This is a genomic window from Streptomyces malachitofuscus, from assembly GCF_055571035.1.
This window is the reverse complement of sequence record NZ_JBVIGA010000001.1, coordinates 115,344-227,518: the sequence shown is the minus strand read 5'-3', so window position 1 is coordinate 227,518 and position 112,175 is coordinate 115,344. Positions and strand designations below refer to the sequence as shown.

Annotated in this window: 102 protein-coding genes, 2 tRNA genes and 3 pseudogenes (1 of these 107 only partly in view); 41 read left to right on the top strand and 66 right to left on the bottom strand. The window is 72.0% G+C overall.

Features of this window, described 5'->3' with window-relative positions; all coding sequences use genetic code 11:
• Nucleotides 1–101: 101 nt before the first annotated feature.
• On the top strand, nt 102–2,546 hold the full coding sequence (locus tag ACZ44S_RS01010; RefSeq protein ID WP_466922878.1) for a molybdopterin oxidoreductase family protein: 2,445 nt from the start codon (nt 102–104) through the stop codon (nt 2,544–2,546).
• Here the strand turns inward: ACZ44S_RS01010 and ACZ44S_RS01005 are convergent.
• Nucleotides 2,480–4,126, bottom strand: coding sequence for a M4 family metallopeptidase (locus ACZ44S_RS01005; RefSeq protein WP_466922875.1), 1,647 nt, complete (start codon nt 4,124–4,126; stop codon nt 2,480–2,482). The two genes, ACZ44S_RS01010 and ACZ44S_RS01005, sit on opposite strands and share 67 nt — an antisense overlap.
• A 197-nt stretch (nt 4,127–4,323) precedes the next feature.
• On the opposite strand from ACZ44S_RS01005, the gene ACZ44S_RS01000 reads away from it, so the two are divergent.
• A complete protein-coding gene (locus tag ACZ44S_RS01000) occupies nt 4,324–4,743 on the top strand; it encodes a gamma-glutamylcyclotransferase family protein (protein ID WP_466922872.1) in 420 nt (139 codons plus the stop codon).
• A gap of 188 nt (nt 4,744–4,931) precedes the next feature.
• On the opposite strand, the gene ACZ44S_RS00995 is transcribed toward ACZ44S_RS01000, so the two are convergent.
• A complete protein-coding gene (locus ACZ44S_RS00995) occupies nt 4,932–5,228 on the bottom strand; it encodes a hypothetical protein (protein ID WP_466922869.1) in 297 nt (98 codons plus the stop codon).
• A gap of 309 nt (nt 5,229–5,537) precedes the next feature.
• On the opposite strand from ACZ44S_RS00995, the gene ACZ44S_RS00990 reads away from it, so the two are divergent.
• Nucleotides 5,538–6,101, top strand: a complete 564-nt coding sequence (locus ACZ44S_RS00990; protein ID WP_466922866.1) for a hypothetical protein — start codon at nt 5,538–5,540, stop codon at nt 6,099–6,101.
• Nucleotides 6,102–6,304: 203 nt separating this feature from the next.
• Nucleotides 6,305–6,871 (top strand): class F sortase, encoded by a 567-nt coding sequence (locus ACZ44S_RS00985; RefSeq protein WP_466923623.1) that lies wholly within the window; start codon nt 6,305–6,307, stop codon nt 6,869–6,871.
• Nucleotides 6,872–6,879: 8 nt separating this feature from the next.
• On the opposite strand, the gene ACZ44S_RS00980 is transcribed toward ACZ44S_RS00985, so the two are convergent.
• The gene (locus ACZ44S_RS00980) at nt 6,880–7,290 is read right to left on the bottom strand and encodes a hypothetical protein (protein WP_466922863.1); all 411 of its coding nucleotides are present in this window, start codon (nt 7,288–7,290) and stop codon (nt 6,880–6,882) included.
• Nucleotides 7,291–7,354: 64 nt separating this feature from the next.
• Nucleotides 7,355–8,137 (bottom strand): sulfite exporter TauE/SafE family protein, encoded by a 783-nt coding sequence (locus ACZ44S_RS00975; RefSeq protein WP_466922860.1) that lies wholly within the window; start codon nt 8,135–8,137, stop codon nt 7,355–7,357.
• Between the two features lie 202 nt (nt 8,138–8,339).
• Between ACZ44S_RS00975 and ACZ44S_RS00970 the strand changes: the two genes are divergently transcribed.
• From ACZ44S_RS00970 to ACZ44S_RS00955, 4 genes and pseudogenes are all read left to right on the top strand, one after another.
• Nucleotides 8,340–9,557 (top strand): NAD(P)/FAD-dependent oxidoreductase, encoded by a 1,218-nt coding sequence (locus tag ACZ44S_RS00970; RefSeq protein WP_466922857.1) that lies wholly within the window; start codon nt 8,340–8,342, stop codon nt 9,555–9,557.
• On the top strand, nt 9,557–12,154 hold the full coding sequence (gene nirB, locus ACZ44S_RS00965) for a nitrite reductase large subunit NirB (protein ID WP_466922854.1): 2,598 nt from the start codon (nt 9,557–9,559) through the stop codon (nt 12,152–12,154). Before ACZ44S_RS00970 ends, nirB begins: the two co-directional genes overlap by 1 nt.
• The gene (nirD, locus tag ACZ44S_RS00960) at nt 12,151–12,501 is read left to right on the top strand and encodes a nitrite reductase small subunit NirD (RefSeq protein WP_190166110.1); all 351 of its coding nucleotides are present in this window, start codon (nt 12,151–12,153) and stop codon (nt 12,499–12,501) included. The genes nirB and nirD overlap by 4 nt, the downstream gene beginning before the upstream one ends.
• 128 nt (nt 12,502–12,629) lie before the next feature.
• Nucleotides 12,630–13,575 (top strand): annotated as a pseudogene (locus tag ACZ44S_RS00955) (SMP-30/gluconolactonase/LRE family protein); the annotation flags it as partial.
• 17 nt (nt 13,576–13,592) lie between these two features.
• On the opposite strand, the gene ACZ44S_RS00950 reads toward ACZ44S_RS00955, so the two are convergent.
• Together ACZ44S_RS00950 and ACZ44S_RS00945 are read right to left on the bottom strand one after the other, a co-directional pair.
• Complete coding sequence (locus ACZ44S_RS00950) at nt 13,593–15,254, bottom strand: SulP family inorganic anion transporter (RefSeq protein WP_466922851.1); 1,662 nt, start codon at nt 15,252–15,254, stop codon at nt 13,593–13,595.
• Nucleotides 15,251–15,856 (bottom strand): carbonic anhydrase, encoded by a 606-nt coding sequence (locus ACZ44S_RS00945; protein ID WP_190166112.1) that lies wholly within the window; start codon nt 15,854–15,856, stop codon nt 15,251–15,253. The genes ACZ44S_RS00950 and ACZ44S_RS00945 overlap by 4 nt, the downstream gene beginning before the upstream one ends.
• Before the next feature lie 223 nt (nt 15,857–16,079).
• Here ACZ44S_RS00945 and ACZ44S_RS00940 point away from each other — a divergent pair, with 223 nt between their 5' ends.
• The 8 genes from ACZ44S_RS00940 to tgmC all read left to right on the top strand — a co-directional run bounded on the left by ACZ44S_RS00940 (nt 16,080) and on the right by tgmC (nt 23,481).
• Nucleotides 16,080–16,868 (top strand): response regulator transcription factor, encoded by a 789-nt coding sequence (locus ACZ44S_RS00940; RefSeq protein ID WP_466922847.1) that lies wholly within the window; start codon nt 16,080–16,082, stop codon nt 16,866–16,868.
• Complete coding sequence (locus tag ACZ44S_RS00935) at nt 16,865–18,346, top strand: sensor histidine kinase (protein WP_466922844.1); 1,482 nt, start codon at nt 16,865–16,867, stop codon at nt 18,344–18,346. The genes ACZ44S_RS00940 and ACZ44S_RS00935 overlap by 4 nt, the downstream gene beginning before the upstream one ends.
• A 135-nt stretch (nt 18,347–18,481) precedes the next feature.
• A complete protein-coding gene (locus ACZ44S_RS00930; RefSeq protein WP_466922841.1) occupies nt 18,482–18,904 on the top strand; it encodes an excalibur calcium-binding domain-containing protein in 423 nt (140 codons plus the stop codon).
• Between the two features lie 183 nt (nt 18,905–19,087).
• The gene (locus ACZ44S_RS00925) at nt 19,088–20,290 is read left to right on the top strand and encodes a helix-turn-helix domain-containing protein (RefSeq protein WP_466922838.1); all 1,203 of its coding nucleotides are present in this window, start codon (nt 19,088–19,090) and stop codon (nt 20,288–20,290) included.
• Nucleotides 20,291–20,384: 94 nt separating this feature from the next.
• Nucleotides 20,385–20,840, top strand: coding sequence for a recombinase family protein (locus ACZ44S_RS00920; RefSeq protein WP_466922835.1), 456 nt, complete (start codon nt 20,385–20,387; stop codon nt 20,838–20,840).
• Nucleotides 20,841–21,046: 206 nt separating this feature from the next.
• Nucleotides 21,047–21,394 carry a putative ATP-grasp-modified RiPP gene (gene tgmA / locus ACZ44S_RS00915; protein ID WP_466923620.1) on the top strand — a complete coding sequence of 116 codons (348 nt, stop codon included), beginning with the start codon at nt 21,047–21,049 and terminating at the stop codon, nt 21,392–21,394.
• Nucleotides 21,395–21,406: 12 nt separating this feature from the next.
• Nucleotides 21,407–22,363, top strand: a complete 957-nt coding sequence (tgmB, locus tag ACZ44S_RS00910) for an ATP-grasp ribosomal peptide maturase (RefSeq protein WP_466922832.1) — start codon at nt 21,407–21,409, stop codon at nt 22,361–22,363.
• The gene (gene tgmC, locus ACZ44S_RS00905; RefSeq protein ID WP_466922829.1) at nt 22,360–23,481 is read left to right on the top strand and encodes an ATP-grasp peptide maturase system methyltransferase; all 1,122 of its coding nucleotides are present in this window, start codon (nt 22,360–22,362) and stop codon (nt 23,479–23,481) included. Before tgmB ends, tgmC begins: the two co-directional genes overlap by 4 nt.
• Nucleotides 23,482–23,666: 185 nt before the next feature.
• Here tgmC and ppdK read toward each other — a convergent pair whose 3' ends face one another.
• Nucleotides 23,667–26,414: a pyruvate, phosphate dikinase gene (gene ppdK / locus ACZ44S_RS00900; RefSeq protein ID WP_466922826.1), complete on the bottom strand. Its 2,748-nt coding sequence runs from the start codon at nt 26,412–26,414 to the stop codon at nt 23,667–23,669.
• Between the two features lie 536 nt (nt 26,415–26,950).
• Between ppdK and ACZ44S_RS00895 the strand changes: the two genes are divergently transcribed.
• Nucleotides 26,951–28,651 (top strand): alkaline phosphatase family protein, encoded by a 1,701-nt coding sequence (locus tag ACZ44S_RS00895; protein WP_466922823.1) that lies wholly within the window; start codon nt 26,951–26,953, stop codon nt 28,649–28,651.
• Here ACZ44S_RS00895 and dusB read toward each other — a convergent pair whose 3' ends face one another.
• On the bottom strand, nt 28,652–29,818 hold the full coding sequence (gene dusB, locus ACZ44S_RS00890; RefSeq protein ID WP_466922820.1) for a tRNA dihydrouridine synthase DusB: 1,167 nt from the start codon (nt 29,816–29,818) through the stop codon (nt 28,652–28,654).
• Nucleotides 29,819–29,944: 126 nt separating this feature from the next.
• Here dusB and ACZ44S_RS00885 point away from each other — a divergent pair.
• The 3 genes and pseudogenes from ACZ44S_RS00885 to ACZ44S_RS00875 all read left to right on the top strand — a co-directional run.
• A pseudogene (locus ACZ44S_RS00885) lies at nt 29,945–30,451 on the top strand (MFS transporter); the annotation flags it as partial.
• Nucleotides 30,452–30,493: 42 nt separating this feature from the next.
• A complete protein-coding gene (locus ACZ44S_RS00880; protein WP_466922817.1) occupies nt 30,494–30,694 on the top strand; it encodes a hypothetical protein in 201 nt (66 codons plus the stop codon).
• A 114-nt stretch (nt 30,695–30,808) separates the two neighbouring features.
• Nucleotides 30,809–31,015 carry a hypothetical protein gene (locus tag ACZ44S_RS00875; RefSeq protein WP_125506608.1) on the top strand — a complete coding sequence of 69 codons (207 nt, stop codon included), beginning with the start codon at nt 30,809–30,811 and terminating at the stop codon, nt 31,013–31,015.
• Nucleotides 31,016–31,021: 6 nt separating this feature from the next.
• On the opposite strand, the gene ACZ44S_RS00870 is transcribed toward ACZ44S_RS00875, so the two are convergent.
• The 3 genes from ACZ44S_RS00870 to ACZ44S_RS00860 all read right to left on the bottom strand — a co-directional run bounded on the left by ACZ44S_RS00870 (nt 31,022) and on the right by ACZ44S_RS00860 (nt 34,170).
• On the bottom strand, nt 31,022–31,609 hold the full coding sequence (locus tag ACZ44S_RS00870) for a TetR/AcrR family transcriptional regulator (RefSeq protein WP_466922813.1): 588 nt from the start codon (nt 31,607–31,609) through the stop codon (nt 31,022–31,024).
• 25 nt (nt 31,610–31,634) lie between these two features.
• Entirely contained in the window at nt 31,635–32,645 is a 1,011-nt protein-coding gene (locus ACZ44S_RS00865; RefSeq protein WP_466922810.1) for an aldo/keto reductase, read from the bottom strand.
• 142 nt (nt 32,646–32,787) lie between these two features.
• On the bottom strand, nt 32,788–34,170 hold the full coding sequence (locus tag ACZ44S_RS00860; RefSeq protein WP_190166122.1) for a glycine--tRNA ligase: 1,383 nt from the start codon (nt 34,168–34,170) through the stop codon (nt 32,788–32,790).
• Nucleotides 34,171–34,331: 161 nt separating this feature from the next.
• On the opposite strand from ACZ44S_RS00860, the gene ACZ44S_RS00855 reads away from it, so the two are divergent.
• The 4 genes from ACZ44S_RS00855 to ACZ44S_RS00840 all read left to right on the top strand — a co-directional run bounded on the left by ACZ44S_RS00855 (nt 34,332) and on the right by ACZ44S_RS00840 (nt 37,469).
• On the top strand, nt 34,332–35,300 hold the full coding sequence (locus ACZ44S_RS00855) for a metal ABC transporter substrate-binding protein (RefSeq protein WP_466922807.1): 969 nt from the start codon (nt 34,332–34,334) through the stop codon (nt 35,298–35,300).
• A gap of 23 nt (nt 35,301–35,323) precedes the next feature.
• Nucleotides 35,324–36,094 carry a metal ABC transporter ATP-binding protein gene (locus ACZ44S_RS00850; protein WP_466922804.1) on the top strand — a complete coding sequence of 257 codons (771 nt, stop codon included), beginning with the start codon at nt 35,324–35,326 and terminating at the stop codon, nt 36,092–36,094.
• Nucleotides 36,094–36,996 (top strand): metal ABC transporter permease, encoded by a 903-nt coding sequence (locus ACZ44S_RS00845; protein WP_466922801.1) that lies wholly within the window; start codon nt 36,094–36,096, stop codon nt 36,994–36,996. Before ACZ44S_RS00850 ends, ACZ44S_RS00845 begins: the two co-directional genes overlap by 1 nt.
• A 62-nt stretch (nt 36,997–37,058) precedes the next feature.
• On the top strand, nt 37,059–37,469 hold the full coding sequence (locus ACZ44S_RS00840) for a Fur family transcriptional regulator (protein ID WP_466922798.1): 411 nt from the start codon (nt 37,059–37,061) through the stop codon (nt 37,467–37,469).
• Nucleotides 37,470–37,668: 199 nt separating this feature from the next.
• Here the strand turns inward: ACZ44S_RS00840 and ACZ44S_RS00835 are convergent, their stop codons facing one another.
• From ACZ44S_RS00835 to ACZ44S_RS00815, 5 genes are all read right to left on the bottom strand, one after another.
• Nucleotides 37,669–38,379, bottom strand: coding sequence for a YoaK family protein (locus ACZ44S_RS00835; protein ID WP_466922795.1), 711 nt, complete (start codon nt 38,377–38,379; stop codon nt 37,669–37,671).
• 71 nt (nt 38,380–38,450) lie between these two features.
• The gene (locus tag ACZ44S_RS00830) at nt 38,451–39,287 is read right to left on the bottom strand and encodes an isoprenyl transferase (protein ID WP_466922792.1); all 837 of its coding nucleotides are present in this window, start codon (nt 39,285–39,287) and stop codon (nt 38,451–38,453) included.
• Between the two features lie 36 nt (nt 39,288–39,323).
• Complete coding sequence (gene recO / locus ACZ44S_RS00825) at nt 39,324–40,070, bottom strand: DNA repair protein RecO (RefSeq protein WP_190166129.1); 747 nt, start codon at nt 40,068–40,070, stop codon at nt 39,324–39,326.
• A gap of 21 nt (nt 40,071–40,091) precedes the next feature.
• Complete coding sequence (locus tag ACZ44S_RS00820) at nt 40,092–40,307, bottom strand: hypothetical protein (RefSeq protein ID WP_125506597.1); 216 nt, start codon at nt 40,305–40,307, stop codon at nt 40,092–40,094.
• Nucleotides 40,304–40,510, bottom strand: a complete 207-nt coding sequence (locus tag ACZ44S_RS00815) for a hypothetical protein (RefSeq protein ID WP_466922787.1) — start codon at nt 40,508–40,510, stop codon at nt 40,304–40,306. Before ACZ44S_RS00815 ends, ACZ44S_RS00820 begins: the two co-directional genes overlap by 4 nt.
• Before the next feature lie 116 nt (nt 40,511–40,626).
• Between ACZ44S_RS00815 and ACZ44S_RS00810 the strand changes: the two genes are divergently transcribed.
• From ACZ44S_RS00810 to ACZ44S_RS00795, 4 genes are all read left to right on the top strand, one after another.
• Complete coding sequence (locus ACZ44S_RS00810; protein WP_466922784.1) at nt 40,627–41,460, top strand: helix-turn-helix domain-containing protein; 834 nt, start codon at nt 40,627–40,629, stop codon at nt 41,458–41,460.
• Nucleotides 41,442–41,726 (top strand): DUF397 domain-containing protein, encoded by a 285-nt coding sequence (locus tag ACZ44S_RS00805; protein WP_466922781.1) that lies wholly within the window; start codon nt 41,442–41,444, stop codon nt 41,724–41,726. The genes ACZ44S_RS00810 and ACZ44S_RS00805 overlap by 19 nt, the downstream gene beginning before the upstream one ends.
• A 128-nt stretch (nt 41,727–41,854) precedes the next feature.
• Nucleotides 41,855–42,331 carry a cupin domain-containing protein gene (locus ACZ44S_RS00800; RefSeq protein WP_466922778.1) on the top strand — a complete coding sequence of 159 codons (477 nt, stop codon included), beginning with the start codon at nt 41,855–41,857 and terminating at the stop codon, nt 42,329–42,331.
• Nucleotides 42,332–42,425: 94 nt separating this feature from the next.
• Nucleotides 42,426–43,919 (top strand): alpha/beta hydrolase, encoded by a 1,494-nt coding sequence (locus ACZ44S_RS00795; RefSeq protein ID WP_466922775.1) that lies wholly within the window; start codon nt 42,426–42,428, stop codon nt 43,917–43,919.
• A gap of 24 nt (nt 43,920–43,943) precedes the next feature.
• Here ACZ44S_RS00795 and ACZ44S_RS00790 read toward each other — a convergent pair whose 3' ends face one another.
• The 3 genes from ACZ44S_RS00790 to ACZ44S_RS00780 form a co-directional block, all read right to left on the bottom strand.
• Nucleotides 43,944–44,132 carry a hypothetical protein gene (locus ACZ44S_RS00790; protein ID WP_466922772.1) on the bottom strand — a complete coding sequence of 63 codons (189 nt, stop codon included), beginning with the start codon at nt 44,130–44,132 and terminating at the stop codon, nt 43,944–43,946.
• Nucleotides 44,133–44,143: 11 nt separating this feature from the next.
• Entirely contained in the window at nt 44,144–44,758 is a 615-nt protein-coding gene (locus ACZ44S_RS00785; protein WP_466922769.1) for an ArsR/SmtB family transcription factor, read from the bottom strand.
• Between the two features lie 74 nt (nt 44,759–44,832).
• The gene (locus ACZ44S_RS00780; protein ID WP_466922766.1) at nt 44,833–45,957 is read right to left on the bottom strand and encodes an abortive phage infection protein; all 1,125 of its coding nucleotides are present in this window, start codon (nt 45,955–45,957) and stop codon (nt 44,833–44,835) included.
• 228 nt (nt 45,958–46,185) lie between these two features.
• On the opposite strand from ACZ44S_RS00780, the gene ACZ44S_RS00775 reads away from it, so the two are divergent.
• The gene (locus ACZ44S_RS00775) at nt 46,186–46,521 is read left to right on the top strand and encodes a hypothetical protein (RefSeq protein WP_466922763.1); all 336 of its coding nucleotides are present in this window, start codon (nt 46,186–46,188) and stop codon (nt 46,519–46,521) included.
• A gap of 10 nt (nt 46,522–46,531) precedes the next feature.
• Here the strand turns inward: ACZ44S_RS00775 and ACZ44S_RS00770 are convergent, their stop codons facing one another.
• Genes ACZ44S_RS00770 through ACZ44S_RS00760 form a run of 3 tightly spaced genes read right to left on the bottom strand, consistent with a single transcriptional unit; the run spans nt 46,532 to nt 50,586 of the window.
• Entirely contained in the window at nt 46,532–47,194 is a 663-nt protein-coding gene (locus ACZ44S_RS00770) for a response regulator (protein WP_466922760.1), read from the bottom strand.
• The gene (locus ACZ44S_RS00765) at nt 47,191–48,444 is read right to left on the bottom strand and encodes a sensor histidine kinase (RefSeq protein ID WP_466922757.1); all 1,254 of its coding nucleotides are present in this window, start codon (nt 48,442–48,444) and stop codon (nt 47,191–47,193) included. The genes ACZ44S_RS00770 and ACZ44S_RS00765 overlap by 4 nt, the downstream gene beginning before the upstream one ends.
• Before the next feature lie 60 nt (nt 48,445–48,504).
• A complete protein-coding gene (locus ACZ44S_RS00760) occupies nt 48,505–50,586 on the bottom strand; it encodes an MMPL family transporter (protein WP_466922754.1) in 2,082 nt (693 codons plus the stop codon).
• Nucleotides 50,587–50,772: 186 nt separating this feature from the next.
• Here ACZ44S_RS00760 and ACZ44S_RS00755 point away from each other — a divergent pair, with 186 nt between their 5' ends.
• Nucleotides 50,773–51,999 carry a GNAT family N-acetyltransferase gene (locus tag ACZ44S_RS00755; RefSeq protein ID WP_466922751.1) on the top strand — a complete coding sequence of 409 codons (1,227 nt, stop codon included), beginning with the start codon at nt 50,773–50,775 and terminating at the stop codon, nt 51,997–51,999.
• On the opposite strand, the gene ACZ44S_RS00750 is transcribed toward ACZ44S_RS00755, so the two are convergent.
• The 3 genes from ACZ44S_RS00750 to leuA all read right to left on the bottom strand — a co-directional run bounded on the left by ACZ44S_RS00750 (nt 51,989) and on the right by leuA (nt 55,666).
• Nucleotides 51,989–52,957, bottom strand: a complete 969-nt coding sequence (locus tag ACZ44S_RS00750) for an FAD-dependent oxidoreductase (RefSeq protein ID WP_466922748.1) — start codon at nt 52,955–52,957, stop codon at nt 51,989–51,991. The two genes, ACZ44S_RS00755 and ACZ44S_RS00750, sit on opposite strands and share 11 nt — an antisense overlap.
• Nucleotides 52,958–53,053: 96 nt before the next feature.
• Nucleotides 53,054–53,758, bottom strand: a complete 705-nt coding sequence (locus ACZ44S_RS00745; protein WP_466922745.1) for a TerB family tellurite resistance protein — start codon at nt 53,756–53,758, stop codon at nt 53,054–53,056.
• Between the two features lie 186 nt (nt 53,759–53,944).
• Nucleotides 53,945–55,666, bottom strand: a complete 1,722-nt coding sequence (leuA, locus tag ACZ44S_RS00740) for a 2-isopropylmalate synthase (protein WP_466922742.1) — start codon at nt 55,664–55,666, stop codon at nt 53,945–53,947.
• A gap of 328 nt (nt 55,667–55,994) precedes the next feature.
• On the opposite strand from leuA, the gene ACZ44S_RS00735 reads away from it, so the two are divergent.
• Genes ACZ44S_RS00735 through ACZ44S_RS00725 form a run of 3 tightly spaced genes read left to right on the top strand, consistent with a single transcriptional unit; the run spans nt 55,995 to nt 58,720 of the window.
• Nucleotides 55,995–57,065: a M4 family metallopeptidase gene (locus ACZ44S_RS00735; protein ID WP_466922739.1), complete on the top strand. Its 1,071-nt coding sequence runs from the start codon at nt 55,995–55,997 to the stop codon at nt 57,063–57,065.
• Between the two features lie 21 nt (nt 57,066–57,086).
• Nucleotides 57,087–57,353 carry a protealysin inhibitor emfourin gene (locus ACZ44S_RS00730; protein ID WP_466922736.1) on the top strand — a complete coding sequence of 89 codons (267 nt, stop codon included), beginning with the start codon at nt 57,087–57,089 and terminating at the stop codon, nt 57,351–57,353.
• Between the two features lie 56 nt (nt 57,354–57,409).
• Nucleotides 57,410–58,720 carry a GH1 family beta-glucosidase gene (locus ACZ44S_RS00725; protein ID WP_466922733.1) on the top strand — a complete coding sequence of 437 codons (1,311 nt, stop codon included), beginning with the start codon at nt 57,410–57,412 and terminating at the stop codon, nt 58,718–58,720.
• A gap of 186 nt (nt 58,721–58,906) precedes the next feature.
• Here ACZ44S_RS00725 and era read toward each other — a convergent pair whose 3' ends face one another.
• The 9 genes from era to ACZ44S_RS00680 form a co-directional block, all read right to left on the bottom strand.
• A complete protein-coding gene (gene era / locus ACZ44S_RS00720; protein ID WP_190166148.1) occupies nt 58,907–59,860 on the bottom strand; it encodes a GTPase Era in 954 nt (317 codons plus the stop codon).
• Nucleotides 59,861–59,968: 108 nt separating this feature from the next.
• Complete coding sequence (locus tag ACZ44S_RS00715) at nt 59,969–60,448, bottom strand: hypothetical protein (protein WP_466922729.1); 480 nt, start codon at nt 60,446–60,448, stop codon at nt 59,969–59,971.
• Between the two features lie 152 nt (nt 60,449–60,600).
• Entirely contained in the window at nt 60,601–60,954 is a 354-nt protein-coding gene (locus tag ACZ44S_RS00710; RefSeq protein WP_466922726.1) for a cytidine deaminase, read from the bottom strand.
• A 42-nt stretch (nt 60,955–60,996) separates the two neighbouring features.
• Nucleotides 60,997–61,356 carry an MmcQ/YjbR family DNA-binding protein gene (locus ACZ44S_RS00705; protein ID WP_466922723.1) on the bottom strand — a complete coding sequence of 120 codons (360 nt, stop codon included), beginning with the start codon at nt 61,354–61,356 and terminating at the stop codon, nt 60,997–60,999.
• A complete protein-coding gene (locus tag ACZ44S_RS00700) occupies nt 61,353–62,663 on the bottom strand; it encodes a hemolysin family protein (RefSeq protein ID WP_466922720.1) in 1,311 nt (436 codons plus the stop codon). Before ACZ44S_RS00700 ends, ACZ44S_RS00705 begins: the two co-directional genes overlap by 4 nt.
• Entirely contained in the window at nt 62,660–63,157 is a 498-nt protein-coding gene (gene ybeY / locus ACZ44S_RS00695; RefSeq protein ID WP_466922717.1) for an rRNA maturation RNase YbeY, read from the bottom strand. The genes ACZ44S_RS00700 and ybeY overlap by 4 nt, the downstream gene beginning before the upstream one ends.
• Before the next feature lie 12 nt (nt 63,158–63,169).
• A complete protein-coding gene (locus ACZ44S_RS00690; RefSeq protein ID WP_466922714.1) occupies nt 63,170–64,240 on the bottom strand; it encodes a PhoH family protein in 1,071 nt (356 codons plus the stop codon).
• 499 nt (nt 64,241–64,739) lie between these two features.
• Nucleotides 64,740–66,068 carry an MFS transporter gene (locus ACZ44S_RS00685; protein WP_466922711.1) on the bottom strand — a complete coding sequence of 443 codons (1,329 nt, stop codon included), beginning with the start codon at nt 66,066–66,068 and terminating at the stop codon, nt 64,740–64,742.
• Between the two features lie 186 nt (nt 66,069–66,254).
• Nucleotides 66,255–67,049: an IclR family transcriptional regulator gene (locus tag ACZ44S_RS00680; protein ID WP_466922708.1), complete on the bottom strand. Its 795-nt coding sequence runs from the start codon at nt 67,047–67,049 to the stop codon at nt 66,255–66,257.
• Nucleotides 67,050–67,226: 177 nt separating this feature from the next.
• Here ACZ44S_RS00680 and ACZ44S_RS00675 point away from each other — a divergent pair, with 177 nt between their 5' ends.
• The 3 genes from ACZ44S_RS00675 (at nt 67,227) to ACZ44S_RS00665 (ending at nt 70,648) form a co-directional block, all read left to right on the top strand.
• Nucleotides 67,227–68,123 carry a 5-dehydro-4-deoxyglucarate dehydratase gene (locus ACZ44S_RS00675; protein WP_466923617.1) on the top strand — a complete coding sequence of 299 codons (897 nt, stop codon included), beginning with the start codon at nt 67,227–67,229 and terminating at the stop codon, nt 68,121–68,123.
• Nucleotides 68,120–69,433, top strand: a complete 1,314-nt coding sequence (locus ACZ44S_RS00670; RefSeq protein ID WP_466922705.1) for a glucarate dehydratase family protein — start codon at nt 68,120–68,122, stop codon at nt 69,431–69,433. The genes ACZ44S_RS00675 and ACZ44S_RS00670 overlap by 4 nt, the downstream gene beginning before the upstream one ends.
• A gap of 93 nt (nt 69,434–69,526) precedes the next feature.
• Nucleotides 69,527–70,648, top strand: a complete 1,122-nt coding sequence (locus ACZ44S_RS00665; RefSeq protein ID WP_466922702.1) for a carbohydrate kinase family protein — start codon at nt 69,527–69,529, stop codon at nt 70,646–70,648.
• 180 nt (nt 70,649–70,828) lie between these two features.
• On the opposite strand, the gene ACZ44S_RS00660 is transcribed toward ACZ44S_RS00665, so the two are convergent.
• The 9 genes from ACZ44S_RS00660 to hrcA form a co-directional block, all read right to left on the bottom strand.
• Nucleotides 70,829–71,821, bottom strand: a complete 993-nt coding sequence (locus tag ACZ44S_RS00660; RefSeq protein ID WP_466922699.1) for an adenosine deaminase — start codon at nt 71,819–71,821, stop codon at nt 70,829–70,831.
• A gap of 20 nt (nt 71,822–71,841) precedes the next feature.
• The gene (locus ACZ44S_RS00655) at nt 71,842–72,747 is read right to left on the bottom strand and encodes a ribonuclease Z (protein ID WP_466922696.1); all 906 of its coding nucleotides are present in this window, start codon (nt 72,745–72,747) and stop codon (nt 71,842–71,844) included.
• A gap of 6 nt (nt 72,748–72,753) precedes the next feature.
• Nucleotides 72,754–73,107 carry an HIT domain-containing protein gene (locus tag ACZ44S_RS00650; protein WP_466922693.1) on the bottom strand — a complete coding sequence of 118 codons (354 nt, stop codon included), beginning with the start codon at nt 73,105–73,107 and terminating at the stop codon, nt 72,754–72,756.
• Nucleotides 73,108–73,173: 66 nt separating this feature from the next.
• Nucleotides 73,174–76,383, bottom strand: a complete 3,210-nt coding sequence (locus ACZ44S_RS00645; protein ID WP_466922690.1) for a S41 family peptidase — start codon at nt 76,381–76,383, stop codon at nt 73,174–73,176.
• A gap of 46 nt (nt 76,384–76,429) precedes the next feature.
• Complete coding sequence (locus tag ACZ44S_RS00640; protein ID WP_466922687.1) at nt 76,430–76,960, bottom strand: hypothetical protein; 531 nt, start codon at nt 76,958–76,960, stop codon at nt 76,430–76,432.
• 207 nt (nt 76,961–77,167) lie between these two features.
• Complete coding sequence (locus ACZ44S_RS00635; RefSeq protein ID WP_466922684.1) at nt 77,168–77,908, bottom strand: 16S rRNA (uracil(1498)-N(3))-methyltransferase; 741 nt, start codon at nt 77,906–77,908, stop codon at nt 77,168–77,170.
• Nucleotides 77,905–78,978: a nitronate monooxygenase gene (locus ACZ44S_RS00630; RefSeq protein WP_466922681.1), complete on the bottom strand. Its 1,074-nt coding sequence runs from the start codon at nt 78,976–78,978 to the stop codon at nt 77,905–77,907. The genes ACZ44S_RS00635 and ACZ44S_RS00630 overlap by 4 nt, the downstream gene beginning before the upstream one ends.
• A 132-nt stretch (nt 78,979–79,110) precedes the next feature.
• Nucleotides 79,111–80,250: a molecular chaperone DnaJ gene (gene dnaJ, locus ACZ44S_RS00625; protein WP_466922678.1), complete on the bottom strand. Its 1,140-nt coding sequence runs from the start codon at nt 80,248–80,250 to the stop codon at nt 79,111–79,113.
• Nucleotides 80,250–81,266: a heat-inducible transcriptional repressor HrcA gene (gene hrcA, locus ACZ44S_RS00620; RefSeq protein WP_190166166.1), complete on the bottom strand. Its 1,017-nt coding sequence runs from the start codon at nt 81,264–81,266 to the stop codon at nt 80,250–80,252. Before hrcA ends, dnaJ begins: the two co-directional genes overlap by 1 nt.
• Before the next feature lie 161 nt (nt 81,267–81,427).
• On the opposite strand from hrcA, the gene ACZ44S_RS00615 reads away from it, so the two are divergent.
• Nucleotides 81,428–82,162 carry an MBL fold metallo-hydrolase gene (locus tag ACZ44S_RS00615; RefSeq protein WP_466922675.1) on the top strand — a complete coding sequence of 245 codons (735 nt, stop codon included), beginning with the start codon at nt 81,428–81,430 and terminating at the stop codon, nt 82,160–82,162.
• A 34-nt stretch (nt 82,163–82,196) separates the two neighbouring features.
• The gene (locus tag ACZ44S_RS00610) at nt 82,197–83,009 is read left to right on the top strand and encodes a DUF3097 domain-containing protein (RefSeq protein WP_466922672.1); all 813 of its coding nucleotides are present in this window, start codon (nt 82,197–82,199) and stop codon (nt 83,007–83,009) included.
• Here ACZ44S_RS00610 and ACZ44S_RS00605 read toward each other — a convergent pair.
• From ACZ44S_RS00605 to lepA, 6 genes and pseudogenes are all read right to left on the bottom strand, one after another.
• Nucleotides 82,987–83,583, bottom strand: a complete 597-nt coding sequence (locus tag ACZ44S_RS00605; RefSeq protein WP_466922669.1) for a Uma2 family endonuclease — start codon at nt 83,581–83,583, stop codon at nt 82,987–82,989. The two genes, ACZ44S_RS00610 and ACZ44S_RS00605, sit on opposite strands and share 23 nt — an antisense overlap.
• An 82-nt stretch (nt 83,584–83,665) precedes the next feature.
• Nucleotides 83,666–84,898, bottom strand: a complete 1,233-nt coding sequence (gene hemW / locus ACZ44S_RS00600; protein ID WP_466922666.1) for a radical SAM family heme chaperone HemW — start codon at nt 84,896–84,898, stop codon at nt 83,666–83,668.
• Nucleotides 84,899–84,925: 27 nt separating this feature from the next.
• Nucleotides 84,926–87,499: a SpoIIE family protein phosphatase gene (locus tag ACZ44S_RS00595; RefSeq protein WP_466922663.1), complete on the bottom strand. Its 2,574-nt coding sequence runs from the start codon at nt 87,497–87,499 to the stop codon at nt 84,926–84,928.
• A gap of 289 nt (nt 87,500–87,788) precedes the next feature.
• Nucleotides 87,789–88,154: pseudogene (locus ACZ44S_RS00590) on the bottom strand (PIN domain-containing protein); the annotation flags it as partial.
• Nucleotides 88,155–88,392: 238 nt separating this feature from the next.
• Nucleotides 88,393–90,267 (bottom strand): AMP-dependent synthetase/ligase, encoded by a 1,875-nt coding sequence (locus ACZ44S_RS00585; RefSeq protein WP_466922660.1) that lies wholly within the window; start codon nt 90,265–90,267, stop codon nt 88,393–88,395.
• Between the two features lie 246 nt (nt 90,268–90,513).
• Nucleotides 90,514–92,382 (bottom strand): translation elongation factor 4, encoded by a 1,869-nt coding sequence (lepA, locus tag ACZ44S_RS00580; protein WP_466922657.1) that lies wholly within the window; start codon nt 92,380–92,382, stop codon nt 90,514–90,516.
• A gap of 242 nt (nt 92,383–92,624) precedes the next feature.
• Between lepA and rpsT the strand changes: the two genes are divergently transcribed.
• Nucleotides 92,625–92,891, top strand: coding sequence for a 30S ribosomal protein S20 (rpsT, locus tag ACZ44S_RS00575; protein ID WP_073931938.1), 267 nt, complete (start codon nt 92,625–92,627; stop codon nt 92,889–92,891).
• Between the two features lie 215 nt (nt 92,892–93,106).
• Here rpsT and ACZ44S_RS00570 read toward each other — a convergent pair whose 3' ends face one another.
• The 9 genes from ACZ44S_RS00570 to leuS all read right to left on the bottom strand — a co-directional run bounded on the left by ACZ44S_RS00570 (nt 93,107) and on the right by leuS (nt 104,648).
• Nucleotides 93,107–93,502: a nuclear transport factor 2 family protein gene (locus ACZ44S_RS00570; protein WP_466922653.1), complete on the bottom strand. Its 396-nt coding sequence runs from the start codon at nt 93,500–93,502 to the stop codon at nt 93,107–93,109.
• Nucleotides 93,503–93,604: 102 nt separating this feature from the next.
• Nucleotides 93,605–94,594, bottom strand: a complete 990-nt coding sequence (holA, locus tag ACZ44S_RS00565) for a DNA polymerase III subunit delta (protein WP_466922649.1) — start codon at nt 94,592–94,594, stop codon at nt 93,605–93,607.
• A gap of 39 nt (nt 94,595–94,633) precedes the next feature.
• Complete coding sequence (locus ACZ44S_RS00560; protein WP_466922646.1) at nt 94,634–94,879, bottom strand: hypothetical protein; 246 nt, start codon at nt 94,877–94,879, stop codon at nt 94,634–94,636.
• Nucleotides 94,872–95,756 (bottom strand): arylamine N-acetyltransferase family protein, encoded by an 885-nt coding sequence (locus ACZ44S_RS00555; protein WP_466923614.1) that lies wholly within the window; start codon nt 95,754–95,756, stop codon nt 94,872–94,874. Before ACZ44S_RS00555 ends, ACZ44S_RS00560 begins: the two co-directional genes overlap by 8 nt.
• Before the next feature lie 190 nt (nt 95,757–95,946).
• On the bottom strand, nt 95,947–98,451 hold the full coding sequence (locus ACZ44S_RS00550) for a ComEC/Rec2 family competence protein (protein WP_466923611.1): 2,505 nt from the start codon (nt 98,449–98,451) through the stop codon (nt 95,947–95,949).
• Nucleotides 98,452–98,513: 62 nt separating this feature from the next.
• Nucleotides 98,514–99,149: a ComEA family DNA-binding protein gene (locus ACZ44S_RS00545; protein ID WP_466922643.1), complete on the bottom strand. Its 636-nt coding sequence runs from the start codon at nt 99,147–99,149 to the stop codon at nt 98,514–98,516.
• Nucleotides 99,150–99,882: 733 nt separating this feature from the next.
• Nucleotides 99,883–100,728 carry a DegV family protein gene (locus ACZ44S_RS00540; RefSeq protein ID WP_190166178.1) on the bottom strand — a complete coding sequence of 282 codons (846 nt, stop codon included), beginning with the start codon at nt 100,726–100,728 and terminating at the stop codon, nt 99,883–99,885.
• Nucleotides 100,729–100,820: 92 nt separating this feature from the next.
• Nucleotides 100,821–101,585 carry a hypothetical protein gene (locus tag ACZ44S_RS00535; protein ID WP_466922640.1) on the bottom strand — a complete coding sequence of 255 codons (765 nt, stop codon included), beginning with the start codon at nt 101,583–101,585 and terminating at the stop codon, nt 100,821–100,823.
• Nucleotides 101,586–101,771: 186 nt separating this feature from the next.
• A complete protein-coding gene (gene leuS, locus ACZ44S_RS00530) occupies nt 101,772–104,648 on the bottom strand; it encodes a leucine--tRNA ligase (protein ID WP_466922637.1) in 2,877 nt (958 codons plus the stop codon).
• Nucleotides 104,649–105,130: 482 nt separating this feature from the next.
• Here leuS and ACZ44S_RS00525 point away from each other — a divergent pair, with 482 nt between their 5' ends.
• On the top strand, nt 105,131–106,366 hold the full coding sequence (locus ACZ44S_RS00525) for a cytochrome b/b6 domain-containing protein (RefSeq protein WP_466922633.1): 1,236 nt from the start codon (nt 105,131–105,133) through the stop codon (nt 106,364–106,366).
• A complete protein-coding gene (locus ACZ44S_RS00520) occupies nt 106,363–107,973 on the top strand; it encodes an NADH-ubiquinone oxidoreductase-F iron-sulfur binding region domain-containing protein (RefSeq protein WP_466922630.1) in 1,611 nt (536 codons plus the stop codon). The genes ACZ44S_RS00525 and ACZ44S_RS00520 overlap by 4 nt, the downstream gene beginning before the upstream one ends.
• Nucleotides 107,974–108,088: 115 nt before the next feature.
• On the opposite strand, the gene ACZ44S_RS00515 is transcribed toward ACZ44S_RS00520, so the two are convergent.
• The 8 genes from ACZ44S_RS00515 to nadD form a co-directional block, all read right to left on the bottom strand.
• Nucleotides 108,089–108,161, bottom strand: a tRNA-Ala gene (locus ACZ44S_RS00515).
• Nucleotides 108,162–108,275: 114 nt separating this feature from the next.
• Nucleotides 108,276–108,509 carry a hypothetical protein gene (locus tag ACZ44S_RS00510; protein ID WP_006136074.1) on the bottom strand — a complete coding sequence of 78 codons (234 nt, stop codon included), beginning with the start codon at nt 108,507–108,509 and terminating at the stop codon, nt 108,276–108,278.
• A gap of 3 nt (nt 108,510–108,512) precedes the next feature.
• Nucleotides 108,513–108,686, bottom strand: a complete 174-nt coding sequence (locus tag ACZ44S_RS00505) for a hypothetical protein (RefSeq protein ID WP_006136075.1) — start codon at nt 108,684–108,686, stop codon at nt 108,513–108,515.
• 202 nt (nt 108,687–108,888) lie between these two features.
• Nucleotides 108,889–108,961: transfer RNA gene (locus ACZ44S_RS00500), tRNA-Ala, on the bottom strand.
• Nucleotides 108,962–109,179: 218 nt separating this feature from the next.
• A complete protein-coding gene (locus ACZ44S_RS00495; RefSeq protein WP_466923608.1) occupies nt 109,180–109,854 on the bottom strand; it encodes a histidine phosphatase family protein in 675 nt (224 codons plus the stop codon).
• The gene (rsfS, locus tag ACZ44S_RS00490) at nt 109,845–110,291 is read right to left on the bottom strand and encodes a ribosome silencing factor (protein WP_466922626.1); all 447 of its coding nucleotides are present in this window, start codon (nt 110,289–110,291) and stop codon (nt 109,845–109,847) included. Before rsfS ends, ACZ44S_RS00495 begins: the two co-directional genes overlap by 10 nt.
• A 92-nt stretch (nt 110,292–110,383) precedes the next feature.
• Nucleotides 110,384–112,096 carry a LytR C-terminal domain-containing protein gene (locus tag ACZ44S_RS00485; protein ID WP_466922623.1) on the bottom strand — a complete coding sequence of 571 codons (1,713 nt, stop codon included), beginning with the start codon at nt 112,094–112,096 and terminating at the stop codon, nt 110,384–110,386.
• Nucleotides 112,097–112,112: 16 nt separating this feature from the next.
• A protein-coding gene (gene nadD / locus ACZ44S_RS00480) for a nicotinate-nucleotide adenylyltransferase (RefSeq protein WP_466922620.1) crosses the window boundary here: on the bottom strand, nt 112,113–112,175 show its 3' portion. 576 nt of this gene lie beyond the right edge of the window; the window shows 63 of its 639 coding nt (coding positions 577–639); its start codon lies off the right edge, out of view — the gene reads right to left on this strand; it ends in the stop codon at nt 112,113–112,115.

Genomic DNA, 112,175 nt, shown 5'->3' with positions numbered 1-112,175 from the left:
GGGCGCCTCACCGCGGCCGGAGGCCGGCTGGGAGGTCGCCGTACCCGGGGCGTAACAGCGGCCGGCGCGGTGCGTAACACCCGGCGCGCAGGGTGAACCGTATGCAGAACACCGTGACGCCCACGCACTGCCCCTACTGCGCGCTGCAGTGCGGGATGAATCTGACGCCGGCCCCGGACGGGACGGGCGTCGAGGTGAGTGAGCGCGCGGACTTCCCGGTGAACCGGGGGGCGCTGTGCGGGAAGGGGCGTACCGCTCCGGCCCTGCTGTCGTCGGCCGTGCGGCTCACCTCGCCGTTGGTGCGCTCGGCGGGGGGTGAGCTGGTGCCGGCCTCCTGGGAGGAGGCGCTGGACCGGGTCGCCGAGGGGCTGGGGCGCACCCGCGCGGAGTACGGGGCGGACGCGGTCGGGGTGTTCGGCGGGGGCGGGCTGACCAACGAGAAGGCGTACAGCCTCGGGAAGTTCGCCCGGGTGGTGCTCGGCACCTCCCAGATCGACTACAACGGGCGGTTCTGCATGTCGTCGGCGGCGGCCGCCGGCGGCAAGGCGTTCGGACTGGACCGTGGGCTGCCGTTCCCGCTGGAGGACATCCCGAGGACGGGCTGCGTGATCCTCGTCGGGTCGAATCCTGCCGAGACCATGCCGCCGTCCCTGCGCTACTTCACCGAGCTGAGGGAGAACGGCGGCACGCTGATCGTCGTCGACCCGCGCCGGACGAAGACCGCCGAGCAGGCCGATCTGCATCTGGCGCCGCGTCCCGGCACGGACCTCGCGCTGGCGCTGGGTCTGCTGCACCTCGTCGTCGCCGAGGGGCACACCGACGAGGAGTACGTCCGGGAGCGCACCGTCGGCTGGGAGGAGACCCGGGCCTCCGCGATGGCGCACTGGCCGGAGTACGTGGAGCGGATCACCGGTGTGTCCGTGCCCCAGCTGCGGGAGGCCGTACGGTTGTTCTGCGAGCCCGAGTCCGCGATGGTGCTCACCGCGCGGGGGCCGGAGCAGCAGGCCAAGGGCACCGACACGGTGAGCGCGTGGATCAACCTGGCGCTGGCGACCGGGCGGCCCGGCAGCCCGCTGTCCGGGTACGGGTGCCTGACCGGGCAGGGCAACGGTCAGGGCGGGCGCGAGCACGGCCAGAAGGCCGACCAGTTGCCCGGCTACCGCAAGCTGACGGATCCGGCGGCGCGGGCGCACGTCGCCGAGGTGTGGGGGGTGGACCCCGACACGCTGCCCGGGCCGGGGCGCAGCGCGTACGAGCTGCTGGACGCGCTGGGCACGGACATCCGCTCGCTGCTGCTGATGGGATCCAACCCGGTGGTGTCGGCGCCGCGCGCCGCGCATGTCGAGGAGCGGATCCGCTCGCTGGACTTCCTGGCGGTGTGCGACGTGGTGCTGTCGGAGACGGCCGCGCTCGCCGACGTCGTGCTGCCGGTGACGCAGTGGGCGGAGGAGACGGGGACGACGACGAACCTGGAGGGGCGCGTGCTGCTGCGCCGCCGGGCGGTCACCCCGCCGGAGGGCGTCCGCAGCGACCTGGAGGTCATGCACGAACTCGCCGGGCGGCTGGGCGGGGACCGGAACCTGGAGAAGGGCTTCCCGACCGACGCCGAGGAGGTCTTCGCCGAACTGCGCCGGGCCAGCGCGGGCGGGCCCGCCGACTACTCCGGCATCACCTACCGGAGGCTGGCCGAGGAGAACGGCGTCTTCTGGCCCTGCCCTGCCCCGGCCGACGCACCGCCCTCGGCGCCCGGCAACGGCACCGCAACCGGCACGACGACCGGCGCCGTTGCCGAGGCCCGTACCGGGGCCGCGGACCACGCCGGCAACGGCACCGGCACCGGTGTCCGTGGCGACGCGGGGACCGGCACCGGGGCTGCGGCGACGACCGGGACCGGCGCCGAGGGCAAGGCCGGTACCGGCGCCGACCACGCCGACCACGCCGGGGAGGCCCAAGGCTCCAAAGACGCCGCGTCCGGTGACCTGCCCGGCGGCCCGGCCCCGGCCGGTGTGTCCGGCACCGGCGTCCACCCCGGTTCGCCCCGTCTCTTCCTGGACCGGTTCGCCACCGAGGACGGGCGGGCGCGGTTCGTGCCCGTGTCGTACCGGGCGATCGCCGAGGAGCCCGACGAGGACTACCCCGTGCTGCTGACCACCGGGCGGGTCGTCGCGCAGTACCAGTCCGGTGCGCAGACCAGGCGGGTCGACGAGCTGAACGCCGCCGCTCCCGGTCCGTTCGTGGAGCTGCACCCGCGGCTCGCGGAGCGGCTCGGCGCGGCCGAGGGCGACCCGGTGGCCGTGGTGTCCCGGCGGGGGCGGGCGGTGGCGCCGGCGCGGATCACCACCGCGATCCGCCCCGACACGGTCTTCATGCCGTTCCACTGGGCCGGTGAGGGCCGGGCGAACACCCTCACCAACCCGGCCCTCGACCCGACCTCCCGGATGCCGGAGTTCAAGGCGTGCGCGGTGCGGCTGGAGGCCGTTCAGCCCACGCCCACCGCGCTCCACGCCGCCGCGACCGCCGCGTACTCGGTGCCGCCCTCGCCGTAGAGGTCCGCGGCCGCCTTCAGGGTCGCCGTGCGGGCGCCCGCGTAGTCGGTCGAGGACGTCATGTGCACCGTCAGGGCGCGGTACCAGATGCTGCCCAGCTTGGCGCGGCCGATACCGGTGACCGTGGAGCCGTCGCAGGTGGGCGAGGAGTGCGCGACGCCGCCCAGGGCCTTGGCGCCGCTGCCCTCGGCGAGCAGGTAGGCGAAGTGGTTGGCGACGCCGGAGGAGTAGTGGACGTCGAGGTCCTTGACCGAGGCGTCCCAGCAGTCCGCCGACTTGCCGTCCTTGGAGGGCTCGTCCATGTGACGCAGGGCGTCCCGCCCGAAGCCGTCCCGGACGATCTCCTCGCCGATCAGCCAGTCACCGGGGTCCTCGGCGTTCGCCGCGTGGAACTCCACCAGCGTGCCGAAGATGTCCGAGGTCGCCTCGTTCAGGCCGCCGGACTCCCCCGAGTAGGTCAGTCCGGCCGTCTTCGACGTCACGCCGTGGGTCATCTCGTGTCCGGCCACGTCCAGGGAGACCAGCGGCCCCATCCGGGTGCCGTCACCGTCCCCGTACGTCATGCAGAAGCAACGGTCGTCCCAGAAGGCGTTGTTGTAGTCGTTGCCGTAGTGCACGCGGTTGTACGAGCCCTTGCCGTCGCCCGCGATGCCCCGGCGGCCGTGGACGTCCTCGTAGTAGTCCCAGGTGACGTCGGTGCCGTACTGGGCGTCCACCGCCACCGTGGCGCGGTCGGAGACGGTGCCCGTGCCCCAGTGGTTGTCGGCGTCGGTGAGGACGGGGGCCGGTGCGCGGTTGAGGCAGAGGACGAGGACGCACAGGTCGGTGCGGTTGCCCGCGTCGCCGGTGTACGTGCCGCCGCGGGTGGGGTCCTTCAGTTCGTACCCGGACGCCGTGGCCGTCGTCTCCAGCGGGACCGTGCCGCCGTAGAGGGACTCGCCGTCGCCGGAGACGCTTTCGAGGCTGTCCCAGGCGTCGATGCGGGTGCCCGTGCGCGCGTCGGTCAGCACGGTGCGCGCGACCGGGTTCCCGGCCGGGTCCTGGGCGACGGCGTCGGTGCGCCAGGCGAGCCTGGGGGCGCCGTGCAGGGCGTCGACCACCAGTTCGGGCTTGGCGGTGAGCTTCTCGAGGGTCTCGCCGAGGTGGGCGGCGCGCAGGGCGTTCGCCGCGAGGTCGGCGGCCCTGGGGGCGGCGAGCCCGGGGGTGACGGTGGGGAGGTCGATGCGCGCGCGGGTGGCGCGGGTGACGCCCCGGTAGCTGCCGTCGGGGGCGAGGTGCATGACGAAGTCGCCGCCCAGGACGGGGAGTCGGTGGTAGGTGCGGTCGTAGCGGATGTGCCGGCTGCCGTCCGCGTCGATGACGACGTCGCGGACCTTCGTCCGCAGGCCCGCGGTGAGGCCGAGGGCGTCGGCGCGGTCCGCGAGGACCGACGCGGCGTCGGCGACGGCGGCGGAGCGGGTGGGGGGTTCGGCCGCGCCGGCGGTGGTGGGGGTGAGTGCGGCGGCCAGCAGGGCGGTACTGGTGACGGCCACGGCGGTGGTGAGGGAGCGGGAACCTCGGACAGGCCGTATCGGGCTCAAGCGGTCTCCTGGAACGGGCGCCCCGACGCGGGTGGGGGGTGGGGCGGCGCTGATGTCGACCGCGATTCAAGTGGCGCCGATCATGTCATGTCCATAGCGCGAATGTGGGGGTGTGTGAGGGGTGAGAATCGTTCCTGCAAGGCTCCGGTGGCACTTCGGTGCAGAGGGGCTCCGCCGACGTCCGCGCAGGTGAACGAGTGAGTCTCCCCTTCTTCGTCTACGGCACCCTCCGCCCCGGCGAGCGCAACCACGACCTGTTCCTGCGCGGCCGCACCCTGAGCGAGGAGCCCGGCCGCCTCCCGGGCGCGACCCTGTACGAGGGGCCCGGATATCCGTACGCCGTCGAGGAGCCGGACGGCGGCGGCACGGTGGCCGGGGAACTGGTGACCGCGCGGCCGGAGTCCTACGCGGAACTGCTCGCCGGACTGGACCGGCTGGAGGAGTACGTACCGGGCGGCCCCCGCAACCTGTACGAGCGCGTGGTGCGGGAGGTCCTCCGGGAGGCGGACGGCACGGCGGTGCGCGCGTGGGTGTACGTCGCCGCGCCCGCCGTCGCCGCGCAGCTGCGGGCGCGCGGCAAGCCGGTCGAGGGCGGGCAGTGGCGCGGGGTGAGGTGAGGCGGGGGCCCGGCTGGACCCGTAAGGCCGGGGGTCTGGCTAAGGGCCATTCCGGCTCCGGAGCCGACCGGGTGGCCGCTTCTGCGTTCGGCCTTTCTGCCATCGGACCCGCCCCCGCGCTCGCGCACGGGCGCCTCCCGGCCGGTGCGGCGGCCGGGCCGACAGGCGGCCCTGGGCGAACAGGCCGATCAGTCCCACCGTCCCCGTGCCGAGCGCCCACGAGCCGATGACGACGTCGTCGCGCTCGCGCGCTGGGCGGCCCGCTGCTCGTCGTAGCTTCTGGTCCCGGAGCTGTCGATCTCGGGGTAGCACGTGTCGCCCCGGTGCATCGGCGAGGGATGTTCCTCCCCGTCCGGACCCAGGTTGAGCCCGGAGCAGATCACGTCCTTCGCGTAGGCGTGGTTCGCCACTCCCCCGCCGGCCTGGAACAGCCCCCAGAGCACGAGGGCCCACATCGCCACCAGCACCGCGGTGCGCAGCCGCATCCGTCCCCACCTCCCCGCACGCGACCCCAGCGCTCCCGTCCGGCCCGGTCACCCGTTCACCCCCGCGCCGCGCACCCTTCGGGTGCTTCTGCGCGAGCGGTTCGGCGCGGCGGCCGTGACCTGCTGAAACTCGGTGAAGTCTGCGGCCGTACGGGTGCGTCTGACACCCGTTCAGCCCGCTCCCTGACGCCTCCTCAGGAAGCGGCGGCGGCGCGGTGGCACTTACCTCGGAAAGGCAGGGACGCGTCCGACGGCGGCACATGGGGGTGCCGCGGGCCGGGTCCCCTTCGTGAGCTCGAGGGAGCATCGATGCGACGTACCGCCCGGCTGCTGACCGGCGTCACCGGCAGGTCCGGTCTGACCGGCGCCGCGCTCGCCGTGGCCGCCGCGGGGCTGCTGGCCGCCCCCGCGTACGCCGTGGAGGCCCGCGACACCTCGGCCGGGGGCCTGGAGCTGTACCCGTCCTCGGTCGCGCCGGGCGCGCAGGTGACGGCGAACACCTCGGTGTGCGGCGACGAGGACACGGCCGGGGGTGACGCCTCCGCCGTGGGCGCCGGCCGCTTCACGCTGACGCCGAGCACCCACGAGGGGGACGCGATCGGACAGTTCCAGGTGCCGCCGAGCGCGCAGCCGGGGACGTACCAGATCGTCGCCACGTGTGCCGGCGGCGGCCGGCGGGTGGCGGGTGACCTGCTGGTCACGCTGACGCCCGAGTCGCAGCAGGTGCATCCGCGAGGAAGTGTGAAGACGGGGGTCGGCGGCGCGCTGGGCCACGACCCCGTACGGACCGCGGCCGGTGTGTCGGCTCTCGCCGTCGCCGCCGCGGGCGGTACCTGGCTCCTGCATCGCCGGGCGAGAGGCGACGGGATCTGACGGGCACCCTCCGCTGCCCGTCCCCGCCGGTACCGCATGTCCCCTCCCCCTCCGGGTCCGACGCCCCTCGCGGCCCGGAGGGGGGTACGGGGCCGACTCGAGACGAGGTCCACTCCGTGACGCGCCGCAGGTTCCGACGCCGGGCCGGGGGTCCGAGCAACGCAGCGATAACCGCCGTCACCGTGCTCGCCCTGTGCTCCGGGATGCTGCTGCTGCGCGACGGGTGGGGGGACACCCCGCCGCAGCCGTCGGCCGCCGAGGCCCACACCGGGACCGACGGCCGCAGCACCGGCCGGGCCGCGGCGCCCGCGCTGCCGCCCTCGCCGCCCGACCGTGTGCGCATCCCGGCGATCGACGTGGACGCGCCCCTGACCGGTCTCGGCCTGACCCGGACCGGCAGCCTCGACGTCCCGCCCGCCGGCCGGAAGAACCTCGCCGGCTGGTACGAGTCCGGCACCACCCCGGGCGAGCGGGGCACCGCGATCATCGCCGGACACGTCGACAACGCCGACGGTCCCGCCGTCTTCTACTCCCTCGGCGCCCTGCGCAAGGGCAGCACCGTCGAGGTGGACCGGCGCGACGGCCGGACCGCCGTGTTCACCGTGGACGCGGTCGAGGTGTACGACGCGCAGGACTTCCCCGACCGGAAGGTGTACGGCGCGGCCGCCCGCCCCGAACTGCGTGTCATCACCTGCGGCGGCGGCTACTCCCGCACCACGGGCTACCGGGGGAACGTGGTCGTGTACGCCCACCTGACCGCCACCCGCTGACCGTCACCTCAGCCGGACGTGGCGTCCGCACAGTCCTCCGACGTCCTCACCACGCCGAAGACCACCGGGTAGTCGGTGATCTGCCGGTTCGCTCCCGGCCGGGTGGTGCAGACCCGCCACCCGGCGGGATCGTCCACCGGACGCTCCTGCCCAGTGGCGTCCTCGAAGAGGATGTCGGTCCCGGGCCCCATCTGTTCCTGCGCGCGCCCGGCGTTGCCGCCGATGACGTCGGGCATGACGGCGGTAACCGGCTGGGCGTCCGCCGGACCGGGGGACTCGACGACGCCCGCGGTGGTCTCCGGGGTGTTCGAGGGCTCCGGCGCGGCGGGGGCGGAGCAGGCGGTGGCCGCGCACACGAGGGCGGCGACGAGGACGGGTCTCAGCGGCTTGATGATGGTCGTGTCCTTCCAGGCGTTCATGACGGTCCGGCACAGTATCCACGGGCCGGCGGGTGCGGCACCCGGCGGCCAGGCTCTGTCGGACCTAGGCCAGCCACTGTTCGTACGCCAGGTCGGCCACCAGGGCGAAGACGACCGTCAGCAGGACGACGCGGACGAATCCGCTGCCCTTCTTCAGGGCCGTGCGGGCGCCGAGCATGCCGCCGGCCAGGTTGAAGACCGCCATCAGCGCCGCCAGTTGCCACAGCACCGCGCCCTGCCAGGCGAACATCGCGAGGGCGCCGGCGTTGGTGCAGCAGTTGACGATCTTGGCGGTGGCGGAGGCAGTGACCAGGTCGAGGTGGAGCAGGGCGGTGAGGGCGAGGACGAGGAACGTGCCGGTGCCGGGGCCGATGAGACCGTCGTAGAAGCCGATGCCGAGGCCGCCCAGGCCGATCGCGGCGAGGATCTGGCGGCGGGTGGCCGGGCCGGTGGCCGGTGCCGTGCCGAAGGCGGGGCGCAGGATCACGAAGGCGGCGACGGCGAGCAGCACCACCATGATCACCGGTTTGAGGACCTCGGTGCTCATCCCGGCCGCGAAGAAGGCCCCGCCCGATGATCCGGCCAGGGCGGCCAGGCCGATGCGCACGGCCGTTTTCACGTCGACCGGTGCCTTGCGGGCGTAGGTGACCGCGGCGCCTGTGGTGCCGACGATCGCCACCGCCTTGTTGGTGCCCAGCGCGTGCGCGGCCGGGGTTCCGGAGGGGAGGCCGAGCAGCAGCGCGGGAAGGAGCAGCAGCCCGCCGCCGCCGACCACGGCGTCGACCCAGCCGGCGGCGAGGGCGGCCAGACAGAGCAGAACGACCGTGGTGAGGGAGATGTCGGGCATGACCGCGACCCTACGAACGGGATAGATGTCACGTCCATCAAGATGAGCGTTTATTGAGGTTACGTACCGGGGCAGGCCTCCGGTCCCGTCACCCGGCCGGGGCCCACCTCACACCCGCCGCCGTCCGCCGCTGAGATCAGCGTTCCGCGCGGGAAACAGAGGGGATGCCGACGGGAAACACCCGCACCGCACGCTCAGGGGCATGACCTCGAATGAGCGTGTGGTGGTGATCGGCTCCGGCCTCGCGGGCGTACGACTCGCCCGCCGGCTCGGCGAGCTCGGCACGCCCGTGACGCTGATCGGCGAGGAGGAGCACCGCCCGTACAACCGGGTGCTGCTCGCCGAGGTGCTGGCCGGGCGTTACAGCCCCGAGGTGATCGCCCTGCCGGCGCCCGCGGAGCTGACCCGGGCCCGGGTGACCGGCATCGACCGCGCCGCACGGACCGTCACCTGCGCCGACGGCTCGGTGGTGGAGTACGGCCGCCTGGTCCTGGCCACCGGCTCCAACCCCGTGCTGCCGCCGCTGCGCGGCCTGTTCACCGCGGACCACGAGCTGCCCGAGGGCGTGCACGCCTTCCGCACCATGGACGACTGCCTGGGCCTGGCCAAGGCGGTACGGCCGGGGGTGCGGGCGGTGGTGATCGGCGGCGGGCTGCTCGGCGTCTCCGCGGCCCGTGCGCTCGCCGTGCGCGGCGCGCAGGTCGTCCTCGCCCAGCAGGCCGGGCGGCTCATGGAGCGCCGGCTCGACCCGGCCGCCTCGGCGCTCATCGAGCGGTACCTGACCGGCCTCGGCGTGGAGGTGCACACCGAGTGCCGGGTGCGGGACGTACGCTGCGTCGCCGGCGCCGTCCGCTCGGTGGAGATGGCCGACGGCTACGCCCTCGACGCCGACCTCGTGGTGCTGGCCTGCGGCGTCCACCCGCGAGTGGGTCTCGCGCAGGCCGCCGGGCTCGAGGTCGGCAGGGGCATCGTCGTCGACGACGAGCTGCGCACCTCCGACCCGCACATCCACGCCGTCGGCGACTGCGCGCAGCACGCCGGCACGGTGTACGGGCTCGCCACCCCGGCCCTCGAACAGGCCGACGCGCTCGCCGCGCTGCTCGCCGGGGACACCACCGCCCGCTACACCGGCACCCGCTCCCTGACCCGGCTCACCCTGGCCGGGCCGGACAGCCCCTTCGACCTGGCCGCGTTCGGCGAGACCGAGGCGCTGCCGGGCGACGACGTCGTCCAGCTCACCGACGCCACCCGCGGCACGTACCGCAAGGTCGTCGTCCGCGACGACCGCCTGGTCGGCGGGGTCCTGGTCGGCGAACTCGGCACCGTCGGCGCCCTCGCGCGCGCCTGGGAGGGAGCAGAGCCGCTCCCGTCCGACGGCGGGCCCCTGCTCCACCTGCTCACCCATGACGGAGGCTCCTGATGCCCACGGACACACCGACCATCGTGCTCATCGGCCACGGCATGGTCGGCCAGCGTTTCCTGGAGGCGCTCGCCGAGCGCGGTCTGACCGCCACGCACCGCGTGGTCGTGCTGTGCGAGGAGCCGCGTCCGGCGTACGACCGCGTCCAGCTCACCTCGTACTTCTCCGGGAAGACCGCTGAGGACCTGTCCATGACGGACCCGGCGTTCCTCGAGACGCACGGCATCGAGCTGCGCGTCGGAGACCCGGCGGAGACCGTCGACCGTGCGGCGCGCAAGGTGACCGCCCGCTCCGGGCTGGTCGTCGACTACGACATCCTGGTCCTGGCCACCGGCTCCTACCCGTTCGTGCCGCCCGTGCCGAACAAGGACGCCGAGGGCTGCTTCGTCTACCGCACGATCGAGGACCTGCTCGCGATCGAGGAGTACGCGCGGACGTCGACGACCGGCGCGGTGGTCGGCGGCGGGCTGCTCGGTCTGGAGGCGGCGGGCGCGCTCAAGGGCCTCGGGCTGAACACCCACATCGTGGAGTTCGCGCCCCGGCTGATGCCCGTCCAGGTCGACGAGGGCGGCGGCGCGGCGCTGCTGCGCACCATCGAGGACATGGGCCTGTCCGTCCACACCGGTGTCGGCACCCAGGAGATCGTGGTCGGCGAGGACGGCGCGGTCACCGGGATGAGGCTGTCGGACGGGTCGGAACTCGCCACCGACCTGGTGGTGTTCTCCGCCGGTGTCCGCCCCCGCGACCAGCTGGCCCGTGACTGCGGCCTCGACGTCGGCGAGCGCGGCGGCATCGCGGTGGACGAGCAGTGCCGTACGGTGACCGACCCGCACGTGTTCGCGATCGGCGAGTGCGCGCTGGCCGCCGACGGCCGGGTGTACGGACTGGTGGCGCCCGGCTACGAGCAGGCGGAGACGGCCGCGGCGACGATCGCCGCGGACGAGTCGTCGTTCACCGGCGCGGACCTGTCCACCAAGCTGAAGCTGCTCGGCGTGGACGTGGCGTCCTTCGGCGACGCGCACGGCACCGCCGAGGACTGCCTGGACGTCGTCTACTCCGACTCCCGGGCCGGCCTGTACAAGAAGCTGGTCATCGGCCGGGACGGCACGCTGCTCGGCGGCATCCTGGTCGGCGACGCGGAGGCGTACGGCACACTGCGCGCCTTCACCGGCTCGGTGCCGCCCGTCGCCCCGGAGGCGCTGGTGCTGCCCGCGGGCGCCGGGGCCCCGGCGCAGCTCGGCCCGTCCGCGCTGCCCGACGACGCCGTCATCTGCTCCTGCCACAACGTCACCAAGGGCACCATCCGCGGCGCGGTCACCGAGCACAGCTGCACCACCGTGACCGAGGTGAAGAAGTGCACCAAGGCCGGTACCGGCTGCGGCAGTTGCGTCAAGGTGCTGGGCCAGCTGGTCAACGCCGAGCTGGAGGCGAGCGGCGTCGAGGTCGACAAGGGCCTGTGCGGCTGCTTCTCCCAGACCCGCGAGGAGCTGTACGAGATCGTCCTGGCCCTGCGCATCGCCTCCTTCCAGGAGCTGCTCGACCGGCACGGCCGCGAGGCCGCCCGGGGCGGCGACGGCTGCGAGGTCTGCAAGCCGGCGGTCGGCTCGATCATCGCCTCCCTCGCCCCGGCGATCGGTGCCAGCACCTACGTCCTCGACGGCGAACAGGCCGCCCTCCAGGACACCAACGACCACTTCCTGGCCAACCTGCAGAAGAACGGCTCGTACTCGGTCGTGCCGCGCATCCCCGGCGGTGAGATCGCCCCCGAGAAGCTGATCGTCATCGGTGAGATCGCCCGCGACTTCGGCCTCTACACGAAGATCACCGGTGGTCAGCGGATCGACATGTTCGGCGCCCGCGTCGAACAGCTCCCCCTCATCTGGGCCCGGCTGGTGGACGCCGGCTTCGAGTCCGGCCACGCCTACGGCAAGTCGCTGCGCACCGTGAAGTCCTGCGTCGGGCAGACCTGGTGCCGCTACGGCGTCCAGGACTCCGTGCGCATGGCGATCGACCTGGAGCTGCGCTACCGGGGGCTGCGCTCCCCGCACAAGCTCAAGTCGGCGGTCTCCGGCTGCCAGCGCGAGTGCGCGGAGGCCCAGTCGAAGGACTTCGGCGTCATCGCCACCGCCAACGGCTGGAACCTGTACGTCGGCGGCAACGGCGGCGCCACCCCGCGCCACGCCGACCTGCTCGCGCAGGACCTCTCCGACGCCGAGCTGATCCGCCTCATCGACCGGTTCCTGATGTTCTACATCCGCACCGCCGACCGCCTGGAGCGCACCAGCGTCTGGCTGGACCGGATCCCCGGCGGCCTGGACCACGTGCGGGACGTGGTCGTCCACGACTCGCTGGGCATCTGCGACGAGCTGGAGGCGCTGATGGCCGCCCATGTCTCCCACTACCGCGACGAGTGGGCGGAGACCATCAACGACCCGGAGAAGCTGGCCCGGTTCGTGTCCTTCGTGAACGCGCCCGACACCCCCGACCCGGTCGTCGCCTTCGTGCCCGAGCGCGACCAGATGAAGCCCGACCTGCCGCTGCTGAACATCGGCCTGCGCCCCGCCGACGACATCCTGGAAGGAAGCGCCACGCGATGACCCTGGCCCTGGAGACCACCGATCTGAAGGTTCAGCTCCGCCTCACGGACGACTGGTTCACGGTCTGCGACCTGAGCGCGCTGCTCCCGGGCCGCGGGGTGGCGGCCCTGCTGCCCGACGGCCGCCAGGTGGCCGTCTTCGCCGACCGCACCGGCCGCCTCTACGCCATCGACAACCGCGACCCCTTCACCGGCGCCGCGGTCCTCTCCCGCGGCCTGACCGGCACCCACCGGGGCCGCCCCTTCGTCGCCTCGCCGCTGCTGAAGCAGCGCTTCGACCTGGAGTCGGGCCAGTGCCTGGACGACGAGGCGGTGCGGGTGACGGCCTACGAGGTGAAGGCGGCCTGACCCGCGGGGCGCCTGTCGACTTCCTGTCGGGTTGGGAACGTACCCTTCAGCGGGCCCGGTGCATCGGGTTGCATCGGTCGTGCCCGTCCGTTGCAGGCACCGTTCCGATCCGTCACGGAGGTCCGGACATGACCCCGCACCACGACCCGCAGCACCTCAAGCCCTCCCGGCGTGCCGTGCTCGGCGGTGCCGCCGTCGCCGCGTTCGCGGTGGCGGCCGGCGCAGGCCACAGGCCACCGGCCCGCCTGGCCCACCGAGTTCCCGCTGCCGGACGGCTGGCTGCCCGAGGGCATCGCCATCGGCCGCGCGCCCTACGCCTACATGGGCTCCCGCGCCGACGGCGCGATCCTCCGCACCGACCTGCGCACCGGAAAGGGCGAGGTCCTGCACGAGGGCGCCCCCGGCCGTGTCGCCATCGGCCTGAAGGCAGGCCACGACGGCCTGCTGTACGTCGCCGGCGGCGGGGAGGGCACCGCGCGCGTCGTCGACGCCCGCACCGGCGCCCTGCGCGCGACGCATCAACTCAGCGACGACGCCTCCCCGTTCATCAACGACGTCGTGCTGTTCCGGGACCGCGCCTGGTTCACCGACTCCCGCGAGGCGGTCCTGTACGGTGTCCCGCGCGGGCGCGGCGGCCGCGTCCGCGCGCTGCCGCTCGGCGGCGACTGGGAGCAACTGCCCGACGTCATCAACGCCAACGGCATCGTGAGCACCCCCGACGGCCATGAGGTGATCGTGGTCAAGAGCACGCCGGGCGAGCTGCACCGGGTGAGCCTGCGCACCGGGCGCACCACCCGCATCGCCCTGTCCGGCGCGGAGAACGTGGTGAACGGCGACGGCCTGGTCCGCGTCGGCCGCACCCTGTACGTGGTGCAGAACCGTTCGAACATGGTGACGGTCTTCGAGTTGGACGCCCGCGCCACGACGGCGGCCCTGCGCCGTACGATCACCGACCCGCGCTTCGACGTCCCCGCCACCGCCGCCCGTTTCCGGGACCGCCTCTACCTGGTCAACGCGCGCTTCACCAGCCCGCAGACGCCTCAGACGACGTTCACGGCGGTGGCGGTGCCCCTCGGGCCGGTCCACCGGTCTCAGCCCCTGAGGGGCGGGCGGCCCGCGTACTCCTCCGGCTGGGGCCGGGTGTCGAGGTAGAACCACTCGGCGTCGGGGGCGGGCGGCCGGGGCGGCGCCTCGGAGGCCGGGGCGGCCGTCCCCGCTCCGGCCGGGCCCGGCATCAGCAGCTCCACCCGCAGCCCGTTGCCGCGCTGCTGGGCGGTGAACTCCTCGACCTGGTTGCGGCAGGCGTGGTCCAGGTGAGTGACGCCGGTGAGGTCGAGCCGGATCCGCGGCTTGCCGGAGACGGCGGCGGACTCCAGCGCCTCGATGACCTTGGGCAGCCGCAGGAAGGTGGCGTTGCCGGCCATGACCACCTTGGCGGTGTCCTCCTCGACGTGCTGCCGGATCACCGTCTGCGACATGCGCAGCGCGGCCAGCAGGATCCCGGCGGCGAGACCGACGAGCACCCCCTCCAGCAGTGCGGTCGCCACGATGACCAGCATGGTCAGGGTCATCACCGCGAACTCGCCCCGGTCCTGGCGCCACATCTTCGGGAACTCGGCGGGCGCGAGCAGCTTCCAGCCGCTGTGCACCAGGACCCCGGCGAGCACCGAGATCGGGATCAGGGCCAGCAACTGGGGCAGCAGCAGGGCGAAGGCGAGCAGCCACAGCCCGTGCAGCGTGCGTGAGAGCCGGGTGCGGGCGCCCGCCTGGACGTTGGCGGAGCTGCGGGCGACCACGGCGGTGATGGGCAGCGCGCCGACCAGGCCCGCCAGGGTGTTCCCCGCTCCCTGGGCGATCAGTTCGGTGTTGTAGCGGGTGCGCGGGCCGCTGTGCATCCGGTCGACGGCGGCCGCGGTGAACAGGCTCTCCGCGGAGGCGATCACCGTGAAGGTGACGATCGAGGTGAGGACCGCCGCGTTCGTGAGCTCGGCGAACTGCGCGGGTCCCGGCACCTGCACCGAGGCGAGCAGATCGCCCACCCGCAGGGTCCGCACGTCCACGCCGGGCAGCGCGGCGACGACGCTGCCGAGGGCCACGGCGACCAGCGCGGCCGGGACCTTCCCGGCCGGTCCCGGGACCTTCTTCCAGACGAAGGCGAGCACGATGGTGACGGTGCCGAGCAGTGCGGCGATCATCGCCTGCCGGTCGGTGAGGACGTCCGCGAGCAGCCCGGGCAGGCCGGCCATGTTCTCGATGGGGGTGCCGGGGGCCCTGGCGTCGGCCATCGGATACACCTGACCGACCATCAGGGGCAGCCCGATGCCCGCCAGCATGCCCTGGACCACGGCGAGGGAGATCGCCTGGAACATCCGGCCGAGGCGGACCAGGCCGAGGACGATCTGCAGGAGTCCCGAGCCCAGGACGATCACGGCGAGCACGGCGACACCGTGTTCCGCGACGGTCTCGGCGACGAGTGCGGCAAGGCCCGCGGCGGGTCCGCTGACCTGGAGCGTGCTGCCCCGGGCCGCGCCGACCACCAGCCCGCCGATCACTCCCGAGATGATCCCCAGCTCGGCCGGGACACCGGAGGCGACGGCGACCCCGATGCACAGCGGCAGGGCGACGAGGAAGACGACGAGGGAGGCGGCGATCTCGTTGGCGAGGCCTGCCTTCCGCGGGAGAGCGGTCTTCCCGGGCGCCGTCCTCCGGGAGGCCGCCCGGCCGGCCCGGCCGCGTGCGTGGGCCCCGCTCATGCGGCGTGCACCCGGAAGTCGCCGTCGTCGCCGAGCTCGTACACGCTGCCGGTGTCGATCTCGTAGTACCAGCCGTGCAGCCGCAGCCGGCCCTCGTCGAGCCGCTGCCGCACCACGGGGTAACTCCGCAGCGCGTCCAGCTGGTTGACGACGTTGACCTGGGCCACCTCCGGCAGCGCCGGGTCGTCGGGGGCGGCGTCGAGCACCGGGGCCAGTTCCGTGCGGGCCGGCCGGAGCCAGGCGTCCACGCCGGGCAGCGCGGAGAGGTCGTCGCCGGACTTCAGCGCGCCCATGGCTCCGCAGTGTGAGTGACCGCACACGACGATGTCCTGAACCCCGAGCACCTGGAGCGCGTACTCGACGGTGGCGGCCTCGCCGGAGGGTTCGGGGCGCCCGTAGGGCGGCACGATATTTCCCGCGTTCCGTAGCTCGAATATGTCCCCGGGGCGCGCTCCGGTGATCAGCGCGGGAATGACCCGGGAATCCGAGCAGGCAATCACGAGCGCCTCCGGATATTGCCCGTCGGCCAGTTTGAGATAGGCGTCGCTCTCGAATGCGGTCCGCCGCCCGAAGGCGCGGGCCCGATGCAGTAGCGCTTTCAACTATGCCTCCCGAGTGGGATGTTCGGCCTCGTCATTCCACCGTAGGGGAGGCTGATACAGCGGAAGGTTAAGCGAGGGACAGGACCCGGACAGGAATGTCACTTTCTTTTTCCTGGGAGACGGAAAAAGCTTTCTTCTTGTAGCGTGTCGACCGCCGGACGGCACAATACAATGCACGCCGTCCGCGCTTGTTTCCATCATGTTTCACGGAGAGACGGGACACATGGGCATACGAGTGCTGCTCATCGAGGACGACGAGACGATCGCCGAACCGCTCATGGAGGGCCTCACGCACTTCGGGCTGACCGTCGACCACGTCGCCACGGGCACCGACGGCCTCAGAGGCCCGTACGGCGATGTCGTCCTGCTCGATCTGGGACTGCCGGACATCGACGGCATCGACGTCTGCCGCGGCATCCGCCGGGTCTCCGACGTGCCGATCGTCATCCTCAGCGCGCGCGGGGAGGAGACCGACCGGGTGCTGGGGCTCGAGCTGGGCGCCGACGACTATCTGGCGAAACCGTTCAGCGTGCGGGAGCTGGTGGCCCGCGTCCGGGCGGTGAACCGGCGGACCCGGCGCACGCACGGCGCCCCCGAGGCGGCCGAGCCTCCGCCCCACGAGCCCGCGTCCTACGAGCCGCCGTCCGCCGAGCCCTCCCCGGCGGCGTCGTACGAGCCCCCGCCGGAATCCCCGTCGGCCCCCGGCCCGCTCGTCGTGGACCGCCGCACCCGGCAGGTGTGGGTCGGCGACACGGCCGTTGTGCTCACCCCCAAGGAGTTCGACCTGCTGGCGCTGCTCGGCGAGGACCCGGGGGCGGTCTACTCCCGCCAGACGATCCTGGACCGGGTCTGGGACCCGCACTTCGACGGGCCGACCAAGACCCTGGACGTCCATGTGGCCTCCCTCCGCAAGAAGCTGGGCCACCCGGCGTGGATCCGGACGCTGCGCGGTGTCGGCTTCCGGCTGGCGGTGCGCACCCGGCCGCAGACCTCCGGGGCGGACTCCCCGTGACCCGCCGCCTGCTGCTCAGCTATCTCAGCCTGGCCGCGCTGGTCCTGGTCTGCCTGGAGATCCCGCTGGGCTTCGTCTACTCGCGCGGGGAGCGCGAGCGGGTGGTCAACGCCGCCCGTGACGAGGCCGAGTCGGTCTCCGCCTACACCGCGCTGTCCCTGGCCACCGGGCGGGCCCGGCGGGATCTGCCGGCCCGCGTGACGCACTGCGCCGAGCGGATCGGCGGCAAGGTGGTGATCGTCGACAGCGCGGGCGCCCCGCTCGCCACCTCGCACCCGCTGACCGCCGGCGCCGCACGCGCCCTGGCCTCCCGGCCGGGGATCGAGGCCGCGCTGCGGGGCACCTCGTCGGTGGACGTGCGCACCTCCACCATCGGCGGGGTGGAGTACCTGTCGGTGGCCGCCCCCGTCGGCGAGGGCGAGCGGCCGGAGGCCGCCGTGTGGCTGACGGTGCCCACGTGGACGGTCCACGCACGGGTGCGCCGGGTCTGGCTGCTGCTCGGCCTCGGCGGGCTCGGGGTGCTCACGGCGGTCGCCGTGGTGGGCTTCGCCTTCGCCCGCTGGGCGGGGCGGCCCATCCGGCAACTGGAGCGCGCCACCCACGCGCTGGCGGACGGGGGCAGGTTCGCGCCGGTGCCCGTCACCAAGGGGCCGCCCGAAGTGCGCTCCCTGGCCGCCGCGTTCAACCGCACGGCGGCCCGGCTCGCCCATCTGCTCTCCTCCCAGCGGGCGTTCGCCGGTGAGGCGTCGCACCAGCTGAAGACCCCCCTCGCGGCACTGCGGCTGCGGCTGGAGAACCTGGAGCCGCATGTCTCCGCACGCGCCCGGGGCAACCTCGAGGCCGCGCTGACCGAGACCGACCGGCTGGCCCGCATGGTCGAGGCCCTGCTGGCGATGGCCCGCCTGGAGGAGCGCGCTGCCACCCCCGTCCCGGTGGACATCGGCGCGGTCTGCGCGGAGCGGCACGCCGCGTGGCTGCCGGTGTTCGCCCGGCAGGACGTCTCGCTGGTCCTGTTCGCGGGCAGTGTGGGGCCCGTCCTCGCGCTGCCGGGGGCCGTCGAGCAGATCCTGGACAACCTGCTGTCCAACGCCCTGCGGGCCTCGCCCGCCGGCAGCACGGTCACCATCGAACTGCGGCCGCGCACACCGGCCCGCCGCGCCCTGCGCGACAGCCGCCCCTGCCGGGTCGACCTGCACGTCACCGACGAGGGCCCCGGGATGACCGCCGAGCAGCGGGCCCGCGCCTTCGACCGCTTCTGGCGCGCGCCGGGCGCCCCCAAGGGCGGTACGGGCCTCGGTCTCGCCCTGGTCCAGCGCCTCGCCCACGCCGGCGGCGGCGAAGCGGCGCTGCGCACGGCGGCGACGGGCGGACTGGACGCGGTGATCGGTCTCCCCTCCGCGGCCCCGCCCGCGGACGGCGGACCCCCGGACGAGCGCCGCGCCCCCTTCCGGGAAACCCCGCCCCTCCCCCTGCCGTAGCGGAGAGCTACCTTCCGGTCACGTCACGTTCGTATCACAGGACCTTCATATTCCCGCCCCGCCTTTCGCACCCCAGTAGTTTCAGCACCCTCGCACCAAGCACACGCATACGCCCGATCTGGGGGGCTCCTCACCATGAACCCGTTCCGTACCTCCGCCGCCGCGATCCTCGCCGCCCTCGCCCTGGCCGCCGTACCGGCCACCGCCGTGGCTCACGACGGCAACCACCCGTTCAAGAACTGCGCCGACGCGTACGAGAACGGGTACAGCAACATCGCCAAGGGCGACGACCACTACGGCGAGCACCTGGACCGCGACAACGACGGGATCGGCTGTGACCAGCCGCCCGCCGGTTTCACGCCGCACGAGGAGACCGGCGGGGACACCGGCAAGGAAGCGGGGAACACCGGCGGCGAGAAGCAGAGCGACGGCGGCACCGACCTCGCCGAGACCGGCGGCAGCGACACCACCCCGTACATCGCGGCCGGCGGCGCTGCGGTCGTCCTCCTGGGCGGCGGCCTGATGATCGCGGCCCGCAAGCGCCGCGAGAACCGCTGAGGCGCGAGAACCACCGTCCCCGCACGCACGGAGGAGCGGCACCCCCGCACGGGTGCCGCTCCTCCTTCGTGATCCGGGGCACGCCGTGCTCCCCGCCGCAACGGCCCGCAAGCCCGGCGGGGGACCCTGTACCGGGACCTACCATCGAAGGACAGCAGCCCGAGCCGACGCACTGGGGTGACCGTGAGCAACTGGGCCGACCTGACGAACGGCAAGCGCATCAAGCACCTCCGGGGCTCCGACCTGACCCAGCAAGGGCTCGCCGACGCAGCCGGGCTGTCCCTGGCCCTGGTACAGAAGGCCGAGCAGGACCGGGGCGAACTGTCCATCGGCTCGCTCCTCAAACTCGCCCACGCGCTGAACACGGACGTGTCGGTGATTCTGGGGCAGCAGGCGCCTCGTCGGGGGATGGACCAGGGCACCCGAGCCACCGTGCGGCGGCTTTCGGATGCCGTCCACGACAGCGCCCTCGGGGCGTGGGAGAGCATCGAGGAGCCGAGCACTCTCGCCGAACTGTCGGTCGCTCATGACCGCGTGTGCGCCACCTACTGGCAGGGCGCTTACGAGGAGTTCGGGGAAATCGTCGCCAAGGTCCTGCTCGAAGGTCGCGTTCGGCACGCGCAGGCCAGCGGACACGAACGCGAACGCCTGGGCTCGGTGCTGGCAAGCACGTACCAGTTCGCATCCTCGGCCGCGGTCCTCCTGGGACAGCGAGACCTCGCACTGGGCGCGCTCACCTCGGCACGCCACCTGGCGGAGAGTTCCGGCGACGACGTACTGACCGCACTTCTGGAATCCACGCTTTCGTGGATCTACCTGCGGAGCGCCAGAGTCCCGCGCGCGGTTGCCGTTGCCGAACAGGCGGCCCTGCGCATCGAACCGTCGTTCAGCAGGGCGTCCCGCCCGCAACTGCTCGCATACGGACGGCTGATGATCTCCGCCGCCGTGGCCGCTTCACGCCAGGGCGATGCCCCGTCCGCCGACGACTACTTGTCGCAAGCCCATGCGGCTGCGGCTCGGCTCGGCAGCGACGAGGCACTGTACGGCACGCATTTCGGTCCGACCTCGGCGAACACCGAGGCCGTGGGGATCGCTGTCGCCCTCGGGAACCACGGGAGGGCACTACAGTTGGCCGCGCGCACGGAGCTTCCCCGTTCCATGCCCAAACTCGCCCGCAACCGCTACAAGCTCGACGTCGCCCTGGCTCAATGCGCGGCCGGCCTCCATGACCAGGCGGGAGACACCCTGATCGAGGTAGGACTCGATGCCCCCGACTGGGTCAGGCATCAAGCACTGCCCGGTGTCATCGGAAAACGCCTCGCGAAAGTATCCACGGCGCGCGTGCGCGGCATCAGCGAACTCATCGGCGTTCCCTTGATCGTGTAAGCCCTACGGACCGTAGGAGTACGGATGGGACAGCCTCCTCCGGTCGTACGCCACATCACTTCACTCTGCGTGATCATGCGAGCACACTTGATGCATGGTCAGTTTCAAGGATGAGCAGCCGCAGGAGCGGGCTCAGCCCCGCCGGACCGAGGGCGAGCGGAAGCGGCGTCGGGCACTGGCGGACGCGGCGGTCGGTGACGCGCCGGCCGAGACCGCGAGAATCGAGCGGTTCCGCTGTGTGATCTACCTGTGCGGCGCTTCCCACACGGACATCACGCGGCCTCGTAAGGAGTGCACGGAGTACGCGAACGTGTTCGGGTGGGAGATCGCGGACGTGATCGAGGAACGCGCGGGTCTGCTGCCGCCGCATGGGCGTGCCGGGCTGAGGCGGGCCGTCGAGCGCGTCAGGAACGGCGAAGCCGGTGCCGTGCTCACGGCGTGGCGCTCGATGATCTCACCCGTTCCGCACGAATACGACGAAGTGGCACGCGAGATCGAGAAGGCGGGCGGCTTCCTGCACGACAAGGACGCGGCCGGACGCACGCCGTGACCTTCGCCCCGGCCGTCACCCGCCCGTGGCACGACGTATGGCCCCTCGTCGCGCAGCCGGACGACGGCAATCCGTGGGTGGACGGCGCCTGTTGGTTGTACTGCCGACGGGAGGGAGTACGCGTGCTCTGGGTCGGCTCCGTGACCACGCCCGGCGCGAAGGGCGACGTGTACGCGTGCGGCCTCTGCGTCGCGGAGCTCGACCATATGGCACGCGTCCAGGCGCACGCCCGCGACGAAATCCCGCACGACACCACAGAACGAAGCGATCGAGGAGGATCCTTGCGAACGAGCTTCACACACGAGAAGGCCGCCGCCCCCGCCCCGTGGGGGCTACGCCGGATGACTCCGCTGCGGAACGGTTCTCCCTCGCCGTGGCGGTACGCAGGCATCGACCCAACCACACAGACCGGCCGATGGGCCGGTGAGAACGGAGAGGTGGCTCCGACCGAACTCGGCAAGCACGGCACGAGCGTGAACACCTACCCGCCCACGCAGGTCGGCAAGGACGGCAAGGTGGACGCCGACTCCGGCCACGACGCCACCCAGGACTAGGGAGACAACGCCATGGGTGGACACCCGGTACTGGTCTGCACGGAATACGAGGACCCGACCGCCGATCTGGTCATCGTCGAACTGAACCGGCGCCGGGTGCCGGTGCTCCGGTTCGATCCGGGGCGCGACTTCCCGGCGTCCATGGCGCTTGTCGCACGCCTCGGGGAGGGTGGCTGGGACGGGAGCCTGACGGTCGGGGCCCGTACGGCCGAACTTTCCAAGGTACGCGCTCTGTACCACCGCCGGCCGAGCGCGTACCCGACGGACAGAGGCTCGCAGGCGGCCCGGTTTGCCGCACAGGAGAACCGGCGCGGCTTGGGCGGCGTACTGAGCGCACTGTCGGAATGCCTCTACCTGAGTCACCCACAGGCCGTCGCTCGGGCCGAGTACAAGCCCGCGCAGTTGGCCGCCGCGATCCGCGCGGGGTTCAGGGTCCCGGCCACCCTCATCACCAACGACGTGGGAGAGGCCAAGCAGTTCTGTGCCGACGGGCCCGCACTCTACAAGCCGTTGCACGCGGGGGCGTACGAGATCGAGGGCGAACCCGCCGGGATCTGGGCCGCCCCGGTCGAGGCGAAGGAAATCGACAAGGCGGTGAGCCACAGCGCGCACCTGTTCCAGGCCCAGGTGCCCAAGGTGGCCGATGTGCGAGCGGTCGTCGTCGGTGAGCAGGTGTTCAGCTCCCTGATCACCGCACCGCCCGGGGTCGTGGACTGGAGATCCGAGTACCGGAGTCTCACCTACGAGCGGGTTACCTGCCCGAGCGACGTCCGCCGGGCCATGGCACGGTTTCTCGCCACCTTCGGTTTGAACTTCGGTGCTTTCGACTTTGCCGTGGCCACGGACGGCGCATGGTGGTTTCTGGAGTGCAACCCCAACGGCCAATGGGCTTGGCTCGAGCATGCGGCCGGGCTACCGATCACACATGCGATCGCCGACCTGTTGGAGAACGGAGCGACCCCTGCATGACCGACCCCATGCGCTCGGAACACCTACGGGCCGCCCTCACCCGGCGTCTGGTCGCATCCGGCACTCTGTGCAGCCCCGAGTGGGAGGCGGCCGTCATGTCGGTTCCCCGCGAGGCGTTTCTCGCGCGCGGCTGGTTCGAGTACGAGGACGGCGGCTGGTACCGTCCCGCGACCGGGAACGTCCCGGAAGGACTGGTGCGGATCTACGAGGACGACACCCTCGTGACACAGGTCGCCGCGGGCGTCTTCCCCGACCAGGTCGAGGGGCGCATCGCCGCGGCCCCTTCCTCGTCGTCCACCCTGCCGAGTCTGGTCGTGCGGATGCTCGAGGACCTGCGGGCGACCGACGGGACGCGCGTCCTTGAGATCGGCACCGGGACGGGCTACTCGACGGCCCTGCTCTGCCACGTCGTCGGCGAGGACAACGTGACCACGGTCGAGGTCGACGCCGAGGTGTCCACACGCGCCGGCATGGCGCTCGCGGGAGTGGGATACTGGCCGGCCCTCGTGGTCGGTGACGGGCTGATGGGCTACGCGGAGGGCGGCCCGTACGACCGCGTGATCGCCACGTGCAGCGTGCACACCGTGCCGGGCGACTGGCTCGCTCAGACCCGGCCCGGCGGTGACATCCTGGTCACGGTCGGCGGATGGATGCACGCGTCGGAACTCGTACGGCTCACCGTCGCCGACGACGGCACCGCCCACGGGCCTGTCCTCGGCGGCCAGGTCACGTTCATGCCGGCCCGTCCCCACCTTCCGCCCCCGCTGGGCATCCTGCCGAAGCTGGGTGAAGGCGAAGCGGTGCCCGCGGAGCTGGGCGCGGATGTGCTCGACGACTGGACGGCCCGGTTCGTCGCACAGTTCGCCGCGCCACGCGCACAGCGGATCATCCTGGATCGTGACGGGCGGACGGAGCACGTGGTGATCGATGTGGATGCCGAGGCGTGGGCGGTCGTCTTCAGGGAGGGTGCGCGGTGGATGGTTCGGCAGGGTGGCGCGGTGCGCCTGTGGGACGACATCACCGCACACCTCGCGCAGTGGAGGGCGGACGGGCACCCGCCCTCCGACCGCATGCGCCTGCACGTCGGCCCCGACGGGCAACGCCTCACCTGGGCGTGACGAGAGGACGAGACCTTTCGCCCTGCAGTCGCAAGCGGCGCGAGAACCGCTGACCCCCCATGCACGGAGGAGCGGCACCCCCGCACGGGTGCCGCTCCTCCCTTCGTGATCCGGGGCCGTTGCCGATCGGTGAGGGTGGTCGGGTGACAGGCAACGGTCCCGGGGTCCACTCGCCCCGGGGGGCTCTAGCGGTGGTCGCTGCCCGCCGAGGTGACCGCCGCGCGGCCGGCCTCCAGGCGGGCGACCGGGATGCGGAACGGGGAGCAGGAGACGTAGTCCAGGCCGACCTCGTGGAAGAAGTGGACGGACTCCGGGTCGCCGCCGTGCTCGCCGCAGACGCCGAGCTTCAGGTCGGGGCGGGTCTCGCGGCCGGCCTTGGCGGCGAGCTTCACCAGGGAGCCGACGCCGTCCTTGTCGATCGTCTCGAACGGCGACACCCCGAAGATGCCCTTCTCCAGGTAGGCAGTGAAGAACGAGGCCTCCACGTCGTCCCGGGAGAAGCCCCAGACCGTCTGGGTGAGGTCGTTGGTGCCGAAGGAGAAGAACTCGGCCGCCTCGGCGATCTGACCGGCGGTCAGCGCGGCGCGCGGCAGCTCGATCATCGTGCCGATGGCGAGCTTCAGCGAGGTGCCGGTGGCCTCCTCGACCTCGGCGATGACCTTGTCGGCCTCCTCGCGGACGATCTCCAGCTCCTGCACCGTGCCGACGAGCGGGATCATGATCTCCGCGCGGGGGTCGCCCTTGGCGCCCTTGCGTTCGGCCGCGGCCTCCGCGATGGCCCGCACCTGCATGGTGAACAGCCCGGGGATGACCAGACCGAGGCGGACGCCGCGCAGGCCCAGCATCGGGTTCTGCTCGTGCAGCCGGTGCACGGCCTGGAGGAGGCGCAGTTCGTTCTCGTGCGGCTCCTGCCGGGACTCGGCGAGGGCGACGCGGACCGACAGTTCGGTGATGTCGGGCAGGAACTCGTGCAGCGGCGGGTCGAGCAGGCGGATGGTGACCGGGAGGCCGTCCATCGCCTCGAACAGCTCGACGAAGTCCTTCTTCTGGAGCGGCAGCAGGCCCTTGAGGGACTCCTCGCGCTCGGCCTCGGTGTCGGCCAGGATCAGCCGCTCCACCAACTCGCGCCGGTCGCCGAGGAACATGTGCTCGGTGCGGCACAGGCCGATGCCCTGGGCGCCGAAACGGCGGGCGCGCAGCGCGTCCTCGGCGTTGTCGGCGTTGGCCCGCACCCGCAGCCGGCGCTTGCGGTCGGCGAAGGCCATCATCCGGTGCACGGCCTCGACCAGCTCGTCGGCGTCGTCGGCGCCCGGGTGCATCCGCCCCTCGAAGTACTCGACGACCGGTGACGGGACGACCGGCACCTCGCCGAGGTAGACCTTGCCGGAGGAGCCGTCGATGGAGACGACGTCGCCCTCCTCCACCACGTGCCCGCCCGGGACGGTCATCCGCCGGCGCTTGGTGTCGACCTCGAGCTCCTCGGCGCCGCAGACACAGGTCTTGCCCATGCCGCGGGCGACGACGGCCGCGTGCGAGGTCTTGCCGCCGCGCGAGGTGAGGATGCCCTCGGCCGCGATCATGCCGTCGAGGTCGTCGGGGTTGGTCTCGCGGCGGATCAGGATGACCTTCTCGCCGGAGCGGGACCACTTCACGGCGGTGTAGGAGTCGAAGACCGCCTTGCCGACCGCCGCGCCCGGGGAGGCGGCGATGCCGCGTCCGACCTGCTGGACCTTGGCGTCCTCGTCGAAGCGCGGGAACATCAGCTGGGCGAGCTGGGCGCCGTTGACGCGGGTGAGGGCCTCGGCCTCGTCGATCAGGCCCTGGTCCACCAGTTGGGTGGCGATGCGGAAGGCCGCGCCCGCGGTGCGCTTGCCGACGCGGGTCTGGAGCATCCACAGCCGGCCGCGCTCGATGGTGAACTCGATGTCGCAGAGATCCTTGTAGTGGTTCTCCAGCGTCTCCATGATCTGCATCAGCTGGTCGTACGACTTCTTGTCGATCCGCTCCAGCTCGGCGAGCGGGACCGTGTTGCGGATGCCCGCGACCACGTCCTCGCCCTGCGCGTTCTGCAGGTAGTCGCCGTAGACGCCCTGGTGGCCGGAGGCGGGGTCGCGGGTGAAGGCGACACCGGTGCCGGAGTCGGGGCCGAGGTTGCCGAAGACCATGGAGCAGACGTTGACGGCGGTGCCCAGGTCGTGCGGGATGCGCTCCTGGCGGCGGTAGAGCTTGGCGCGGTCGCCGTTCCAGGAGTCGAAGACCGCCTTGATGGCGAGGTCCATCTGCTCGCGCGGGTCCTGCGGGAAGTCCCGGCCGCACTCGGTCTTGACGATCTTCTTGAACTTGGTGACGAGCTTCTTGAGGTCGGCGGCCTCCAGCTCGGTGTCCACGGTGACCTTCTTGGCCGCCTTCGCCGCCTCCAGCGCGTCCTCGAACAGCTCGCCGTCCACGCCGAGGACGGTCTTGCCGAACATCTGGATGAGGCGCCGGTAGGAGTCCCACGCGAACCGGTCGTCGCCGGCCTGCTTGGCCAGTCCCTGCACGGACTTGTCGGACAGCCCGATGTTGAGGACGGTGTCCATCATGCCGGGCATCGAGAACTTGGCCCCGGAGCGGACCGACACGAGGAGGGGGTCGTCGGCCTGGCCGAGCTTCTTGCCCATCCGCGACTCGAGGGCGTCGAGGTGCGCACTCACCTCGTCACGCAGTGCCGCCGGCTCCTCGCCACTGTCGAGGTAGGTCTTGCAGGCCTCGGTGGTGATGGTGAAGCCGGGCGGGACGGGAAGGCCCAGGTTGGTCATCTCGGCGAGGTTCGCACCTTTGCCGCCGAGCAGGTCCTTGAGGTCCTTGTTGCCCTCGGTGAAGTCGTAGACGAACTTCACGCCCTCAACGCTCATGCCCGACTGAGCTACGTGGGGATCTTTGTTTTCCGACACGGGTCTCGACTCCTCGAGGACGCGGTGGCTGCCCTGACGGCGAGGAATGTACCCAGATCAAAGGCGTCTGGGTACGTCCACTTGCGCGTCATGCGCCTGTAACCACTCGCTCGCCAGCGGATTGAAAGTCAAGGCTTGGCAAGCGGTCACCGTCGAGTGTTTTCACCTCTTGAACACATCACCCCGCCAACCAGGCTTCCGAGCGCTCATCTGAGCAGCATTCTCCACGTCTGATTTCGCTCGATGAACGATCAAGAGGTGGCACTGAGTGCCAACCTTTGAGAAGTGCAGCCGCTCAAGATCCGCTCATCTGAGCGCAACCCTTATCAAGGGTGGCGAGAATCACGCTGCCACACCGCGTCGGATTTCACCATGCGGACCCGCCCCGGCGTGCGCCCCGGCACCCGCCCCCGCACCACGAAGTCACCGGCCCGATGAACACGCCGGTCGGCCCGGCCGTACGAAACGACGGCGGACCCGGACCCCCACGCCGGGTCCGCCTCCTCACCGGCCTCGGTACGGAAGGAACCTCCGGGTTGCCTGTCTCCATACGTGTCCTCGGACGTGCCCGCACCCGCCTGCGCGCCCTGCGCGACGCGCACCCCGCCGGGGCCCGGACCCTCCGCCGGACCGTCCACGTCCTCGCCGCCGTCCTCGTCGTCGGTGCGCTCCTGTTGCCGAACTCCGCCCCCGCCTTGCGTCCGAACCGGTTCACCGGCATCCCCGCCGAAGCGATCATCGGCGCCGTCCTGCTGCTCGCCCTGCCCCGCCGGCCCCGCATCGTCGTGGCCGCGCTCTACGGGGCGGGCCTCGGCGTCCTGACCGTGCTGAACCTGCTGGACATCGGGTTCACCGAGTATCTGGGCCGGGGCTTCAACATCGTCCTCGACTGGGGCCTGCTGGACGACGCCCTGTCCTACGTCGAGGACTCGATGGGCGGCACGGCGGCCACCGCCGCGGCCGTCGGCGCGGTCCTGCTCGCCCTGCTCGTCGTGGTCGTCATGGCACTGGCGACGGTCCGGCTCGGCCATCTGCTGGCCCGGCACCGCGCCCGCGCCACCCGGGGCGCGCTGATCGCGGGCACCGTGTGGATCACCTGTACCGCCCTGGGGCTGCAGATCGCCGGTGTGCCGGTCGCCTCGGACCGGGCCGCCGGGGCGGTCAAGGGACAGACGGAGCGCGTGGTGAACACCCTGCGCGACGAGGCGGCGTTCGCGCAGGAGGCCCGGGCGGACACCTTCGGCGCCACTCCCCCCGACCAGCTCCTGCCGGACCTGCGCGGCAAGGACGTCGTCATCGCCTTCATCGAGAGCTACGGCCGCAGCGCCGTCGAGGACCCGGCGATCGCCCCCGGCGTCACGCGCACCCTCGACGCCCGCACCGCCGCGCTCGCGCGGGCCGGCTACCGCGCCCGCTCCGGGTGGCTCACCTCGGCGACGTACGGCGGCAGCAGCTGGCTGGGGCACTCCACGGCGCTGTCCGGCCTGTGGATCGACAACCAGCAGCGCTACCGCACCGTCACAGGCGGCGACCACCTGACCCTCACCAAGGCGTTCCGCAAGACCGGCGCCTGGGACACCGTCGGCATCATGCCCGGCGTGCAGAAGGCCTGGCCGGAGGCGGAGTGGTACGGCCTCGACCGGGTCTACGACGCCTTCGAGCTGGGCTACCGGGGGCCGAAGTTCAGCTGGTCGACCATGCCGGACCAGTACGCCCTGGAGGCGTTCGAGCGCCTGGAGCACGGCAGGAAGCACGACAGGCCGCTGATGTCGGAGATCATCCTCACCTCCAGCCACCAGCCCTGGGCGCCGATCCCCGAGCTGGTCGACTGGGACGACCTCGGCGACGGTTCGGTCTTCGACGCCATCCGGCAGGCGGGGAAGGAGTCCTCCGACGTCATCGCCGACTCCGCCGCCTCCCGGCGGGAGTACGGCAGGTCGATCCAGTACTCGGTCACCAGCCTCACCCAGTGGCTGGAGCGCTACGGCACCGACGACACCGTGCTGGTCTTCCTCGGCGACCACCAGCCCATCGCCCGGGTCAGCGGCCACGGCGCGAGCCGGGACGTGCCGGTGACGATCGTCGCCAAGGACCCGGAGGTGCTGGCGAAGACCGACGGCTGGAAGTGGACCGAGGGACTCAGGCCGGCGAAGGACGCGCCCGTGTGGAGGATGAGCTCCTTCCGCGACCGCTTCCTGACGGCCTACGGCTCCGTCCCGCACCCCGCCGAGGGCTGATCAGCCGCCGGAGGTGTCGAGCTCCGCGTCCTCGCCGACGCCCGCGCAGTCGTAGGGGTCCTTCAGCCAGCCGTCCGGCAGCACCACCCGGTTGTTGCCGGACGTCCGGCCGCGGGGCCCGTCCGCGCCGGCGGGCCAGGGCTGGTCCAGGTCCAGTTCGTCGAGCCCCGCCCGCAGTTCCTCCAGCGAGGAGGTGACCGCGAGCCGCTTGCGCATCTCGGAGCCGACCGCGAAGCCCTTCAGATACCAGGCGACGTGCTTGCGGAAGTCGATCACGCCGCGGGACTCGTCGCCGATCCACTCGCCGAGCAGCGAGGCGTGCCGGACCATGACGTCGGCGACCTCGCGCAGAGCGGGCCGTACGTAGGCGTCGGTGCGTCCCTCGAAGGCGGCCACCAGATCCGCGAACAGCCACGGCCGGCCGAGGCAGCCGCGGCCCACGACCACGCCGTCGCAGCCGGTCTCACGCACCATCCGCAGCGCGTCCTGGGCCGACCAGATGTCGCCGTTGCCGAGCACCGGGATCTCGGGGACGTGCTCCTTCAGCCGGGCGATGGCGTCCCAGTCGGCGGTGCCGCCGTAGTGCTGGGCGGCGGTGCGGCCGTGCAGCGCGATGGCGGTCACGCCCTCCTCGACGGCGATCCGGCCGGCGTCCAGATAGGTCAGGTGGTCGTCGTCGATGCCCTTGCGCATCTTCATCGTCACCGGCAGGTCCCCGGCGCCGGCGACCGCCTCGCGCAGGATGGAGCGCAGCAGGTTCCGCTTGTACGGGAGGGCCGAACCGCCGCCCTTGCGGGTCACCTTCGGGACCGGGCAGCCGAAGTTGAGGTCGATGTGGTCGGCGAGGTCCTCCTCCGCGATCATGCGGACGGCCTTGCCGACGGTCGCCGGGTCGACGCCGTACAGCTGGATGGAGCGGGGCCTCTCGGTCGCGTCGAACCTGATCAGCTGCATGGTCTTGTCGTTGCGCTCGACCAGCGCCCGGGTGGTGATCATCTCGCTGACGAACAGCCCCTTGCCACCGCTGAACTCCCTGCACAGGGTGCGGAAGGGCGCGTTGGTGATCCCGGCCATGGGAGCGAGCACGACCGGCGGCAGGACGGCGTGCGGGCCGATGCGCAGGGTCGTGGTCGCGGGCGTGCTCGGGGTCGGCGAGGGCGTGGGCATTCCCCCATTGTCCCGCATGCCGCGGAGTACCCCGGACGCTACCCGTGTAACGGTCATTAGTTAGACGCACTATCGAAGGGCGCCTACGATGGCGTCCATGCCCGAGCTCAGCCACGGCCGACGCAGTGCGCCCCGCTGTCCGGGCGTCTGGTCGGCAGCCGGGGCCCTCGGCTGCCGCTGCTGATCGCGGGGACCGCGATGACGGTGAGCGGGCTGCTGTTCGCCCTCTTCGAGGCCGAGACGTCGAACACGACCCTCTTCCTCGGCTACGTCCTGTTCGGCGTCGGCTTCGGCTTCGTGAACGCCCCGATCACCAACACGGCCGTCTCCGGCATGCCGGTCGCCCAGGCGGGAGTGGCCTCGGCGGTCGCCTCCACCAGCCGCCAGCTGGGCCAGGCGCTGGGGGTGGCGGTGATCGGCGCGGTGCTGGCGGCGGGGGTGGGGTCGTCGTCGTACGCGGACGCGTTCGGGCCGGCGGCGCGGCCGGCCTGGTGGATCCTCGCGGCGTGCGGGCTGGCGGTGCTGGTGACCGGTGCGCTGACGTCGGGCCGCTGGGCCCGCGCGACCGCCGAACGCACGGCGGAGCGGCTGGAGGCGCCGGAGGTCCGGCAGAGCACCGGGGCCGTCGCCTGACCGGCGGTCGGGGGGGGTGCTGAGGGCCGTGCGGACGTGTCCGTGGTCGAGGAAGCCCGGGCGGCGGCGCGGACGATCGTCAGCAGGCCCCGCACGCGCTGCACCGTCGGCGCGACGGCCGCCTTCCTCGTCCGCGCCGCCCGTTTCCTGCCCGACCGCGTGCTGGACCGGATGAAGGCCTCCGATCTGCGCAAGCACCACCCGGCCCGGACCGGCCGCCTCCCGCGGACCCGCCGCGCGTGAGACGGCCGACGCCCTGCGGCCCCCTGTTGATGTTGCTTTTGCTGCACACTCCTTGTCGTCCCCGAACGGGGGCACAAGAACGGCGACACCGTCCTGCCGACCGCCGGAGGCACCATGCCGCAGCTCGACACCAGCAAGGTCAGCCGCTGGGACCTGCACGGCCGCGAGCACACCGTGCGGGTCCAACGCACCGGTGTGCAGCGCACGATCAGATGTGACACGTGCGGCTGGCGCAGAGGCGCCCAGTTCCTGCCGTGGCTCAAGGCGCAGGAGCACCTGGCGCAGGCGCACCAGGCGACGGTGGATCCGACCGCCGCCTGAGCGGCTTCAGGGCCGCAGTCCCCGCACCAGCAGGTCCACGGCCGCCTCGAAGTCGGCGTCCGCCTCGGGGGTCTCCCACTCCGGGGCGTACGCCGGGTCGTGGAAGCGGCCCGTGGTCTGGAACAGGGCGCGGGCGGTGGCCGCGGGCTCGGCGTCGGCGAAGGCGCCCGTAGCCACGCCCGCGGCGACGATGCGGGCCAACTGGCCCGTCAGCTCGGCGACATGCTCGGCGACCGCCTCGCCCTGCTCGGCGGCCAGCACCCGGTAGGTGGCGAACAGTTCCGGATCGTCGCCCGCCTTGCGGCGCTTGGCGGTGAACAGGGTGGCGAGCCAGTCGCGCAGCCGCGCCTGCGGGTCCCGGTCCTCGTCGGCGGCGATCCCGCACAGCGCCTCGGACGTACGGTCCAGCCAGCGCTTGGTGACCGCCTCCCGCAGCGCCGCCTTCGTACGGAAGTGCCGGTAGACGCTGCCGTGGCTGACGCCGAGCGCGCGGGCCACGTCCACCACGGTGGCCTTCGCCGGGCCGTGGCGGCGCAGCACCTCCTCGGTCGCCTCGAGGATGCGCTCGGCGGTCAGGGTCTCGGTGGCTGCCATGCCTAGACCGTACCCGGCTCCCCGATCACTCCCTGGTGCCGAGGTGTGCCATCTGCGGCGCCGGGTAGCGGTCGCCCGCCGCCGCGCCCTCCGGTACGGCCTGCTCGATCGCCGCGAGGTCGGCGGCGTCCAGCGTGACGTCCAGCGCGCCCAGCGACTCCGTGAGCCGCTCGCGGGTGCGGGCGCCGACCAGCGGGACGATGTCCTCGCCCCGTGAGAGCACCCAGGCGATCGCGATCTGGGCGACCGAGACGCCCTTGTCCGCGGCGACCTTGCGCAGCGCCTCGACGAGGTCCAGGTTGTGCCGGAGGTTGTCGCCCTGGAAGCGGGGCGAGTGCGCCCGGAAGTCGTCCGCGGCGAGCCGGCGCTCCGCGGTGAAGTGGCCGGAGATCAGCCCACGGGAGAGCACTCCGTAGGCGGTGAGGGAGATGCCCAGTTCACGGGTGGTCGGCAGGATCTGCTCCTCCACGGCGCGGGAGATCAGCGAGTACTCGATCTGCAGGTCCGTGATGGGGGCGGTGGCGGCGGCCCGGCGGACGGTGTCGGCGCCGACCTCGCTGAGGCCGATGTGCCGCACATGGCCCTTCTCGACGAGCTCCGCGATCGCGCCGACGGTCTCCTCGATCGGCACGTCGGGGTCGGCGCGGGCGATGCGGTAGACGTCGATGTGGTCGACGCCGAGGCGCTGGAGCGAGTACGCGACGAAGTTCTTCACCGCGGCCGGGCGGCCGTCGGCGCCGCCCCAGTTGCCGTCGGGGTCGCGCAGGGCGCCGAACTTCACGCTGAGCTGCGCGCGTTCGCGCAGGGCGGCCGGGGCGGTGCGCAGCGCCTCGCCGATCAGCATCTCGTTGTGGCCCATGCCGTAGAAGTCGCCGGTGTCGAGCAGGGTCACGCCGGCGTCCAGTGCGGCGTGGACGGTGGCGATGGCCTCGTCCCGGTCCGCCTCGCCGTACAGCGCGGACATGCCCATGCAGCCGAGGCCGAGGGCGGAGACCTGGGGGCCGGTGGTTCCGAGGGGTCGGGTGTGCGTCGTCATGCCTCCACGATGGCATGACGAATGACAGATTTCAATATCTGTCATTCGATATCTGTCAGACCTCCGTGCGCCGACCCGCAAAAGAGCCCGCCCTCCGGCCGACCGAGTCGGATGGAGGGCGGGCGAAGGCGCGGGACGGGCGTCAGCAGCCGATCAGCCGCGAGGCGAGGTACCCCTCGATCTGGTCCAGCGAGACGCGCTCCTGCTTCATCGTGTCGCGCTCACGCACGGTCACCGCGTTGTCGTCCAGCGTGTCGAAGTCGACGGTGACGCAGAACGGCGTACCGATCTCGTCCTGGCGGCGGTAGCGGCGGCCGATCGCGCCGGCGTCGTCGAACTCGATGTTCCAGTTCTGCCGCAGCGACTGCGCCAGACCCTTGGCCTTCGGCGACAGCTCCGCGTTGCGGGACAGCGGGAGGACGGCCACCTTCACCGGCGCGAGGCGGTGGTCGAGCCGCAGCACGGTCCGCTTCTCCATCTTGCCCTTGGCGTTGGGCGCCTCGTCCTCGACGTAGGCGTCGAGCAGGAAGGCGAGCATCGCCCGGCCGACACCGGCCGCCGGCTCGATGACGTACGGCGTCCAGCGCTCGCCGGCCTCCTGGTCGTAGTAGGCCAGGTCCTGGCCGGAGGCCTTGGAGTGGGCGCCGAGGTCGTAGTCGGTGCGGTTGGCGACGCCCTCGAGCTCGCCCCACTCGCTGCCGCCGAACTGGAAGCGGTACTCGATGTCAGCGGTGCGCTTGGAGTAGTGGGAGAGCTTCTCCTTCGGGTGCTCGTACCACCGCATGTTCTCCTCGCGCAGGCCGAGACCGGTGTACCAGTTCCAGCGCTGCTCCATCCAGTACTCCTGCCACTTCTCGTCCTCGCCCGGCTTGACGAAGAACTCCATCTCCATCTGCTCGAACTCGCGGGTGCGGAAGATGAAGTTGCCGGGCGTGATCTCGTTGCGGAAGGACTTGCCCATCTGGGCGATGCCGAACGGCGGCTTGCGCCGCGAAGTGGTCTGCACCTGGGCGAAGTTGGTGAAGATGCCCTGGGCGGTCTCGGGGCGCAGGTAGGCGATGGAGCCGGAGTCCTGCGTCGGCCCGAGGTGGGTGGAGAGCAGACCCGAGAACTGCTTGGGCTCGGTGAAGGTGCCCTTGTTGCCGCAGTTGGGGCAGTTGATGTCGGCGAGGCCGTTCTCCGGAGCGCGGCCCTTCTTCTCCTCGTACGCCTCCTCCAGGTGGTCCGCGCGGAACCGCTTGTGGCAGGAGGTGCACTCGGTCAGCGGGTCCGTGAAGGTGGCGACGTGACCGGAGGCGACCCACACGTCCGGGGCCAGGATCACGGAGGAGTCGATACCGACCACGTCCTCGCGCGAGGTGACCATGTAGCGCCACCACTGGCGCTTCAGGTTCTCCTTGAGCTCGACACCCAGCGGTCCGTAGTCCCAGGCGGCCTTCGTGCCGCCATAGATCTCACTACTGGGGAATACGAAGCCACGGCGCTTGCTCAGGCTGACGATGGTGTCGATCTTGTCGGCGGCCACGGTGCTCTCTTCATTACGACGACGGGCGACGAAGCGAGATTGCTTCCAGCGAAGCTCTCAGGCTACCGGCGGGGCCCGCCCCGCGACCAATTCGGTGCCCCCTCACCGCACCTCACATGCTTTGTTGACAACGGTTTCCATATTAGTTGAAAATGACTGTCATGAACGTACGACGACGCCCCATATCCGCGGCCGCGCTGGCCACGGTCGCCGCCCTCGGCCTCGGCACCCTCACCGCCTGCTCCTCGGACAGTGCCGCCGCGGGCAACACCGACAAGTTCGACGTCGTCGCGTCGTTCTACCCGATGGCGTTCCTCGCCGAGCAGATCGGCGGCGAGCACGTCAACGTCACCAGTCTCACCGAGCCCGGTCAGGAGCCGCACGACCTGGAGATCAGCGCGAAGCAGACCGCGCAACTCCAGGAGTCCGACGCGGCCCTCTACCTCAAGGGCCTCCAGCCCACCGTCGACGAGGCCGTCGGCCAGTCCGAGATCAAGACGAAGATCGACGCGAGCACCCTGACCTCCCTGGAGGAGCACGGCACCGAGGCCGGCGGCCACGAGGAGGAGCACGCCCACGAGGAGGAGCACGCCCACGAGCACGAGGGCGGCCAGGACCCCCACGTGTGGCTCGACCCGGTCAAGTACGCCGAGGTCGCCGAGGGCGTGGGCAAGGCCTTCGAGAAGGCCGACCCCGACCACGCCGCCGACTACAGGAAGAACACCGCGACCCTCGTCGGCAAGCTGAACGACCTCGACAAGAAGTTCGAGACCGGCCTCGCGGACAGGAAGACCGACGTCTTCATCACCACGCACGCCGCCTTCGGCTACCTCGCCGAGCGCTACGGCCTGACCGAGGAGGCCATCAGCGGCCTCGACCCCGAGTCCGAGCCCAGCGGGGCGCGCGTGAAGGAACTCGGGGACATGGCCAAGGCCGACGGCGTCACCACCGTCTTCTACGAGACGCTCGTCAGCGACAGGACCGCCAGGACCCTCGCCGGCGACACCGGACTGAAGACGGACGTCCTCGACCCGATCGAGGGCATCACCGACAAGTCCCGCGGCGACGACTACATCCAGGTCATGGAGGCCAACCTCAAGGCCCTGCAGACGGCCCTGGGAGCCAAGTGACCCACGAACCAACGGAGGACGGCATGACGACCGAGCCCGTCATCTCCCTGCGCGGCGTCCGCGCCGAGCTGGGCTCGCGCCCCGTCCTGCGCGGCATCGACCTCACCGTGGGCAGCGGTGAGGTCGTCGCCCTGCTCGGCGCCAACGGCTCCGGCAAGTCGACCGCCGTGCGGAGCATCATCGGCCAAGTGCCCGTCACCGCCGGTGAGATCGACCTGTTCGGCACCCCGCAGCGACGGTTCCGCGACTGGGCGCGCGTGGGCTACGTCCCGCAGCGCACCACCGCCGCGGGCGGCGTCCCGGCCACGGTCACCGAGGTGGTCTCCTCCGGCCGCCTGGCCCGCACCCGCTTCGGCCTCTTCCGCAGGACCGACCGCGAGGCCGTACGCAACGCCCTGGACCTCGTCGGCATGGCGGACCGCACCAAGGACTCCGTGGACGCCCTCTCCGGCGGCCAGCACCAGCGGGTGCTGATCGCCCGCGCGCTCGCCGCCGCACCCGAGCTGCTGATCATGGACGAGCCGATGGCGGGCGTGGACCTGGCCAGCCAGGAGATCCTCGCCGACACCCTGCGGCACCAGGTCGTCGAGGGCGCCACGGTCCTCCTCGTCCTGCACGAACTGGGCCCGCTGGAGCCCCTGATCGACCGGGCGGTCGTGCTCCGCGACGGCTGCGTCGCGCACGACGGCCCGCCCCCGAAGGCCGTCGGCCAGCACGCGCTGCCCGGCCACGACCACGTACACCCGCACGCACCCGCGGGCGCCGAACCGATCCGCACGGGACTGCTCAGCTGATGGAGATCCTCGACTACGCCTTCATGCAGCGGGCGCTGCTCGCCGCCGTCCTGGTCGGCATCACCGCCCCCGCCGTCGGCATCTACCTGGTCCAGCGCCGCCAGGCGCTCATGGGCGACGGCATCGGCCACGTGGCGATGACCGGCGTCGGCCTCGGCTTCCTGCTGTCCTGGTCCCCGGTGTGGATGGCGACCCTCGTCTCCGTCCTCGGCGCCGTCTTCATGGAACTGGTCCGCTGGTACGCCAAGACCCGCGGCGACATCGCCCTCGCGATGCTGTTCTACGGCGGCATGGCCGGCGGCGTCATGTTCATCAACCTCGCCCCCGGCGGCTCCACCACGAATCTCTCCTCGTTCCTCTTCGGCTCCCTGTCCACGGTCTCCGAGTCCGACGTCACCGCGATCTGTCTGCTGGCCGCGTTCGTGATCCTGGTCACCGTCGGTCTGCGCCGGCAACTGTTCGCGGTCAGCCAGGACGAGGAGTTCGCGCGGGTGACGGGTCTGCCGGTGCGCTTCCTGAACCTGCTGACGGCGATCACGGCCGCGGTCACGGTCTCCGTCGCGATGCGCGTGGTCGGCCTGCTGCTGGTGAGCGCGCTCATGGTGGTGCCGGTCGCGGCGGCCCAGCAGCTCAGCCGCAGCTTCGCCGCCACGTTCGCCATCGCCGTCGCGATCGGCGTCGCCGTGACCCTCGGCGGCACGGTCACCTCGTACTACCAGGACGTGCCGCCCGGCGCGACGATCGTGCTGCTGACCATCGGCGCGTTCATCGCGCTGACCGCGCTGGCCGCCCCGCTGGCCCGCCGCCGCGCCCGGGCGCTGGCCGCCGCACACCCCGGCGGCGACCCCGCTGAGTGCGCGATTCCGGCCAGCCGCACGGCGGGCCACGAGGCCGGAGCCTGACCGGCCTCTGCCCGGACTGGCACAATGGCCCGGGCAGAGGCCAGACGTGAGGAGGCATTCCCGTGACGACCGCAGGACCGCCCGTGAAGGGCCGCTCCACCCGGCAGCGTGCCGCCGTGGCGGCGTGCCTTCAGGAGGTCGACGAGTTCCGCAGCGCGCAGGAGCTCCACGACATGCTCAAGCACAAGGGCGACTCGGTCGGGCTCACCACGGTCTACCGCACGCTGCAGTCCCTCGCCGACGCGGGCGAGGTCGACGTCCTGCGCACCGCCGACGGCGAGTCCGTCTACCGCCGCTGCTCCACCGGCGACCATCACCACCACCTGGTCTGCCGCAGCTGCGGCAAGGCGGTCGAGGTCGAGGGCCCGGCGGTCGAGAAGTGGGCCGAGGCCATCGCAGCGGAACACGGCTACGTCAACGTGGCTCACACAGTGGAAATCTTCGGCACCTGCGCGGAGTGCGCGAGCAGCTAGCTCGCGCAGCCGCGGGCACCACGCCCGCGCAGCCGCGGGCACCACGCCCGCGCAGCCGCGGGCAGTCGTGCCGCTGGGGCGGCACGGGTGGGCGGTGGGGGTACCTCCCGCTCGAGCGAAGTCGAGAGTGGGGGAGGCACCCGGCGAGCGCCGGCAGAGAAACCCACCCCCGGCCGGCACCAGCACAGCCCGCACCTCTTCAGCGCAGAGCCGCCCGCCCCACCCCCGCCAGCGCCAGCACCCCCGCACCGATACCCACCAGCGCCCGCCCCGTCCCCAACGGCACCAGCAGCAACGTCCCCAGCACACCCCCCGCAAAAATCCCCACCACGGTGGCAGTCCACCGCACCCGAGCCATCCGCTGCTCCACGGGCATCCCCCGCCACACCACCCCCGGCCGCTCCGACACGTCATTGACGAGCTGAGCGAACGCCGTCTGACTCAGCAACGTCGGCATCCCCGGCACATGCACCCGCAGCACCGTCGACGACCGCAACCCCATAGCCAGCGCCACCCCCGCGACCACCACCAGATCGGCGTCGACCCCGTCCCCGGCATCCCCCGTACCGTGCCGCACGAGCGCCACCACCCCCGCGCCGACCAGCAGCGCCCCCTCCGCCACCAGTCCCACGGCGAACCACCGCCACCCCCGCGCCGCGAACCACCTCAGCAGCACCGCCCCGACCGCGGCACCCACCAGAAACGCCCCGATCGCCGCGGCCGGCCGCGCCACCGGCACATCGCCCTCCCCGGCCAGCGCGAAGGACAGGAACAGCACATTGCCGGTCGCCAGCGCGCAGAAGACCTTCCCCATGGTCAGGAAGCTCACGGCGTCGACGGCACCCGCGAGCACCGTGAGCACCGTCAGTACAACGGTGCGCGGGACATCAGGTGGGGACACATCGGACATACCGCCAGCATGGACAGCCGCCGCTCCGACGCGGCGCCGACACGCGGCCCACAACCTCGCCGCAGCCCCGCTCAGGGCTCCTGGCGGCCCTCCATGGCCAGCAGCTCCTCATTGGGAATCGCCCCACCGAACCGCCGGTCCCGGGAAGCGAATTCCAGACATGCCCGCCACAGGTCACGCCGGTCGAAGTCCGGCCACAGCACGTCCTGGAAGACCATCTCGGCGTAGGCGCTCTGCCACAGCAGATAGTTGGACGTACGCTGCTCACCGCTCGGCCGCAGGAACAGGTCCACGTCCGGCATGTCCGGGTAGTACATGTACTTCTGCAGCGTCTTCTCGGTCACCTTCGCCGGGTCGAGCCGCCCCGCCTTCACGTCCTCGGCCAGCGCCTGCGCGGCATCGGCGATCTCCGCGCGCCCGCCGTAGTTCATGCAGAAGTACAGCGTCAGCCGGTCGTTGTCCTTCGTCTGCTCCTGGGCGATCTGCAGCTCCTTGGCCACCGACTTCCACAGCTTGGGCATCCGCCCGACCCACCGCACGCGGATCCCGAGCTCGTCCAGCTGATCACGGGTCTTGCGGATGAAGTCCCGGTTGAAGTTCATCAGGAAGCGCACCTCGTCCGGCGAGCGCTTCCAGTTCTCGGTGGAGAAGGCGTACAGCGAGATCGCCCCGACGCCCATCTCGACCGCACCCTGGAGCACGTCCAGCACCCGCTCGGCACCGACCTTGTGCCCCTCGGTACGCGGCAGCCCGCGCTCCTTCGCCCAGCGCCCGTTGCCGTCCATGACGATCGCCACATGGTTCGGGACCAGCTCACCGGGGAGCTTCGGCGGCCGCGCGCCCGACGGATGCGGTTCCGGCGTCCTGTACTCCCGGCGCTGACGCCCCAGGAACCCGCGTACGACCATGTGCCTCTCGTCTCCTCTGGCTGTTCGCTGCGCGCGTCACTTCTCGACGTACCGGAGCGAGCGCAGCCCGCGCTCCAGATGCCAGTGCAGGTAGGCGGAGACCAACCCGCTCCCCTCCCGGACGTACCGCGCCTCGCACGCGTCCGCCGTCTCCCAGTCTCCCGTAAGCAGCGCTCCGAGGAGTTCCAGGGCCTGCGGCGAGGGTACGACGCTGCCGGGGACCCGGCAGTCGGGGCAGATGGAGCCGCCCGACGCGACCGAGAAGAAGCGGTTGGGCCCGGGCATCCCGCACTTCGCACAGTCCGTGAAGCTCGGCGCGTACCCGTTCACGGCGAGGGAGCGCAGCAGGAACGCGTCGAGCACGAGATGCGGCGCGTGCTCACCCCGGGCGAGGGTCCGCAGCGCGCCCACCAGCAGCAGATACTGCTGCACCGCCGGCTCGCCCTCGTGGTCGGTGAACCGCTCCGCCGTCTCCAGCATGGCCGTCCCGGCGGTGTAGCGGGCGTAGTCCGTCACGATCCCGCCGCCGTACGGCGCGATCGTCTCGCTCTGCGTGCACAGCGGCAGGCCGCGCCCGATCAGGTCGCTTCCCTTCGAGAAGAACTGCACGTCCACGTGCGAGAACGGTTCGAGGCGCGCACCGAACTTCGACTTCGTCCGGCGCACGCCCCTCGCCACCGCGCGTACCCGCCCGTGACCGCGCGTGAGCAGGGTGATGATCCGGTCCGCCTCACCCAGCTTCTGGGTGCGCAGCACGATGCCGTCGTCGCGGAACAGACTCATGGCACCCATTGTCGCCTACGTTCACGGCACCTCTCCGCGGCTGCGGGCATTGGCGTACGCCGTCGCCGCCCGCAGCCGCTCGGCGGCGGTCGCCTGCCGTACGACCTCGGGGTCGGCGTCCCACTCCCGGCCGCCGCCGAACGGTCTCAGCTGGACATAGGGCCCCTCATGCCCCATGACGATGCCGATCCGCTCGGTCCCGGTGTCCACGACGTACGCGCCGACGGGCGGCTTCACCGCAGCACCGCCACGATGAGCCTCGCGGTCTCGACGGAACACCGCCCCAATTCCACGAGCGGACAGGGCGCTTCACGCGCAAGACTCACCGGGTCCAGCCCCAGTGACGGCAGTGAAATTCCGGCCTTCGCGAGTGCCGCCCGCAATTCCTTCACCACTTCCTCCGCTTCTTCGACGCAGAGCGCCGCGTGTTGTGCCGTCAAGCTGATTCCCTTCCTCTCGAGTTTCACTCTTCGTATCCCAACAGTGACGGAGGGTGTCTACACTTCGGAAGTGGTTCGCGCTCTACAAGTCCGGCGCTGCACAAAGGGGTTGATCAATGGCCAACGGTTCGCGCCAAGCGGCGTGGGAGTTCTTCGGGGCGGAACTGAAGCGACGCCGGGAGGACGCGGGGTTCACGCAGGTGGAGCTGGGGACGAGGGTCTTCGTCTCCGGCGGCTACATCGGCCAGTTCGAACAGGCCATTCGCAAGCCGCAATTGGATGTCGCCCAACGGATCGACGAGGCACTGCAAACCGACGGTATTTTCGAGCGGCTGTGCAGGAAGCTGATTGACGACCGCCGGTATGCGGATTACTTCGCCAAGGCGGCGGAGTTGGAAGCGCTGGCGACAAAGATCTGCGACTTCGCACCCGCGCTTGTACCGGGGCTGCTCCAGACGCCGGAGTACGCGAGGTCAGTCACGCTGGCGATGAACCCATTCGCTCCCGACGAGTACATCGAGGACAAGGTGTCCGGCCGAATGGAACGCCAGCACCTCCTCAAGGACGCGACGCGCCCGATCTATTGGGTCATCCTCCACGAGCACGTGTTGCGTATCCCGGTCGGTGGGCCCAGGGACATGGCCCAACAGCTGGAGCACGTGGTGGCGCTCGCGCGCGAACGAACGGTGCTGGTTCAGGTGCTGCCGTACGGGGTCGGCGCGTACTCGGTCATGAACGGAACGCTGAGGCTCATGGAGTTTGACGACGCGCCGCCAACTGCCTATACAGAGGCCGTGTATTCGGGAAACCTGCTGGACGATCCGGCTGTGGTGAAGCGGGCGACCGCGACATACGATCTGATCAGGGCCGCCGCACTCCCGCCGGAGGCGTCCCTGGCCCTGATCGAGTCGGCAGCGGAGGACTTCAGACGATGCGAGAGTACGAGCTGAGCAACGCACGCTGGCGCAGGAGCACCTACAGCGACGGCAACGGAGGCGAGTGCGTCGAAGTCGCCCACGACTTCCCCGGCGCCGCCCGCTGGCGCAAGAGCACCTACAGCGGCGGCGACGGCGGTGAGGCGTGCCTCGAAGTCGCCGACGACCTCCCCGGCGTCGTCCCCGTCCGCGACAGCAAGACCGGCACCGCCGGTCCAGTGATCGTCGTCGGGTCGGCCGCCTGGACGGCGTTCATACGTACCGTCGGCGCCACGGTCTGAACTGGCCCCTTCCCGGGGCGTACGCCCCTCGCCGGACCCCCCTTTCGGGCTCACGCCTGATGCCCCGGGCGGTCCGGTGCGCGAGAGTCTCCGTATCCGTACGGAACCCGCGTAGGAAGGAACACGCCATGTCGTACCCGGAGCCGCGCTACCTGGGCGAGAAGGGCGAGGTCAACGCCCTCTTCAGAGGTGCCGGGACCCCGCCCGACCTGGTCTCGCCGAACGGCGCGACCCACTACGTCGCCACTCACGAGAGCACGGGCGGAGAGTTCGGGCTCTACAAGGTGGACATGGGCCCCAAGGCCCCCGGCCCGAAGACCCACTTCCACCGGTCCATCTCCGAGTCCTTCTACGTCCTCTCGGGCGAGGTCAGCCTCTACGACGGCGAGCGCTGGATCACCGGCCGGCAGGGCGACTTCCTGTACGTGCCGGTAGGCGGACTGCACGCCTTCAGGAACGACTCCGACGACCCCGTGTCGATGCTGCTGCTCTTCGCACCGGGCGCGCCGCGCGAGGAGTACTTCGAACGCGTCGCCGAGTTCGCGCAGCGCGGCGGGGAGGAACTGCGCGAGTTCCAGGTGCGCCACGACAGCTACTTCATCTGATGCGCGCCCCCGGCCGGTTCTCGGGTAAACCCCCGTAGAAACACGGCCGTTGCCCGGATGTGGGCATCGGCGCGCCGGCGCGAGGCTCGTACGCATGTCATCGACGACGCGTCACCTCGCCCTCACCGCCGTGCCCGCCGCCCTCCTCGTAGCCCTGCTCCCGCCCCTGACGGCGGACGCCGTGCCCGGCCACCCGGCGGGGCCGTCCCTGTCCTGGGCGCCCTGCGAGGAAGCGGCGGGCGTGGACCCCCGTCAGCAGTGCGCCACCCTCCGGGTCCCCATGGACCACGCCGACCCCGGCGGCGAGCAGATCTCCCTCGCGCTGTCGCGGATCCCCGCCGAGGACGACCGGGACCGGCGTGGCGTCCTGTTCCTCATCCCGGGCGGGCCGGGCGGCTCCAGCCTCAACGATCCGTCCGGCAAGGGGCAGAAGCTGCCGCAGGAGGTGCGCGACCAGTACGACCTCATCGGGTTCGCGCCCCGCGGCCTCGCCCCGTCCACCTCCGTCGGCTGCGGACTGGAGCACGCCGACCTCGACCGGACCAAGCTGCGCCCCTGGCCCGCCCCGGACGGTTCCGTCGACGCGAACATGGCCACCGCCGAGCGCATGGCGCAGGCCTGCGTACGCAACGGCGGTGAGCTGATCCGGCACCTGAGCACCCGCGACAACGCCCGCGACCTCGACCGCGTCCGGGCGGCGCTGGGCGAGCGGAAGATCTCCGCGTGGGGCGTCTCGTACGGGACGTACGTCGGAGCGGTGTACAGCCAGATGTTCCCGCACCGCACGGACCGGATCGTGCTGGACAGCAACGACGACCCCGACCCCGCGCGGGTGGCCCGTGCCTGGCTCGCCGGACACGAGCAGGGCGTCGAGGACGTCTTCCCGCACTTCGCCGCGTGGGCGTCGGCGCCCGGCAACCCGGACCGGGTGGCGCGGACGGCCGCCGAGGTGCGCCCCCGGTTCCTGCGGCTCGCCGCCCGCCTGGACCGTGAGCCGATCCCCTGGCCGGGCGCCAACCCCGCGGAACTCAACGGCAACGTGCTGCGCCAGACCATGCTGGACAGCCTCTACCGGCCCAGCCGTTACCCGACCCTTGCGCAGCTGATGCGGGCCGCCGAGCGGGGCACCGTGCCGCCCGCGCCGGCCACTCCGCCGGAGTCCGTGCTGCAGAACGTCACCGCCGTCGGCGCGGGGACGCTCTGCAACGACGTGGCCTGGCCCCGGTCGGCAGCGGTGTACGCGAAGGGCGTCGCCGAGAGCCGCGCGAAGTACCCGCTCACCGCCGGGATGCCCCGCAACGCCATGCTGTGCGCGGCCTGGCCGTACCCGCCCCGCGAGGCCCCGGTACGGATCACCGGCCGGGGCCCGTCCAACATCCTCCTCGTCCAGAACGAGCGGGACGTCGCCACACCCCTCGGCGGTGCGCTCAAGCTGCGTGAGGCGTTGGGCCGCCGTGCGGTCATGGTCACGGTGAACTCCACCGGCCACGACGCCTACCTCGCCGACGGCAACGAGTGCGGCGACCGCACGGTCTCCCGCTTCCTGTCCACCGGCGAACGCCCCCGACGGGACGTGTACTGCCGTTGACCGCCGAACGCCCGGTCCGGAAGCTCAGGGGGCCAGGGCCGGTGTCCTGGGGGAGGTGGCCAGGCGCAGGCCGAGGTCGACCAGGGTCCAGCCGAGGCGGGTGCGGAGGGGGCGCGGGCGCACGGCCGGGGCGGCGAGACGGTACGCGTCGGCGTCGGCGCGCAGCTCGGCGGCGCGGGCGTGGTGCAGGGCGAGATGGGTCTCCGGATGCATCGGGCAACCTCTCAGTCCGTACGAATGGGGAAGACGTGGGTGTGGACGCGCACCTGCTCGGTGTCCGGGTCTCCGGCGTCGGAGGCCTTGGCCCGGTAGCTCTCCAGCAGCTCCTGCATCTTCTGTTTCAGTTCGTCCGCGAGCTCGGGTGTGAGTCGCAGCGTCCAGTCGCTCATGTCCCAGGCGTCCCGCCACTGTTCGGGCCAGTCGCCGTGTGTGCCCAGCCAGGTCGCGACCTCCCTGGTGTGCTGGTTGGCGACCTCGTGGAGGAAGAGGTCGGCGGCCCCCCGGACCTCGGGATCTCCGTCCGTGACCAGGGCACCGTCGAACAGCACGCCGTCGTGGGCCGCCTTCCACCACCGCTCCCGGCCCTTGCCGTGCTCCGGCGCGTCCTCCACGAACCCGTGGGCGGCGAGCTGGCGCAGGTGGTAGCTGGTGGCCCCGCTGGACTCGCCCAGCTTCGCGGCCAGTTGGGAGGCGGTGGCCGGTCCGCCGCGCCGCAGGGCGTTCAGCAACTGCATGCGCAGGGGATGCGCGAGTCCGCGCAGAGAGCGGGCGTCGAGGTTGTGCAGCGTGGGGTCACGCGGGTCCCGGGGACCAGGACCCGCGGATCGAGGCTCGTCCATGACTCCAAAGATAACTATGCAAAGAACCTGCTGCAAGGGTTTCTTTGCAACGGGTTCTTTGTACAGCTGCCGTGCTACCTCCCGTACCGCCGGGCCACCGCGTGGAACGCCTCCTTGGGTTCCCAGTGCCAGCCGGAGGACGGGTCGTCCGGGTCGTCCCTGACGGACTTCGTGATGCTGTAGCTCGCCATGTCGAGGTCGAAGCGCGGTGCGTCCGGGCGGTGCGGGGTGTCCGGGGTGACGAACTCGAAGACCATCGCCGCGTACACGCCCATCGACGCGAAGACGTCGAGCAGATCGGTCACGTACCCGGCCTGCACCCGCTCGCTGCGGACCAGGCCGCCCTTGATCTCCGGCGGGTCCTTCTCGTGGTCGACCGCTTCCCATCCCATCCCGCCCGCCTCCGGCGCGCCGACGTACGTGCACGTGCCGAACTCGGTGATGGCGAGCGGCTTGCCCCAGCGCTGGAAGCGGCGCAGCTCGCGGACGTAATCGCGGCGCCGGGGGTGGTACGAGTAGTAGTCGATGCCGACGACGTCGAAGAGGTCCCAGTCGACCGTGTCGTCCTGCGCGGCGGCGTAGCTCAGCCGGCCGCCGAAGACGGAACGGCCGGTCGCCGCCGCCTTCGCCGTGAAGCGGTCGAGGCGGCGTTGCATCACCTCCCAGTCGACCGTGCCGTTCTTGAGGTTCTCGATGCGCTCCAGGACCGTCCCGCCGGGCACGATGCCCGGCACGAACAGCCAGAACTCGCAGCCCACGCTCAGCTCGACACTCGCCCCCTGCCGGCGCAGCCGCTCCGCGAACCGCCCGCACTCCGCGAGGTGTTCGAGGATGTCCCGCTCCGGCACGTCCCCGAGGGTCGGCTGGAGCCAGACGTGCAGCCCGCGTTCGGCGGCCTCCGCGGCGGTCGCGGTCAGCCGCTCCACGCCGTCGCCGGTGACGTCGATCGTGTCGGCGTGCAACTCGTCGCGGATGGCGCGTACGTCGGCCCGCATCCTGCGCGCGCTCCACGCCGTGCCCGGCGTCTCCCCCGCCCCCACCGTGTAGACCACCCCGTGCCGGCGCAGTCCGCGCCCTCCCGGCGCCGCCGCCCGTGCCTGCCCTGCCGGTGCCGCCGCCGCGGTGAGTCCCACCCCCGCCGCTCCGGCCAGGAACCGCGCCCGGCTGATTCCCCGTTGTCCGTTCCCCGTGTTCTCCATGCCGCCCACTGTGCCGAGCCGGCACCCGCGGGGCCGTACGCCATCGGTCTACGGCGGGCCGACCAAGGTATGCGGCGCCCGCGACCTCCGAAGGCGCGGAGTAAGTCCGACCGGACGATGAACTGCCGAAGACGCCGTTGGCGTGACGTTTCGCCGCCGCCGCAACCGCGGTGGCCGCGCGGGGGCTCCTGTACCGCAGAACCGACACCCTTGGGTGAGGAGACCGACATGACCACGACCGCCGCTTGCGAGTACGGCCCGAACCGTGACTTCGTCGACCCCTACGCCGTCGAGGACGGCACGGGCTCCGCCTGGTGGCCCCCGGCGGACGGACAGCCGGCCGGCGACTACCTGCTGGCCCCGCCCCACCCCGCCGACCGCATCGGCACCGTCGTCGGCACCGCCATCGACCCGCGCGACCGCCGCCGGCTGGAGCTGCACGCCGCGCTGACCGCCGCCGGCATCCCGCCGCGTCCCGAGGACCGCGAGGCCATCGAGAGCCTGAGCGCGCTGTCCGGCAGCATCAACACCACCATCCAGCGCTGGCTGCACCACACCCTCTGAGCCGCCGGGCTCACGCCCTCCCCGGCGCCACCAGTCCCGACTCGTAGGCCACGATCACCAGTTGGGCCCGGTCCCGGACGCCGAGCTTGCCCATGATCCGGCTCACATGGGTCTTCGCGGTGAGCGGGCTCAGCCCCAGCGACTCGGCGATCTCGGTGTTGTTCAGGCCCCGGGCGACCAGGGCGAGCACCTCGCGTTCACGGTCCGACAGGCACTCGGGGCCGGCGGCGACCGGCGCCGACGGGCTCCGGAGGAAACGTTCGATCAGGCGGGCCGTGGGGCCGGGCGACAGCAGGGCGTCGCCCGCCGCGACCGTGCGGATGGCGTCGAGGAGTTCGGCCGGCCTGGTGTCCTTCACCAGGAACCCCGAGGCGCCCGCGCGCAGCGCGTCCACGATGTTCTCGTCGGTGTCGTAGGTGGTGAGCACGAGGACCCTGACCCCCGCCAGGTCGTCGTCGGCGGCGATCAGACGGGTCGCCTCGATACCGTCGAGGTCGGGCATGCGGATGTCCATGACGACGAGGTCGGCGCGCTCGGTGCGGGCCAGCTCCGCCGCCTGCCGGCCGGTGGCGGCCTGGCCGACGACCTCCATGTCGGGCGCCGACTCGACGAGCATCGCGAACGCCTCCCGTACGAGGGTCTGGTCGTCGGCGAGCAGCACGCGGATCGTCATCCGGCGGTCCCTTCCCGTGTCGCGGTCGTCAGCGGCAGCGTCGCGGTCACCCGGAAGCCGCCGCCCTCCCCCGGTCCGGCGTCGAGTGTGCCACCCACGCTGCGGGCCCGTTCACGCATGCCGACGAGGCCGAAACCGGGGGTGCCGCCGGGGAGGGGGCCGGTGCCGTCGTCGGTGACGGACAGGTGCAGGGCGCCGTCCTCCTCGCGCAGGTCGACACGGACCGCCGGTTCGGGCCCGGCGTGCCGTACGGCGTTGGTGAGCGCCTCCTGCACGAGCCGGTAGGCGGCGGCCCCGACGGCGGGCGGCACGGGACCCTCCACCCGGACGGCCGGTTCCACCCGGGCCCCGGCCAGCCGCGCGGCCTCCACCAGATCGGGTACGCCGTCGAGCCCGGCCAGCGGCCCCCGGGCGTCCCCGGGGCCGCCGTTGTCGCGCAGCACCTCCAGGGTCGTACGGAGTTCACCGCGCGCGGTCCGGCAGGTGTCGGCGATGTCGTCGAGGGCCTTGGCGACGGTCGTCCGGTCGAGCCGTTCGGGATCGGCGGCCAGGACGTGCGCGGCGACGGAGGTCTGCACGCCGATGAGGGTGATGCTGTGGGCGAGCAGGTCGTGCAGGTCGCGGGCGATGCGCAGGCGCTCCTCGGCGACCCGGCGGCGGGCCTCCTCCTCACGGGTGCGTTCGGCCCGTTCGGCACGCTCGACGATGGCGGCGACGTACTGGCGGTAGAAGCGGACGTCGACGCCCAGGAAGAGCACGGCGACGACCCAGCCGGTGATGCGGATCAGCTCCACGACGCCGTCGGGGTTGGTGAGGGCGTTCATGGTGAGGGTCGTGCCGATGAGGACGGTACCGAGGAGCAGGGTGCGGCGCGGTGTGCTGGTCGCGGCGACCGTGTAGAGGGCGACCATGGAAGCGGCGACGGGCGCGATGTGATTATTGTCCAGGGCGTGGTACGGCACGACCGGCGCCATCACCAGCAGCAGCACGAGCAGCGGGTGGCGGCGTCGCCACGGCAGCGGAGCGTGGGCGGCGAGCAGCAGCGTCCAGCCGAGCGCGTCGGGCCGGCGGCCTTGGTCGACGAGCAGCGCGAGCGCCGTGGCGAGCACGGCGGTGCACGCGGCGAGGATCGCGTCGTTGCGGACGGCGTGCGGGGCGGTCAGGGGGTCGCGGTTGATCGCCGTCATGATCCGCTCGCCGGTGCGGGGGCGCTGCACTGCCTGCGCTGTCTTCGTGGGCACGGGGTCCATCCTCCGGGAGGAGGGCGCCCCTCCGGGAGGGAGGGGCGCCCTGCTGTCGCGTGCGGGCGGCTACACGGGTTCCGGCTGCCGTTCGCGCGGGGCCGGCTCCGGGGTCCGGGAGAGCCTGCCGGGCCACCACAGCCGGCGGCGCAGCAGCACGCTCGCCGTGGTGACGAGGTAGGTCCGGACGAGGAAGGTGTCGAGGAGGACACCGACCGCGATGACGAAGCCGAGTTCGACCAGCGGCACCAGGGGCAAGGTGGTGAGGACGGCGAACGTCGCGGCGAGGACGATGCCGGCAGAGGCGATCACCCCGCCCGTGGTGCGCAGTGCGGTGAGCGCGGCGGCCTCGGGTTCGGCGCCGTTCAGGGACTCCTCCCGCATGCGGTGCATGAGGAAGATGCCGTGGTCGACGCCGAGGGCGACCAGGAACACGAAGGACAGCAGTCCGAGTCCGGGGTCGGTGCCGGCGAAGCCGAACAGCGGCTCGAAGACCAGCCCGCCGATGCCGAGGGCGGCGCCCCAGACGGCGGCCACGGCGGCGAGCAGCAGCAGCGGCGCGACGAGGCTGCGCAGCAGCGCCACGAGGATCACGAACACGGCGGCGAGCACCAGCGGCACGATCACCTTCCGGTCGCGTGCCTCGCTGTCGGCGAGGTCGAGCCGCTGGGCGCTGGGGCCGCCGACGTAGGCACCGTGGTCGTCGTCGAGCGCCTCGCGCAGGGCCTCGATGGTGCGGGTCTCGCCCGGCGACTCGGGGGTGGCGGTGGTGAACACGGAGATCTCGGTCCAGCCCTCGCCGCTGCGTCCGGCGGCGGCCTCCGCGACCCCGTCGGTGTTGCGCGCCTCGTCCAGTACGGCGTCGGCCCGGTCGGTGGGTGCCATCACGGTGAGCGGCTGGGAACTCCGCTCGGGGTACTCCTCCGCCAGGGTCCGCATCGCGGCGATGGACTCGGGCCGGTCGGTGAAGGCGTCCTCCTGCTTGAGGTCGCCGCTGAGGTTGAGGGTGCCGAGGGCGAGGGCGCCGAGGAGGACGGCGCCGCCCGCGAGGACGGTGGCGGGGCGCCGGGCGGCCGAGGTGCCCATGGCGGCGAACAGCGACCGGCGCGCCTTGGGCGTACTGCCGAAGGCGGGGATCAACGGCCAGAACACGCGCCGCCCGAGCAGCACGAGAACGGCCGGGAGCAGAGTCGTCATGGCGACGAGCGCGGCGAGCACCCCGATCACGCCGACCGGCCCCATGCCCCTGCTGCTGTTGAGGTCGGCGGCGAGCAGGCACAGCAGTCCGGCGGCGACGGTGCCGGAGGAGGCGAGGATGGCCGGCCCGCAGCCGCGCAGGGCGGCGCGCATGGCGTCGTACGGCCGTTCGTGGCGCCGCAGTTCCTCGCGGTAGCGGGAGACGAGCAGCAGCGCGTAGTCGGTGCCGGCGCCGAGGACGAGGACGGTCATGATGCCGCCGCTCTGGCCGGTGATGGTGACGTCGAACAGCTCGTGGAGCCCGTACCCGGCGGCCATCGCCACGGCGGCGGCGACGCCCGCGACGGCGAGCGGCACCAGCCACAGGAACGGGCTGCGGTAGATCAGCACGAGCAGCACGGTGACGACGCCGAGGGTGGCCATCAGCAGGGTGCCGTCGATGGTCTCGAACACCTTGCCCATGTCGGTGTTGAGCGCGCCCGGCCCGCCGACCTCGACACTCAGCCCACCGCCGCCCTCGGCGATCTCGCGCACCCCGTCGACGAACGCGTCCCTGGCCTCCTCGTCCTGGCCCGGCTCGGTGCTGGAGACCGGGTACATGAGGGCGCTGCCGTCCTCGGAGGGAATGCCCCGCGGGGTGTCCGTGAGGCCGAAGCCGCTCTCGACGTCGGCGACCTGCCCGGCGGCCACCTCCCGGTCGGCGGCGGTCAGCCCGCCCTCACGGTGGTACACCAGCACCAGATCGGTGGACTCACCGCCGGGCAACTCGTCCTGAATCCTGGCCACCTGCGTCGCATCGGCACTGTCGGGCAAATAATCCACGGCCCGGTTCTGCTGCACCTCACCGAACTTCCCGGCCAGCGGCCCGACGAGCACGAGCGCGGCCAGCCACAGCCCCACCACCACCCACGGCACGGCACGCCGCCGCCGAGTACGTGTCCTTACGGCCCCCATGAGACGGGCTCCCCTCCGGTCCGACATCTGCAACACCCCCCACCCTCCCGCCGGACAGGCGCCGGAACGTCGGACGTGAGGGCGAGTTGGGGGGTACTGCGGGGGGCGGTACGGGGGCGGGGCTACTCCCGCGGGAGTACCGGGCCGGAGCATGCCGTTGCCGTGTGTGTGCGCGGTGGGCTATTCATGACGTTCATGACCACGGTGTCGACACGACCGGCCGATCCCTCCGAACTCGACCGGATCCGTTCCTTGTTGGAGACCTCGTACGGAGCGGGGCCGGCGCCGTCGAGGGAGGCGCTGGAGCACCTTCTGCGCCATGGCCTGGTGCGGGTGGCCGAGGTGGACGGAGCAGTGGCGGGGTGTGCCGCGGCGGAGTCGCCGTCCCCGGGGCACATGCGTCTGTGCGCGGTCGCCGTCGCGTCCGGAGCGCGGCGTCGGGGGGTCGGCGCACGGCTGGTGCGGGAGATCCTCGAGGAGGTCCCGGAGGCGCCCGGGGACCGGCCCACCATTTCCGCCGTCGTCGGTACCGGCGATCTGGACGCCGCTCGCTTCCTGCTCGCCTGCGGGTTCATAGGGACCCGGGTCTTCAAGCACGGGCGGGACGGGGGCCTTCGCATCCAGTACCAGCACAAGCTGCGGGTCGACTATGTGGACCCCGATGCCCGCCACCTGGTGCCGGCCGCGCTGCCGGAACAGCTCACGCAGTCCCTGGCCCCCGACGACCACGCCGTGACGGGCCTGGTCACCCTGGCCGAGGGGCCCGCCTTCGAGGTCACCCGGTTCGAGCGGGACGATCCGGCGTCGCTGCAGTCCGGGGAGGCGGCCGCGGGTATCGCCTTCTCCGGCTCGCTGCTGGCCGCCATCACCTTCCTGCTGGGCATCTCGTTCACGTCGGACCGGTTCCCCGATGACGTACGTCTGGTCCTCATCGGTTCGACCTTCAGCACCATGCTGTCCCTGATCGTGTACGCGAGCGCCTCCGGCGAACTGGCAAGGATCCGCGCCAACTCCTTCGGCCGGATCATGAAATGGGGGAACGTACTCTCCGAGTTCGGCGGCGTGCTGCCGTTCCTGATCACGCTGCCGGTCATCTACGCGGGGGTCGGCCACAACCGGTGGATCACCCTGCTCCTGGCTCTGGTGGCCGGTGCGGCGATCGCGGGATACGAGTGGTCCGAGTTCTCCATCGCCCACCGTTTCCGCAACACCGGAATCGGCTTCGTCCTCATGGTCCTCACCGCCGTCTCACCTTTGTACGGCGCCGCCGCGGTGACCACCGGCACGGTGAGCTGGCCGTGGGCGCTGCTCCTGATCGTGACGCTCACGGCGCGCACGTGGCTGTATCTCGCCCGCCGCGGTCCGGAGGCCGGGATCGCCAAGCGCCGTATGCAGTGGCAGATCAGGGAGTGAGGGACAGCAACCGCAGCACCGTGTCCGCCGTTTCGCGGCCGCATCCCCAGGACAGCGTGACTCCGCCGCCGCCGTGGCCGTAGCTGTGCACGACCGTGGTGGTGCCGCGACGTTCCTCCTCGAACCTGATCTCCGGTCGCGCCGGCCGCAGTCCGACCCGGCACTCGAGCACCCGGGCGTCCGCCAGCCGGGGGTCGATCTCCGCGCACCGCTGCACGATGCGGCGGGCCGTGTCGCCGTCCGGGTCGGTGTCCCAGCTGCCGGGTTCGGCGGTGCCTCCGAGAGCGACGGTGTCCCCATGGGGGTAGATGTAGACGAGGCTCTCCGCTCCGGGTGTGTCGTCGCAGAAGAACTCGCGGATGCCGGGGTTCTCGACGACGACCAGCTGGCCGCGTACCGGCTCGAGGGACGGGTCGGGGACGAGGGAGCGGGCCCCGGTGCCCGCGCAGTTGACGACGACGGGCCCCGGTCCTTCGCGCAGGACATCGGCGAGGGTGTCGTAGTGGTGGCGGCGCATCCGGCCGCCGGCGTCCCGCAGCCGCCGGGCGAGGTGGGCGAGGTAGCGCGGCATGTCGACGACCGGGGCCCGGTAGCGCCATCCGGTGACGAATCCGGGCACGAGTTCGTCGGAGGTGCACTGCCGGGCGCCGACCAGGGGTGCCCAGACGGGGAGGTCGCACGGGACGCGGGACTGCTGGGTTCCCTCCACCAGCCGCACCCCGCTGTCCTCGTCGTCGCTCAGCGCGGTCAGGGCGCCGAGGGTGTCGCGGCTCCAGCGCTCCACCAGTCCGGCGGGGCGTACGAGGTAGGGGTCCCACATCGCGCCGGCCGCGGCCGAGGTGGTCGCAGCCGGTTCCCGGCCGCTGACGACCTCCACGTCCACTCCGCGCTCCGCCAGGCAGACGGCCGTCGTCAGCCCCATGACACCCGCACCGATGACCAGAACGCTGTCCGCCACTGCTCGTCTCCTGTAGGGAGTCGCCGACTTGCCCGGAGCATTCAGCATGACATCACTACGGGTGGGGCGTCGGACCGGCGTGGTCGGGGCTTCCGGTCAGGACGGTGTCCGGGCCGCCGCTGTCAGGAGGCGGGTGATGTCGTCCGAGCAGATGGTGAGGGCCGCGCCGACCGTGGCGAGGGCGTCGCGTTCGGCGGGGGTGTAGGGGCCGTCGGCGAGGGCGATGCGGGCGCCCTGGAGGAGGATGGACTCGCGGCCGGGGGCGGCGAGGTGCGGGGCGAGGGGGTCGAGGGCCTCGTGGAGCTCGATGGCGAGGCCCGCCGCGCAGGGTTCGCCGGTGAAGCGGCCGGTGTCGGCCTCCAGCGCCTCGACGAGCGCGGCCAGCTGCTCCTCCGTGCAGTCGTCGAAGCCGGCCGCGCGCACCCCGACCGCGGCCGTCTCCAGGGAAGCGCGCGAGCAGACGCCGCCCGCGGCCAGGACCGCGAGGGCGACGGTGTGGACGGCGTCGCGGAGCATCGCGGAGAAGCGGGTGGTGGTGGGGTGGTCCAGGACGTCGGTGCCGTAGTGGCGGCGGCAGGCGGCGCACTCGACGGTCGGTGCGGACTCACCGCGCGGCAGCACGGGCACGCCGAGCAGGGTGAAGCGGCGGCGTCCGGTGAGCCGCTGGTAGTTGCGGTCGCCGCCGCAGCCGGGGCAGAAGAACTCCCCGTCGCCGACGGCCGTCCACGCGGTGCGGGTGCCCATGAGACGCGACAGTCCGACAGCGGCGGCACGGCCGTTGGGTCCCCGTTCTGGCAGCACGTCGCACCTCCATCAACGCCACAGCACCATCGCCGCGCTTGCGTGATGTTAGCCACATCCGTGAGGCTGAGTCAGTACCCCCGACGAGACCTTCCCGTGACCTGCACACTCATTGGCCGGTAAACGACGGGGCCCCGCCCGCCGCAAACGGCGGGCGGGGCCCCTCAAACCCCACGAAACGGCTGATCAGCGCGCCGCGCGGTTGACGGCCGAGACGACCGCCTTCAGCGAGGCCCGCGTCGTGTTCGCGTCGATTCCGATGCCCCACAGAACCTTGTCGCCGATCGCGCACTCGATGTACGAGGCGGCCTGTGCGGAAGCGCCCTCGCTCATGGTGTGCTCCTGGTAGTCCAGCAGGCGTACGTCGATGCCGATGCCCTGCAGTGCGTGGAAAAAGGCCGAAATCGGACCGTTGCCGGTGCCGACCAGGGTGGTCTCCTCGCCGTCCACGGTCGCCTCGACGGTGAGGGTGTCCACGCCGTCGTGGTCGGTGGTGCTCTGGCCGCGTGCGACCTGGATGCGGCCCCAGGGGTTCTCCGGGTTGGGCAGGTACTCGTCCTGGAAGACGTCCCAGATCGCGGTCGGCGTGATCTCGCCGCCCTCGGCGTCCGTCTTCGCCTGGATGATCTTCGAGAACTCGATCTGCATCCGGCGCGGCAGGTCCAGCTTGTGGTCGTTCTTCAGGACGTAGGCGATACCGCCCTTGCCGGACTGCGAGTTGACGCGGATGACGGCCTCGTAGGAGCGGCCGACGTCCTTGGGATCGATGGGCAGGTACGGGACCGCCCACTCGATGTCGTCGACGGTGACGCCCTTGGCTTTCGCGTCGGCCTCCATGGCGTCGAAGCCCTTCTTGATGGCGTCCTGGTGGGAGCCGGAGAAGGACGTGTAGACCAGGTCGCCCACGTACGGGTGGCGCGGGTGGACCTCCATCTGGTTGCAGTACTCCCACGTGCGACGGATCTCGTCGATGTCGGAGAAGTCGATCTGCGGGTCGACGCCCTGGGAGAACAGGTTCATGCCCAGGGTGACCAGGTCGACGTTGCCGGTGCGCTCGCCCTGTCCGAACAGGCAGCCCTCGACGCGGTCGGCGCCGGCCATCAGCGCCAGCTCGGCGGCGGCGACGGCGGTGCCGCGGTCGTTGTGGGGGTGGACGGACAGACAGACGTACTCGCGGCGGGACAGGTGGCGGCCCATCCACTCGAAGCGGTCGGCGTGGGTGGAGGGGGTGGAGCGCTCCACCGTGGCGGGCAGGTTGAGGATGATCTCGCGGCCCGGGCCGGGCTGGTAGGTGTCCATCACCGCCTCGCAGACCTCCAGCGCGAAGTCCAGCTCGGTGTCGGTGAAGATCTCCGGGCTGTACTGGTAGCCGAACTCCGTCTCCGGGCCCAGCAGTTTGTCGGCGTACTCCATCACCAGCCGGGTGCCGTCGACGGCGATCTGCTTGATGTCGTCCTTGGAGCCGCGGAAGACCACGCGGCGGAAGACGGGGGCGGTGGCGTTGTACAGGTGCACGGTGGCGCGCTTGGCGCCCTTCAGGGACTCCACCGTCCGCTCGATCAGGTCCTCACGGGCCTGGGTCAGTACGGAGATGGTGACGTCGTCCGGGATCGCGTCCGGGTCCTCGACGATGGAGCGGACGAAGTCGAAGTCGGTCTGGCCGGACGCGGGGAAGCCGACCTCGATCTCCTTGTAGCCCATCGTGACCAGCAGGTCGAACATCGCGCGCTTGCGGGCGGGCGACATGGGGTCGATCAGGGCCTGATTGCCGTCGCGCAGGTCGGTGGAGAGCCAGCGGGGGGCGGTGGTGATCCGCTTCTCCGGCCAGGTGCGGTCGGGGATGTCGACCTGCTCGTAGCGGCCGTACTTCTGGATCGGCATGGAACTGGGCTGCTGGCGGTTTGCCATGGTGCGTGGGCTCCTCGGGGGTCCGCGGGGTGTCCTGGTGGACGGCCGACGGCGCAGCGCCGAACTCCGCGGGGAGGGGGTCGGCCTCTATTGCAGACCCTCACCGCGGCAGCTAAGGAGAAGCAGCCCGAAACGCATGATGCTCCGCAGCTTAACCGAGTCGCCCACCGTGCGAGGGTCCGTATCAGTATGCGGGACCGGCGGGATGAAGTGGACAAAAAGTGCCGTATACCACTTCCCGCGAGTCCCGGGGGGTGAGTGATGGCGGATTTCACCAATCATGGTTGCGAGGGGTGACAGTCCGGTGACGCAGTGCGATGGTTCCGGCATGACCACCAACGGGGGCATCGAGCCCGTCTTCTGCACCATCGTCCCGCCGCACGTCCTCGACCGGCTCGCGCAGGCCGAGGACCCCGTGCTCCACGGTCCCGCCCGCCGGACCCTCCGGCGCGACGCCTACGAGCGCACCCAGCGACGGCTGACCACGGTCGTCGGCGCGCCGGCCGTCGCGACGCTCGCCGAGGCGGAGCCGGGCACGCCGCACCGCACGATCTACGACGCCCGGCACGGCACCGGCCTGCCGGGGCACAAGGTGCGCGGCGAGGGCGACGCGCCCGGCAAGGACGCCACCGTCAACCGCGCCCACGCCGGGCTCGGTGCCACGTTCGAGCTGTTCCTGAAGGCGTACGCCCGTGACTCGATCGACGGCAACGGGCTGCCGATGGACGCGACCGTGCACTACGACGAGGACTACAACAACGCCTTCTGGAACGGCGAGCAGATGGTCTTCGGCGACGGGGACGGGGAGATCTTCCTCGACTTCACCATCCCCGTCGACGTCATCGGCCACGAACTGGCCCACGGCGTCACGCAGTACACCGCGAACCTGGACTACTTCGGCCAGTCCGGCGCGCTCAACGAGTCGGTGTCGGACGTCTTCGGCGCGCTCATCAAGCAGTACACGCTGGGCCAGACCGCGGACGAGGCCGACTGGCTGATCGGGGCCGGGCTGCTCGCCCCGCGCGTCACGGGCAAGGCGCTGCGCTCCATGAAGGAGCCCGGCACGGCGTACGACGACGACGTGCTCGGCAAGGACCCGCAGCCCGCGACGATGGACGACTACGTCCGCACCGGCCGCGACAACGGCGGTGTGCACATCAACTCCGGCATCCCGAACCACGCCTTCTACCTGGCGGCCACCACGCTCGGCGGACACGCCTGGGAGCGGGCCGGGCAGGTCTGGTACGACGTGCTGACGGGCGGCGAGCTGGGGCAGGACGCGCAGTTCCCGGACTTCGCCACGCTCACGGTGAAGGCGGCGCGCGCCCGGTACGGGGAGGGCGAGGAGCTCCAGGCGGTGACGAAGGCCTGGGAGCGGGTGGGGGTGCGGACGCTGTAGTTCCGTACTAGACACGGACCCATGCGTATTCAGGTGCGGCGCACGGGCGGGTTCGCGGGGATCGAGCGGGAGGCCGAGGTGGACACCTCGGGGCGGCCCGACGCCCATGAGTGGCACGCCCTGGCCGAGCGGGCCCTCGCCGCCGGCCGGGGCGCCCCGCCTGCGGGGGTGCCGGACGGCTTCAGCTACCGGATCACGGTGGACGGGAGGTCGGTGTACTGCGCGGATCCCCGGCTGACCCCGGAGCAGCGCAGACTGATCGGCCGCGTGCTGAAGGAGGGCGCATGACCCCTGAGGCGCAAGGGCGTTGACTTCGCTCGGGGTCGGTGCGGATGATCCGGGCCATGGCGACGACGAACCCGATGCCCCGCTTCCCGGACGGCTTCCTGTGGGGTGTGTCGACCTCGGCGCACCAGATCGAGGGGGCGGCGGACGAGCGCGAGACCTCCGTGTGGGACGTGTTCTCGGCGGAGCCGGGGCGGGTGCGGGACGGCTCGACGGCTGCGGTCGCCTGCGACCACGTCCACCGTCACGCCGAGGACGTGGCGCTGCTGGCCGGGCTGGGGGTGGACGCGTACCGCTTCTCCGTCTCCTGGCCGAGGGTGCTGGCCGAGGGCGGTCTGGACTTCTACGACCGGCTGGTCGACGACCTGTGCGCGGCGGGCGTGCGGCCGGTGCCGACGCTGTTCCACTGGGATCTGCCGGTCGGTCTCGACTGGCTGGAGCGGGACACGGCGGAGCGGTTCGCGGAGTACGTGTCGGAGGTCGCCGAGCGGCTGGGCGACCGGGTGAAGAAGTGGATCACACTCAACGAACCCGCCGAGCACACCCTGCTGGGGCATGCGCTGGGCGTGCACGCGCCCGGGCGGACCCTGCTCTTCGACGCGCTGCCGGTGGCCCATCACCAGCTCCTCGCGCACGGTCTGGCGGTACGGGCGCTGCGGGCGGCGGGGGCGGGTGACATCGGGATCGCCAACTCCCACGCGCCGACCTGGCCGGCGTCACAGGACGAGGCGGACGTGGCGGCGGCCGACTTCTACGACGTCCTGGTGAACCGGATGTTCGCCGACCCGCTGCTGCTCGGCCGCTACCCGGAGGGCATCGGCGAGCTGATGCCGGGGGACGTCGAGGCGGACCTGACGGTCGTCGCCGAGCCGCTGGACTGGTACGGGATCAACTACTACGCGCCGACGAGCGTGGGCGCGCCGCAGGGCACGGAGATCGACTTCGGCGGTGTCCGGATGCCGGCCGAACTGCCCTTCTCGGTACGGCGGATCGAGGGCCGCCCGGTGACCGACTTCGGCTGGCCGGTGGATCCGGAGGCGCTGACGGAGGTCCTCACCGCGTTCCGCGCCCGCTACGGCGACCGCCTTCCGCCGGTGGTCGTCACGGAGAACGGCTGCGCCTACGACGGTCTGGACGACCGGGACCGGATCGCGTTCCTCGACGGCCACATCCGCGCGCTGCACCGGGCGGTCGAGGCGGGCGTGGACGTGCGCGGCTACTTCGTGTGGTCCCTGATGGACAACTTCGAGTGGGCCGAGGGCTACGCCCGCCGCTTCGGCCTGGTCCACGTCGACTTCGACACCCTGACACGGACCCCGAAGACGTCGTACGGCTGGTACCGGGAGCTCCTGCGCGAGCAGCACCGCTGAGAGCTACCCCTGTGCCGTCAGAAACCCAGCCGGCGCAACTGCTTCGGGTCCCGCTGCCAGTCCTTGGCGACCTTCACATGGAGGTCGAGGCCGCACCGACATGCGGCTACCGCCGCACGGCCGGCGTTCCGAGGAGTGCCTCGATCTGTTTGCGGGACTTGATGCCGACACCGCCCCCGTCAGACGTCAGAAACCCAGCCGGCGCAACTGCTTCGGGTCCCGCTGCCAGTCCTTGGCGACCTTCACATGGAGGTCGAGGAAGACCGGTGTTCCGAGGAGGGCCTCGATCTGCTTGCGGGACTTGATGCCGACGTCCTTCAGGCGCTTGCCCTTGGGGCCGATGACGATGCCCTTCTGGCTGGGGCGCTCGATGAAGAGGTTGGCGTGGATGTCGAGCAGGGGCTTGTCGGCGGGGCGGTCCTCGCGCGGGAGCATCTCCTCGACGACCACGGCGATGGAGTGGGGCAGTTCGTCACGGACGCCCTCCAGGGCGGCCTCGCGGATCAGCTCCGCCACCATGACCTGCTCGGGTTCGTCGGTGAGGTCGCCCTCGGGGTAGAGGGCGGGGCCCTCCGGCATCAGCGGGATGAGGAGGTCGGCCAGCAGGTCGACCTGCCGGTTCGCGGTCGCGGAGACCGGGATGATCTCGGCCCAGGTGATGCCCAGCTCCTCGCCCAGCCGGTCGACGGCGATCAGCTGTTCGGCCAGCGTCTTGCCGTCCACCAGGTCGGTCTTGGTGACGATGGCGATCTTCGGGGTCTTCTTGATGCCGGCCAGTTCCTTGGCGATGAAGCGGTCGCCGGGGCCGATCTTCTCGTTCGCCGGGAGGCAGAAGCCGATCGCGTCGACCTCCGCCCACGTGGTGCGCACCACGTCGTTCAGCCGCTCGCCGAGCAGGGTGCGCGGCTTGTGCAGGCCGGGGGTGTCCACCAGGATCAGCTGGGCGTCCGGCCGGTGCACGATGCCGCGCACGGTGTGCCGGGTCGTCTGCGGCCGGTTGGAGGTGATCGCCACCTTCTGCCCGACCAGAGCGTTCGTGAGGGTGGACTTGCCCGCGTTGGGGCGGCCCACGAAGCAGGCGAAACCGGCCCGGTGGACGGCTTCGGCCGGCTGCTCGGATGACTGGGTACGAACACTCATGCCGCCCATTCTCCCTGATGCGGGAGGCACCGCCGTACCACCGTCCGGAACGGGCCGGGCGGGGGCTCCCGTGCGGGCCCCCGACCGGCCGTCCGTCCGCCCGGCGGATCAGTCGAAGACGAACGGGCCCGGAGACTGCGGCGCGGTCGCCGTGCAGGTGATGGTGATGAAGCCGAACGCGGTGACCTTGAGGGTGCCGCCGAACGCCTCGAGGCTGTCGCCGGAGGCCACGGTCCCGGAGAGCGGACCGACCTCGAGCGCGTCACCGGTCGCCATGGCCGGGTTCTTGGTGCCCTTGAATACGCTGGTGCCGCCGCCGGCCTTCACCATGGTCAGCTCCGAGACCAGCGAGTCCTGACTGAGCGCGACGGGCGCGGTGACCGCGGAGGTGTTGATGGTGATGGTGGCGGACGTGCCGTTCTGGGTGGCCGTGAGGGTGGCGTCGCCGCCGCCCCAGCTGCCGCAGTCGGCGTTGACCGTCGCCGACCCGGGGGCGACGGCCGCGGCGCTGGGGGCGAACGCCAGCCCGCAGACCGCGAGAGCACCGGCCGCCAGGGACACACCTGTTCCGAATCGCTTGCCTCTCATGGAATCCGGCTCCCTTTCCGTGTGGGGGGGAACTCCGTGGGGGAATTCCGTGGGGGGAACGGTGTCCATTGATGCGCGGGAGGCAGTGCGCGACAAGGTTGAAATCTGGCCTATTTACCGGCGGTAACACCGCGAGCTTCGGCCACGCCGGATCAGCCCGCGGTGAGCGTCTCCCGGACGGTCCCGTCGGGGCCGGCCACCAGCACCGGCGTCCCCGCCCCGCCGAGATCCCGTACGGCGGCCACGTCGTCGGCCGGCACCGTGCCCGCCTCCGTCACCACGGCCGCCGCCTCCAGCGACGTCGCGCCCGACGCCACGGCCATCGCCACCGCCGTCCGCAGGGCGCTCAGCCGCAGAGAGTCCAGGGCCACGGTGCCCGCGACATACGTCCGCCCGGTCTCGTCGCGTACGGCGGCCCCCTCGGGCACACCGTTGCGGGCCCGCGCGGAACGGGCCAGGGTGACGATCTTGCGGTCCTCGGGGTCGAGCGCGCTGCTGTCGGTCATGATCCGAGCATAATCCGAGCACAGAGGGACCCGCGGGGGACCTCAGGGGCGGTCGAGGCGGAGGCGCTCGGCGCGCGGGAGGCCGGCCACGACCAGGTCGTAGGAGTCCTCGACCAGTTCCTCGACCAGGCGGTCGGGGAGGGAGCCGTCCGCCGTGACGGTGTTCCAGTGGCGCTTGTTCATGTGGTACCCGGGGACGATCAGCCCCGGGTGCTCGGCGCGCAGCCGGATCGCGTCCTCGGGGTCGCACTTGAGGTTCACCCTCAGCGGCCGCGCGTCCAGGGCGGTCAGCGCGAAGAGCTTGCCCCCGACCTTGAAGACCGAGGTCTCCGGGTTGAAGGGGAAGTCCTCCACGGCCGCGTTGAAGGACAGGCACAGCGTGCGCAGTCGCCCCGGGGTCACTCCGGCCCCGCCTCCTCGCCCGCGGGCGGATCCGCGGGACCCACCGGCTCCACCAGCACGGTCACGATCTTGTTCCGGCGTCCGGCCGAGGACTCCGCGGTCAGCCGCAGCGTGCGCGCGTCGGGGAGCTCGACCTCGGAGGAGGCGCCCGCGATCGGCACCCGGCCGAGCCGCTTGGCGAGCAGCCCTCCGACCGTCTCCACGTCCTCGTCGTCGAACTCCTCCAGCCCGTACAGCTCGCCGAGGTCGGTGATGTCGAGGCGGGCGGTGACCCGGTAGCGGTCCTCGCCGAGCTCCTCCACGGGCGGCAGCTCACGGTCGTACTCGTCGGTGATCTCGCCGACGATCTCCTCGAGGATGTCCTCGATGGTGACGATGCCGGCGGTGCCGCCGTACTCGTCGACGGCGACGGCGACGTGGTTGCGTTCCTTCTGCATCTCCCGCAGCAGGTCGCCGGCGTTCTTGGTGTCGGGCACGAAGAACGCCGGGCGCATCGCCGTGGACACCAGCTCGCTCTCGGCGTCGCGGCTGATGTGCGTCTTGCGGGCCAGGTCCTTGAGGTAGACGATCCCGACGATGTCGTCCTCGCTCTCGCCGGTCACCGGTATGCGGGAGAAGCCGGAGCGCAGGGCGAGCGTGAGGGCCTGCCGGATGGTCTTGTACCGCTCGATGACCACCAGGTCGGTGCGGGGCACCATGACCTCGCGCACCAGCGTGTCGCCGAGCTCGAAGACCGAGTGCACCATGCGGCGCTCCTCGTCCTCGATCAGCGACTCCGCCTCCGCCAGGTCCACCAGCGCGCGCAGCTCCGCCTCGGAGGCGAAGGGTCCGCGCCGGAAGCCCTTGCCCGGGGTGAGCGCGTTGCCGATGAGGATCAGCAGCGACGGGATCGGGCCCATGACCCGCGCGAGCGGCACCAGGACGTACGCGGCGGCCGTGGCCGTGTTCAGCGGGTGCTGGCGGCCGATGGTGCGTGGGGAGACCCCGACGGCGACGTACGACACCAGGACCATGATCGCGATGGCGATCAGCAGGGCCTCGGCGGTCCCGTCGAACTCTCTGAGGCAGCCGTAGGTGATCAGCGACGCGGCGGCCATCTCGCAGACGACCCGCACCAGCAGCGCGACGTTGAGGTAGCGGGTCGGGTCCGCGGAGATCTGCGCCAGCCGGGCACTGCCCCGGCGGCCGGACCGTACGGCCTCCTCGGCGCGGAAGCTGGAGACACGCGCGATGCCCGCCTCCGCACAGGCGGCCAGCCAGGCGACCACCACCAGGGCGATCGCGCCGAGCACGAGGGTCGGACTCATGACACGGTGGGGGCCGGGGACGGGCCGGTGAGGCCCCGCTCCGCACGCCAGCCGTCCACGATGGCGGCCTGCAGGCCGAACATCTCGGCCTTCTCGTCCGGTTCCTCGTGGTCGTAACCGAGCAGGTGCAGCACACCGTGGACGGTGAGCAGCTGGAGCTCCTCGTCCATGGTGTGCCGCGTCTCCGCCTCCTGCCCCTGCTGGGCGGCGACCTCGGGGCAGAGCACGATGTCGCCGAGCAGCCCCTGCGGGGGCTCGTCGTCGTCCTTGGACGGGGGCCGCAGCTCGTCCATCGGGAACGACATGACGTCCGTCGGGCCGGGCAGGTCCATCCACTGGATGTGCAGCTGCTCCATGGCACCGGCGTCCACCACGATCACCGAGAGCTCGGAGAGCGGGTGGATGCGCATCCGCGCGAGCGCGTAGCGGGCGATGTCGAGGATCGCCTGCTCGTCGACCTCGGTTCCGGACTCGTTGTTGACGTCGATCGACATCTGGTGCTCGGTCTACTTCCCCTTGTGCCCGGACTTGCCGCGGCCGCCCTTGTGGGTGCCGTTCTGGGTGCCGTGCTTGCTGTCGTACTGCTCGTACGCGTCGACGATACGGCCCACCAGCTTGTGCCGGACGACATCGTGGGACGACAGCCGGGAGAAGTGGACGTCGTCCAGGCCCTCCAGGATGTCCTGCACCTGCCGCAGTCCGGACTTCGTGCCGTCGGGCAGGTCGACCTGGGTGACGTCGCCCGTGATCACTATCTTCGAGTCGAAGCCGAGGCGGGTGAGGAACATCTTCATCTGCTCGGGGCTGGTGTTCTGGGCCTCGTCGAGAATGATGAACGCGTCGTTGAGCGTGCGGCCGCGCATGTACGCGAGCGGCGCGACCTCGATCGTTCCCGCCGCCATCAGGCGGGGGATGGAGTCGGGGTCGAGCATGTCGTGCAGCGCGTCGTACAGCGGGCGCAGATACGGGTCGATCTTCTCGTAGAGCGTGCCCGGCAGGAAGCCGAGCCGCTCCCCCGCCTCGACCGCGGGCCGGGTCAGGATGATGCGGTTGACCTGCTTGGACTGCAGGGCCTGCACCGCCTTGGCCATGGCGAGATACGTCTTGCCGGTACCCGCCGGGCCGATGCCGAAGACGATGGTGTGCTTGTCGATCGCGTCCACGTAGCGCTTCTGGTTGAGCGTCTTGGGGCGGATCGTGCGGCCACGCGAGGACAGGATGTTCTGCGTGAGCACCTGGGCCGGGGTCTCCTGGCCGTCGCTCTCCCCGTCCTCGCTCGCCTTGAGCATGGCGATCGAGCGTTCCACTGCGTCCTCCGTCATCGGCTGCCCGGTGCGGAGCACCAGCATCATCTCGTCGAACACGCGCGAAATGAGGGCGACTTCCGTGGCGTCGCCGACCGCGCTGATCTCATTGCCCCGGACATGGATGTCGGCCCCCGGGAAGGCCTTCTCGATCACGCGCAGGAGGGAGTCTCCGGACCCCAGCACGGTCACCATGGGGTGCTGGGCGGGGACGGTGAAATGCACTCTCGCCTGTCCCTGCGCGGGGGTGTGAGCTGTGGGTGTCTGAGTCATGGGCCGGCTCTGAAGGCCTGCGGATCCTCCTCTTCAGGGCCGCGCGACTGAGGGCGGCCTCGCCTCTCCCAGGGTACGACGGAGGGGTGACAACTCCGTAGGCCTTTTACTCACCGTGGGGCCCTGGACTCAGGACCACTGCCGCGCGGTGGGGGCCGATCGCGCAGTTCCCCGCGCCCCTGAGGTGGGACCGGCAGCCCCTCGCCTCCCGGACCACCGAGCCGGGCCGCCCGCGGCTACGCGGCCGTGGGGCCCTGGACTCAGGACCGCTGCGGCGCGGTGGGGGCCGATCGCGCAGTTCCCCGCGCCCCTGAGGTGGGACCGGCCGCCCCTCGCCTCCCGGACCACCGAGCCGGGCCACCCGCGGCTACGCGGCCGTGGGGCCCTGGACTCAGGACCACTGCGGCGCGGTGGGGGCCGATCGCGCAGTTCCCCGCGCCCCTGAGGTGGGACCGGCCGCCCCTCGCCTCCCGGACCACCGAGCCGGGGCCGCCCGCGGCTACGCGCCCGGTACCCGGGTTGCCGCCGCCGTGTCGTACGCGCGACGCGTCGGGGCGGGGGTGCCGTCGAGGGGGATCTCCACCACCGGCTGCTCCGGGGCGCCGACCTCGGGCACCGCACCGCTCGGGGCACCCGACCCCGCGGCGACCAGAGCCGCCGGGTGGCCGCCGCGACGGCGGACCGCGCCCGGCAGCAGCGGACGCCCGCCGGTGTGCAGCGCGACCGCGGTCATCGGCAGCGCGATTACCAGCAGGCCCGCCCCGAGCACCGCGCCCATCACCGGGAACCCGGCCTGCGCGGACAGCACGCTGCCGGTGAGCGGCCCCGCCGCCGTGCCGAGCGAGGAGGCCGAGCCGACCAGCACGGCCCACCGCCCGCGCGGATCCAGCGAGGCGGCCAGCCCGATCAGGTACGACAGGACGACCGGGTAGACCGTGTTCCAGGCGATCTCACCCGCGGCGAAGCCGGCCAGCCCGGTCGCCGAGGCGCTGAGCACGATGCAGCCCGCGATGAGGACCGTGCCGCCGCCGATGGGCAGCGCGCGCCCCAGCCGTGACCCCAGCGCGCCGGCGCCGACGACGCCCAGCAGCCCGGCGCCCAGCGCCACCGCGAAGACGACGCCCACGGTCGGCTCGGACAGATGGGCCTGGCCCACCCCGATGCGTCCGCTCACGCCCCACAGGGCGTTCTGCGCGAGCGACCACAGCACCATCGCGCCCGCCAGGACCAGCCCCGAACGCCGGTGCGGCAGTCGGGGGGAGGCCGGCTCGGGTCCGGTGACACGGGGAGCGGGCGTGCCGGCCGGCAGCCGGGAAGTCAGCGGCCAGACGGCCACGGCGGTGAGGGCGATGGCGGCCAGCGTGAGGCCGTGCCCCGGCAGATGCGGCACCGTCAGGTACACCAGGCCCGCGAGCGCGGAGACGCTGAGCAGCCCCAGCGTGGACGCCCGGTGCGGATCCCGTTCGGCGGCGATCCGGGTCGCGGCGACCGTCGTGGCCGTGCCGGAGCCGAAGCCGCCGATCACCGCACCGGCGACGACGGCCGGTACGGCGCTGGTGAGGGCGGCCCCGCCGTAGCCGATGACGGCCAGGACGAGACCGAGCCGGGCCATGGTCCGCGCGCCGACCCGCTCCACGCGGGACGCGAGCAGGAACCCGGCGGTGGCGGAGCTCAGCAGCAGCGCGCTGCCGACGGCCCCGGCCTGGGTGGCGGAGAGGTCGAGCCCGCGTTCCAGGCGGCCGACGGTGGTCGGCAGCAGATACGGGGCGAGGTACCCGGCCGTGAAAAGGGCGACGAGGGGCCAGGGGGTGGTGCGAGGGGCGAACACGGGCGTTCCCAGGGCATGCGAAAGGGACGGTGCGAAATGCGAGAGAAAAAGGGGAGCGACGACCGTCGAGCGACAGGAGCGCGCGGGCAATTTGTATCAAGCCGGGGGAGGGCAACGGGAGGGCGCCAGGTGTGATCTGGATCACTCTTTGGTTTATGGGTTCCAGAAGCTGGGCAGTAGCGTCCGCTACCGCCAGTGAACCGCCCCGCCACCTGCGGGAACCGTGCTCTCCACCTTCGTCCGGATCTCACGCATCACGGCGACGATCCGCTCCTCCCGCTCCGGTGTCAGCCGGCCCACCGGCACCGAGCAGCTGATGGCGTCCTGCGCCGGGACGTCGTACCGCAGGGCGAAGCCGAAGCCGACGAATCCGGGCAGCCCTTCCTCGCGGTCCACCGAGTAGCCGCGCTCCCGCACCCCCGCCAGATCGGCCGCCAGCGACGCGCGCGACGTGTGGGTGCGGGGCGTCGCCGCCTCGTAGGGGCCCTCGGGCAGTTCCTCGTCCGGCCGCTGCGCCAGCAGGGCCTTGCCGAGCGCGCCCATGTGCGCCGGCAGCCGCCGTCCGACCCGGCTGATGGTCCGCAGGTACTCGTGCGACTCGCGCGTCGCGAGATACGCCACATCGTGCCCATCGAGCCGCCCCAGGTGGATCGTCTCACCCAGCGCCTCGGACGCCTCGTCGAGATACGGGCGTACGGCCCGCACGCGCGGGTCGGAGTCGAGATAGGCGGTACCGGTGAGCAGCGCGTGGATGCCGATGCCGTACAGCGAGCCGGTGATGTCGGTGCGCACCCAGCCGCGCGAGACCAGGGTCTGCAGCAGCGCGTACATCGAACTGCGCGGCACCTCCAGGGCGTCCGCCAGCTCCTGGAGACGGGCCGGGCGGTCACCGCGCGCGGCGAGCAGTTCCAGCAGCTCCACCGTGCGCGCGGCGGACTTCACCTCGCGCACGCCCCCTGACGCGGCCCCTGTCTCCGGCATGCGCCGATGGTAGTCCGGCGGGAGGAGGTGGGAGCAGGACCATTGACGGGCTCTCGTTCGTATATCTAACCTTCATTTCTATACATGGATGCCATCTACATAGGGAGATGAGCGAGGGTGAGCCCCGATACGGACACGAGCGATACGGCCACCGTGGCGAGACGCCTGGAGGACGGCATGGCGAACGGGGTGCTGTCCTTCCCGCTCACCGCCTTCCACGACGACGGCACCCTCGACCCCGACGGCTTCCGCGCCTATGTCGCGGAACGGATCGCCACCGCCCCCGGCGCCGTCTTCCCCGCCTGCGGCACCGGAGAGTTCTTCTCCCTGGACGAGGACGAGTACCGGCGGGTGGTCACCATCACCGTCGAGGAGAGCGCGGGCCGGATGCCGGTCGTCGCCGGAGTCGGCTACGGCTGGGCGCAGGCCACCCGGTTCGCGCGCATCGCGGAGGAGGCCGGCGCCGACGCCCTCCTCGTCCTGCCGCACTACCTGGTCGCCGCCCCGCAGGACGGCCTCGTCGCCCAGCTGGCCGCGATCTCCGCCCGCACCCGGCTGCCGCTCGTCACCTACCAGCGCGGCCAGGTCGCCTACACCGCCGACTCGCTCAAGCGGATCGCCGCCCTGCCGAACGTCATCGGCCTCAAGGACGGCCACAGCGACCTCGACCGGCTGCAGCGCCTCACCCTCGCCGCCCCCGAGGACTTCCTGTTCTTCAACGGCGCCGCCACCGCCGAGATCCAGGCCCGCGCCTACGCCACCGTCGGCGTCCCCGCCTACTCCTCCGCCGTGCACGCCTTCGCCCCCGAGATCGCGAACGCCTTCTTCACCGCCCTGCGCGACGGCGACGAAGGCACCCTCGACAAGCTGCTGCGCGGCTTCTACGTCCCCTTCGTCGAACTGCGCGACCGCGCCCCGGGCTACGCGGTCTCCCTGGTGAAGGCCGCGGCCCGGCTGCGCGGATGCCGCGTCGGCCCCGTGCGCGCCCCGCTCACCGATCCCGCGGACCGCGACCTCGCCGACCTCAGGACCCTGCTCACCACCGGACTCGACCTCGTAGGAGCCGCCCTGTGACCACGCCGACCGCCCGCTCCCGCGATCTGACCGTCACCGAGGTCCGCCTCACCCCGATCCTGGTCGCCGACCCGCCCCTGCTCAACACCCAGGGCGTCCATCAGCCGTACACCCCCCGCCTGATCGTCGAGGTGGTGACCGCCGACGGAACCACGGGACTGGGCGAGACCTACGGCGACTCCAAGTACCTCGAACTGGCCCGCCCCCTCGCCGACCGGCTGACCGGACGCCGCGCCGACGACCTGAACCGGCTGTACGCCGAGGCCGACGAGGTGGCCGTCGACGCCGCCCGGGTCTCCGGCCAGGTCGACGTGGGCGGGCTGCGCGGCGTGCAGACCGCCGACAAGCTCCGCCTGTCCGTGCTCTCCGCGTTCGAGGTCGCCTGCCTCGACGCCGTCGGCAAGAGCCTCGGCCTGCCCGTGCACGCGCTGCTCGGCGGCAAGGTGCGCGACGCCGTCGAGTTCAGCGCGTACCTCTTCTACAAGTGGGCGGACCACCCGGAGGGCGTGCCGGCCGAGAAGGACGACTGGGGGGCCGCCGTCGACCCGGCCGGAGTCGTCGAGGAGGCCCGCAGGTTCAAGGAGCGGTACGGGTTCACGTCCTTCAAGCTCAAGGGCGGCGTCTTCCCGCCGGACGAGGAGATCGCGGCCGTGCGCGCCCTCGCCGCCGCGTTCCCCGGGCACCCCCTGCGCCTCGACCCCAACGGCGCCTGGACCGTGGAGACCTCGCTGAAGGTCGCGGCGGAACTCGGGGACGTCCTCGAATACCTGGAGGACCCCACCCTCGGCACCCCCGGCATGGCCGAGGTCGCCGCCCGGACCGGGGTGCCGCTCGCCACCAACATGTGCGTGACGACGTTCGCCGAGATCAAGGAGGCCTTCCTCCGGGACGCCGTCCAGGTGGTGCTCTCCGACCACCACTACTGGGGCGGTCTGCGCAACACGCAGCAGCTCGCCGCGATCTGCCGCACCTTCGGCGTCGGCGTCTCCATGCACTCCAACACCCACCTGGGCATCAGCCTCGCCGCGATGACCCAGGTGGCGGCGACCGTGCCCAACCTGCACCACGCCTGCGACTCCCACTACCCCTGGCAGTCGGAGGACGTCCTCACCGAGCGCCTCACCTTCGAGAACGGCACCGTGCGGGTCTCCGACGCCCCCGGCCTCGGCGTCGAACTCGACCGCGACCGGCTGGCCCTCCTGCACCGGCGGTGGCTGGACGACGACGGCTCGCTGCGGGACCGCGACGACGCGGCGGCCATGCGGATCGCCGACCCGGAGTGGACCCAGCCGTCGGTGCCGCGCTGGTGATCTCCCGGCGGGTGGTGAGGGAGTGACGGCCGTCACGATGTCGGTGGGGTGGTGCACACTGGCCTGATCCGCACCATGTCAGGGAGCGCCGTGATGGGGTCCAACGGAAAGGCACGCATCGAGGGACCGGACTGCACGTCCCAGCTCGATCCCCTCGCCGCCCTGCGCACACCGCAGGACCCGCCCTGGGACGTCTATCTCACCGGCACCGTCTTCCTCGACATCGTCTTCACCGGGCTCGATTCCGCCCCGGTACGCGGGACCGAGTCCTGGGCGCGCGGGATGGGGTCGAGCCCGGGCGGTGTCGCCAACATGGCCACCGCCCTGGCCCGGCTCGGCCTGCGCACCTCCCTCGCGGCGGCCTTCGGCGACGACCACTACGGTGAGTACTGCTGGGACGCGCTGCAGCAGGGCGAGGGCATCGACCTCTCCCTGTCGCGCACGGTGCCCGGCTGGCACTCGCCCGTCACCGTCTCCATGGCCTACGAGGGCGAGCGCACCATGGTCTCCCACGGCCACGAACCGCCCCCGGAAGAGCCCGCGCCCGACTGCCCGCCCCGCGCGCGGGCCGCCGTCGCGTCCCTCACCCCCGGCCGCAGCGCCTCCTGGATCGCGCAGGCCGCCCGCAAGGGGGCGCGGATCTTCGGTGACGTCGGCTGGGACGACAGCGGGGCGTGGGACCTGGCCCGGCTGCCCGACCTGCGGTACTGCGAGGCGTTCCTGCCGAACGCGGAGGAGGCGATGCGCTACACGCGCACGGAATGCCCGCGCGCGGCGGCCCGCGCCCTCACCGACCATGTGCCGGTCGCGGTGGTCACCCTCGGGGCGGAGGGCGCCTACGCGGTGGACCGGCGCACCGGGGAGACGGCCTCGGTACCGGCGATCGAGGTCGAGGCGCTCGATCCGACGGGGGCGGGGGACGTGTTCGTCGCCGGGTTCGTGACGGGAACGCTGGCGGGGTGGCCGCTGGCCGACCGGCTCGCCTTCGCGGGGCTCACCGCGGCGCTGTCCGTGCAGGAGTTCGGGGGATCCCTGTCGGCGCCCGGGTGGACCGAGATCGGGGCGTGGTGGCGCCGGGTGCGGTCGGTCGAGGAGCAGGACCCGTCGGCGCTGCACCGCTACGCGTTCCTGGCGGGGCTGGTGTCGGGAGAGCTGGGGCGGCCGTGGCCGCTGCGGAGAGCGGTGCCGACCATCGGCTTCCGCCGGTCGGCCTGACGACGAGGTTCGCTGCGGGGGTCCACCCCCCGCTGGGCAAGCGTCGGCCGCCGCTGGGCGGGGTGGGTTCGCTCGCCGGTGCTTGCCGGGTGCCTCCCCCACTCTCGACTTCGCTCGAGCGGGAGGTACCCCCACCGCCCACCCGTGCCGCCCCAGCGGCACGACTGCCCGCAGCGGCGGTCAGTTGAATGCGTATGCCTCCACCGCGGCGAGGTAGTGGGACCGCAGCTCCTCGTCGTCCTCCAGGAACGCGGCGAGGAACGAGTTCCGCGCCAGTTCCCGAAGCCTCTCCGGGCCCAGCCCCAGCGTCTCGCGCACCGCGTCGTAGGTGTCACCGGCGTAGCCGCCGAAGTACGCCGGGTCGTCGGAGTTGACCGTGCACATCAGCCCCGCCTCGAGCATCGCGGGCAGCGGGTGGTCGGCGAGGGTGTCGACGGTCCGCAGGCGGACGTTGGACAACGGGCACAGGGTGAGCGGCACGCGCTCGCGCACCAGCCGCTCCACCAGTGCCGGGTCCTCCATGCAGCGCAGCCCGTGATCGACCCGTTCGACACCGAGGACGTCCAGCGCCTCGGTGATGTACTCCGGCGGCCCCTCCTCACCGGCGTGCGCCACGCGCCGCAGCCCCAGCGCGGCGGCGGCCTCGTACACCTCACGGAACTTCACCGGCGGATGCCCGACCTCCGCCGAGTCGAGCCCCACACCGGTGATGCGGTCGAGATAGGGCTTGGCGGCGTCCAGCGTCGCCAGGGCGGACTCCGCGGACTCGTCCCGCAGGAAGCACATGATCAGCCGGGTCGACACGCCGTGCCTCTCCGCGCTCCTGCCCAGCGCCCGCCACAGTCCCTCGACCACCGTGCCCATGCCGACGCCGCGCGCGAGGTGCGCCTGCGGGTCGAAGAAGATCTCCGCGTGCCGCACTCCCTGTGCGGCGGCCCGGGCGAGGTAGGCGTCGGCGAGGTCCTCGAAGTCCCGCTCGGTGCGCAGCACCGTCATCAGCTCGTAGTACAGGTTCAGGAAGGACTGCAGATCCTGGAAGCGGTACGCCTCACGGAGCGCGCCGGTGTCGGCGTACGGGAGGTCGATGCCGTTGCGCGCGGCCAGGGAGAAGGCGAGCTCGGGTTCCAGCGTTCCTTCGATATGAAGGTGCAGTTCGGCTTTCGGTACGGGCATCCAACCATCGTACGGCCGCTTCACCGACGCTTCGGAAGCGCTATCCGTTGCAGGTCGTGGGCCACGGTCAGCTCACCGTCGTATCCGGCCGCCCGCGCCTGCCGCTCGAACTCCTCGGGGTCCGAGTAGCGCTGACTGAAGTGCGTGAGCACCAGATGCCGCGCCCCCGCCTCCCGCGCGACCCGCGCCGCCTGTCCGGCCGTCAGATGGCCGAACTCCACGGCGAGTTCCTCCTCCGCGTCGAGGAACGTCGACTCGATGACGAGCATGTCGCAGCCCTCCGCCAGTGCGTACACCCCGTCGCACAGCCGGGTGTCCATGACGAACGCGAACCGCTGCCCGCGCCGCACCTCGCTGACCTCCTCCAGCGGAACCCCGCGCAGCGAGCCCTCGCGCTGGATCCTGCCGACGTCCGGCCCCTTGATGCCGTGCGCGGCCAGCCGCTCGGGCAGCATGCGCCGCCCGTCGGGCTCGACGAACCGGTACCCGTACGCCTCGACGGGATGGGACAGCTTCCGCGCCTCCAGCGTGTAGCCGGGGGTACGGGCGAGTGTGCCGTCGGTGTCGACGGGTGCCTCGGTGAGGGTGACGGTCTCGCGGTAGGCCGTCGCGTAGCGCAGCCGTTCGAAGAAGCGCTGCCCGGAGCGGGGGTAGTGCGCGGTGATCTCGTGCGGCACCTTGTCCAGGTTGATGCGCTGGATCACCCCGGCGAGTCCGAGGGAGTGGTCGCCGTGGAAGTGGGTGACGCAGATCCGGTTGAGGTCGTGGACGGCGACCCCGGCGCGCAGCATCTGGCGCTGGGTGCCCTCGCCGGGGTCGAACAGGATGCCCTCGCCGTCCCAGCGCAGCAGGTAACCGTTGTGGTTGCGGTGGCGGGTGGGGACCTGGCTGGCGGTGCCGAGCACCACCAGTTCACGCACGGACAAGGCCGCCTATCCGGGGGGCCATTCGAGGCCGCGGCCGCCCAGGACGTGGGCGTGCGCGTGCCAGACGGTCTGGCCGGCGCCGCTGCCGGTGTTGAAGACGATCCGGTAGCTCTCCAGCTTTTCCTCGTCCGCCACGGCCTGCGTCTCCCGCAGCACGTCCGCGGCGAGTTCGGGCGCGGCGGCGGCGAGGGCGGCGGCGTCCCGGTGGTGCGCCTTGGGAATCACCAGCACATGCGTGGGCGCCTGGGGATTGATGTCACGGAACGCGATGGTCGTCTCCGTCTCCCGCACGATCGTCGCCGGGATGCTCCCGTCGACGACCTTGCAGAACAGGCAGTCGTCCTGAGGTTCCCCGGCCATACACCCTCCTCGAGCCAGCTGATCACCTTCGTGCATCGTACCCGCGGGCGGTCGTGTCCCTCCCGCTCACGGCAGTGCCGGCGGCTCCTTCGCGGGCGACGCCTCCAGCGCGGCCAGCGCCAGCCGCACCGCCTCGTCCAGCTGGACGTCCCGCCCCGCCGCGTGGTCCTGCGGCCGCTGCACCACCTCGACGTCCGGGTCGACGCCGTGGTTCTCCACGCCCCAGCCGTATCCCTCCAGCCAGAAGGCGTACTTCGGCTGCGTCACCAGCGTCCCGTCGACCAGCCGGTAGCGGCTGTCGATGCCGATCACACCGCCCCAGGTCCGGGTGCCGACCACCGGTCCGATCCCCAGCGCCCGGATCGCCGCGTTCACGATGTCGCCGTCGGATCCGGAGAACTCGTTGGCCACGGCGACGACGGGCCCCCGGGGCGCGTCGCGCGGATAGCTCTCCGCGCGCATCCCGCGCGGCAGGTCCCACCCGACGATGCGCCGGGCCAGCTTCTCCACCACCAGCTGCGAGGTGTGTCCGCCCCGGTTCTCCCGCACATCGACGATCAGCCCCTCGCGCAGCACCTCCACCCGCAGGTCGCGGTGGATCTGCGCCCACCCGGGCGCCTGCATGTCGGGGACATGGATGTAGCCCAGCCGCCCGCCGGACCGCTCCAGCACGTACGCCCGCCGGTCGGCGACCCACGCGTGGTAGCGCAGCGGCTCCTCGTCGGCGAGCGGTACGACCACCGCGTGCCGCGGCTCGCCCCCGCCCGCGGGCGACACGGTCAGCTCGACGGGCTTGCCCGCCGTGCCCACCAGCAGCGGCGCCGGCCCGGTCACCGGGTCGACCGCCTGTCCCGCGACGGCGACGATCGCGTCCCCGACCCGTACGGCGACCCCGGGCGCGGCCAGCGGCGAGCGGGCGTCCGGGTCGGAGGTCTCCGTGGGCAGGATCCGGTCCACCCGCCAACTTCCGTCCTCGTGGCGGGAGATGTCCGCCCCCAGCAGCCCCTGCCGCGCGCCGTCGCCGCCGTACCCGCCGCGCGGGGTGACGTACGCGTGCGAGGTGCCGAGCTCCCCGTGCACCTCCCACAGCAGGTCCACGAGGTCGTCGTGTGTGGCGAGCCGGTCGAGCACGGGCCGGTAGCGGTCCAGGACCCCATCCCAGTCGACGCCGCTCATGTCGGGACGCCAGAAGTTGTCCCGCATGATGCGGCCGTTCTCGTCGAACATCTGCCGCCACTCGGCGGCCGGGTCCACGAACTGCCGGATGCGCCCGAGGTCGACGGTGATGTTGCTGTCGCTGTCGTCGTCCCCGGAGGCGCGCCGGTCGCTGGGTACGACCTTCAGCCGGCCGTCCGTCCACAGCAGCACCCGCTTGCCGTCGCCGCTGACCTCGAAGTGGTCGGCGTCCACGGCGAGATGCTCGATGCGCTGCTGGACGAGGTCGTAGCGCTCCAGGTCGGTCTTGGGGTCGGGGTCGTCGGGCGTGGCCCGGGACGCGCCGAGCACGCCCCGCACCGGGTGCCGCAGCCACAGCACCCCGTCCTTGGCGGCGCGCAGGTTGGTGTAGCGGGCGGCCTCGACCGGGAACGGCACGATGCGGTCGGCGAGGCCGTCGAGGTCGATGCGGGTGGTGGGGGTGCCCTCGCTGTCGGGCGTCTCGTCGCGGTCCGGCGTCTCGAAGGGGCGTCCGTGCCGCTGCGGTCCGAACGGGGACGGGGTGGTCGCCGCCAGGGTGATCAGATACGGGCGCACCCCCTCGACGAAGGCCAGGTCGAAGACGTGCTCGTCGTAGACCGGGTCGAAGGAGCGGCTCGACAGGAACGCCAGGTGCTTGCCGTCGAGGGTGAACGCGGGCGCGTAGTCCTGGAAGCGCAGCGGGGTCGCCTCGGTGACCGACAGGTCGGTGGTGTTGGCCAGGCGGAGCTGGCTCAGCGGGCGCGGGCCGGGGTGGGCCCAGGCGAGCCAGGCGGAGTCGGGCGAGAAGACCAGCCCGGAGACGTCGCCGTTCTCGCTGCGGTCGACCTCCCGGACCTCTCCGGTCTCCCGTTCCACGAGCAGGAGCCGGCCGTCGTGCGAGGCGATCGCTGCCCGGCTGCCGTCGGGCGCCATGGCGAGCTCCACGACCCGGCCCAGCTGCCCGGCGGCGATCCGGCGCGGGGTCGCTCCGGGGGCGAGGCCCGTGGCGGGGGCGAACTCCAGGGCGTCCTCGCCCTCGGCGTCGGTCACCCACACCACCCACTCCTCGCCGTCCGCGCGGAAGGTGCGGGGGCGGCGGGCCCGTACGCCCGGGGTCGCGGCGAGCGCGCGGGCGGGCCCGGAGCGGTGGGTGACCCAGTGGACGGTGCCGCGCACGCAGACGGCGCTGCCGCGCGCGGTGTGGTCGGGGGACGCGGAGCCGAACCAGCGGGCGGCGTTCACCGGGAACGGCGTCAGGTCGACGCGCTGTCCGCCGAGCCGGATGTCGAGGCGGCGCGGCTCGGCCCCGTCGAGGTCGTCGAGGATCCACAGCTCGCCGGCGCTGGAGTAGACGACACGGGTGCCGTCGGTGGCGGCGTGGCGGGCGTAGAAACCCCCGAGGGGGGTGTGCCGGCGCAGGTCGGAGCCGTCGGCGAGGGAGGAGTACAGCGCCCCGGTGCCCTCGTGGTCGGAGAGGAACGCGATCCTGTCCCCCGCCCACAGCGGGTACTCGATGTTCCCGTCGAGGTCCTCGTGCAGCCGTACGAACTCGCCGTCGCCCTCGCGGTCGGTCCACAGCTTGCCCGCGGTGCCGCCCCGGTAGCGCTTCCACCATGCGGCCTCTCGGCCCATCGGCGCGGACAGCAGCACGGTGTGCGGGCCCTGGGCGACGTCGCCGACGGGGCCGTAGGGGAGGGTGGTGGCGGGACCGCCGTCGAGGGGGACGGCGCGGGCCCAGGCGCGGCGCAGGCTGGCCTGGCCCTGGGTGCTGATCACCAGCACCCGTCCGTCCGCCGTCCAGCCGCGCACCTGGGTCTTGAGGCTCCCCCAGTGGGTCAGCCGCCGGGCGGGTCCGCCGTCGACGGGCGCGATGTGCACCTCGGGGGCGCCGTCGCGGGTGGAGGTCCAGGCGACGGTGGCGCCGTCGGGCGAGATCCTCGGGTGGTTCACCGGCACGTTGTCGGCGCTGACCCGCCAGGCGCGGCCGCCGTCGAGCGGGGCGAGCCACACGTCGTCCTCGGCGGTGAAGGCGACCAACTCGCCGTGCAGATGCGGAAACCGGAGGTAAGCGGCGGATGCGACCGATGCAGGCTGTGTCACCCGATCACCCTATGCAGGAGCGGGCGGTCCTGGACAGGGGTTCCGATCACTTGCCCTCGACGGGGCGACAGGACGGGTACTGCTCGCACCACACGGTCGTCGTGACGGTCACGGTGACGGTGGGGCGGGGGCCGCCGCCGTTCTGCGTGGGTTCGCTCACGCGGGGCGGTGAGCTGCCGTCGCAGTCGCCCAGGCCGTCGACGCGGAACACCTGCTTCTCGTCCACCTTCGCGGTCAGATTGCCGCGCACGCAGGCTCCGTTGAGGGCGTGCGTGATCTCGCCGGTGACGGTGATCTCCTTGCCGTCCTGGGTCTCGCCCTGGCAGTCGACGGACGCGGCGGTGTCCCGGCCGGCCTCGTCGTCCTTGTCGTCCCTGTCACCGAAGGACGCGGTGCAGCTGAGCCACCGTACGTCGGCCTTGCGCCGGTTGAGTTCGTCGGTCACGGTCTCGTCGGTCGTGAGCGCGACGGCCGCGGAGCTCAGTCCGCCGCCCTCGCAGGCCGCGACGCCGGTCACGGCGACCGCGGCGAAGCCGACGGCGAGCGCGTGCCGCGGGATCCTCTTCATCGCCCCCATGACGGCAGCCTGCCACCGTCACCGGCGGGACGGTAGAGCGCAAACAGCCACGCGTTACTTCCGCCCCCGCCGCCCCTTCCCGTCCCGAACCTGGGGGCTGCGCCCCCAGACCCCCCTGTCCCCAGCCCCTCCGGCGTGTGAGGAGCGGGGGTCCGGGGGCAGCGCCCCCGGGGTGGGACGGGAAAGGGCGGCGGGGGCGAGAGAACGTCAGGACCAGCGGCCCGTGCGCCCCAGCAGCAGCGCCGCCGCGGCCGTACCCGCCGTGGACGTGCGCAGCACACTGCGTCCCAGCCGGTAGGCCCGCGCCCCGGCCGCCTCGAACAGCGCCAACTCCTCCGGCGACACGCCGCCTTCGGGCCCGACGACCAGCACGATGTCACCGGACACGGGAAGTTCCGCCGTCGCCAGCGGCTCCGTCCCGCTCTCGTGCAGCACCGCGGCGAACGCCGCTTCGGCGAGAAGTGAGGCAACTCCCTTGCTCGTCAAAGCGTCCGCGACCGAGGGAAACCGCACCCGTCGCGACTGCTTGCCCGCCTCACGGGCGGTGGCCCGCCACTTGGCGAGCGACTTCAGCCCGCGCTCGCCCTTCCACTGCGTGATGCACCGCGCCGCCGACCACGGCACGATCGCGTCGACGCCGACCTCGGTCATCGTCTCCACGGCCACCTCGCCCCGGTCGCCCTTGGGCAGGGCCTGGACGACGGTGAGCCTGGGGAACGCCTCGGGCTCCTCGGCCACTTCACCCAGCCGCACGATCAGCCGGTCCTTGCCCTCGGTGGCCTCCACCTCGCCCTCGGCCCAGCGGCCCGCGCCGTCGGTGAGGACGACGCCCTCACCGGACCGCAGCCGTTTCACCGAGACGGCGTGCCGGCCCTCGGGGCCGTCGAGCACGCACCGGCCGGTGCCGTCCGTGGCGAAGTCGTCGACGACGAACACCGGCGCGGTCATCGGGCGCCTCCCGCCGACAACGCTGTCCGGGCGGCGGCGAGTTCGGCGGCCAGGACCTCCACCAGCTGTCCGGCGGGCAGCTCACGGGCCATCCGGTGGCCCTGTCCCGCCCACAGTGCCAGGCCCTGCGGATCACCGGCCTTGGCGGCGGCCTTGCGCAGCGGTGCGGTGAGATGGTGGACGTCCGGGTAGGCGGCGGGCGCGTACGGGCCGTGCTCGCGCACGAAGCGGTTGACCAGGGCGCGGGCCGGGCGGCCGGAGAAGGCGCGGGTCAGCTCGGTGCGGACGTACAGGGGGCTGGTGAGGGCCTGCTTGTGCAGGGCGTGCGCGCCGGACTCGTGGGCGGCGAGGAAGGCGGTACCGAGCTGGGCCGCGGCGGCACCGGCCGCGAGGACGGCGGCGATCTGGCCGCCGCGCATGATGCCTCCGGCGGCGATGACCGGGATGCCGACGGCCTCCCGGACCTGGGCGACGAGGGACAGCACTCCGAGGCCGGAGCCCGCCGCCTCCGGGACGTCGCGGTGGGTGCCCTGGTGACCGCCGGCCTCGACGCCCTGCGCGATCACCGCGTCCGCACCGGCCCGCTCCACGGCCCGGGCCTCCTCCGCCGTGGTGGCGGTGACCAGCGTGAAGGTGCCGACACGGCGCAGCGAGTCCAGCACCTCGCGGGACGGCACACCGAAGTGGAACGACACCACCGGCACCGGGTTGTCCAGCAGCACGGCGAGCTTGGCGTCGTAGCCGTCGTCACGGCCGCTGTCGGGGTCGCCGAGCTCCGTCTCGTACCAGGAGGCCTCACCGGCCAGCTGATGGGCGTAGACACCGACCGCGGCCGGGTCGGCGGTCTCCGGCTGTGGCAGGAAGAGGTTGACGCCGAAGGGCCGTGCGGTCAGCCCTCGCAGCTGCTTGATCTCCTGGTACATCCCGTCCGCGGTCTTGTACCCGGCGGCCAGGAAACCGAGCCCGCCCGCCTCGGACACGGCCGCGGCGAGCTGCGGCACGGCGACACCGCCCGCCATCGGCGCCTGCACGATCGGGTGCGGGAAGAGATCGGTCGGTACGGAGGACATGACGGCATGTTGTCACGTCCCCCGGCCAACTCCGAATCGGCCCTTTCCCTTGGCATAAGCCACTTTTCGGAGGCGTCCGCCCCGGGCGTCACCGCCCTCCGCAAGCGCCCTCACCGCCCGTTGAAGGCGTCCTCACCGCCCGTTGAAGGCGTCCTTCAGCCGGGAGAACAGCCCCTGCTGCCCGGGTTGGAACTGGCCCGTGGGGCGTTCCTCGCCGCGGAGCTTGGCGAGTTCGCGCAGGAGGCGTTCCTGTTCGGGGTCGAGCTTGGTCGGGGTCTGGACCTCGACGTGGACGATGAGGTCGCCCCGGCCACCGCCGCGCAGATGCGTGACGCCCCGGCCGTGCAGCGGGATCGACTGGCCGGACTGGGTGCCGGGCCGGATGTCGACCTCCTCCATGCCGTCCAGCGTCTCCAGCGGCACCTTGGTGCCGAGGGCCGCCGCGGTCATCGGGATGGTGACCGTGCAGTGCAGGTCGTCGCCGCGCCGCTGGAACGTGGGGTGCGGGAGTTCGTGGATCTCCACGTACAGGTCGCCGGCCGGACCGCCGCCGGGCCCGACCTCGCCCTCACCGGCCAGCTGGATCCGGGTGCCGTTGTCGACACCGGCCGGGATCTTGACCGTGAGCGTGCGCCGGGAGCGGATCCGTCCGTCGCCCGCGCACTCCGGGCAGGGGGTGGGGACGACCGTGCCGAAGCCCTGGCACTGCGGGCAGGGGCGGGACGTCATGACCTGCCCCAGGAAGGACCGCGTGACCTGCGAGACCTCACCGCGGCCACGGCACATGTCACACGTCTGCGCGGTGGTGCCGGGCGCGGCGCCCTCGCCGTTGCAGGTGGTGCAGACGATCGCCGTGTCGACCTGGATGTCCTTGGTGGTGCCGAACGCGGCCTCGTCCAGCTCCACCTCGATGCGGATCATCGCGTCCTGGCCCCGGCGGGTGCGCGAGCGCGGCCCGCGCTGCGACGCCGTGCCGAAGAACGCGTCCATGATGTCGGAGAAGTTGCCGAAGCCACCGGCTCCGAAGCCGCCCGCGCCCCCGGCGCCGCCGGCCCCCGAGAGCGGGTCGCCGCCGAGGTCGTAGACCTGCTTCTTCTGCGGGTCCGACAGCACCTCGTAGGCGGCGTTGATCTCCTTGAACCGCTCCTGGGTCTTCGGATCCGGGTTGACGTCCGGATGCAGCTCGCGGGCGAGCCGCCGGAAGGCCTTCTTGATCTCCTCCTGCGACGCGTCGCGGCGCACGCCGAGTACGGCGTAGTAGTCCGTGGCCACTACGACTCCGCCAGGATCTGTCCGACGTACCGTGCCACTGCGCGTACCGCTCCCATCGTTCCCGGGTAATCCATGCGTGTCGGTCCGACGACGCCGAGCTTGGCAACCGCCTCGCCGCCCGAACCGTAGCCCACCGACACGACGGACGTGGAGTTGAGTCCTTCATGGGCGTTCTCATGACCGATACGGACGGTCACGCCCGGATCCTTCGCCTCGCCGAGCAGCTTGAGGAGCACGACCTGCTCCTCGAGCGCCTCCAGGACGGGCCGGATCGTGAGGGGGAAGTCATGTCCGAAGCGGGTGAGATTGGCGGTGCCGCCGATCATCAGCCGCTCCTCGTTCTCCTCGACGAGCGTCTCCAGGAGAGTGGAGAGCACCGTCGAGACCGTACCGCGGTCCTCGGATTCGAAGGCCTCCGGGAGGTCCTCCACCAGACTCGGTACATCCGTGAACCGGCGGCCCGCGACCCGGCTGTTCAGCCGCGCCCGCAGATCCGCCAGGGACGACTCGCCGAACGGCGCCGGGCAGTCGACCATGCGCTGCTCGACCCGGCCGGTGTCCGTGATCAGCACCAGCATCAGCCGCGCGGGCGCCAGCGACAGCAGCTCCACGTGCCGCACCGTGGACCGGGTCAGCGACGGGTACTGCACGACGGCGACCTGCCGGGTGAGCTGCGCGAGCAGCCGTACGGTCCTGGCGACCACGTCGTCGAGGTCGACGGCGCCCTCGAGGAAGTTCTGGATGGCGCGCCGCTCTGGCGCGGTCATCGGCTTGACGCCGGCGAGCTTGTCGACGAACAGCCGGTAACCCTTGTCGGTGGGGATGCGCCCTGCGCTGGTGTGCGGCTGGGCGATGAAGCCCTCGTCCTCCAGGGCCGCCATGTCGTTGCGCACGGTGGCCGGGGAGACGCCGAGGTTGTGCCGCTCGGTGAGCGCCTTGGAGCCGACGGGCTCCTCGGTGCCCACGTAGTCCTGGACGATGGCGCGCAGCACCTGGAGCCTGCGTTCACTGAGCATCGCGCACACCTCCAGTAGCTTCGCCCGGTCACGTCTCTGGCACTCTTCGCACGCGAGTGCCAGACTTCCCCGGCCCAGTGTACGGCCGGGGGGTACGCACGGGGCAAGGCCGGTCCCACGCCCGTCGCGCCGGGCGGCGCCGTCCCCGATAGCGTCCCGTCATGACCGTGACTTGGGAAGAGTCGGGATGGGAGCAAGTGGCGCCCGGGGTGGGCCGCTGCCGGCTGCCGGTGTGGGACTGCACGGCGGGGCTCGTGGTGGGGGCGGGCGGCCTGCTGCTCGTCGACGCGGGCTCCGGTCTGGGTGAGGGCGCACGGATGCGGGCCGAGGCGCAGGCGCTCACCGGCCGCCGTGTGACGCATCTCGCGCTCACCCACCCCCACTTCGATCACATCCTCGGGGCGCCGGCGTTCGCGGGCGCGGAGGTGTTCGGCGCGGTGGGCATGGACACCGTACTGACCGCGCGGGGGCGCGAGGAGCTGCGCGCGGACGCGGTGCGGCACGGGCTGGACGCGCGCGTGGCGGAGGAGGCCGTGGACGCGCTGGTCGCGCCCCGGCACGCGGTGAGCGGGGAGTGGACGCTCGACCTGGGTGCGGACGGCGGCCGTCAGGTGTTGCTGGCGAACGTGGGCCCGGGGCACACCGCCCACGATCTCGCGGTCCTGGTCCCCGGCGACCCGGAGGTGGTGTTCTGCGGCGACCTGGTCGAGGAGTCCGGCGAACCGCAGGCCGGATCCGACGCCGTGCCGGAGCGGTGGCCGGCCGCCCTGGACCGGCTGCTGGCGCTGGGCGGGGAGGACGCGCTGTACGTGCCCGGTCACGGAGCGGTGGTCGACGCGGCGTTCGTCCGGGCCCAACGCGACGCGCTGGCACGGCGTTTCGGCGTGTCGGACTGATCACGGCGGGCGGGATCCTCGTATCGTCGTGAGAATGCGCCAGTACTCCGCCGATCTGACCCCTCCGTGGAAGAAACCGCAGCCCGTCCCCGAGGTGGCCGCCGAGCCCGGGCTGGTCGTGGAGGAACCCGGCACCGGCTTCTGCGGCGCGGTGATCCGCTGCGAGGCGGGGACGGTGACGCTGGAGGACCGCTTCGGCAAGCACCGGGTGTTCCCGCTGGAACCGCGGGGCTTCCTGCTCGAGGGTCGCGTGGTGACGCTGGTGCGGCCGGCGTCCGGTCCGGCCCGGCCCACGCGTACGGCGTCGGGGTCGGTGGCCGTTCCCGGCGCACGGGCGCGGGTCGCCCGCGCGGGGCGCATCTACGTGGAGGGGCGGCACGACGCCGAACTGGTCGAGAAGGTGTGGGGCGACGACCTGCGGATCGAGGGGGTGGTCGTGGAGTACCTGGAGGGTGTGGACGACCTGCCGTCGATCGTGGCGGACTTCGCTCCGGGTCCCGACGCGCGGCTGGGGGTCCTGGTGGACCATCTGGTCCCGGGCTCGAAGGAGTGGCGCATCGCCGAGGCGGTGACGAGCGAGCACGCTCTGGTGGTGGGCCACCCGTACATCGACATCTGGGAGGCCGTGAAGCCGTCGTCGGTGGGCATCGAGGCCTGGCCGCGGGTGCCGCGGGGGCAGGACTGGAAGACGGGGGTGTGCGCGGCGCTGGGGTGGCGGGTGGCGAACACGGGTGAGGCGTGGCAGCGGATCCTGGGTTCGGTGCGCTCCTACAAGGACCTGGAGCCCCAGCTCCTGGGCCGCGTGGAGGAACTGATCGACTTCGTCACGGAAAGCGGTGGGGTCTGACACCCGGAAAGGTGCCGAATTCGCCGGTGTCCAGGCCGACTCCCAGCATGTCGAGCGGCACTCGTTCACCGAAGTCCAGCTTCATCTGCGCCTGGTAGTCGGCCGCGTCCCCCTCTCCGACGGGCAGTGTGAGCAGGACACAGTGCGCCATGATCGGATCGATGATGAGGTACGCGGGGATCTTGCCGGCAGCGTAGATCGACCGCTTGACAAGGTAGTCCCGCACGGCACTGGTCTGGGACACGACCTCGACCACCAGTGTGATCGCCTCGGACGGCAGCAAACGGCCCGACTCGGGCGTCGCGTCACGCTTGAGGACCACCAGATCCGGCACGGGCTCGCTGGCCTCGTCGATGATGTCGACGTCCTGGGTCTGGAGGCGAGCCCACTGCTTGCGCGGAATCTGGTCCAGGACGTCCTCCACGATCATGTTGTGCACAAGATCGGGACTGACCGTCATCACGATTTCCCCCCGGAGCAGCTCGACCCTGACCCCGTCGGGAGGCTCGAACTCCTCGAAGAACCTGGTCATCCCGCGCTCGTCCACAGCGGTCACCTCCTTGGTCCTCCACATCCGCCGCGCCCTTTCGGCGGCAGCCTACGGACCAGGTCAAGGCTCGAACCCGCGTTCCGCAGTGATTCACTCGGCCGAGTGATCAGTCCACCAGGTCCCTGACCACGGCGTCGGCCAGCAGCCGCCCGCGCAGGGTGAGCACGGCACGCCGCGCCTCGTACGGATCCTCCTCGAGCAGCCCGTCCGCGAGCGCACGTCGCGAAGCCGCCAGTCCGTCCTCCCGCAGCAGCGACAGCGGTACGCCTTCCCGCAGCCGCAGTTCCAGCAGCACCCGCTCGACCCGCCGGTCCTCGTCCGACAGGACCTCACGTCCCGCCCCCGGCGACCGCCCTTCCGCCAGCGCCCCCGCGTACGCGCCCGGATGCTTGACGTTCCACCACCGCACCCCGCCCACGTGCGAGTGGGCGCCCGGCCCCGCGCCCCACCAGTCCGCGCCCCGCCAGTACAGCTCGTTGTGCAGACAGCGGCCGGCGTCGGAGGTGGCCCAGTTGGACACCTCGTACCAGTCGAAGCCCGCCGCCGACAGCATCTCCTCGGCGATCAGGTACCGGTCGGCGTGGACGTCGTCGTCCGTCATCGGCACCTCACCGCGCCGGATGCGGCGGGCGAGCTGCGTGCCCTCCTCCACGATCAGCGCGTACGCCGACACATGGTCCGGCCCCGCCCCGATCGCCGCCTCCAGGGAGGCCCGCCAGTCGTCGTCCGACTCCCCCGGCGTGCCGTAGATGAGATCCAGGTTGACGTGGTCGAAGCCCGCCGCCCGCGCCTCGGCGACACACGCCTCCGGCCGCCCGGGGGTGTGCGTGCGGTCCAGCACCTTCAGCACGTGCTGCCGGGCGCTCTGCATGCCGAAGGAGACCCGGTTGAAGCCGCCCTCCCGCAGCGCGGCGAGGTATGCCGGGTCGACCGACTCGGGGTTCGCCTCCGTCGTCACCTCCGCGTCCGCCGCCAGCCCGAACTCCTCCCGGATCGCCCCCAGCATCCGTACCAGATCGCCGGCGGCGAGCAGGGTCGGCGTACCGCCGCCGACGAACACCGTGCGGACCGGTCGCGTGTCGTCGCCCAGCACCTTCCGCGCCAGGCGGATCTCGTCGATCAGGGTTTCGGCGTAGTTGTCGCGGGAGGCCAGCACGCCGCCGCTGCCGCGCAGCTCGGTCGCGGTGTAGGTGTTGAAGTCGCAGTAGCCGCAGCGGGTGGCGCAGTACGGGACGTGCAGGTAGAAACCGAGGGGGCGGTCGGCGGCCCCGGCGAGCGCGGACGCGGGCAGCGCGCCGTCGGCGGGGACGGGCTCGCCGTCGGGGAGTGCGGAAGGCATGTGCTCCATTCTCCCGCACCGGCCACGTCACTCCGCCTGGAGCACCAGCAGCGCGAGATCGTCGGCGGGCGGCCGGGCCCCGAACTCGTGCACGAGCTGGGTGATCCGTTCCGCTATCGGCTCGGCATCCATCCCCGCGCAGCCCGCCAGGGCCATGGCCAGCCCGTCGCCGTCGTCGAACTGGCGGGAGCCCGAGCGCCGCTCGGTGACCCCGTCGGTGACGCAGAGCAGGGTGTCGCCGGAGTGCATCTCGAAGGTCTCACTGGTGTACGTGGCGTCCTCGACGACCCCGAGCAGGGTCTGCGGCTGCGCCACCGGACGGACGCCGCCGTCGGGGTCGAGCAGCAGGGGCAGGGGGTGTCCGGCGGAGGCGAGGGTGCAGCGGACACCGCCGGGGAAGGGGAGGAGCTCGCCGTAGAGGAGGGAGAGGAAGCGGGTCTGGGGGCCGTCGCCGGGGACGGTCGGTCGGGCGCCGGCGGCCACCAGCGCGCGGGCTGCGGCGTCGGCGGCCTCCGTGGCGTCGTCGAGGAGGAGCTGGTTGAGGCGGTCGAGGACGTCGGCGACGCGGTAGCCCTCGCGGGCGAGCAGCCTGAGCCAGGGCCGGGCCAGTCCGATGACGACGGCCGCCTCGGGGCCCTTGCCCTGCACGTCACCGACGGCGAAGCACCAGCGGCCGTGACCGGCCGGGAAGAGGTCGTAGAAGTCGCCGCTCGGTCCGCCCTTGTCACAGGGTTCGTAGACGAGGGCGCTGCGCACGCCGGGGATCTCGGCGACGGCTCCGGGCAGCAGGCCGCGCTGGAGCACGGCGCTGATGGTGGCCTGGCGGGCGTACTGCCGTGCGGCCCCGATGGCGAGGGCGACCCGCCGGCCGAGGTCCTCCACGAGGCCGGTGACCTCGTCGGGGAAGCGGTCGATCCCGCCCCGCCCGATCACCAGGGTCCCGAGCGGCCGACCACCGGCGACGAGCCGGTAGGCGAGGGCGGTGCCACACCCCCCGTCGACCGCGACGCCGGCCCCCTCCCCGAGCCCGCCGACACCGCCACCCGGCACCCCGTCGGCCGGCGCGCCTGCGCCGCCGACAGGCGACCCCAGCCCCTCGGCCAACGCGTCCGGCCCTCCGCCCGGCACACCCATCCCCTGCCCCGGCCCGACCTGCCCGCCCGGCCCGTCAACCCGCACACCCGGTCCCCTCACCGGCGCGCCCGCCCCGTCGGCCGACGCGTCCGCCCCCTCGGGCGGCGCATCCGGCCCCTCGGGCGGCGCATCCGGCCTCCCGGCCGGCACACCCCGCCCGCCGGCCGACGCGTCCACCCCCTCGCCCGGCACGCCCGGTCCGCCGGGCCACCCGTCCGGTGCGGCGGCCGCGGCTGCCGGTCCGTCCAGTGCGCCCCCCGGCCAGGGATACGGCACGGGTCCCGGGCGTAACGGGTCGCCAGGGTGGGGCGGGTTCTGTTCCAGGGCGCGGCTCAGGTCCTCGATGCGGTTCTCGCTGGCGTGCCACACGCGGGCCAGGCGGGGCCCGCCGGCCCGGATGTCGTCGCTCCAGCCGCGGTGGCCGGTGGTCTCGTCCTCCAGCCACACCGCACACCAGTCGGCCAGCCGCGGCACGATCAGCTGCCCGGTGAGGGAGGCGACCAGGTCCTCGTCCAGCTGCCCGGCGAGCAGGTCGGAGGCCTCGGCGAGGAAGGAGAGGGCGCCGCGGCCCAGCCAGGTGCCGTCGCGGCCGTGGCGGCGCGCCAGCCAGTCGTCGCCGTACGAGCCCCCGCGCAAGGCGTCCCGGGCGGTCACCCCCGCGGCCTCCGCGTGACCGGACGCGCCCCGGGTGAGGAGCGGCTCCCCCGGGTGCTCCGTGTCGCGCGGGTCGCGGGCGTCGTGTGTGTCCCGCGCGGCATGCGGCTCTGCCGAGCCCCGCAGGGCTTGCGGCTCGCTCGGATCCCGGGAGGCGCGCAGGTCTGCCGCGCCCCGGGCCCCATGCGGGCCCTCCGAACCCCGCGCGGCGTGCGCATCTGCGGGGCCCCGCGGGGCGTGCGGGGTCGGGGCGAGGACTTCGGCCACCCTGAGATCGTGCGCCAACGCGCGCTCCCCGGCGTACGCCTCGTTCTGCTCGCGCACTGCACGCTCCCCCGCGGACAGCCGCGCCCATACGGTCTTGGTGCCCGGCCGGTAGGTGATCCCCCAGGACTCCGAGAGCGCGGCGACCAGGCGCAGACCGCGGCCGTACTCGGGGGCCTCGTGCGCCGGCGGCGCCTCCGGTTCGTCGCCGCGCGGGGCGCGGGAGGGGTGGTGGTCGGCGACCTCGACGACGAGTGCGCCGGTGTCCTCCTCCAGCCGGCAGATCAGGCGCAGGTCGGTACCGGCGTGCACGACGGCGTTGGTGACCAGCTCGCTGGCGACGAGCGTGGCGTCGTCGCCGACGCGGCCGGTGAGCCGGTCGGCGCCGGGCACCGGGAGCTCGGCCCACTCGGTGAGCGTCTTGCGCAGCAGCGCCCGTGCGGCGCCAGGGGCGAGGGGGCTTCCGGACAGGGTCGCTTCCACCCGCGTACGCCCGCGCGCGTCGGAGACACACGGGGCGGTCTCCCGCTGGGTCGGAATGGCCCGCATGGGCGGCTCCCGGGCAGTTCGTACGAAGAGAGCTCGATCGCTGGTGACAGCGTGACAGAAAGACCCCGCCCATAAGCAAGCAGTTACCGAAGTGGGCCGCCAGGGGTGAGGACAGTGCTCCGCATACGATCAGGAGCGGTCAGGAAATTGCCTGAATCAGAATCGCGACGCACCCACATGACGCCCCGCCTCCCGAGACGTCCCATGGTCCGAATCGATCACGGGCCACATCACGAGGAAGGTTCGACACCCCCGCGCTCCTCTCATGTCCGGCGAGCGCCTTCCGGAGTCACTGGTCGTCCGGCCACAGCCGGAACGCGGTGTGCCCGGTCAAGGGGCGCACCATGCGGAAATGTCGCCGGTCCAGGGTGAGGAGCGCATCCGTGCGGTACTCGGCCGCCATCACCACGTTCATCGTGTCCGTGAGACCGATCTGCGGATATTTGCGCATGGTGACCAACGCCGTCGAGAGGTGCGGTCCGATCTCCGGGACCGCGTACCGGCGCACGGCGACGCGGTCCCGGACGTGACCCAGCGCCGCGTGCGCGGCCTCGGGCCCGACCCGGGTACTCAGGAGGTAGTCGAGCTCAGCCAGGACAAGGGGGCTCACCACCAGGTGGTGGGCGTCCGCGACGGCCTTGCGGCAGGCGGCGTGCTCGGGAGCGTCCGCATCGAATCAGCACATCCGGAAGGCACTGCTGAAGGAGTTCGGGGAGATCATCTCCATGGACGACTTCGGCATCGTCGGAGGTCCTGGAGGGTTTTCGAGCCCAGCGGTCCGCGGTGAGCTCGGTCCACGGTCTTTCCCGGTCGACGTCCGTCCGTACGGCGACGAACACCGAGGGAGCCCGCAGATGTGACATCCGGGGCTCCCCCGCCGTGGCGACCGGGGCTCACGCCTCGCGCGTGCCCTCGTACATCTCCTCGATGAGGTGCTTGTACTCGCGCTCGACCACGGGACGCTTCAGCTTCAGGCTCGGGGTGATCTCGCCGTGCTCGACGTCGAGGTCGCGCGGCAGGAGGCGGAACTTCTTGATGGTCTGCCAGCGCTGCAACCCCTCGTTGAGCTGCTTGACGTAGCCGTCGACCATCTCGACCGTGGCGGGCGCGGCGACGATCTCGGCGTACGGCTTGCCCTCCATGCCGTTCTCGGCCGCCCAGGCGGTGAGGGCGACCTCGTCGAGGGCGATGAGGGCGGTGCAGTAGTTCCGGTCGGCGCCGTGCACCAGGATGTTGGAGACGTAGGGGCAGACCGCCTTGAACTGGCCCTCGACCTCGGCGGGCGCGATGTACTTGCCGCCGGAGGTCTTGATGAGGTCCTTCTTGCGGTCGGTGATGCGGAGGTAGCCGTCGGCGGAGAGTTCGCCGATGTCGCCGGTGTGGAACCAGCCGTCCTCCTCCAGGACCTCGGCGGTCTTGTCGGGCAGGTTGTGGTAGCCCTGCATGATGCCGGGGCCGCGCAGCAGGATCTCGCCGTCGTCGGCGATGCGCACCTCGGTGCCGGGCAGCGGCTTGCCGACGGTGCCGGTGCGGTAGGCCTCGCCGGGGTTGACGAAGGAGGCGGCGGAGGACTCGGTGAGGCCGTAGCCCTCGAGGATGTGGACGCCGGCGCCGGAGAAGAAGAAGCCGATCTCGGGCGAGAGGGCCGCCGAGCCGGAGACACAGGCGCGGAGGTTGCCGCCGAAGGCCTCCCGGATCTTGGCGTAGACGAGCTTGTCGGCGACGGCGTGCTTGCTGCGCAGGCCGAAGGGGGCGCTCGCCGTACCGGTGCGGCGGAAGTTGTCCTGGGTGACCTTGGCGTACTCGCGGGCGACCCCGGCGGCCCACTGGAAGATCTTGTACTTGGCGCCGCCGCCGGCCTTCGCCTTGGCGGCGACGCCGTTGTAGACCTTCTCGAAGATGCGGGGCACGGCCGCCATGTACGTCGGCCGGACCACCGGAAGATTCTCGATGATCTTGTCGACGCGGCCGTCGACGGCGGTGACGTGGCCGGCCTCGATCTGGCCGGAGATGAGCACCTTGCCGAAGACGTGGGCGAGCGGCAGCCACAGGTACTGCACGTCGTCGGCGCTGATCAGACCGGTGGCGGGGATGGCCTTGGCCATGTACGACCAGCAGTCGTGCGGCAGGCGGACGCCCTTGGGCCGGCCGGTGGTGCCGGAGGTGTAGATGAGGGTGGCGAGCTGGTCCTTGGTGATCGCGGCGACGCGCTCCTTGACCAGTTCCGGCTCCGTCTGGAGGCGGGCGGCGCCGCGCTTCTCCAGTTCGGTGAGCGTGATCACGAAGTCGTCGGTGTCGACGCCGGCGGGGTCTACGACCACGACCCGGGTGAGCTCGGGCAACTCCGCGCGCTTCTCCACCGCCTTGGCGGCCTGCTCGGCGTTCTCCGCGATGAGGACCCGGCTCTGGGAGTCGGACAGGATGTAGGCGGACTCGTCGGCGTTGGTCTGCGGGTAGATCGTGGTGGTGGCGGCGCCCGCGCAGAGAATGCCGAGGTCGGAGAGGATCCACTCGACCCGGGTCGAGGAGGCGAGCGCGACCCGCTGCTCCGGCTCCACGCCGAGCTCGATCAGGCCGGCCGCGATGGCGTGGACCCGCTCGGCGGTGCCCGCCCAGCTGAGGGACTTCCAGTCGTCCGGGCCCTCGCCCGAGGCCGGCGGGACGGGATAGCGGTAGGCCTCGGCGTCCGGTGTGGCCGCCACACGCTCCAGGAAGAGGGCCGCCACGGTCGGCGGTCGGTTCTCGATCAGTGTCTGTGTGTCGCTCACGACGTCCTCCGGGGCCCGCGACGGTGCGGCTGGCTCAGTGCGGCTGGGGTTTCCTCGCGCCGTTGTTTAACTGGCGAGTAACTATCGAGCACGGACAGAGTAAAGGTCGACCGGCCACGGCGTAAGGGGCCACGGCCTGTCACTTCGTACAGAGAGCTACCCGACCGACGCGCAGGGCCCGCCGCACTCGCGTGCGACGGGCCCCGGTTCCGCCCGGTTTGCGGAGTGACCCGCAGTAACCCCCGGCTACTTCTTGCCCTTGGCCGATCCCGCGCTGTCGTCGCTGGAGAGGACGGCGATGAAGGCCTCCTGCGGAACCTCCACGGATCCCACCATCTTCATCCGCTTCTTGCCTTCCTTCTGCTTCTCCAGCAGCTTCCGCTTGCGGGAGATGTCACCGCCGTAGCACTTGGCGAGGACGTCCTTGCGGATGGCGCGGATGGTCTCGCGGGCGATGACGCGGGAGCCGATGGCGGCCTGCACCGGCACCTCGAACGCCTGGCGCGGGATGAGCTCCTTGAGCTTGGCGACGAGCCGCACGCCGTACGCGTACGCCTGGTCCTTGTGGGTGATCGCGGAGAAGGCGTCCACCTTGTCGCCGTGCAGCAGGATGTCGACCTTGACCAGGCTGGAGGTCTGCTCGCCGGTGGGCTCGTAGTCGAGCGAGGCGTAGCCGCGGGTCTTGGACTTCAGCTGGTCGAAGAAGTCGAAGACGATCTCGGCGAGGGGCAGGGTGTAGCGGATCTCGACGCGGTCCTCGGAGAGGTAGTCCATGCCGAGCAGCACACCGCGCCGGTTCTGGCACAGCTCCATGATCGAGCCGATGAACTCGCTGGGCGCGAGGATCGTGGCCCGCACGACCGGCTCGTAGACCTCGTTGATCTTCCCCTCGGGGAACTCGCTGGGGTTGGTGACGGTGTGCTCGGTGCCGTCCTCCATGACCACGCGGTAGACCACGTTGGGGGCGGTGGCGATGAGGTCGAGGCCGAACTCGCGCTCGAGTCGCTCACGGATCACGTCGAGGTGCAGCAGGCCGAGGAAGCCGACGCGGAAACCGAAGCCGAGGGCGGCGGAGGTCTCCGGCTCGTAGACCAGGGCGGCGTCGTTGAGCTGGAGCTTGTCGAGGGCCTCGCGCAGCTCCGGGTAGTCGGAGCCGTCCAGGGGGTAGAGGCCCGAGAACACCATCGGCTTGGGGTCCTTGTAGCCGCCGAGCGCCTCCTCGGCACCCTTGTGCTGGCTGGTGACGGTGTCACCGACCTTCGACTGGCGGACGTCCTTCACACCGGTGATGAGGTAGCCCACCTCACCGACGCCGAGGCCGTCGGCGGGCAGCATCTCCGGCGAGTTGGTGCCGATCTCCAGCAGCTCGTGGGTGGCGCCGGTGGACATCATCCGGATGCGCTCGCGCTTGTTGAGCTGGCCGTCGATGACACGGACGTACGTCACGACACCGCGGTAGGAGTCGTAGACCGAGTCGAAGATCATCGCGCGGGCGGGGGCGTCCTTGACGCCGACCGGTGCGGGGACGTCGGCGACCACCCGGTCCAGCAGCGCCTCGACACCGAGGCCGGTCTTCGCGGACACCTTGAGCACGTCGTCGGGGTCGCAGCCGACCAGGTTCGCCAGCTCCTCGGCGAACTTCTCCGGCTGCGCGGCCGGCAGGTCGATCTTGTTGAGCACCGGGATGATCGTGAGGTCGTTCTCCATCGCCAGGTAGAGGTTGGCGAGGGTCTGGGCCTCGATGCCCTGGGCGGCGTCGACGAGGAGGATGGTGCCCTCGCAGGCGGCGAGGGAACGGGAGACCTCGTAGGTGAAGTCGACGTGCCCCGGGGTGTCGATCATGTTGAGGATGTGCGTGCTGCCCTTGTCGTGGGTCGGCGCCCACGGCAACCGCACGGCCTGGGACTTGATCGTGATGCCGCGCTCACGCTCGATGTCCATGCGGTCGAGGTACTGGGCGCGCATCTGCCGCTGCTCGACCACTCCGGTCAGCTGGAGCATCCGGTCGGCGAGCGTGGACTTGCCGTGGTCGATGTGCGCGATGATGCAGAAATTGCGGATCAGCGCGGGGTCGGTACGGCTCGGCTCGGGCACATGGCTGGGGATCGCGGGCACGCAGGGTCCTGATTCTTGAGGCGTCCGCATACGTGTGCTTGTGCGTCTGCGGTCTCGGGTCGGATCGATACGTAGCCTCCATGGTCCCACGGGTGGGGACCCGGGACGGGTTTGGGCCACCGAATGGGCCGCTGGTAGTGTGGGGGGCTGTGTCTCATGCCCTCTCAGCGCGAGGCACACCCCAAGAAAATCACCGGTGCGGGCCGCGTGCGTCCCGTGCCAGAACCTGTAGAGGCTCATTCGTGGCGAACATCAAGTCCCAGATCAAGCGGAACAAGACCAACGAGAAGGCCCGGCTGCGCAACAAGGCCGTCAAGTCCTCTCTGAAGACCGCGATCCGCAAGGCCCGCGAGGCCGCCGCCGCGGGTGACGTCGAGAAGGCCACCGAGTACCAGCGCGTCGCCGCGCGTCAGCTCGACAAGGCCGTCTCCAAGGGCGTCATCCACAAGAACCAGGCCGCCAACAAGAAGTCGGCGCTGGCTCAGAAGGTCGCGGCCGTCAAGGGCTGAACAACCCTGTGATCTGATCGCCGGCGGGACCCCGGGCGGGCCCTCTCTCATCCGCCCCCGGCCGGCACCCCGAGCTCGTACGCGGCCTGCGTTCGCCACGCGGGTACGGGCTCACACGCTTCACCCGGAGGCCCCGCCCTCACCCCTTCCCCGGGGTGGGTGGCGGGGCCTTCGATCGTGTGGGGCGTATCCGGAAGGGTGCGCCTAGGCCGCGCCTAGGCCCAGAAGTCGTTCATCGCGTCGATGTCGGCGACGCACTCGTCGAGGTCGGTCATCCTGTCCCCGACGATCCGGAAGACGATGCATCCGTCGGCGTCCAGGTGCTTGCCCTCGCGGTCTGCGGTGAGGTGGTGCAGGGACACGGCGTGCCCCCGGCCGTCGACGAGGATCTGCCGCAGCTCGACGGTGAACGTCCCGCCGGTCTCCTCGCCGAGCCTCCGGTACATGTCGAGGATCTCGTCCCGGCCCTTGAAGTCACCGGCCAGCACGCCGGTACCCGGCACGTGGTGGGTGGCGTCCGACGCCAGCATTTCGCGCAGGGTCTCCATGTCCCCGCCGGTGAAGGCCTCGTAGCCCCTTCGGACGAGCTGTGCGCTCGGGTGTTCAGCCATCGTGCTCGCCACCTCTCCATGCCTGGGCGACCTACGGCTGACACTTCCGATTCTCCACCCCGCGCGACGGCGGGCGACTCGATCAACGGCCGTGCGTGCGGGCTACGACCTGCCTCGCGACCGCGCCGCGCGGGCGATGGTGACCACCGCTTTCTCCAGGGCGTACTCCGGGTCGTCCCCGCCGCCCTTCACTCCCGCGTCCGCCTCGGCGACCGCGCGCAGTGCCACGGCCACGCCGTCCGGGGTCCAGCCGCGCATCTGCTGCCGCACCCGGTCGATCTTCCACGGCGGCATGCCCAGCTCCCGGGCGAGATCGGCGGGCCGGCCGCCGCGCGCCGACGACAGCTTCCCGATCGCCCGTACGCCCTGCGCGAGCGCGCTGGTGATCAGCACCGGGGCCACCCCGGTCGACAGTGACCAGCGCAGGGCCTCCAGCGCCTCCGCCGCGCGTCCTTCGACCGCCCGGTCGGCGACGGTGAAGCTCGACGCCTCCGCCCGCCCGGTGTAGTACCGGCCCACGACCGCCTCGTCGATGGTGCCCTCGACGTCCGCGACCAGCTGGGACACGGCCGAGGCCAGCTCGCGCAGATCGCTGCCGATGGCGTCGACCAGCGCCTGGCACGCCTCCGGTGCGGCCGACCTCCCGGCGGCCCGGAACTCGCCCCGCACGAACGCCAGCCGGTCCGCCGGCTTGGTCATCTTCGGGCACGCCACCTCGCGCGCCCCCGCCTTGCGCGCCGCGTCGAGCAGGCCCTTGCCCTTGGCGCCGCCCGCGTGCAGCAGCACGAGGGTGATCTCCTCGGCGGGCGACCCGAGGTACGCCTTCACGTCCTTGACGGTGTCGGCCGACAGGTCCTGCGCCTGGCGTACGACCACGACCTTGCGCTCCGCGAAGAGCGACGGGCTGGTCAGCTCGGCGAGGGTGCCGGGCTGGAGCTGGTCGGGGGTCAGGTCGCGCACGTCCGTGTCGGCGTCGGCCGCCTTCGCGGCGGCCACCACCTCCCGCACGGCGCGGTCGAGCAGCAGCTCCTCCTGGCCCACGGCGAGCGTCACGGGGGCGAGGGGGTCGTCGGATCCGGTCTTCCTGGCCATCGCGACAAGCATCCCACGCCCCGCTGACAACGCCGCCGGCTACGGCTCCTCCCGCCAGCCCTCCCACTCGGCGGCGAACTCGTTCAGCTCGCCGGGGTCCAGCCGCCCGGCCTCGTCCCGCAGGACGACGAGCCACTGGGCGTCCTCCGCGTCGTCCTCACCGGCCAGCGCCTCCCGCACCAGCCGGGGCTCCTCGGCCACCCCGAACCGTTCCCCGAGGGCCTCGGCCACCTCTTCCGCGGCGTCACGGTCGGGCAGCACCAGCACATGTCGCACATCACTCACACGGGCCATTGTCCGGCACCGCCGTCAGCCGTCCCCTCCCGTCCCCTCCTGTCTCCCGCACCGTCGGCACCGTGCCCAGCGACGCGATGCCGAACCGGTCCCGGTAGAGCGCCAGCACCTCCTCGTCCGCGGCGATCTCCCGCTCCTCCCGCGTCCCGTCCGGCGCGGTGACCGTGAACCGCCGGCCGCTGAGCGTGATCCGTCCCCCGTCCTCGGTGATCCGGGAGCACACCAGCGAGCGTGTGAAGTGGGAGAGCGGCGAACTGCTGTGCCACCAGGCCCCGGCCGTGAAGTCGGCGAGCGCCCTCGGCCGCGCCTCCAGGCGGTACACCGGCCGGCCGTCGCGCAGCACGTCCAGGTCCGCCGCCTCCACCGTGTTGTGCCCGCCGCGCACCCCGGCCGCGTCCGCGCCGGCCTCGACGATCCGGAACGTGCCCCCGGGATCCTCCTGCTCCCCCCGCTCCCCGAAGGCCAGCGGCAGATGGCAGTGCGCCCCGAAGCCGACGTCGGCCAGCCAGTCGCCCCCGTCCACCGTCCGTACCCGCAGCGCGAGATGGTCGTACGGGATGCCGAGCCGGTCCCCCTCGCCGTAGACCCGGCCGGCGAGCAGCGTGACGTCGTAGCCCAGCGCGGCGAGCAACGCACCGAAGGCACCGTTGAGTTCGTAGCAGAACCCGCCCCGCCGCCCTGCCACGACCTTGTCCAGCAGCCGCTTCTCGTCCAGCACGATCTCCTCGCCGAGATGGATGGAGAGGTTCTCGAACGGCACGGTCCTCAGATGCCGCAGGTGCAGCTCACGCAGTGCGTCCACAGTGGGCCAGGCCGGCTGCTCGACGCCGAGCCGGCCCAGATAGGCGTCGACCGCCGCGGTGTTCATGCCTTCAGTCATGTCCTCAGTGTCGCGCCACCCGCAGCTCCCCAGGCAGCGGAAGACCTCGCCCGCCTGCCGCGAGGCGCAGACGAGCGGGGCGGCCAGGGGGCTGCGTGGCCACCGACGGGCGGTCCATGAGCGCGCGGGCCTGTCGTGCGAACCGAGTGAAGTGATCAACCGGCACGGTGTCACGTCCTCAGGGAGGGCCGCCGCGTCGGGTCACCGCCAGGTGTTGTTCTCCGTTCCCGTTGCCGGTTACCGCCAGGGCGCCGTCCTGGTCCGTGCGGAGGACCGTGGCGCCGTCGGTCGTCAATGCGGCGACGGTGCCGGGGGCCGGATGGCCGTAGGTGTTGTCCTCGCCCGTGCTGATCAGGGCCAGCCGGGGGGACGCCAGGCCCAGGAGGGCCGGGTCCTGGTGGGCTGAGCCATGGTGGGCGACCTTGAGGACGTCCACGTCGGTCAGGCGGTCGGATGCCGGGGATCTCGCCAGGGCGCGCTGGGCCGGGGGTTCCAGGTCGCCGAGGAGCAGCAGGCGCAGGCCCGCCGTGCGGACCAGCATGGCCACGCTGGAGTCGTTCGGGCCTTCCGCCGCCGGGTGGGCGCCCGGTGGCGGCCACACCACCTCCCAGGACAGTCCGCCCACGCGCCGCACCTCACCGGCGACGGCGTGCGACACCGGGACGTTCCCGGCGGCCGCGAGTCTTCGTACGAACGCGGCCTGGTCGGGGGGTTCCTCGAACGCCGTTGTCCCGATTCCGCCCACCTTTCGTCCGCGCAGGACACCGGGCAGGCCCGCCACGTGGTCGGCGTGGAAGTGGGTCAGGACGACGAGCGGGACGCGGGTGATGCCCAGGGAGCGCAGGCAGCGGTCCACGAGGGCCGGGTCGGGTCCGGCGTCCACGACCACGCCGGAGTCCTCGCCGGCCGCCAGCACCAACGCGTCGCCCTGGCCGACGTCGCACATCACCATGCGCCAGCCGGGCGGCGGCCAGCCCGTGACGGCCCGGGTCAGGGGTCGTGGCTGCACCACCAGCAGGAGCAGGAGGAGTGCGCAGGCGGCGGACCACCAGGGGTGGTGCAGCAGGCGGCGGCCCAGCAGGAGTGCGGCCACGGTAGTGGCGCCGAGGGCCGCCGCTCCGGTCCAGCTCGCGGGCCAGTCCACACCCGCGCCCGGCAGCGCGGCCCCGGTCCTGGCGACCTGCGCGATCCATTCCACGGGCCAGCTCGCGCACCAGGCCAGTGCCTTGGCCACCGGCATCGCGACGGGCGCGGTGGCCAGGGCCAGGAAGCCGAGCACCGTGGCGGGCGCGAGCGCGAACTCCGCGAGCAGGTTGCACGGGATCGCCACCAGGCTCACCCGCGCCGCGAGCACCGCGACCACCGGCGCGCACAGTGCCTGTGCGGCGCCCGCGGCGGCCAGTGCCTCCGCGAGACGGGGCGGTACGCCGCGCCGGCGCAGGCCCGCGCTCCAGCGCGGCGTGAGGGTGAGGAGGGCGCCGGTGGCCAGCACGGAGAGCAGGAAGCCGTAACTGCGGGCCAGCCAGGGGTCGTAGAGCACCAGGAGCAGCACGGCCGTCGCCAGGGCCGGGATCAGTGATCTGCGGCGGCCGGTGGCGAGGGCAAGCAGGGCGACGGATCCGCAGGCGGCGGCCCGCAGCACGCTGGGGTCGGGCCGGCACACGACGACGAAGGCGAGGGAGAGCGCGGCTCCCAGGAGCGCCGTCGCGCGGAGGGGGATGCCCACGCGGGGGGCCAGGCCACGGCGCTCGGTGTGCTGGGCCAGGCCGGGTGGGCCGAGGAGCAGGGCGAGGAGGATGGTGAAGTTCGCGCCGGAGACGGCGAGCGTGTGCGTGAGGTCGGTCTCCCTGAACGCCTCGTCCAGCTCCGGGGTGAGGCGTGCGGTGTCGCCCACGACCAGGCCGGGCAGCAGTGCACGCGCGTCCTCCGTCAGTCCGTCGGTCGCCTCCCTCAGTCCGGCCCGCAGCCGGCCCGCCAGCCGCTGGGGGTCGGACGGCCCGTGCACCGCCTGCGGTCCGTCCTCGTCCTTCACCCGCAGGACGGCCGCGAACCGGTCGCCGCCCGCCCTCGCGGGGGCGAGCCGTGCCTCGACCCGCAGGCGGGTGGAGGGCAGCAGGCTCAGCCAGGGCGAACTCCTCTCATTCGTCGACGCGCTCGTCCGCCCGGGCGGGTGCGCGTCCACGATCAGCAGCACGGGTGCCCGGGTCGTCCGCACCCCTCCGCCGGGCCGCTCCACCCGTCGCACATCGGCCTCGATCAGCACGGACGGCGGGGCCATGTGGTTGCCGCTGACCCTGGGCAGGGTGAGCCGGGGGTCGGCGGTGATCTCGACCTCGGCGGTGCCCCGGGCGTACTCCCGCGCCAGCGCGGGCACGGGGCCGCGCCGCAGGTCCGCGCCGTGCAGCCCCGCCGAGGCGGCTGCCGCGGCGGCGCAGAGCAGCACGGCGGCTACGGCGTGGGCCGTGGCGCGTCCCCGCTGTGTGAGGCGGCCTCGTGTCACGAGGAGTGCGGCCGCCGTCAGCAGGGGCACGAGCACGACGCCCGCCACCAGGGAAGGCGGTGCGTGCAGCATCAGCGCCGCCGTGGCCCACGCGGTCAGGGCGGGCGGGACCAGCCGGAGGTCCGTGGGTCCTTCCTGCCTCGGGTGCGCGGCGCCGAGCCGCTTGCCGGACGCGGCGTGCACGGGTTGGCGGGCGGTGGGCGCCGGGGGTGTGGGGGTCTGCGGCGCGTCCGTCGTGCGGGGGTTCACGGCCGTACGAGGTTCCGGAGATCCGCGAAGCGGCGGTCGCCGATGCCGTTGACGTCGCGCAGTTCGTCCACCGAGCGGAAGCCGCCGTTGCGGGTGCGGTGATCGACGATGTGCTGGGCCAGCACGGGGCCGACTCCGGGGAGGGCGTCGAGCTGGTCCAGGGTGGCGGTGTTCAGGGACACCGGGGTCGGGGGGCCGGTCGCCGCCGTGCCGGAGCCGGGGGCGGGGGCGGGAGCTTGGGCCGCACCGGCGGGGGTCGGGCCTCCTACGACCAGTTGTTCGCCGTCGATGAGGAAACGGGCGCGGTTGAGGGCGTCGGTCTTCGTGCCGGGACGTACTCCGCCGGCCGCCCGCAGCGCGTCCTCGACGCGGGAACCGGCGGGCAGGCGATGGATGCCGGGGTCGCGCACCTTGCCGCTGACGTCGACCACGATCTCGGGCGCCGCCGAAGCGCCGGTCCTCGCCGCGCCGGCCGGGGTGCCGGGAAGGCTTTCCTTCTCGGCTGCCGGCTCACCGTGCGGGACGGCCGCCCGGACCACATCCGGGGCCTTGACCGGCTGGGTCCGGCCTGACCAGAAGTGCTGGACGGCGAAACCGAGGACGAGTACGAGCAGGGCCGAGAGTGCGATCACGCTGCGGCGTTCCAGACCGCAGTGGGTCTGCATCCATAGCGGGAGGCGATCCCGGAGTGCGAGGGCGGCGCTGTCCCGTCGTCGGTTCCGGGGAGGGTTCGGTTCGGGCGCTGTCCCGGGGCTCTCGCGGTCGGTGGCAGCCGTGGGTGCGGGAGCGGCCGTGCGGGCGGGGGTCAGTGATCGCACGGTGATCGTTCGGCTTCCCGCCACCGGGCGGAATGCGGGGGCCGTGCGGTGCGATGACGCGGTGTGGTCCGGCGTCGGCCGTCGGCTTGTGTCTGCCGTCGTTGGACGGTTCGCGGCCGCTAATGCCCAGCTCGGCGTTCGTCCGTCGCCTTCACGGTGGGCCGGCGTCGGTGTGGGCCGTGGGGTGGTCGCGCAGTCCGGCGCTTGCGGGGTGCCGTCGCGTCCGCCCGTGCCGCCCGACTGCCCGCGGTTCGCCTCGCTTTCGCCGAACAAGGTGTCCGCCCGGCGTCGGAGCTCCTCCGCCGAAGGGGGACGCTCCCGGGCCCGGTACCGGGGCCTGCCCGGGCGGCGGTGGCGGACTCGGTGGTCGGAAGCGGGGGCGCGGCCCGGGCCGCTGGTCGCATGTGCGGTGCGTGAGCGTGATCGAAGTGCCATGCGACGAGGATCGGGGACATCGGCCGACCCGCGATGATCATGGTGGAATCCCGGGGATTACCCGCCGGTTGTGGACAACTTCGTCACCCTTACGAAGTGCGCGGCCGTCGCCTCATCGCGCCGAGACCACGACCCCCAGCAACCCCGGCCCCGTATGCGCCCCGATCACCGCGCCCACCTCGCTGACGTGCAGCTCGGCCAGTCCCGGCAGCCGGGTCCGCAGCCGGTCCGCGAGGGCCGACGCGCGCTCGTGGGCGGCGAGGTGGTGAACGGCGACGTCGACCTCCGCGCCGCCCGCCCGGTCGGCCGCGATCTCCTCCAGGCGGGCGATCGCCTTCGACGCCGTCCGCACCTTCTCCAGCGGTTCGATACGGCCGCCCGCCAGCTGGAGCAGCGGCTTCACCGCGAGGGCCGAGCCCAGCAGGGCCTGGGCGGCGCCGATCCGGCCGCCCCGGCGTAGATAGTCGAGCGTGTCGACGTAGAAGTAGGCCGATGTCCCCGCCGCCCGCTTCTCCGCGGCCGTGACCGCCTCGTCCACGGTGCCGCCCGCCTCCGCGGTCTCCGCCGCCGCCAGTGCGCAGAAGCCGAGCGCCATGGCGATCATGCCGGTGTCCACCACCCGCACCGGCACCGGCGCCTGGCGGGAGGCGACGACCGCCGCGTCGTAGGTGCCGGAGAGTTCGGCGGACAGATGCAGGGAGACGATGCCGGTCGCGCCGGACTCGGCGACCCGGCGGTAGGTTTCGGCGAAGACCTCGGGACTGGGCCGTGACGTCGTGACGGGGCGCCGCTTCTGCAAAGCCTGGGCCAGGGAGCGGGTGGAGATCTCGGTGCCCTCTTCGAGCGCGCGGTCGCCGAGGACCACGGTCAGGGGTACCGCCGTGATGCGGTGCCGCTCCATCGTCGGGGCCGGAAGGTAGGCCGTTGAATCGGTGACGATCGCGACATGGCGGGACATGAGCTGGAGGTTACCTGCCGTAGTGTCCGTGCGGCAGCCCGGCCCCGCGGGCCGCGTCCGGCGGTGGCCGGATCAGGCGGTCCCGAGCATGCTCACGTGGTGCTCTCGGGACGCGGTTTCTTCTCCCAGGGGTAGGCCGGCCGGGGCGCGGGCGGGTCGATGGCGGCCCGCTCGGGGTCCTGTTCCGGCTTCCGCCCGGAGGCCGGCTCCGGCGTTTCCGCCGGCTCCGTTTCCGGCCAGGTCTGGCCGGCCGACGGGGCGGCGTCGGCAGCGGGGGCCTCGGGCCAGCGCGGGGGTGCGGGCTGTGCTTCGGTGGTGGTCCAGTGCCGCAGCGCTCCGGCCTCCATGTCGATCTGGCCGCTCAGCGAGTCCAGGTCGTCGTCCGCGAAGCGACGCGTGCGGTCGCGGACCGCCCAGCGCAGGGAGTCGGCGGAGCCCGTGATGCGCTCGGTGCGCTCGCGCAGCTCGGGCAGCCGCGCGGCGAGGGTGGCGCGGTCCGGTTCGGACTCCAGGCGCCTGAGTTCGCCGTCCAGTTCATGGCCGTGGGCGCTGAGGCGGTGGAACAGGTCCAGGGACTCCTTGAGGGAGGCGTCCTCGGTGGCGGCGGCCTCCAGCGCGTCCTGGGTGGCGCGCATGGAGGTGCGCAGCTTGAGGCGGAGCTGGGCGATCTCACCGGCCGGGCCGGTCTGGGCGAAGGCCTTGGCCCTCAGGGTGTGGTCCTCGACCGTGCGGCGGGCCTGGGTGAGGTGACGGTCCGCGCTGCGCTTGGCGGCGCCGACGACCTTCACCGTGGCATAGACGCCGAGCGCCACGAAGAGCACGAAGAGCAGGGCGATCACTGCGAACACCGCTTCCACGAGGCTCCTCCTCCGGGCCCTTCGGCCTTGTACCGGCGCGCTCCGCGCCGCTCTTCAACGGTAAACGCAACGGGCAGGTCAGGAGTTCCGAGGGAACCCCGAACCTGCCCGTAGGGGACTACCCGGAGCCCTGGTCCGGCATCCGGTCACGCCCGCTCAGCTGCGCTCAGCGCAGCTCAGCTCACCTCACGCCGGGACGATGTTCACCAGCTTCGGTGCGCGCACGATCACCTTGCGGATCCCTGCCCCGTCCAGCGCGGCGACGACCCTCTCGTCGGCCAGCGCGGTCTTCTCCAGCTCGTCCTCGCTGATGCCCGGGGACACCTCCAGCCGCGCCTTGACCTTGCCCTTGATCTGTACGACGCAGGTGACGGTCTCGTCGACCACGTACGCCGGGTCGGCGACCGGGAAGTCCCGGTGCACCACGGAGTCGGTGTGCCCCAGCTTGCGCCACAGCTCCTCGGCGATGTGCGGGGCCAGCGGCGCCACCAGCAGCACCAGAAACTCCGCGACCGGGCGCGGCAGCGCGCCCGACCGCTTGGTCAGGTGGTTGTTCAGCTCGGTGACCTTGGCGATGGCGGTGTTGAACCGCATGCCCTCCAGGTCGCCGCGCACGCCGTCGATCGCCTTGTGCAGGGCGCGCAGGGTGTCCTCGTCGACGTCGTCGGTGTCGACGACGGTCACCTCGCCGGTCGCCTCGTCGACGATGTTGCGCCACAGCCGCTGCAGCAGCCGGAACTGACCGACCACCGCGCGGGTGTCCCAGGGCCGCGAGACGTCCAGCGGGCCCATGGCCATTTCGTACAGGCGCAGGGTGTCGGCGCCGTACTCGGCGCAGATCTCGTCCGGAGTGACCGCGTTCTTCAGGGACTTGCCCATCTTGCCCAGCAGCCGCGTGACGCGCTCGCCCTGGTACCAGTAGCCGCCGTCGTGCTCCTCCACCTCGGCGGCCGGTACGGCGATGCCCCGGCTGTCGCGGTAGACGTAGGCCTGGATCATGCCCTGGTTGAACAGCTTGTGGAACGGCTCGGCCGAGGACACGTGACCCAGGTCGTACAGGACCTTGGACCAGAAGCGGGCGTACAGCAGGTGCAGCACGGCGTGTTCGGCACCGCCGACGTACAGGTCGACGCCGCCGTGCGGCATGCCCTCGCGCGGGCCCATCCAGTACCGCTCGACCTCCGGGGCGACCAGCTTCTCGCTGTTGTGCGGGTCCAGGTAGCGCAGCTCGTACCAGCAGGAACCGGCCCAGTTGGGCATGGTGTTGGTCTCGCGGCGGTAGCGGCGCGGGCCGCGGCCGTCGCCCAGGTCCAGGGTGACGTTCACCCAGTCCTCGTTGCGGGACAGCGGCGTCTCGGGCTGGGTGTCGGCGTCGTCGGGGTCGAAGGTGCGGGGGCTGTAGTCCTCGACCTCGGGCAGCTCCAGCGGCAGCATCGACTCGGGCAGGGCGTGGGCGATGCCGTCCTCGTCGTAGACGATCGGGAAGGGCTCGCCCCAGTAGCGCTGCCGGCTGAACAGCCAGTCGCGCAGGCGGAAGTTGACGGTGCCCTCGCCGTGACCCTCGCGTTCCAGCCACTCGGTGATGCGGGTCTTGGCCTCGACGACGCCCAGGCCGTCCAGGGAGACACCGGTGCCGGACGAGTTCATGATCTTCGCGTCGTAGGAGACGAAGGCGTCGTCCCAGGCCGCGGGGTCGGTGCCGCGGCCGTCGGTCGGTTCGACCACGCAGACGACGGGCAGCTCGAAGGCGCGCGCGAACGCGAAGTCGCGCGTGTCGTGGGCGGGGACGGCCATGATCGCACCGGTGCCGTAGCCCATCAGGACGTAGTCGGCGATGAAGACGGGGACCTGGGCGCCGTTGACCGGGTTGGTCGCGTACGCGCCGATGAAGACGCCGGTCTTGTCCTTGGCCTCGGCCTGCCGCTCGACGTCGGACTTCGAGGCGGCCTGCGCGCGGTAGGCGGCGACGGCCTCGGTGGGCGTCGCGTGGCCGCCGGTCCACACCTCGTGGGTGCCCTCGGGCCAGGCGTCCGGGGTGAACTTCTCGACCAGCGGGTGCTCGGGCGCCAGCACCATGTAGGTGGCGCCGAACAGGGTGTCGGGGCGTGTGGTGAAGACGGTGATGTTCTCGCCGTCGATGGGGAAGTCGACGCGGGCGCCCTCGGAGCGGCCGATCCAGTTGCGCTGCTGCAGCTTGATCGCCTCGGGCCAGTCCAGGGCGTCCAGGTCGTCCAGCAGGCGGTCGGCGTAGGCGGTGATGCGCATGTTCCACTGGCGCAGCTTGGCCTTGAAGACGGGGAAGTTGCCGCGCTCGGAGCGGCCCTCGGCGGTGACCTCCTCGTTGGCCAGGACGGTGCCCAGACCGGGGCACCAGTTGACCGGCGCGTCGGAGGCGTAGGCCAGACGGAACTCGCCCAGCACGTCGGCGCGCTCGGCCTCGGTCAGTGCGCTCCACGCGCGCGTGTGGCCGGGGACGGCGCGCTCACCGGACTCGAACCGCTCGACCAGTTCGGAGATCGGGCGGGCCTGCTTCGCCTCGTCGTCGTACCAGGAGTTGAAGATCTGCAGGAAGATCCACTGGGTCCACTTGTAGTAGTCCGGGTCGATCGTGGCGAACGACCGGCGCTTGTCGTGGCCCAGGCCCAGCCGGCGCAGCTGGCTCTGCATGTTCTTGATGTTGGCCTCGGTGGACACGCGCGGGTGCGTGCCGGTCTGCACGGCGTACTGCTCGGCGGGCAGGCCGAAGGCGTCGAAGCCCAGGGTGTGCAGGACGTTGTGCCCGGTCATGCGCTGGAACCGGGCGAAGACGTCGGTGGCGATGTAGCCCAGGGGGTGACCGACGTGCAGGCCCGCACCGGAGGGGTACGGGAACATGTCCATGATGAACTTCTTGGGCCGGGCGACCAGCTGCGGGTCGCCCGCCAGGTCGCCCTCGGGGTTGGGCGCGGCGTACGTCCCCTCGGCGTCCCAGAAGTCCTGCCAGCGTGCCTCGATCTCGGCGGCCAGGGCGGCCGTGTAGCGGTGCGGCGCGGCCTCCGCGGCTGCGGGGTTCGTCTCGCTCATGATCCTCAAAGCTCCATCGATCGTCTCTGCCTGCTGCTGCGACTGCCGGAAATGAAAAATCCCCTCGCACAGGAGGGGACGCCGCGCCGATTCCGACCTGCCGGTCACCGGCGGTCGGGACTGATCAGCGCGGCTCGCTAAGCAGAAGGCGTACGGCACGCATGGCGTCAGGGTACCGCAGCCACGGATCTCACCGCGACGGGCTTGCCCGCCACGCTGACCCAAGGTCAAAGGTTACTTCGCGTAACAACCACTAAGGGACATCACAACGGGCTCATTGTCTTTTGATAACAGCGCAATAACTCAAACCTCGTACTGATGGGTACGACGAGCCTTAGAGTTCGGCAGCGGGACCGCTTTACCGAACCGTTCGGAGTTGCCCCCATGAACCCTCGTCCAGACAGCAGCCCACCCCCCGCTCGGGGCCGGTCGGCTGCGACTCCGTCGTGCCCGCTCCACGTCGTGACGTCGGGAGGTAGGTCGTGAGGCCGGACGACAGCACGGCGGACGACTGGTTCGCCGAGTTCCTCAACTTCGGCGTCGGCGTCCTGTCGCTCGTCTGCCTGAGCTGTTCGGTGATCTGGGGACTCGTCGCCCAGGACCGGATCCTGCTCGGCCCCCGCCAGCGGATCCTGGCCCAGGCGGTGCACCGCACCACCGCGGTCGCCTCGATCGTCTTCCTGGTGATCCACATCGTCATCAAGCTGGCCCTGGACCACACCACGTGGATCGCCGCGGTGATCCCCTTCGGGCTGGCCTTCACCAACGACGAGGCCGTCGCCGGCCGGTCCTTCCTCATCGGTCTGGGCACGCTCGCCGGCATGCTGATGATCTTTGTGGGCATCACCGGGATCCTGCGCAACCGCTTCGCCTCCCCGGCCCCCGTCGCGGCCCGCTGGCGGGCGATGCACATGCTGGCCTATCCGGCCTGGTGTGCCGCGCTCGTGCACGGCCTCTACGCGGGTCGCGCGGCGAAGCCGATCTTCCTGATCCTCTACGGGCTGTCGCTGCTCGGGGTGCTGGCGGCGCTGGTGATCAGGGCCTCCCCGCCCCGGGTCAAGCGCAGAATCGCCGAACGGATCACCGCGTTCCTCGGCACCGACCAGCAGCGCGAGCGCGAGGAGATGCTGGAGGAGAGCCGGGCCCGGGCGGCCGAGGCGTCCCTTCCCGGTTACGGGGGGCGGGGCGACGGGCGGGCGCGCGGCGAACGCCCGCTGTACGAGACCGCCGAGCGCGCGCCCGCCCCGGAACCGGCGAACGGCTTCGCGGCCGCCTACCGCGCGGTGTCGGCACCCGGCCGGCCGGCGGCCGGACCGCCGCCCCTCTCCGACGCGACCGCCCGCATGGAGCTTCCGCTGGACATGCAGCCCACGGAGGCCATCCCGCGCGTGGACGGCCCCTCCAGCACCTCGGGCAACTGGCCGATCCCGTCCCCGCCGCCGGTCGGCGAGGCCCCGCCCTCGGCGTACGACCCGCTCAACGACACCGGATACAACATCCCGGCCTATGACAATTCGGTCGGCGCCGGCTACGGCTCGAGTGATGTGTACGACACCGGTGAGACGAACACCCTCTACGGCACGTACAACCCGAGTGACACGTACAACAGCGGTCCCACCCCTGAAACACCCTCCGGTGCGTCGCCGTCGTCGACCTACGACTTCGACGCACCGGGTTCGGGCGAACCTTGGAACACGCCGTCCGGAGGCTATAAGTGAACGAGGCTCTGCCCGACGTACCCGAAGTCCGCGTGGTCGGGCTTCCCCAGCTGACGTCGGGCTTCGACCTTGTGGACCGGCTCGATCTGCCCATGCACCTCAAGGTGCACGGGCCGCTCGAGCCGTTGGGCGGTGAGCAGCTCGCGCAGCTCGCCGAACGCATCAACCTCAGGGGCCGCGGCGGCGCGGGCTTCCCCTTCCACAAGAAGCTGCGCTCGGTCGCCGAAACGGCGATCAAGCGCGGCGTCCGGCCGGTCGTCGTCGTCAACGGCAGCGAGGACGAGCCGGCCTGCCGCAAGGACACGGTGCTGATCAACCGTGCTCCGCATCTCATCCTGGACGGCGCGCTGCTGTGCGCCGAGGCCATGGGGGCCCGCACGCTCGTGGTGGGGGTCACCCGTGAGTCGACCCAGCGTTCGATGGAACAGGCGCTCGCCGAGCGCGGCCTGAGCAACGGCCGCCGCTCCGCGCTGCGCGCCCGTGTGCAGCGCAACCCGGTCCGCATGGTGACGGGTGCCGCTGCCTCCCTGATCCGGTCCATCGACGGCGGCCCGGCCATCCCGCCGGGCCGCAAGACCAGCGCCTCGAAGAACGGCGTCGGCGGCGCGCCCACGCTGCTGTCCAACGCCGAGACCTTCGCCCAGCTCGCCATCGCCGCCCGCATCGGCCCGGAGCGCTACGGCAACACGGGCCTGTACGACGAGCCGGGCACCGTGATGCTCACGGTGTCCGGGGCGGTGGCCCGCCCCATGGTGATCGAGGTGCCGACGGGCGTGCCGCTGCGTTACGTCCTGCAGCTCGCCGGCGGCCCGCCGGTGCCGCAGGGCGTACTGACGGGCGGCTACCACGGCAAGTGGATCGACGCGGCGACCGTCAACGAGGCGATCGTCTCCCGCAACTCGCTGGACGCGGTGGGCGGTTCGCTGGGCGCGGGGGCGATCCTGCCGATCAGTCAGGACACCTGCCCGCTGGGCGAGTCGCTGATGGTGGCGAAGTGGCTGGCCGAGGAGAGCGCCGGCCAGTGCGGGCCCTGCTACCTGGGGCTGCCGGCCGCCGCGCGCGGTCTGGAGGACATCCTCAACGGCGGCGGTCCGGCCGCCCTGGAGGCCGTCAAGCAGGTCGCCAAGAACGTGAAGCGGCGTGGCGCGTGTTCACACCCGGACGGCTCCGCGATGTTCCTGGAGTCGACCATCAAGGCGTTCACCGACGACCTGGCCGCCCATGTCCTCGGCAACGGCTGCGGACGGCCCGTGGCGGGCGTTCTGCCGCTCTTCGAGGGAGGCAGGGCCCCTACCGGCATCCCGGGCGGCGGAGGCGAGGAGAACGGGCCCAGCCGTCAGAAGATCTACGTCGACTGGACGCTGTGCCGGGGCCACGGTCTGTGCGCGGACATCCTCCCGGAGGTCTTCCAGCTCGGCGCGGACGGCTTCCCGACGGTGGCTCAGGCGCAGGTGCCGCGCTTCGCGGAGGCCAAGGCGCTGCGCGCGGTGCGCCGCTGCCCGGCGCTGGCCCTGCGCATCGAGGACGAGTCGCCCCAGGCCAAGGCGCCCTCGCGCAATCTGCCGGTGCTCTCCCAGGGCCGCGGCCGGCGCGCCCTGGGACGCTGACGGCCACCGCCCGGAGCGGCCTTCGGGCCGCCCCGGCGCGGGCGGCCCGCGCCACCCGCGCCGTACAACCAGCGAGGGCGGACCATCCGTTCGGATGATCCGCCCTCGACTTCTGTGGAGCTAAGGAGAATTGAACTCCTGACCTCCTGCATGCCATGCAGGCGCTCTACCAACTGAGCTATAGCCCCTTGCCCTGCTCCGCCCGGTTTCCCCGGCGGCGTCGCCAACTTTACACGGTCGACCCGGGCCAACACCAAATCGGTTTCGCTTCGCTCGCCCATGTCCGGTTTGCCCGCACGGGGTCAGGCGGTCACGAACGAATAGAAGCGCTTGAGTGTGCAGTGCTCTTCCAGGAGCCGCCCGTAGATCGGCTCGCCCTCGAGTTCGCGGTACGTCTCGATGGGGTCGCCTTTTATGATCAGCGCCCGCGCGCACTCCTCGCACCAGTACTGGTAGTCGGGATTGATCGGCTCCATGTCACGGACGATCGGCGTCCCGCTGCCGCACCAGTCGCACTTCCGCCTGTGTGCACCCATCGGTCAGCTCCAGCTGTGGCCGCAGGCCGTGCACACGTAGGAGATCCCGCCGTTGTCGCCGAGTACCTGGGCGACGTGCGCGGAACCGCAGGAAGGGCAGCTGAGCCGGGTCGAGGTCCGTCGGGTCGACACCGCTCCGAGGAGGTGGTCGACCTCCTCGAGGATGCTCGCAGGCATCACAACTCCCTCCCGTCGGGCCGCGCCCCCTTCCGGTCGTTTGATTCTGCCACGACCGGGCCAATACGGTCAGCGACGCCGGGGTACCGGTCGGGACACGGCTCGGCGCCTCGCAGAGGTATACGCCTCAGGGGACCGTCCTGCTCATCTGCGGACGACGAAAAATCCCGCCTCCCTGAGGGGAGGCGGGATCATCGTCATGTGGAGCTAAGGAGAATTGAACTCCTGACCTCCTGCATGCCATGCAGGCGCTCTACCAACTGAGCTATAGCCCCGAGCCACACGGCGTGGCCGTTCGGTGTTCCGTCCCGCTCGGCGGGGCGAACAAGAAGAACTTTAGCCTGCGACCTGCCAGAAAGTGAAATCCGGGTCCCGGGGCGCCCCGGCCCGGATCCCACGGCTCCCACCTCGCCGGAGCCCGGGACCCTGGGTCACCGTGCCGGGACCCTCGGCCGCCGGACCGCGGGCCCTCGGCCGCCCGACCGCGGAGCCCTCAGTCGTCGTCGCCGAGTACGGGTTCCGGCAGGGTGCCGGCGTTGTGCTCCAGCAGGCGCCAGCCCCGGGCGCCCTCGCCGAGGACCGACCAGCAGCAGTTGGTGAGGCCGCCCAGGCTCTCCCAGTTGTGCGGGTCGAGGCCGAGCAGCCGGCCGATGGTGGTGCGGATGGTGCCGCCGTGGCTGACCACGACGAGCGTGCCGTCCTCCGGGAGCTTCTCGGCGTGCCGCAGCACCACGGGGGCGGCGCGGTCGGCGACCTCGGTCTCCAGTTCGCCGCCGCCCCGGCGGACCGGCTCACCGCGCTTCCACGCGGCGTACTCGTCGCCGTACCTGGCGATGATCTCGTCGTGCGTCAGGCCCTGCCAGACGCCCGCGTAGGTCTCCCGCAGGGCCTCGTCGTGGGTGACGTCCAGGCCGGTGAGCGCGGCGAGCTCCGCGGCGGTGGCGGCGGCCCGCTTGAGGTCGGAGGCGATGATCGCGTCGGGCCGCAGGCCGGCCAGGAGCCGGGCGGACCGGCGGGCCTGGGCGACACCGGTGTCGGTGAGCTCGACGTCCGTGGAGCCCTGGAAGCGGCGCTCCACGTTCCAGGAGGTCTGGCCGTGCCGCCACAGGATGACGCGGCGGCCCCGGCGCCCGGAGCCCCGCACCTCACCGGTGGCGCTCACCGCCAGTCACCGCCCGCCTGCGCCGCCTCCTCGGCCTCCTGCAGCCGGGCGTGCTCGGCGGCCTTGCCGCGGGTGGCCACGGCGTCCTCGGGCAGCTCCAGCTCGGGGCAGTCCTTCCACAGCCGCTCCAGGGCGTAGAAGACACGCTCCTCGCTGTGCTGGACGTGGACGACGATGTCGACGTAGTCGAGCAGCACCCAGCGGGCCTCGCGGTCGCCCTCGCGGCGGACCGGCTTGGCGCCGAGCTCCTTGTTCAGCCGCTCCTCGATCTCGTCGACGATCGACTTGACCTGTCGGTCGTTGGGCGCGGAGGCCAGCAGGAAGGCGTCGGTGATGGACAGCACGTCACTGACGTCGTAGGCGACGATGTCGTGCGCGAGCTTGTCGGCGGCCGCCTGCGCGGCGGTGCGGACGAGCTCGAGGGAACGGTCGGTTGCGGTCACTGCGAGGCTTTCGGTCGGCGGTCACTTGCCCTCAAGGGTCTCACGACCGCCGGGCGCACCCCACGTGATGACGGAGGGTGCGCCCGGCCGCGCTACGAGGCGGGGTCGTAGTCCTGGCCGAGGACGACCGAGACGCGGGCGTTCGCCGACGTTCTGCCCTTGCTGACGGAGTCGGCGCTCAGCCCCAGGGTCTTGGCGACCTCGGCGGCGTTCTCCTTGTCGGCGGCGTCCGCGTAGACGACCTTCGAGGTCGCCTCCGGGGCGGCGGCGGTGCCGGCCCCCCGGAAGGTGAAGCCGCCGTTGAGCAGGACCACGCGGGCCTTCTCGGTGCGGTTGTCGACACCGGTCGCGTTGCGCACGGAGACGCTGACCGCGGCGTCCGGGTCGGGGCTCTTGGCGGTGCCGCCGAGGACGTCCTTGACCACACTGTCGCTCGCCTCCGCGGTGAGCGTGCCGTCCTGCTGCACGGGCAGCAGCGCGGTCTTGTGGTCGCCGCCCTTGGCGAGGTCGGAGAGCCGGGCGAGGAAGGCGCCGAGGTCCTTGTCGGTGAGCGGCGGCTCGATGATCTGCCCGAGGGTCTGGATGGTGGTCGTGGCGGCGTCCGGGTCGGAGGTCAGCTTGCGCAGGACCCCGTGCAGCACCTGCCCGAACCGTTCCAGCTGGGCGTTCTGGGCCTCGCCGGAGCCGCGGTGGGTGGCGTAGGCGACGGCCATCTTGCCGCTGAGGGTCTGGCCCTTGCCCTTCCTGACCAGGGGCGCCTCGCCCTTCTTCTTGGCGTCCGGGTCGGGCACGTCGGTGTCGGTGTCGACCTCGATGTTGCCGACGAGGTCGACGAGGGTGAGCAGGAAGGGGGTGTCCAGCCGCCAGGTGCCCTCGATGTCGGTGCCGAGGACGGTGTCGAGGGCGGTCCTGGTGCCCGCGGAGCCGTCGTCCTCGACGGACTTGGCGAGCGTGGTGGTGGTGCCGTCCTCGGCGGTGAGGGCGAGGGAGTTCGGGAGCAGGACGGTGGTGCCCTGCTTGGTGGTGGTGTTGTCGACGAGCAGGGCGGTGGCGGTGCCGCCCCGCTCGGTGTCGTGCAGATGGACGACGATCACGTCCCGCTTCTGGGCGCCCGCGGAGGTCGTGGTGCCGGTCTCCGTGCCGGACGGGAGTCCGGGCAGCTTCCCCGCGTACCAGAGGTAGCCGACGCCGCCGGCCGCGACCAGGGCGAACACCACGACGAGGGCGACGATCCGGCTGCGGGCGCGGCGTCGGGCCTCCTCGCGCCGCTCGGTGCGGTTCTCGGTGAACTTGAGCCAGTCGATGACGTCCTCGGAGTCGTCGTCGGGCTCCTCCACGAAGGCGAACTGCTCGGTGCGGTACTCCCGGCCGGCGGGGTCGTCGGGGTCGTGGTCCTCGTCGACCGGGCCGGCCTGCTGCGGGATGTGCGCGGTCTGCTCGGCGACGCGGGGCTGCTGTCCGGTGCCGGAGGCGGCGTCGTGCGGGTGCTGCGCGTAGGGGTCGTACGGGGCGTTCTGGCCGGCCTGCTGGGTGCCGTAGGGGTCGTAGGAGCCGTACGAGGGGGCCTGGGGCTGCTGCGGGGCCGCGGTGCCGTGCGTCCCGTACGGGTCGTACGACGGCTGCTGGTGCCCGCCGGTGGCGTACGGGTCGTAGCCGTAGCCCTGCTGCTGGTAACCGTCGTACTGCTGGGGCTGCTGGGCCTGCTGGTCCGCGGCCTGACGGTAGACAGGCCGGCCGTACTCGTCGTAGCCGACGAGCTCGTACGGGGCGCCGCCCCCGTATCCCGCGTCGTATCGGTCGTTCACCGGTGCCCCTCTCGGATCACTCGCCGCGGTACAGCTGGCGCTTGTCGATGTAGCGCACGACTCCGTCCGGCACCAGATA

Excerpts from the sequence above, each read along its gene's own strand:
- ACZ44S_RS01010 (WP_466922878.1), top strand. The coding sequence starts at position 102 with ATGCAGAACACCGTGACGCCCACGCACTGCCCCTACTGCGCGCTGCAG.
- ACZ44S_RS00995 (WP_466922869.1), bottom strand. The coding sequence starts at position 5,228 with ATGCGGCTGCGCACCGCGGTGCTGGTGGCGATGTGGGCCCTCGTGCTC.
- ACZ44S_RS00990 (WP_466922866.1), top strand. The coding sequence starts at position 5,538 with ATGCGACGTACCGCCCGGCTGCTGACCGGCGTCACCGGCAGGTCCGGT.
- ACZ44S_RS00985 (WP_466923623.1), top strand. The coding sequence starts at position 6,305 with ATGCTGCTGCTGCGCGACGGGTGGGGGGACACCCCGCCGCAGCCGTCG.
- ACZ44S_RS00980 (WP_466922863.1), bottom strand. The coding sequence starts at position 7,290 with ATGAACGCCTGGAAGGACACGACCATCATCAAGCCGCTGAGACCCGTC.
- ACZ44S_RS00975 (WP_466922860.1), bottom strand. The coding sequence starts at position 8,137 with ATGCCCGACATCTCCCTCACCACGGTCGTTCTGCTCTGTCTGGCCGCC.
- ACZ44S_RS00970 (WP_466922857.1), top strand. The coding sequence starts at position 8,340 with ATGACCTCGAATGAGCGTGTGGTGGTGATCGGCTCCGGCCTCGCGGGC.
- nirB (WP_466922854.1), top strand. The coding sequence starts at position 9,557 with ATGCCCACGGACACACCGACCATCGTGCTCATCGGCCACGGCATGGTC.
- nirD (WP_190166110.1), top strand. The coding sequence starts at position 12,151 with ATGACCCTGGCCCTGGAGACCACCGATCTGAAGGTTCAGCTCCGCCTC.
- ACZ44S_RS00950 (WP_466922851.1), bottom strand. The coding sequence starts at position 15,254 with ATGAGCGGGGCCCACGCACGCGGCCGGGCCGGCCGGGCGGCCTCCCGG.
- ACZ44S_RS00940 (WP_466922847.1), top strand. The coding sequence starts at position 16,080 with ATGGGCATACGAGTGCTGCTCATCGAGGACGACGAGACGATCGCCGAA.
- ACZ44S_RS00930 (WP_466922841.1), top strand. The coding sequence starts at position 18,482 with ATGAACCCGTTCCGTACCTCCGCCGCCGCGATCCTCGCCGCCCTCGCC.
- ACZ44S_RS00920 (WP_466922835.1), top strand. The coding sequence starts at position 20,385 with ATGGTCAGTTTCAAGGATGAGCAGCCGCAGGAGCGGGCTCAGCCCCGC.
- tgmA (WP_466923620.1), top strand. The coding sequence starts at position 21,047 with ATGGCACGCGTCCAGGCGCACGCCCGCGACGAAATCCCGCACGACACC.
- tgmB (WP_466922832.1), top strand. The coding sequence starts at position 21,407 with ATGGGTGGACACCCGGTACTGGTCTGCACGGAATACGAGGACCCGACC.
- tgmC (WP_466922829.1), top strand. The coding sequence starts at position 22,360 with ATGACCGACCCCATGCGCTCGGAACACCTACGGGCCGCCCTCACCCGG.
- dusB (WP_466922820.1), bottom strand. The coding sequence starts at position 29,818 with ATGCCCACGCCCTCGCCGACCCCGAGCACGCCCGCGACCACGACCCTG.
- ACZ44S_RS00875 (WP_125506608.1), top strand. The coding sequence starts at position 30,809 with ATGCCGCAGCTCGACACCAGCAAGGTCAGCCGCTGGGACCTGCACGGC.
- ACZ44S_RS00870 (WP_466922813.1), bottom strand. The coding sequence starts at position 31,609 with ATGGCAGCCACCGAGACCCTGACCGCCGAGCGCATCCTCGAGGCGACC.
- ACZ44S_RS00865 (WP_466922810.1), bottom strand. The coding sequence starts at position 32,645 with ATGACGACGCACACCCGACCCCTCGGAACCACCGGCCCCCAGGTCTCC.
- ACZ44S_RS00855 (WP_466922807.1), top strand. The coding sequence starts at position 34,332 with ATGAACGTACGACGACGCCCCATATCCGCGGCCGCGCTGGCCACGGTC.
- ACZ44S_RS00850 (WP_466922804.1), top strand. The coding sequence starts at position 35,324 with ATGACGACCGAGCCCGTCATCTCCCTGCGCGGCGTCCGCGCCGAGCTG.
- ACZ44S_RS00845 (WP_466922801.1), top strand. The coding sequence starts at position 36,094 with ATGGAGATCCTCGACTACGCCTTCATGCAGCGGGCGCTGCTCGCCGCC.
- ACZ44S_RS00835 (WP_466922795.1), bottom strand. The coding sequence starts at position 38,379 with ATGTCCGATGTGTCCCCACCTGATGTCCCGCGCACCGTTGTACTGACG.
- ACZ44S_RS00830 (WP_466922792.1), bottom strand. The coding sequence starts at position 39,287 with ATGGTCGTACGCGGGTTCCTGGGGCGTCAGCGCCGGGAGTACAGGACG.
- recO (WP_190166129.1), bottom strand. The coding sequence starts at position 40,070 with ATGAGTCTGTTCCGCGACGACGGCATCGTGCTGCGCACCCAGAAGCTG.
- ACZ44S_RS00810 (WP_466922784.1), top strand. The coding sequence starts at position 40,627 with ATGGCCAACGGTTCGCGCCAAGCGGCGTGGGAGTTCTTCGGGGCGGAA.
- ACZ44S_RS00805 (WP_466922781.1), top strand. The coding sequence starts at position 41,442 with ATGCGAGAGTACGAGCTGAGCAACGCACGCTGGCGCAGGAGCACCTAC.
- ACZ44S_RS00800 (WP_466922778.1), top strand. The coding sequence starts at position 41,855 with ATGTCGTACCCGGAGCCGCGCTACCTGGGCGAGAAGGGCGAGGTCAAC.
- ACZ44S_RS00795 (WP_466922775.1), top strand. The coding sequence starts at position 42,426 with ATGTCATCGACGACGCGTCACCTCGCCCTCACCGCCGTGCCCGCCGCC.
- ACZ44S_RS00790 (WP_466922772.1), bottom strand. The coding sequence starts at position 44,132 with ATGCATCCGGAGACCCATCTCGCCCTGCACCACGCCCGCGCCGCCGAG.
- ACZ44S_RS00785 (WP_466922769.1), bottom strand. The coding sequence starts at position 44,758 with ATGGACGAGCCTCGATCCGCGGGTCCTGGTCCCCGGGACCCGCGTGAC.
- ACZ44S_RS00780 (WP_466922766.1), bottom strand. The coding sequence starts at position 45,957 with ATGGAGAACACGGGGAACGGACAACGGGGAATCAGCCGGGCGCGGTTC.
- ACZ44S_RS00775 (WP_466922763.1), top strand. The coding sequence starts at position 46,186 with ATGACCACGACCGCCGCTTGCGAGTACGGCCCGAACCGTGACTTCGTC.
- ACZ44S_RS00770 (WP_466922760.1), bottom strand. The coding sequence starts at position 47,194 with ATGACGATCCGCGTGCTGCTCGCCGACGACCAGACCCTCGTACGGGAG.
- ACZ44S_RS00765 (WP_466922757.1), bottom strand. The coding sequence starts at position 48,444 with ATGGACCCCGTGCCCACGAAGACAGCGCAGGCAGTGCAGCGCCCCCGC.
- ACZ44S_RS00760 (WP_466922754.1), bottom strand. The coding sequence starts at position 50,586 with ATGGGGGCCGTAAGGACACGTACTCGGCGGCGGCGTGCCGTGCCGTGG.
- ACZ44S_RS00755 (WP_466922751.1), top strand. The coding sequence starts at position 50,773 with ATGACGTTCATGACCACGGTGTCGACACGACCGGCCGATCCCTCCGAA.
- leuA (WP_466922742.1), bottom strand. The coding sequence starts at position 55,666 with ATGGCAAACCGCCAGCAGCCCAGTTCCATGCCGATCCAGAAGTACGGC.
- ACZ44S_RS00735 (WP_466922739.1), top strand. The coding sequence starts at position 55,995 with ATGACCACCAACGGGGGCATCGAGCCCGTCTTCTGCACCATCGTCCCG.
- ACZ44S_RS00730 (WP_466922736.1), top strand. The coding sequence starts at position 57,087 with ATGCGTATTCAGGTGCGGCGCACGGGCGGGTTCGCGGGGATCGAGCGG.
- ACZ44S_RS00725 (WP_466922733.1), top strand. The coding sequence starts at position 57,410 with ATGGCGACGACGAACCCGATGCCCCGCTTCCCGGACGGCTTCCTGTGG.
- era (WP_190166148.1), bottom strand. The coding sequence starts at position 59,860 with ATGAGTGTTCGTACCCAGTCATCCGAGCAGCCGGCCGAAGCCGTCCAC.
- ACZ44S_RS00715 (WP_466922729.1), bottom strand. The coding sequence starts at position 60,448 with ATGAGAGGCAAGCGATTCGGAACAGGTGTGTCCCTGGCGGCCGGTGCT.
- ACZ44S_RS00710 (WP_466922726.1), bottom strand. The coding sequence starts at position 60,954 with ATGACCGACAGCAGCGCGCTCGACCCCGAGGACCGCAAGATCGTCACC.
- ACZ44S_RS00700 (WP_466922720.1), bottom strand. The coding sequence starts at position 62,663 with ATGAGTCCGACCCTCGTGCTCGGCGCGATCGCCCTGGTGGTGGTCGCC.
- ybeY (WP_466922717.1), bottom strand. The coding sequence starts at position 63,157 with ATGTCGATCGACGTCAACAACGAGTCCGGAACCGAGGTCGACGAGCAG.
- ACZ44S_RS00690 (WP_466922714.1), bottom strand. The coding sequence starts at position 64,240 with ATGACTCAGACACCCACAGCTCACACCCCCGCGCAGGGACAGGCGAGA.
- ACZ44S_RS00680 (WP_466922708.1), bottom strand. The coding sequence starts at position 67,049 with ATGCCGGAGACAGGGGCCGCGTCAGGGGGCGTGCGCGAGGTGAAGTCC.
- ACZ44S_RS00675 (WP_466923617.1), top strand. The coding sequence starts at position 67,227 with ATGGCGAACGGGGTGCTGTCCTTCCCGCTCACCGCCTTCCACGACGAC.
- ACZ44S_RS00665 (WP_466922702.1), top strand. The coding sequence starts at position 69,527 with ATGGGGTCCAACGGAAAGGCACGCATCGAGGGACCGGACTGCACGTCC.
- ACZ44S_RS00660 (WP_466922699.1), bottom strand. The coding sequence starts at position 71,821 with ATGCCCGTACCGAAAGCCGAACTGCACCTTCATATCGAAGGAACGCTG.
- ACZ44S_RS00650 (WP_466922693.1), bottom strand. The coding sequence starts at position 73,107 with ATGGCCGGGGAACCTCAGGACGACTGCCTGTTCTGCAAGGTCGTCGAC.
- ACZ44S_RS00640 (WP_466922687.1), bottom strand. The coding sequence starts at position 76,960 with ATGGGGGCGATGAAGAGGATCCCGCGGCACGCGCTCGCCGTCGGCTTC.
- ACZ44S_RS00635 (WP_466922684.1), bottom strand. The coding sequence starts at position 77,908 with ATGACCGCGCCGGTGTTCGTCGTCGACGACTTCGCCACGGACGGCACC.
- ACZ44S_RS00630 (WP_466922681.1), bottom strand. The coding sequence starts at position 78,978 with ATGTCCTCCGTACCGACCGATCTCTTCCCGCACCCGATCGTGCAGGCG.
- hrcA (WP_190166166.1), bottom strand. The coding sequence starts at position 81,266 with ATGCTCAGTGAACGCAGGCTCCAGGTGCTGCGCGCCATCGTCCAGGAC.
- ACZ44S_RS00615 (WP_466922675.1), top strand. The coding sequence starts at position 81,428 with ATGACCGTGACTTGGGAAGAGTCGGGATGGGAGCAAGTGGCGCCCGGG.
- ACZ44S_RS00610 (WP_466922672.1), top strand. The coding sequence starts at position 82,197 with ATGCGCCAGTACTCCGCCGATCTGACCCCTCCGTGGAAGAAACCGCAG.
- ACZ44S_RS00605 (WP_466922669.1), bottom strand. The coding sequence starts at position 83,583 with ATGTGGAGGACCAAGGAGGTGACCGCTGTGGACGAGCGCGGGATGACC.
- hemW (WP_466922666.1), bottom strand. The coding sequence starts at position 84,898 with ATGCCTTCCGCACTCCCCGACGGCGAGCCCGTCCCCGCCGACGGCGCG.
- ACZ44S_RS00595 (WP_466922663.1), bottom strand. The coding sequence starts at position 87,499 with ATGCGGGCCATTCCGACCCAGCGGGAGACCGCCCCGTGTGTCTCCGAC.
- ACZ44S_RS00570 (WP_466922653.1), bottom strand. The coding sequence starts at position 93,502 with ATGGCTGAACACCCGAGCGCACAGCTCGTCCGAAGGGGCTACGAGGCC.
- holA (WP_466922649.1), bottom strand. The coding sequence starts at position 94,594 with ATGGCCAGGAAGACCGGATCCGACGACCCCCTCGCCCCCGTGACGCTC.
- ACZ44S_RS00555 (WP_466923614.1), bottom strand. The coding sequence starts at position 95,756 with ATGAACACCGCGGCGGTCGACGCCTATCTGGGCCGGCTCGGCGTCGAG.
- ACZ44S_RS00540 (WP_190166178.1), bottom strand. The coding sequence starts at position 100,728 with ATGTCCCGCCATGTCGCGATCGTCACCGATTCAACGGCCTACCTTCCG.
- leuS (WP_466922637.1), bottom strand. The coding sequence starts at position 104,648 with ATGAGCGAGACGAACCCCGCAGCCGCGGAGGCCGCGCCGCACCGCTAC.
- ACZ44S_RS00510 (WP_006136074.1), bottom strand. The coding sequence starts at position 108,509 with ATGGGTGCACACAGGCGGAAGTGCGACTGGTGCGGCAGCGGGACGCCG.
- ACZ44S_RS00505 (WP_006136075.1), bottom strand. The coding sequence starts at position 108,686 with ATGCCTGCGAGCATCCTCGAGGAGGTCGACCACCTCCTCGGAGCGGTG.